The sequence below is a fragment of the Enterobacter sp. Ag1 genome (assembly GCA_000277545.1).
Classification (GTDB): domain Bacteria; phylum Pseudomonadota; class Gammaproteobacteria; order Enterobacterales; family Enterobacteriaceae; genus Cedecea.
The window spans coordinates 171,840-279,368 of sequence record AKXM01000016.1 but is presented as its reverse complement, the minus strand read 5'-3'; the positions used below and the strand labels follow the sequence as shown (position 1 = coordinate 279,368).

The window sequence follows — 107,529 nt, the reverse complement described above, 5'->3', positions numbered from 1 at the left end:
CCCGCTCTCTTGGAGAAGGAAAGAATGGACACATAGCATGGCGGTCGACGTGCATAGCCAAAAGCGTGCCCGATCCATTCAACCCCAAAATTTACTTTGAAGTCGAATTTAAAGCGCCTGATGGCAATCTCTATAATCTAGCGTTCACTCTCGCTCCTCATGGCCCGAATAAATGATTTCCTATGCCCCTAAATCAGGGGTATCGATTTACCACGCTGCTTCTGAACTGCGTGTATCTGGCGGTTGGCTTCGTTAAGTACCTTTTGATGCCTTTGAATTAGTTTTGAAGCAGCTTTCCCTTGCTCAAATGAAAACCTCTTTGCTGCATTGATAATCTGAACCCCGTACTTGTTGATTTCCTGAGTGGCCTTCTCCGGGCGTGGCATTGGCGTCCTGTTCAGCGTCAGCACCTGACGCCCCGGTTTAGCGCTTACTCCCACCAACAGGGGATTAGCAGCTTTCCATTCAGCCTGCTTAGCTCCGCGGCGTTCGCGGCGACGTGCTTGTGAGTCCATACATCCTCCTGTCAGTGTGTTTTGGTGGTGCGGTCCATCCAGGACTTTCGCTGGCGACATGGCCTCAAATATCCAACTGCCAGCCACACCCCAAAACAAACTGTTTCGGTGTATTTGCCCTTCTTCAGGGCTAACTGTTAATGAGCATTCACCGTCCTGGTGAGTAGTGCGTCCTGCTGATGGACTTAATGTATGCGTTATACGCATATGCGTCAAACGCAAATTTGTTTGTGTGTCTGGATTTTTAATTATCACAATGAATTTATTGATAATTTATTTTTGTAAATGCCATCTCAGAGAGTGTGTGATAGGGTTTTCGAAATGTGGATGGGGGAATGTATGGATATAAAAGAGTGGATTGATGGTTTGCGCTGGCTAAGTGCGGAGCAGGTTGTTGATGTGCATTTCAAGCTGCAAGAGAAGATTAAGGTGCACTATAAGTTGCGAGCAGATGGTAACAACCTGGAGAGGGCTATTCAGCTATGCGAGCAGCATGTAGCCCTCGCAGAGTTGGCCTTTCCGGCACTCAAAGAAAAGCATGAAGCACAGGCCAGAGAATATGAGGAGTTAACTGGAAGGCGGTACCCAAGTGAGTTCTATGTCCCTTCACATCATGGATACAGGCAGTTGATCGCAATCATGAAAAAGAGGAAAGACTTTGAAAGAGTAAAGCAGCTTGAAGAGAAAAGGCGGCTTGAAGGTTGGAGGGAGTAGGGCAACAAAAACCCGGCATGGTGGCCGGGCTTTTTTGTGATTTTTAACCAGAAAAATAATTACTTGTGTTATTATTTGGCTTTTCTGAGCCTTTGCCTGAATTTTTAAGCAGTACGGAGGCTCTCTCACTCGGCTTTGAGGGGTTAAAAAGTTTCTGCCACTCTCGCAATTCGAGCTTTTTGTCGAAGTTTTTATCTGCCATATCAGTACCCTAGCTTTGCTTAGTAAAATAGTGATGGTTAAGATTTTGGTCAAAATAATGTTTCCTTTTGACCCATATAAATCCATCTCCTTTGGATATTATAGCAACATCGATTGGACCGCCAACAGTTTCATTATCGTAGGACACTTTACGTTTAAAAGCTGTGAGATTAACAAGGGATTCTGCCATGTATGCGAGATCTTGCTTGGGAAGGAACTCAATCATTTCAGTGACTTTTGAGGTGTAAGTATCTCTTATATGTGTATCAATAACATCTTGATACCGATCAAATCTCTCAGTGATTGCCCCTTGGAAAGCCTCAAGAACACTGTTGTTGTCCTCTTTAGAAAGATTGAGAGAAGATAGTTTTTCTTCTGCAATATTCATTATTTTGTCTTTTTCAAATTCTATACCAGCCTTCATAAAGCTCTTCAGTTGATGGCTTATTCCGTGTAAAAAAGTCTCAACTTCTTCTTCTTGGGCATAGGCTGTCACGCCGCACAAGCCGCCTGATGAGCTTTTATGCAAGTTTGGTGAGTATCGTAGCTTATCTTTGTAGTATCCAAGTACATCATATGCTAGTACGGCAGGCATGAATTCTTGCTCTCCATAACCTGCGAACACCAATCCAGTATTACGCCCAAAAGGAGATTTTTTACAGGTGATATATGCAAATAATTCGCCAATAACTTCGCAAAGGGAATCAGGTATATCAATACCTTCTTCTTTGTGGAGTTTTTCTTCGCAAATATCTCTAGACAAACTTTGGGTAAACTCTAATATCTCAATTATATGGCCATCATCAAAACTGTCGAAGAAATGTTGATCCTTTAGTCCATTTAAAATTATATGGGCCTCTTCTTCAATGATGTCATACGTTTCCTCTATAGAAGGTCGCTCTCCCGTTTCATCTATTATTTCGTCTATTCGTTTTTTTTCGATGTGATTGATTAGAGCGGGGAAAAATCTGTTGCTGTATGTGTCTATTAAGTAATTTTCTCGAACATCCATAGGGATAATATTTTTACTTATACACAGGAAATCCCAGAATTTAACAGCGTACTCTTCTATTGTATCATATGCTTGGTTGCCAAGCATCTTACGGAATTGCTTGATTATCATTTCCCATGGGATACCACATAAATCCGCTGAGCCGTATACCATAATACCTACCGGGTGATGTTTGCTTAGAGCAAATAGTTTATCGGCTCCGTTGTATATTTTATTTACACCAAACTCCCCAGATATTGTTACGGCTGAGTCTGCTGCTAGAGAAACTGCTGATTTATTGAAAACTGCTATTTCTGCTGTCATTTAAATCACCATTTAAAATATATGAAAAATGTAAAAAAAAACATACTAATGATAAATTGCTGTGCATACAGATAGTAATCCTTATCGAATGCCCAACAACCACCTGGAACTGGTAGGTTTCAGACACAAAAAAAGCCGCATCTCTGCGGCCTCTCTCTACTCAAACGTCTCGCGGTTGGGCTCGGATCACTGCCCTGGCATCGCATACCCACCAATGACAAACCAAGCCAGAAGAACCACAGCAGAAACGATGATGGCAACGGGGAACAGATATCCTATCTTCATGAGCAATGACTTCCTTTTTGCCGTTAAACGTAGCGTGTCACTGAGTGGGTGTAGATGACTCTGCCCAACACCTTCAGATACTTCTCGTTCTCTTCCCTGATAAGCCAATCAGCGTATTTAGGGTTGTCGGATCGAACCAGTAGGCCATCAGCTGTGAACTGCAGGCGCTTAACCATCAGCGAACCCTTGAACTTAAAGACGTAGATGCCATCACCGTCGAAGTAGTCTTTCGAGATATCAACGAAGATATTGTCACCGGTCTCGATAGTTCCTGACATGCTGTCACCAACAACGGTGATCACCCGCATACTCTCAGCTGGGCGGTGGCCGAAAATCTCCATGGCCTTATCATTTTCATAAATGATGCTGGAGATCGTCTCATCCACTTCATTGAACACCGCTACGCCATTACCAGCGCTCGCCTTGGCATCCAAAACTGCCACTACATAGCTTTTAACTTCTGTATTAACCGTTTTATCGACCGGATCAATACCCAGCTCTTCTTCAGTGAATAGGTCGGCAACCTTAACCCCTAGGGCTGCTGAAATCTTAACTAGTAGTTGCTCGGTAAACCCCTGAACCCCGCGCTCAAGGCGAGATATATTGCCAACATCGCTACCGACAGATGTCGCCAATTCAAGGATTGTCATGTTCTTCGCTTTGCGAAGCTGCCTGATTCTTTTTCCTGTTTCCATGCTCTCATTAAATTGTTGTTTTGCGTCACGCGCAAAGCGTATTGCGCATATTTGAGTTGTGGTGTAATATGCGTACTACGCATTAAATGGAGGTTTTTATGGATACGCCATTACGTAAAATGCGAGTAGAGCGTGGTCTGACGCTGGCAGAGCTTTCAGTTGCCACCAATATCGATGTTGGAAATCTGAGTCGCATCGAACGTGGTAAGCAACTGACTTCAATCGAGACAGCAGAAAAAATCTCACGTTTCTTTGATGGCACCATCAGTGAGATGCAAATCCTCTACCCGCAACGTTACATGGCTGCACAAGTAGCAGCCTGATTTACCCCCGCTCTTTACACATCCCGAGCTGAAGAAGCTCAGTAATCCAAAAGACTACAAATCTATGTGGCGACCGCTACGGCTTCGTCACGTAACTCATTATTCAACAAAGGAAGTATTACAAATGGAAGCTGCAAACACCCGCAAGAAGGCAACCTCAATCAACAGCTCGATTCTGAACCGCATCGCATTGCGTGGACAGAGAAACGTAGCTGATGCATTGGGGATTAACGAGTCGCAAATCAGCCGTTGGAAAGAAACCTTCATCCCGAAGATGAGCATGCTTCTGGCTGTTCTGGAGTGGGGCATTGAAGACGATGAGATGGCAGAGTTAACGCGCCGGCTGGCGAGCTATCTGACAAAAGAAAAAGCCCCGAACTGCGCTAACAGTTTCGAGGCCTGACGCGAAAAGACTGGATCAATTCACAGGAGTAATTCTAATGCCGAAACGAAGAAATTACCAGGAAAAAGAAGAGCGCCGCCCCCCGGATTCACCTGATGGATTGGTCGTTGCAGCTGCCAATAACAAGCCGTTCGCAGAGCGGTTTATTGGCGTTTTCAGACTAGCCAAAGCAGGAGTGAAGAAAGATGGGCGTCGTTAAGTTATCAGACTACAGGCCGCCGCTGGAGGTCGTGGAGCATCGCGTGGCGCAACTCGAAGATGGCTTTACTCGCATAGCGAATGAGCTACTGGATGCCGCTATGGCCTCCGGGCTGAGCGAAACGGAACTTTGCGTACTGCTTGCTGTATGGAGAAAAACCTACGGGTTTAGCAAGAAGATGGACTGGATAAGCAACGAGCAGCTGGAAGAGATGATCGCCAAACATCACACTCACTGCTCAACGGCTAAGAACCTGCTTATCAAAAAGAAAGTGCTTCTGCAGGAAGGCAGAAAAGTTGGCATGAATACCAATATTTCTGAGTGGCAAACAAAACTTAACGGATTCTGCAAAACATTAGCTAAACCTGCTAAGAAAACCTTAGCAGAAGCTGCTATCGAAACTAAGCAGAAGTTGCTAACCACAAAAGACAATATACAAAAGAAAAAAGAAAATACCCCCATACCCCCACAGGGGGCTGTCAGAAGTTCACGACAAACAATCCAATTCGACCGGGAAAGAGTGAAGTCCACATGGAACGCGAAAGCTGAGACTTACGGACTGCCAAAGATTCGCAGTATCACTTCCACTGTCGAAAAGGGTTTAACCAATCTCTACAAAGCCCACCTGAAGCAGTGCAAAGAAACCGGCCGTGAGCCGCGGGACGTTGACACGCTGATTAACGGATATCTGGAATTTGGCTACCAGCCAACGCGCTGGGCTATGGGGGACAACCCGGAAGGAAAGAGGTACGGAATAGAAACCGCGCTTCGCCAACAGAAGATTGACGAGATACTCGGACAGGAGGCCTGATGGACAGCTACGCATTCGAAGAGCAGCTCATTGGGGCAATGATGATCCGCGGCGACCACATCGACTGCAGAGACATCGCCGGCAAACTCCCTGAAGAGGCCTTTTTCAATCACCACCTGCGCCAGATGTACCGCGTTATCACCTCACTTCTTAGCAAAGCTGAACCTCTGGAAATGTTCGCTGTACAGGATGGCGTACCGGAAGCGACTAAGCATTTCGTTCTGGAAGTCGCCGGCCGTTGTACATCGGCTGCAAATCTCCGCGGATGGGCAAAGCGCGTTCGCCAGTGCTGGATGCTCCGCAAAGGTGAGGCTGAATTACTCCAGGCGGCAGAACTTCTTCGCTCAGCAAGCACCCACGATATCAACGACAAAATCGCAGAAGTTAGCGGGATTGTCGGCCGGCTGCAGTTCGAAACCAATGACCGCCTGCCGCGGAAGATTGGCGACATGCTCGGTGATTACATGGATGTCCTGGAAAAGCGGATGCATGGCGCAGAGTCTGGGCTCTATCTGAAAACCGGTATCGAACCGATGGACGAAGAGTACGGAGGCTTTGACCGTACCGACTTGATCATCATCGCCGGCCGTCCAGGTATGGGTAAAACAGAGCTGGCTATCAACATCGGCAACTCAATCGGCCGACAGCGTGGCCGCGGGTTAATGATTTCGATGGAGATGTCAGAAATGCAGGTTGTCGAGCGTCACGTGGCAGACCGTGCCGGCATCGCAATCGGAGCGCTGCGTAACCCTCTGGACATGATTGATGAGCAGTACACGCGGTTAACCGCGGCAACCGGCCAGCTTCAGGATGAAGAAAACTATGTCCTGGATGAAACGCTGGGCGTGGACGAGATTATCGCCCATGCAGAGCGCCTGAACATGGACGGCGGTCTGAGCTTTGTCTCCATCGATTACCTTGGACTCATGAAGAAGCCAAAAGCCGAGCGTAACGATATCGCCATCGGTGAAATCACACGCAAGCTGAAGCAGTTCTGCCTGCGCAACAAAGTCCCGGTCATCCTCCTGTCCCAGCTTAACCGCGGCGTGGAAACTCGCATGGATAAGCGGCCGACACTGGCAGACCTGAAGGACTCCGGCGCGATAGAGCAGGACGCTGACGTAATCATCTTCCCTTACCGGGATGAGGTCTACAACGACAAAAGCGACATGCGAGGCATCGCTGAAATCATCGTTGGAAAATACCGCTCAGGACAGCCAAAGACGTTCTATATGGGCTGGCGCAATGGGCATTTCACAAACATCGATCAGGACGAAGCAGCGCGACAGTTTGCAGAAAACGAGCGCAAGCCTGAGCCAGTTAAGGACTGGAGATAAATCATGATCATCCAATCATCCCAACCAGAAACCACTCTGCCATATCGTGTCTGGATGGCTATCAAAGATAATCCACAGTGCCGGTTGCATAGCGTTGCAAGAATGCTTGGCATGGAGCCTAAGGCAGTTTCATCGGTGTTTTCAAAGTTGTGGCAGACCGGCAAGATTCTCCGCACTGGAGACCGGAGCAATTACCTGTACACGGTGGCACCTGATGCTTCGCACCCAGCCAAATACGGTCGTGGGCCATACAAGACAGCTGAGAAATGCGGCGTCACCTGCAGGCTGAAGTTCGTCAAATCGACGGCAGGCAACACCATATTCGACGAGTGCCGCCAGAACTGGAGCGGATATCAGATTAACAAGATGCTTGAAGGAGTAAGGCTGTGAGAATAAATAACCATCCTTGGCCATTATGACGCGCAAATCAGTGACGTGCAGCTTGCTGCTTAATTTTTACCATTTCCGGCAGAGAGAAGGAGTAAATCAGGAACACTTCAGTGAACCCAATCATTTCCTCTGCTTCATACTGAGTAAACTCCTCATCAGAGTGAACCGCTCCATTTGAATCAATTCTGACGATATGAGCCCAGTCTTTCATTTGCTCTGTAATCTTGCCTTTTGCAGACAGCATTGAAATTCGTTGAGAAAGTCGCTCTTTCCCTGATTCTTCCCCAAGAATTGTTCTTGTCGCTATATCAATGACCTTTCTGCAGAGCATAACTGACGTTTCGTAATTGCCCCGCTTGAGGTTATCCATTGATTCAATGAAGAATTTAGATGCTCTCTCAGGGCAGTTATCAGGTGCAGAATGAGTCGCTTCTTTTGGAAAATAATCTATGAGGTCAAAATCAAAACTTCCAGGTAATGAGTCATCACTATTCTGACGAACGTAATCCATAGGGTTTCGGTTGTATGGTGAGCCAACATTTGCTGAAACAGGATTTCCGCAGCTGCGACAAAGGAAGCTTACACAGTATTGCCCCACTGCTTTTTCAACTTGCCCAAATGCTGTAAGCACTGCTTTATCCCTTAGGCAGTGAGGACATGTAATATCCAATGTGAGGATTCCCATGAATTATCCCTATCTATCGAGTGAAATATCTAAAATTATTATGAGTGCTGAAAGGCCAGAGTTTAACCTTTCTCAGCTCTATGAAGCATCAAGTAATGATCAAAAAATAGAATTTGTATGCGCTCTAATAGGAAAAGTTATAGAGCAAGACAGGATGCTTAGAGGCAAATTCAATAAAAGGTAGTCAATGCAAATCGACCTGGTTAAACACCCAGGCGGCGTATTCTCTCCAGCACATGAAACAGACATCGAAAGACTCCAGCGATTCAAGAACGGCGAAACCTACACCGCCGAGATAAAGCTAACCCGCCGACCGGCATTTCACCGAAAGATGTTCGCCTTCTTCAACTTCTGCTTCGCTCACTGGAGCGCCGAAAGGACACCTCTCGCTAACGCAGATGAAGCCACTCAGTTTGACCGATTCAGGAAGGACTTAACCATCCTGGCCGGATTCTATGAGCAAACGGTTCGGCTTAACGGTGATATCAGGACGGAAGCCAAGAGTCTGGCATACGCCAACATGGATGCTGACGAGTTCGAGCGCTGTTACAAGTCGATGATTAACGCCGCCATTAAACACGTATTCGCCGGTACCAAAGACCAGCAGATACTCAATCAACTACAGAGCTACTTCTGAGGAGAGCATGCACAAAACATGGTTTCGACACCACGACCTCACAACAGCAGAAGCAGACGAACTAATCCACCGCTACACCCTCCGCAACGTTAAAACCGAAAAGACACTCAGCGCAGACCCCAGGTATTGGGTTGTGCTCGCTTTGCTGCCTGAGGGAAGGACAGAGCCGAGAGTAGACAAAATATATCAGCAGAGGTGCTGGCAATGACGCTATCAGAGGAACAAATAACCGACTACGAACGCAACAGCAACACAGCCGCTGGTCTATGCGCTGGTTGTGCAAGAGTGCTTGATGATGACGAAGTGCATGTGTGCGGGCAGTGCAGTAAAGAATTCACAAGGAGGGGCGCAGATGAAAGTGCCAAAGGCTCGAAAGTGTAGGATATGCAAAAAGCGCTTCAAGCCGCTAACCCTATACGAATGGTGGTGCTGCGAAAAGCACCGGGACGAATTAGCCACAAAACTCGCAGCGGAAGCCAAACAAAAACGAATACAGCAGCAGGAGAAAAATCGAAAGAAAGAAGCCCAGCAGGAACGCCAGTCACTCAAAGTCCGCAAGTTAGCCCTCAAGCCTGACAATTACTTCAAGAAACAAGCTCAAGACGCCTTCAACCAGTTCATTCGATTACGCGACCATGGCCAGCCATGTATCAGCTGCGGGGAAACAAATCCTCCAGACCTGCACGGCGGCCAGTGGGATTGCGGTCATTTCAAAACTGTAGGTGGATTCCCGGAGCTTCGCTTCGTCGAAAAAAATGCGTATCGCCAATGCAAATCCTGCAATGCCGGATCAGCAAAGCACGGGGCAAAAGCGGCGACGGTAGCTCAGCGTTATGAGCAAGAGCTGGTTCTACGCTTCGGTCAGGATTTGGTCGACTGGCTAAACGGACCACACGAAATGACGCATTACAGACGGGATGATTTCATCCGTATTCGCGATGAGTATCGAGCGAAGTGCCGTGAGCTGACAAAGAAAATGGAGCAATCGTTATGAAATGCAAGGTTGAAGGATGTGATCGTGAAAGCGACTACATCACACAGCAAGTTTGCCAGAAGCACTATTTCAGAATGATGCGCTATGGCACTTACGAGACTACCAAAGTAGGGAAGCGGCAGGAGCGAACTAAAAATTCCAAGGGATACCAAATGATCCACCTTCCTGAACACCCACTGTCTATGGCAAACGGGTTTGTTTATGAACACCGCATGGTTATGTACGAAAAATACGGAGAATCCCTGCCAGCATGTGAGCTTTGCCTGAAGCAAGTTGATTGGAAAACCGTGCATATAGATCACAAGGATGACTCTGTTGATAACAACCAGCCAAGCAACTTAAGAGTGTTGTGCAGGGCATGTAATGTCATGCGTGCGCGAGTACATATTCCTCAGCACACAGTAAAAAGACGGCATTCAATTACATACAAAGGCGAGACAAAGACAGCAACAGAATGGGCAAGGGATTCTGGGGTTCTCGTTGCGGGGAACACGATAGTTTTGCGCTTAAAAAAGGGCCTCTCAGTTGAACAGGCTCTGTTTGGTGAGAAAGCCACACATCGTGGAAAAAAAGCCAGCCCTAGAATCCCTCAGTATGGCGAGTATCAGGGCCCTAAAAAGTCGGAGGACTCATGTGCAGCGTAACCAACATAGCTCTGGCTCAACAGAGACAGAAAGACAGAGAGATGCTTCAGACGTTAGACGAAGCACTGAAGTGCAGCGACGAAACCAGGCAGCGGCTGGAGTCGATGCGTCGTGAGGTGATTAATCGGCTGGGTGATAACAAACCTGATCCGGAGGTCGCATGAGCGTAAGAGAGCTAAACCTGACTAAAGACCAGCAGGACTGGATAAATGGTTGGCTGGAGCTGTGGGGTGCTTGGGTCTATACCGGCAGGCTTGAAAAGCGCATGAGCAGCATGATCGCTCAGTGGATGGAAAGCGTTGAACCCTCCCGGGTGATGACAAGGCCAATGTGCAATGATGATGACGGAATGTTGATTTCTCAGGTCGTAGATTCAGTCATGTGCATTGACACAAAGGCATTGGGTATTCTCATCAGCTATTACGCCCACGGTTCTTCTAAGCGAGCAATTGCATCCTACTACCACAAGACCGCAAAGCCCCGCAAAATCGACAAGGGAAGGCTTGGCGAGGGGTGGCGAAAGCCGTCTGAGGAAACTTGCAGGAAAGAGGTTTCTCAAATCATCAATGCCAGCCTGTTTATGCTTTACTTTCCGCTTCAATCTGCATTTAAAAACCGCAAACGTGTAGATAAAGTTAAGCATGTTGCATGAAAGTTCTTGACTTTGCTTTACCCATTTACCCATAATAAGTATGTAAGCTGCCGTTAGTGACTCTTAAGTTTCTGCGGTGGCGAAAAATTGAAAATAGATGATTTACAGAAAGCCCCGGGTTAATAGCTCGGGGCTTTTTGTTGATTCATCTTGGTTTCTGCGTATGTTGTACCGGTTCTTTGATGGTACTTGTTGAATGTTGATAGTCTTGTGAGTATCATCTTCCGCCAACAACTACTCTGTAACACCATAAATTGAAATTAGCGCGAAGTACTTGTCATTCATATCTACATTGGTTAGGTTGGATATGCAGACAGAACTTATCGGACTGCTAAGGAAGCGTAATGCAAAACATTCAAGCAAAAGTTACCTATCTTATGGCCTTTTTGGTTGTCCCAGTTTGGGGCGTGTGGATGTGTTCGCTCGTTAAATAATCAATCAATCTGATTATTCCTATAATCCTCAAGCTTTTCTTATCCTTATCCAGTTACAATGTTATCGAATCTAACGATCTGCGCAGACGTTGGGTAACACTAACTGGCATAAGGAGAAACCTATAGAAGACGCTCAACCAACCCCATCAAAAAATCTCGTGTGGGCCCTGCTTTTTTTGGTGGGCATTACCATTTCGGTTGTTGGATTTTTCGGAAGTCGCTTGGTAAACCAAGTTGATGAGATGAACAGGTCACTGCAATCATCGAGAGAAGTTCAGGCGTCCCAAGCAGAAATTATCAAAAGTCAGCAGCGTGATATTGATAACAACGGGAAAGAGATTGAAAAGCTCAAAAGCGAACTAGATCGCCAGAAAGAAAATAACGCTGAAATAAGAGGCAAGCTGAAGTTATCCAGCCAACTCGATACCTCCAAGGCTGCCCCCAGGGCAGCTTTTTTGTTTGTGCTCATCCCAAATCCCGGAACACCCTCATTCTTTCGTAGCGCATCGCGGTAACGGGGTGAGCGCAAACCAAAAACACTTAGCGCTATCTGCGCATTCACTTTTCCCTTCAATAACACACAGCACAGCCCGTAAGCGGGAGGTGAGAGATATGCGTATGCCTGACAAACAACCCGATATCTGGGCTCAACTATTCCTGTGGCTGATGTCAGTTAAAGAGCAGGGCATTGGCGCTCTGCTGGCGGCAACGATGGCTTATCTGCGAGGCCGTTACAACGGCGGCAAATTCTGGCGAACGGTAATCGACGCCATCATGTGCGCGATGATCGCCTGGTTCGTCCGCGACCTGTTGGATTTTGTAGGTTTGAAAACTGACCTCGGCTACATCGCCAGCGTATTCATTGGATATCTCGGCACTGACTACTTTGGTGGCCTGCTTCGCAGGGTTATTGGAAACAAAACAAACACAGGTACCGGCGATGCAAACCAGTGAGAAAGGCATTGCCCTGATTAAGCAATTCGAGGGCTGCCGCCTGACCGCATACCAGGATAGCGTTGGCGTCTGGACTATCGGTTACGGCTGGACGAATACAGTAGATGGTAAGCCGGTAAAAGCCGGAATGACCATCAGTCAGGATGTTGCTGAGCGCCTGCTGAAAACTGGACTGGTTAGCTACGAGAATGACGTGTCGAAACTGGTTAAGGTAAAGCTGACTCAGGGTCAATTTGATGCTCTGGTGTCCTTCACATACAACCTCGGCGCTCGTCCTCTGTCGACATCGACTCTGTTGAAAAAGCTGAATACAGGCGACTATCGCGGCGCTGCCGATGAATTCCCTCGCTGGAATAAAGCTGGTGGTAAGGCTCTGGCAGGGCTGACCCGTCGCCGTGAGGCAGAGCGCTCTCTGTTTTTGCCATGAGCCGCGCAAAGATAATTATCTGGGTGGCCGTCGCTGCAATTTTCTTCTCGCTGAGTTGGACTGTCGATCACTACCGCTCTACCGCTATTGCATACAAAGAGCAGCGTGATAAAGCACTCGCCACTATCACCGATATGCAGGTACGACAGCGTGACGTTGCCGCACTTGATGCCAAATACACAGTAGAGCTTGCGGATGCAAAAGAAACCATTGAGCGTTTGCATAGCGATGTCGTTGCTGGCCGTAAGCGGCTGCAGCTCAACGCTACCTGCACAAATAACACCACCACAGCCGGCAGCTTGGGCGATGCTTCCACCGCCCGACCTACTGATTCCGCTGAACGGGATTATTTTACTCTCAGACAGCGAATCGAAACAGTGACGAAACAGGTCGGCTATCTGCAGGACTACATCACAACGCAATGTAGTAAGTAATCTAAGCAGCCAGGATGCTTATGATTATTAACTACTCGAAAGCTTGGTTGCTGCTATCGAGCACAATTTTAGTAATGTGCTGGATATCCCCGCCAGGTCCTTGTGTTATCCGGTGCTGGACGTTTGTAACATTGGCGTAGTCACCAGAAGTTGTGCAAATTGATTCCCTGTCATCGCCACGAAGATCTTGAACGTTGATCGAGTCGCCGCGGGAGATTGGGCCAAAAGGCGTTTGAGATACCAGGGAAATAAGAGGCTTATTTCCTTCAGAACCAAATACAAGCAAATTATAGGTGTTAGTTGTTTGGTTACTCATGTGTAGTCCTTAACAAAAATTTAAGTAAAGGTTAAGCCGCGGAGCCTGGCGCACGACGTTTTTAGATATGGTTATTAAACAATTAAAATCAACGCCGGTGCCGACAGCTTACGATGAAATTGTGAGGTTAAACACAGTGTCCGACACCTACAAAATCACGATCACCACCATATCCAAATAGACCTTCACCGGCCTGATGAAGCGTAGCCAGCCCGAATTCATTAACAGATTCGTCGCGCTGGCGACCGATACAGGCGAGTGGCGTTACTTTCGTCCGGATAGCGTGGAGAAGTTCCACTTTGTACCAGTAGAGGTGGACGCCACAACTAAACCTGATTAGTTAGCTTCTTTTCTCATATCGCAATTAAGCTAATCCAAGCATATGGAAGTGAGATTTATGCAACGTCCTGACGATTCTTACTGGTGATGAAGTGATAACTTCCATTACAGATCCAGTAATATTATTACCTGACCAGAACCCTTGAGCTCGTTCTTCAATTGCTTTTTTGTATGGAGATGGCGGATTAGGCGAATCCGCTAGCCCCATATCACCTTTATGTATTGGCTGCGATGAGTCAACAAGTTCGATTTCTGACAGTAAACACCGTTGAAAATGGTGATAGGAGTTTATTGCACTATCGATATCTTCGAAAAGGAACACGCAATTTAGCCGACTAGGGAGATGGCTAAAAGATTGAATCCTAACCATCTCGTATGTCTGTTCTCTTGCAAGAACATAATTAATATCCGCTGTTGTGTATGTTTCAAGCATTCTTCCCCAGTTCCCAGGAAGGATAATGCTACCTACCTCTAATGGTATGGCATGAAAATGATAGTAAATAGACACAAACTAACCTCTTGAGATTATGAATATGGCACTCACCGACAAACAAGAAATGTTCTGTCGCGAGTACCTCATCGATTTAAACGCCACACAGGCGGCTATTCGGGCGGGGTACAGCGAAAACACCGCCCGTAAGATTGGCAGTGAGAACCTCACAAAACCAGACATTCAGGATCGCATCGCTGAACTGAAGTCGCAACGCTGTGAATTGGTAGGTATCGACGCTGCATACGTCCTCCGGCGGCTTACCGAAATTGACCAGATGGACGTGCTAGACATCCTCATGTCAACCGGTGAGCTAAAGCCGGTAAAGGACTGGCCAAAGGTCTGGCGAACCACTCTATCAGGCATGGATGTAATGGAGATGGCATCAGAGGGCAGCACGGCTGCTTTGCTGAAGAAGATTAAGTGGCCGGATAAGGTGAAGAACCTTGAGCTGCTCGGTAAGCACGTTTCTGTCCAGGCTTTCAAAGAGCAGGTAGAGCAGAGGGTGACAGCCACTCACAACATCATGCCGGTTCCGTCCTGCGACAGCGTAGACGACTGGGAGAAAGCGGCGCAGCATCAACAGAGCGAGGTTTTAGGTGGATGACATACAAAGCAGTATGGAAGCCGCTACCTGGCTCGCAATCGCTCTCTCTGAGCTGCCCTTGTAACGAGATACTTTACGAGGGAACACGAGGCCCAGGAAAGACGGCGGCACAGTTAGCCCGCTTTCGTCGTCTGGTTGGCCTTGGTTACGGTTCTTTCTGGCGCGGGGTGATATTCGATACCGAGTATAAAAACCTCACCGACATCATCACCCAGTCAAAGCGTATGTACCGGCTATTTAACGATGGCGCTCGCTACCTCGCCTCGGCATCAGAACTGCGCTGGGTGTGGCCAACTGGAGAAGAGCTGCTCTTCCGTTTCGGCAAAGAAGAGGGTGACTATTGGGACTATCACGGCCAGGAATTCCCCTTCATCGGCTTTAACGAGCTGACAAAGCAGCAGTCAGCCGAGTTCTACGAAATGATGTTCTCCTGCCGTCGATCGTCATTCAGGCCGGAAGATTACCCGTTAGCCGATGGTTCACTGCTGAAGCCAATCCCGCTGGAAACCTTCAGTACGACTAGCCCTTTTGGCATTGGCCATACATGGGTGAAGAAGAGGTTCATTGAGCCAGCGCCTCGCGGAACCATAATCCGCGAAACCCAGCAGGTGTTTAACCCTCAAACGGAGCGCGAAGAGGATGTGACGCTCACCCGCGTTGCAATTCACGGCTCGTTCAAAGAGAACCCTTATCTCGACCCGCAGTACATCGCAACCCTGATGGCTATCAAAGACCCTAACCGACGCAAGGCATGGGTAGATGGCTCCTGGGATGTAACCAGCGGAGGCCGCTTTGACCACCTGTGGAATGAATCTCTGCATGTCATCAAGCCATTCACTATCCCTGACAGTTGGACTGTTGACCGCTCCCATGACTGGGGTGAGTCGAAGCCTTTCTCTAACCTGTGGTGGGCTCGCTCTGACGGAACGTCGGCAACGCTTCCCGATGGGCGGGCTTTCTGCCCTCCGGCTGGCTCCCTGATTCTTATCGGTGAGTGGTACGGCTGCCCGCCTGACGAGCTGAACAAGGGGCTTAATATGTCGTCTACTAACGTCGCTAAGGGTGTGGCCTGGATTGATAAGCGCCTCTCTGGTGAGGAAGTCGATGAGCCGGAAGAGGTGCAGGGCAAGGGGCAGATGCACATCATCCCCGGCATCTGCAAAAAGGTTATCCCTGGACCAGCTGACGGTGCCATTTTCAACACTGGCGACAACGAGCTATCAATCGCGCAGAAGATGGAAGCGCAGGGCGTTAAGTGGTTGCCAGCTGACAAAAAGCCTGGCTCCCGCGTCAACGGCGCTTCGGTCTTTGCTGACATGCTTGAGGCCGTCATTGAGGGAAGGAGGTCAGAATCAGGCATCCCGGAAAAACCAGCATTCTATGTCATGGAGCACTGTCGCGGATGGATAAGCCGCATACCGGTACTGGTTCGTGACGACAAGAAGCCTGATGACGTTGATACCACCCAGGAAGATCACGACTGGGATGCAACGAGATACGCAGTGCTTCACAACCCGCCACGTTACGCTAATGACCTAACTTTCACATGGTAATCACATGACCGACCAGAACATTGACTATCGCCACCCGGCATATACCGAGTTTTTGCCCGAATGGGTGATGATTGGTGACTGTGTTGATGGTGAGCGGAAGGTAAAGCAGAAGAAGACAACGTATCTCCCAGACCCAAGCACAACCCCGGAAAAGGATGATCCCAGCGGGAAGAGATATAAAGACTATCTGAATCGCGCGGCGTTCATTAACGCCACTGGCCGCACCCTGTTCGGCTTAATTGGTATCGCATTCAATAAAGCGCCAAAAATAGAGCTGTCTGGTGGCATTAATGGCCTGGTGACAGATGCGGACGGAGAGGGCCAGCCTCTAGCCCAGTTAATTCGTGATGCCCTGAGTCAAACGTTACAGCGTGGACGGGCTGGAGTTCTTACTGACTACACATCAACTGGTGTGCAGACGGAGGCCAGCAAAGGCAAGCCAGTGTTAAGGCTATTCACGGCAAAGCAGGTAATCAACTGGCGAGTAACGAAAGGTAAGACCTCACTGGTAGTTATCCACTACATAGAGCCTAGAGATGACCCACAAAACTTTGAAATCTCGTTAAACAACTTCTGGATAGAACTGCGCCTGATTGATGGCAAGGCACACTCCAGGTTATGGACTGATGCCGGAGGCAATGGCGTTCAGGCTGGAGACTTGAAGCAATTACTGGATTCATCCGGCTCACCGCTAAAGGAGCTTCCATGGTCATGGATTGGGTCGTCAAATAATGACCACACGCCTGACGCGCCGCCATTGGCCGATATTGCCTATACGAACATAAAGCACTATCAGGCCGAGGCTGACATTGCTGAAGCGGCTCACACCGTAGGGCAACCGATGGTGGCAATTACCGGGCTGGATCAGCAATGGGCGAAAGATTTCCTGCCCAACGGCTTCATTGTCGGCTCACGTAACGGGTTGTCTCTTCCGAAGGGTGCAGACTTAAAGTTTGCCCAGCCAGAGGACAGGAACCTGATCGTTACCGTGGCAGAAAGGCGAGAGTCGCAGCTGGCAATGCTCGGCGCAAAACTGGTAGAACGTAATTCATCTGCCAGGACTGCAACGCAAGCCGGGGATGAAGCTCAGACGGATAACTCAATCCTGTCCCTGTGCGCCGGAAACGTAGAGCAGGCAATCAACCGGGCGTTAAAGTTCGCTATCGCATTCTCTGGGAGCGGAGATGGTAGCGTTGAGCTTAACAAGCGCTACGAGATAGCCAATCTTGACTCTGCAGCAATTACAGCGCTGATGTCTGCCGTTCAGAGTAACAATATGCGGAAGATTGACTTCATTCGCTATCAGCAGCGTATGGGGCTGGTTCCTGCATCTGATAATCCTGATGACGTACTCGATGAGCTGGATAGTCAAATGTCTGGCGGCTTGTTCTCTGCTATCGAGAGCGTGCAGCAGGGGCGGCAACCGGAGTAATCACTGATGAATGACTCTGTTTTTGATAACGCCGTCATGGTCCAGTCGATGCTTGAGAGGCTAAAGGCTGGACAGTCTGCGGGAAGCCGGGATATAGGCATAGAGATTCGTCGCGCTGTTGCTCTGGCGCTTGCTGATTTTTCTGGCTCAATATCATCAAAGAGCCGTGCCGAAATGATAGCGAAGGCGCTTAAGCGTGAGCTGAAGCCTGTGCTGGATAATCACGCATCTCTATTGCTGGACGCTGCTGATAAAACATCACTGCAAATGGCTGAGCTTGAGTATTTGAGCTTCGTCCAGGTGTTTGGCGATGAGGTGGTAAAAAAGGCTGGTGAGGATGCGTTACGCAAGTCCATGCGCAATAGTCCCATGTCGCTTAAAAACTGGAATGGCCCGTTATACCTTCCTGAGTTTATTGAGGCGTGGGGAGTGATGGCATCAACTCAAGTAACGAATGAGGTTGTAAGGACATTCTCTGACAACGGCACGGTAAGCGACTTGCAGCAATCCATCAATGGCTCTCATTCTGATGCTGGGGCTTATGCTGTAGTCAGTAAGATTGTTCTCGATTATGACGCCATATCACGAACAGCACTACAACATGCTCACAGCATGTCAGCGGTAGAGTTCTACATGGAAAATCCGGATATCGTGGATGAAGAGGAATTTGCTGCGATACTGGACAACAAGACCTCCACCCTCTGCCGCTCTCTGGATGGAACGACCTACCCTGTGGGTAAGGGGCCGCGACCGCCGCTACATATCCGGTGCCGCTCAAGAATGCTACCAGTTATCAATAAGCGCTTTCGTTCAATGCTGAAACAGGATGCGCCTGGTGATTCTGTCTATGGCGAGGAAACGTATTACCAGTGGCTTGAGCGTCAGTCAGTAAAACGGCAGGACATCATTCTTGGCCCCACTCGCGGAAAGTTATTCCGTGATGGCGGGTTAACGCCTGATCAGTTCGCAAAGCTACAGCTGCACAAAAACTTTAAGCCCATGACTCTCGAAGACATGAAAAAGGCTGCGCCTGATGCCTTCGAGCGAGCGGGGTTAAATTAATTGTGTTATTTTTGGCGGCAATAGGGATAACCATGGGGCCATTATGAAGCTGGTAGACGCAGAAAACCTTCTGCATGAAATTATTCTGGGTTCATCTAATAGCGATACGGTGGATCTTGAAAAGCTTATACCTTTTCTCAAAAAGAAATGCGGCCTTGATAAATATCTTTCCCTGCAAGAACACGGGATTGAAAATCTATTAGAGCGTGGCGTGGAAAAAGGATGGTATGAACTCAGATACGATAAAAGCCTGATAACAGGTGGCAAAGGTATAGTGACGATAACCATCAAGCACCCATAAATTAATCAAGCATTTGTAGTATTTAACTCTGACCCCGCCATAGCGCGGGGTTTTTTATTGCCTGCGATCTGAGATCGCAACATCTAACCCGAGGTTATAGATGACCATTAAATTTAAAGTCACCAAAGAAGAATTTGACGCGCTGGATGATGCTCAGAAGGCAATGTATGCCGAATCTGGCGAGGGATATCAACTGGCGATTGAAGGGCTGCCGGATGTTAGCGGCCTGAGCAAAAAAGTTGACGAGTTGCTTGGCGAAAAGAAATCCGAGCAGGAAAAACGCCGGGCAGCGGAAGAGGCGGCAAAGAAAGCAGCGGAAGAGCAAGCCCGTAAAAACGGCGATATCGAAGCGCTGGAGAAAAGCTGGGGCGAGAAGCTGTCTGCGCGAGAGGCTGAGCTAATGGCTCAGGTTCAGGAGCGTGATAGCCGTCTACATACCCTGCTGGTTGATAACGAAGCTCAGCGTCTGGCGGCAGACCTTGCTGGCGATAACGCAGCACTAATCCTTCCGCACATTAAATCACGCCTGGCTGTTGAGGAAGGCAAAACGCGAGTTCTTGACCTGTCTGGCAAGCCATCGGCTTCAAGCCTTGAAGATTTATCGAAAGAGTTTCGCTCCAACAAGCTGTTTGCGCCGGTAATTATCAGCTCAAAAGCAAGTGGCACCGGGGGTGCCGAAGATAAAAATCCTGGTGCCGGAGGCGATGGATTCAAACCTAAAACTGACACTAACCCGCTCTATGCGCGGGCGCGTGACATTATCGCAAAGACTCAGGAGTAACACATGTCCTTATATGTTTTTCAGCAGCAAGTATCTACAGCAGCAACCGAACTGGTGGCGCAGGCAGTACAAGAGTTTAACGCAGCATCTGGCGGCGCTTTGGTTCTCGGTGGCGGCGATCACATTGGTGATTACGTCGAGCAAACCTCATGGCAGCTTCTCGGCGGCCTGGCTCAGCGCCGTAACGCTTACGGCTCCGGCAATCTGACCCCGCAGGAAATGGGGCAGCTGCTCGACCGCATGGTAAAAATTGACGGTCGTATCGGACCAATCTCCGTCACGCCAACCATGATGAAACGTCTGGGCAAGGACGTGAACGAAGCATCAGTGGTAGTTTCCGTCCAGGCAGCAGAGGCAATGATTCAGGACTATCTGAATACCACTGGCTCAGCGCTTAAAGCGGCCATCTCAACCAGTGCCGAAGCGGTGACTGACCAGTCCAGTGCGGCAGGTGTAGCACCATCCCTGCGCGGCCTGAACAAGGGCGCTCGCCCGTTTGGTGATGCCTACTCCCGCTTGGTGGCGTGGCTGATGGATGGCGCAACGTTCAATGATTTCATTGATGAAACGCTGAGCAACGCAAACCGTCTGTTCCAGATTGGCAACGTATCAATCATGCAGGACGGCATGGGTCGCCGGTTTGTTGTGTCTGACATCCCGGCGCTTGCTGATGGTGACCTTCAGCACGTTCTCGGCCTGACTGTCGGCGCTGCTGCCGTTAGCACCACGCCGCTGATCATGAAAGCGCAGGATGTGCTGGGGCAGGAGAACATCAAAGCCCTGATGCAAGGCGAGTATGATTTTACCCTGGGCATCCGTGGTTATCAGTGGTCGAAAGATAGCATCAAATCTCCGACTAACGTGCAGATTGCCGCGGCGGCCAACTGGAAGCAGATTGCTACCAGCATCAAGGATACCGCTGGCGTCCTGACAACCTTCGGCAAGAAAGGGGCGTAATCATGGCAGTGCAGATAACAGCGGCGCAGGTTAATGAGCAGTTGTCTGCGCTGGGCTATGAGGCGGCTGGTTTCATCATTGATGCCTACTTGTGCAAGGTGAATAAAATTGACGCCTGTCTGGACGGGGCGGGCTATGACGACTGTGACCAGTTATTGATAAAGGTCTACGCAGTCGTACTAATGCTTGCCTCGTCCGATGTCAGAAAGGTTTCATCTCAATCATCACCTTCCGGGGCTTCTCAGTCGTTTAAGTATTTCGATGACGGTAAAGCCTCGCTCTATTCATCACTGGCGAAGCTGGACACATCAGGGTGCACATCGTCATTGCCGATTGATAGCGGTGGCGGCGTGCTTCAGTTCAAGGTGAACAGGGGGTGACGGTGTGGATTGACGCCTCAGAAAGAATCCCAGATCCGTTTGTCAGGGTGTGGGTTAAAACTGATTCCGGGCGACAAACTACCGCATACATCAAAAGTAGCGGTGAGTGGTTTATTAACTGCGAACGCATACGGGCGACCGGAACTCAGGTTGTAAGGTGGCGATATTGAGCAAGACAGCTCGCTGGAACTACACGGCGAAATGCACTATCTGGAGAAACCTGGGCTTTGCTGAAAACGGCGACCCTTTAGGATGGTCTGAGCCCGAGATATTCATGTGTGAGTATCAGGGGGGGTTATCTGCAAAAGTAGGTGATATTGGCACGGAAATCACGGCAAAAAACACTTTTTGGACGGAGTTTTCCGAAGCTAAGCGCGGTGATTATGTTCTTATTGGCGAGTCCATGGAGCCTGATCCGATTGAGGCCGGAGCCGATGAGGTGATGACCGTTCTCAGATATGCCGACTCATTCTATCGACAGGCAGATGACTTCGCCTTAATTACCGGAGCTTGATATGGGCGTTAAGGTGAAAGGAGTGAGCGCTGCACAAGCAAGACTTGATGCTGTAGTCGATAACATTGTCAGCCGAAAAGCCCTCAGGGCGATTCATTCCGCACTTCTTCTTGGCGGCGCTCAGGCAGCGGTTTACACGCCGATAGACACATCAAACCTAATCAACTCACAGTATCGTGACGTATTCATGAGTGGAACAAGAATCACAGGGAGAGTAGGTTACTCAGCTAATTACGCAGTTTACGTTCACGATCCGGATATCAGGCAAAACTTCACACGCACAACCGCAAAGAAAGAGTTCCTCACAAAAGGGTTTGATGACATGAGAGAGCAGATTGCGGCTGTGGTGAAAAAGGAGCTGAGTCTATGACCCCTGCAATGTACAAGCGGGTGCGGGACGTCTTTTTTGAGAGTGGCCTAACTGATGGGCTCAATATTCAGTTGCTGGTCTGGACTGACGACCCCAACGATAAGCGCCTGGCTAAAAGCTACATCGTGTTCCGTCCTTCTGGCGGCTCAAATATCGACAAGGATATTGGCGGCGATCATTACGTCATGGTGGATATCATTTCCGCTAAAGGCGTGACCGAGCACCAGAAGGCAGACGACGCTGTTAACCGCATCATCGAGTTCGTGAAGCAAAATCCATTGGTCAGCAAATGCCTCGGCCAGATAACAAACCTCGGCGGCATTCCCGCGCCAGTTCTCTCTACTGAGGGGCGGCTCGTTTACCGCCTCATGTTCGCCTGTCTCTACGGCAGCGATTAACCAAACACCAAATCAACCAGGTCGCGATGTGCGGCCTTTTTTTATGCTCATAAGAGGCCTAAGACATGGCAATTTGTCAGACCGATAACACAAAACTCTTTGGCCGCGCCGTCATTCTTGAAGTGGCTGACGGCTGCGCCGATGCGGTGCCTACGGAGGCAGATTTCAAGCTGCTAATGCCTGGCACATCAAAAACGTTCGATATGTCACCGAACACAACCACCTCATCCGCTGATGACACCAAAGGATGGGTTGAGAACATCGTCACTTCTAACGATCTGACTCTCTCCTTCGAGGGTGAGGTGCGTGTAAACGACCGTTCCGATCAGTACGGGGTGTATAAATTCATCAAGTATTACGTCGCAGAGGCAACTGCAGGCCGCCAGCCTACGCTTTGGGTGCGTATGACTTTCGGCCAGATTCAGATTCAGGGTTACATGGTTATCACCGCGCTCAGCAATGACGGCGGCACCGATGACATCGTTACTCTGTCTACTGAGTTCAAAGTGGCTGATGGTTCTACCGTGCAGGTGACAGACGTTGTTGATGATGTTCCGGTAATCGGCGTCACCGTAGCGCCGAAAACTGCATCCATCGCTGTAGGCGCAACTCGCCAGTTGGCTGCCAACATCGCCCCGACAAATGCCACCAATAAAGCTGTCACTTGGTCATCTTCCGATGCCACCAAAGCAACGGTGAGCGATACCGGCCTGGTGACTGGCGTAGCCGCAGGCACCGTGACCATCACTGCGACTACTGCGGACGGTGCCAAGACCGATACTGCAGCTATCACCGTGACTGCGTAATTAATACAGAGGGTTCCTGTGGGCCCTCGATATTGATTATGGGGGAGCAATGACACCTTTAACTGAAATTGGCGAGTGCCTTATCGGCGCTGGCCGCCGCGAATACTTCTTTCGCCCATCATTCGCTGCAATGACGCGCATAGGCTCGCCAGCAGAGATTGTGCAGGCCTTTTACGACTTAAACCATGACGCAGTGTCACCGCTGTTTGCTCGCGCCTATGAGGCTTACGGGGGCGTTCCGGCGTGGCTAATGGAGCACGTCAGTAAGCCAGGGTTTGCCGATAAGGCTATTGGGGCAGCGATTAACATCCTGCAGGCGTGTTGTGAAGAAGATTGTTCGCCGCTGACCGGCGCAATGGTGCCGAGCCGCAGTCGTACAGGTGAGCTAATCTGGATGCCAGGAGCGATGTCTTATGAAGAGATGGTGATGATATCCAGCTCGCTTATCACCCACGGCATTATTGGAAAGGCGAAAGTTCGCAAGCTGCAGCGCAACGAATCAGGCCAGATGACGAGAGAATTTCACGCTATCGAATACATCAACGCCGCCCGCTCACACTTCGGCATCTCGAAAGATGAAGCGATGAAGTTGACCATGACCGATTTCCAGTTGCTGCTCAACACCAAATATCCCGAGCAGAAGGGCTTCACGAAAGAAGAGTACAACACCGTTGTTGATGACTATTTCGCGAAGAAGCAGCGGAAGCTGGATAAGCTTGGTTGAATGTTATGTTGAGATTTTGCTGTATATTACAACATGTGTATTTAATCACAGGATTTACCGAATATATGTAAGGATATACATTATCAATAATTTATATTTTTCAAGGTAATGCGCATGGAGCAGGAAAAGCTTGTAATAAAATCAGCAGAAGACTTCTGGGCTATGATGTCGAGACATTTGGAAAAAGAAGAGGATATATTTTCCGATGGCATTGAGGTTGAGTTCGATGGTTGGCCCCAATTATTTATTAAAGTGAATGGTGAAAAGTTTAACTCATCGCTTACTGGTTCAATGATATGCGGCTTGGCAGCAATGAATGAATCATTGCAAAGAGCTTATGCTATGGCAAAGTATGGGGTGCCCAATCTTCAAAAACTCACCAATGATGATAAGAAGTCGTTAGATGTTGTTTTCCAGATATCAAAGGGATCAACAGAGTCATGCACCGACTGGTCATGCACAGCCAACAATGCTCTTAATGTTCTCCAGGAGTCTATGACAGGCATGAGCGGCACAGAGAAAATGGTTGTTTTATTGGCGTTGATATCCGCCTTAACTCTTGGCGGGTGCTACTACCTCCACAGGAAGGGAAAGGATAAAGAGAATGAGGCAGCAGCCAATGTCAATCTTCTTGAGGCTAATCGGCAAAACACTGAGTTGGTAGTTACTGGGATGAAAGATGCGTTTAAATTGGGCGCAGAACTGAAAGCAAATGGTGAGTCGTCTAGAAGTAAAGAAATTGAAGGCTATGGTGATACTGCGAAGGTTTCTGTTCTTAAGTCCGTAGCGAACGATGCAGATGCTGCTTTTGTTGGTGGGCAGAGCTATACCGGTGCGCAATTACTAGACTTTAAAAACAGGCAATCAGTAAAGCGTGATAGCTGGGAGGCAATTGACAATTTTTACATTCAGGGTCTTCAGCGAATAGGGAACACTACGGACTTTAATATGTTAGTTACCAGGCAGAGCACTGGTGACACATTCAATATGAAAGTTGCAGAAGACATGACTCGGCCTGGTGAGATGGATCGTCTCGCCTCAGCGGTTGTCACCGGAGAGTCATTCAGGATTAGCTATCTTGAAGTTAAAGAAAATGGGGTTGTTGTCAGGGGCCAGTACAATTTAATAATAGATAAAGAGCCACCAAGAGAAAGTGGTACTGCTTGACCTGCATAACTAAACCCACCACCGGGTGGGGTTTTGCTTTTTGACAACAGGGCGAAAATTACGAAATACCATTAAGGGATGGAATATGACAACGTGGGGACTTGGCGCATTGATTGCAGGTTTTATATGGTCAATAGTGGCTTACAATATGTCCACTTGCGCACTGATTGAACAGCGATGCGTAGAGAATATCTTTCTAATTGCCGCAAGGGAAAGCCACCTGCGTTATGGTTACCTCTTAATGCTTGTGGGGATTGTATTTACAGTGCTGGGAATCATCAGAAGCGTCTACAAAAGAAAAACCACAAAGGCAGCATAACCCACCACCCGGTGGGTTTTTGCTTTCTGGCGACTATAAATTACGGTAATCCCTCTGCAGAAAACCTCTCTCTTGTCGATATCGCTTTTACAACTAAGCGGATGAGAGGGGGAGTGTGATTCAGATTGTTCGAGAATGAGATTCAGAATGGCGAGAATCTCGAGCCCCTTATCGCCTCTTTGAAATGAAAAATGTATAACTTAATAAAGGAATTGAGAATAAAAATCGTTCTCGTCTTCGTAGACGGAATGATTAGCAATTTCTAGATATGACGTTTTCCATCCTGAGTACTCAATAAAATAATTGAAGCTCAATGCAAACCTAGCATCACTCTCAATTACATTTGTATCTACAGGAACCCAACAAGTCCAAATGTTAGGAAAAGCATCACTAAAGTTGAAGTTAATTCTTGCATTAGTAACAATAACAACAGCTTGTACGTTGTAATTATTGGCTATTAGCTTAACCCCTGCCATATCGTTAATGGTTATGGCTCTTATGCGATGGCTGAGATCAACCACCATCCCAATATTTCCTGGGGAGAATAATCTAATTGTTGCTGATATTCCTCCTGCCGAAGTCGCAACTGTTTCGATATGTTTAGTTCTGCGTGCAATTTCAAGAATAGCATTGACCATTTAATCACCTAATTGTTGTCTTCGTTCAATAGCCCACTAGGTGGGCTTTTTGTTTTCTTTGTCATCATGATCAGGGAAAGCTAATTTTGACAACTTATCAACCACCCTGGTCATTTTCTCTAGAACGCCAATATATTCATAAATCGACTCATCCTTAGCCCTAATAACTGCACGCAATTCCCTGGCATCGCCAGCCGGGAAGCCGCTTTCTTCAGCTGCAATTGCATCCTCAATAATCTGAATGATCTCTGCATTCATTGATCTGCCATTGCGCTTTGCTCGCTCGGCTACAGCATCCCTCATACCATCCGGGAATCTGACATTGAATTTGTCGTAGTCTTTAACCTGTTTTTCTGACATTTGCCCCCCCCCTTAAAAAATCAATGGTGCCATATTGCCATATCAATTCAATGGTGGCACTATGGCCTTGTGGTGGCAATGTGGCCTCTAGGACGAAGAGATGGAAAAGAACGAAGCAAAGACAACCCTGCGCTATCCGCAGAAGGTGAAAGAAGAGTTTAAGCGTATCGCCGATGAAGAGGGGCTTTCTGAAAACGCCGCACTTGTTCAGGCGTTGGTATGGGCTTTGAAGTTCAGAGGACAAATGCATGTGCAGTAAAAACGGCGAAGCCCAGAAGTGCGCTAACACCCTGGGCCTCTTATCGAACAAATCCGGCAAAGGAAATATCGACATGAATATTGTAGCTAAATCAGATCTTAACTTCCAGGGCATACATCTTCAGCCCGTAGAAAACATGGCAGAGACTTGGCTGACTGCTATCCAAATAGGCTATGCGCTTCAGTACTCCGACGATAAGGCTGTACAGCGTATCTACTCACGTCATGCTGATGAATTTACAGAAAAAATGACAGGGGTGGTCAAAGTGACCACCCCTTACGGTGAGCAGATGACCCGCGCATTTTCTCTTCGCGGAGCTCACCTGATTGCCATGTTTGCCCGAACAACGAAAGCAAAGGAATTTCGTCGCTGGGTTCTGGATGTTCTTGAAAAAGAAGTTTTGGCATCGCCAATCCTATCTGACTTGCCAGCAGAAGGATTGGATATCACGTTATCCTGGTGGTACGAAAACAATCTTTCTCTTCGGGTTAATAACCCTCCTCAGCCAAAGAGGCCTTTCCAGACGCCTAGCTTAAATGTGCAGCCTTACATGATGTATGGCGATGATGCGAAATCCCCAACGCTGCACCTTGTCTCGATACTGGAAGAAATGGGATTCGATCTCTCTGGCCCACGAAGCGAGGTTGAAGTAATGCGAACAATGCTCAGGAAGATGTATCCAGAAATTAGAGAGATTGACGCGATCAGAAGGGTTTCGAAGGCAAGGAATGTTTATGTTCGCGGCGCGAAGGGAGAGCTTCTTCTTTCTTAAATTTGCTCTGACATACGGCAATAAAAAAGCCAGCAGTTACAGCTGCTGGCGTATGTCACAAACCCTAACTTTCACATAAGGAATGTCTAATGACTGCATTGAAGATAGCAGAACCTAGATCTCATGTCACTATGTCAAGCCGCGAGATATCTAAGCTCACAAAAAAGGAGCATAAGAATGTTATCCGCGATATCTGGGAGATGCTCGAGGATCTGTATGGCATTACAAAAGATGGCTCAAATCTGAGTCATAAGAAAAATCAAACGGTTACATTAGTTGATGGAGTCGATATTACTATTGACTCACGGGGATATGTATCAAGTTTCCGTCTCGACAAGCCTCATGTTGAGTGTCTGCTTACGGGGTACAGCGCTGTTTTGCGGATGACCGTTATTCGACACATTTACAGCCTCGAAGAAAAAATAAGCCAGCGAGCTCTTCCAGTAAGCTACAAAGAGGCTTTATTAGCTCTTGTTCAGTCTGAAACTGAAAAAGAACTGATCGCAGCTGAGCGTGATGAAGCAGTTGAAACCAAGGCGTGGATTGGCGAAAAGCGTGAAGCTACCGCTATGGCTACAGCTTCAGTGGAGAAAAGGAAGGCCAACGCATTGGCAGAGCGGTTGGGCGAGGGTAAGAATTACGCAGCAATCATTCCGGTAGAAAAGAAGACTGATGCGAAATATAAGTGGCAACCTCTTCGCAAATGGTGCCGTGAGAATGGCGTCACCCCACATGAAGTTGAAGATCCACGCTTTGGTACAGTGAAGTCATGGCCTCGTGCTGCTTGGCTTGCAGTGTATGGCGTTGATATTCGTAAACTGTTTTAGCGACCTACACAAAAAGTGTAGGTAAAACACCATACCCGCTTCGGCGGGTTTTTGCATTGCCTTGCCGCCATCCTTTGTTAACATGTTGCTACTTGTTACTTATGGGGATAGGGATGTGAGCCTTTCAGGATTTTCTTCAGACAAAGTCTCGTGGTTTAGACATTGGGTCATGCGTAAGAACCACTCAGAAATAGTAGATCTTCACTTCCAACTTACAGGGCTGGTAAAAGAGCATTACAGACTGAGATCTGATGAAAGGCATCTGCTAATTGCTATCAGTGCTTGCGAGTATATGATTTGTATATCTGACTTGGTTATGCAGTCTTTAATCGCAAAAGCAAAGAAACAAATCCATGAGTATGAAGAGCTTATGGGAGATTACCCACACCCAAAAACGTATTTTCGCCCCAATAATTACGGATACTATCAGTTAGGGGTGTTGCTTCGTAGAAACAAAGATAAAGAAAGAGAAGCTATCCTTGAAGAAAAGATGAGATCTGAAGGTTGGGGCTTGGGTTTTATAGATATCAGCTAGTGACATTAAAAATCAAAACAAACATAAAGGATTTATTGGTGAAAAAGTTTATCCTGATTTTTGCTATAGCGGCTTTAACTGGTTGCAAGCCAAGCGCCGAGAAGGCCATAGAATTGGCACAGAAAGAAGTATCTGCCGACATGAAAGACCCTGAAAGCGCAAAGTTCAGATACATGCGCTTCATACAGCAGGGCGAGAAGGATGGCGTTGTAGGTGGATTCGTATGCGGTAACGTTAATGCCAAAAATGGTTACGGCGCATATGCCGGATATTCACCTTTCTTCATAGCAATAAGCATGAAGTCAAAGGGCATCTTCTCTAAAGGTGTAACCTATACAGTAGATGACAAGAAGGTATTTTCTGACCCCAGTGAAAGGGATATGAAATATTATCTAAGCACATGCGGACAAGATGGCATCTAGTTAGCTAATTAATCAACAAACCTCGCTTAGGCGGGGTTTTTTTATGTCTGGAGATATTAAATGGCTCAAGATTTAGGCGGAATCTACTATGAAGTAGACCTCGAAACAGGAAGCTTAATTGCGTCAGTTAGAAAGGCAAAAGGTGAGCTGGGTTCACTATCAAAAAACTCTGACACGCTAAATACGAGCCTGAGCCGCTTGTCATCTACCATTAAGCTTGTTATTGCTTCTTCCGCGCTGCGTGAAATGGCTAGCATGGTGCAGAAGTACCAGGAAATGGCCGATCGCGTCCGCATGGCCACAGCCAGCACCGAAGAATTCGACATGGTGCAAAAGCGCCTTCTTAAAACGGCAAATGGCACTTTCCGATCGCTAGCTGAAGCGCAAGAACTTTACATCCGTAGTGCTGATGGCCTTCGCAGTATGGGTTATTCAACTCAGCAGGCAATCGACGTTCAGGACTCAATGTCCTACGCATTTGTTAAAAACGCCGCCAGCGCTGACCGGGCGAGCTCAGCAATTAACGCTTTCACAAAGTCTATCAACACCGGAAAGGTTTCCGCTGATCAGTGGGAGTCGATAACGGCAGCAATACCAAGCGTGATTGAAGATATTGCCAGCGCTAGCAGCAAGTCAGCCGCAGATGTTCGAGCGCTTGGTGCTGCCGGGAAGCTCTCAGCAAAACAACTTACAGAAGGCCTTAAACAATCTCTTGATGCAAACGCTGAATCAGCAAAGGGGATGTCCAATAACCTCACCGATGCCAGCGTGAGAATTAAGACAGCAATCACAGCTGTTCTCGTTGCGGCAGAAAATCAGACAGGGGCTCTACAGTCATTCACTAACGGTCTTATCAGTGCTGCAGATGCAATCCTTTCTTTCAGTGACAACGAAGACGGGATGAAGAATCTGGTAGACGCAACCACGGCTGCAATTACGGTGTTCTCGGCTGTAATTGCCAGCAGGTATGTCGGATCATTAGCTGCGGCAACTCAAGCAAAGGTAACTCACACCGTTGCAACTATTAAGCAGAGAGATGAGGAAATTAGGGCAACACAGGCGGCTATTGCAAGCGCTCAGGCTGAAATAAAAAACGCCCAGGCAACGATAGCTTCTGAGCAGGCAAAGGCCAGGCAGTTAGCTACGCAGTCAGCCATTAACAAGCAATACGGGCTTACTGTCAGCTATCAGGCCGAATACGCAGCCATTCAGCAGAAGATCACTGCTGCAGATAACGCGGCAACCGCAGCAAAGGCAAGGCTGGCAGCCGCCACCGAGCTGGCAACCAATCTAAATAAATCATATGCACTATCGGCTACTCTTGCGAGAAACGCGCTTGCTTTCATTGGTGGGCCGGCAGGTGCAGCAATGCTGGCAGCATCTGCGATATTCTATTTCTGGCAGCAGGCTAAGCAGGCTAAAGAAGAGTCAATTAACTTCGCAGACTCTCTAGATGGCGTAATCACCAAAATGAGAGAAATGAATCAGGTTCAACTGCAGGGGACTTTGGCTGACATAGCAAAATCAATAACTGCACAGAAAGAAAAAATTGATGATCTTAATGATTCCGTCTCGGATGCTCAGCGTGAGTACGAAAAGTATATAGGATTAGCAAGGAAGTTTGGTGTAGAGCAAGACCAAACAAACGGTTATGTTCAAAAAGCAAATGAATGGTTTTATACGCTAAGTCAAAGGAAAAGGGACCTTAGCGATGCAACAGATAAGCTTAATAAAACACAACATCAGCAGGCTGAAATACAGGAGCAACTTAACACCAAAGCCAAGGAATCTGATGCTGCATTTGATGTTCTTGCAAACAACCTGAGAACAAAGATACCAAATGCAAGCGAGGCGGCCATTGCCGCAATGGCTGCAACTATGCAGAGCCTTGACTCCTTAAATAAAAAAGCTTCTGAATCTGGAAAAGCGGCAGAGCCTGAACCTTCATCAGAAGCTAAGAAGCTGATTCAGAACGCAGAGCGACGTCTTGCGCTATCAAAACTTGAGGGCGAGGCCAGAGCAAGGTTGCAGGCACAATATGATGCAGAAGATGTTGGTCTGGCTGCCAATGACCCGGTTACAAAACAACTGCAGGATCGCTACGCCCAAACTGAGAAGAACACCAAGGCTCAGAAGGAAGCAAATAGCGAGAGTAAAAAATCAGCGTCTCAGGCTGATTCAGTAAATCAGAAACTGGATGACCTCAAAAACAAATCCCAACTTGCCGCAGAGTCCGCGAAAGACCTTAACAGAGAGCAGGCAATCCTGAATGCCCAACTTTCGCTTGGTAAAGGCGCAACCGAGGCTCAGAAGAAGCAAGCAGGAGATTACGCAGCAGAAATATGGGATACAGCCAACGCACTTAAAGCCCAGGCAGCAGCAGAGAAGCTTATCCCGGAGCGACAGGAATCAACTCGCTACACGCAAGAGACTAAAGACCTCAAGACAGCTCTCGACGCTAAGAAAATAACTCAGGACGAGTTCAATCAGGCCACAGAGAGAGCCGAGCAGCAGCACCAGTCCAACCTCGCCAAAATTCGCTCTGATGCCGTGGTTAGCCCCATCAATGACGCCCGCGGCTCAATCGACCCGGTGCAGAAGCTTTCCAATGAAAACGCCCGTAAGCTTGCTCTGATTCAGCAGTTTGAAACTGAGAAAGGGAAGATAACGGCTAACGGACTGGCCTTGATGAATGCTGCCAACCGGCAATACGAGCAGCAGCGACTTGATGCTCAGTGGGAGATTTTCCGGAATCAGAGCCAGGCAAACGAGCTTCTGGCCACCTCTCTTGATGGCCTTCAAAGTGGCGCATCCAGTGCTCTTACAGGACTTATCAACGGGACTCAAAGCTTGCAGGAGGCATTCGCAAACATCGGCACAACCATCCTGAACAGCGTCATAAGTAGTTTCGTTCAGATGGGTATCGAGTGGGTGAAAGCTCAGGTAATGGGGCAGGCAGCCGCAACAGCCGCACTAGCATCAACCACCGCACAGGCTAGTTTAGCAGCATCTGCATGGGCTCCAGCCGCAGTGAGCGCATCCATAGCAACAATGGGAAGCGCGGCGGGTGTAGGCCAAGCCGCTTATAGTGGTTCTCTTCTCGCTGCCAAAGGTATGGCAGTGGCCGGAGCCCGTAAAAATGGCGGCCCGGTATCTGCCGGTGAAATGTATCGCGTAGGTGAGGGTGGCATGCCTGAGATTTATCAGGCCAGCTCCGGCAGGCAGTACATGATACCTGGAGATAATGGAAAGGTGATCAGCAATAAGGATATGCAGGGCGGCGGTGGAGGTGGTGCGGTTATCCATCAGACTGTTGAGTTCCACATTCAGACCACCGGTGGCATTGACGACGCAACAATGGCGAAGATGTCCACCATGATGAAGCAAGTCAGCATTAACACCATCCGCGACCAGCAGAGGCCAAACGGGCTACTGCAGAGGAGTCGATAATGCCTGAAATATTCACCTGGAAGCCTGAGCGAGGCTACACCGTCAGCAGGCAGCCAAACGTTGCAGTGATTAAGCTCGGTGAAGGGTATGAGCAACGGCAGGTAAAAGGTATCAACCCTTTGATGGATAGCTACTCGCTGACCTTCAATGGGACTGACGGCCTTTGCGGTAGAGCTAACATCGCTAAGGCTGTCGATGCCTTCCTGAAAGCCAGAATGTCGGTGGAGGCGTTCTACTGGACTCCATCAGACACCGGAGTGCAGCGGCTGTTTGTATGCCGGTCATGGAGCACCACAAAGACCGGACCACATTTCCAACTCACAGCCACATTTGAACAAGTTCCACGATAAGCCGAAAGACGGGAGATAGTTATGACTTTAGAAGAGCGTGTTGAAGCACTAGAAGATTTTATGGGTAAGATGAATATTCAGCAGCAAGAAGTTGAAGCAGTGAGGGAAATAGTGAGAAAGACTACTAATGAGGTGATTGCAAATGCGCGTCGTCCGGGCGGTCTTTTGAATGCGGCCCATAACCAGGCCGCCGAATTTAAGATCGCACGCAGTTCACAAAGCATTAGACCTAATGACGTTAACGCAATATTAGAAAATGCCAGACTAAATGTGATTTCAAATGCCTGAAATTTTGAATGCGTGAATTTTTGTCCTCTGAATTGTTTCGCTTGTTTCAGGAGTTGATGCGGCCTCTGCGCTGTGCCATAGAGCTTTTGTATTGAATCTGAATTTCTCTAATTGCTCAGGTGTAAGAACCTTTATTAGTTGGCGAACAACAGAATCAAGAGCGTCTACGCGGTCAATATTTCTCTGCAAAGTTTCTTTTTCCATTTGAATCCCTTAATAGAGGTAATCAGCCATCCCTCATTGCTGTGTGCGTCCATGCCCTCACATGGACGGGCTGAGCCTCAACCTTAACCATCAAACAGGATATATCACATCCTGATATTCGATCAGTAGCCACCTCCGGGTGGCTTTTTTTATGGGGAGTTATCCGTGCGCGACATACCAGCAGAATTAATTATTGAGAGCGTTGACGCTGGCGTTGGCGCGTTTATCGACCTGTTTGAAGCAGACCTACAGCCTTATGGCGGCGACGTTGTTAGATTCCACTCCGGGACTAACGGCTTCTATACGGACGTAATCTGGAAGGGGCGAGCCTATCCAGCTTACCCGATAGCAGTAGAAGGCTTTGAGATGAAGAACGAAGGGACGTATGCACGGCCAACGATGGCGGTGGCTAACGTTTCTGGTCTGATAACCGGAATTAACAGCGACTTTGACGACATGCTTGGAGTCGTCATTACCCGTCGACAGGTGCCGGTTAAGCATCTTGATGCAGTTAACTTCCTGAACGGTAACCCGGATGCAGACCCTACCAAAGAGGCTGTCTCCCGTTACATCGTGGAGGAGATGACCGAAGAGACATTTGAGCAGGTCACCTACTCCCTTGCGACTCCTGTTGACTGTGATAACGCCATTATCCCGGCGCGTACAATACTGGCTGACGTGTGTCAGTGGGTTTATCGCGGTGAAGGCTGTCGTTATGACGGGCCGCCCGTAGCAGATGAGCGGGATAACCCAACAGCCGATCCGAATCGTGACCGGTGCTCTCACCGTCGCTCTGGTTGCAGAATGCGATTCAAGCGCCCAGAACCAATGCCAATCAGCAGCTTCCCAGGCTCTCAGAAGGTTTCCTGATGCAAGAGTGTATCGACTATGCGGCAACGTCGCAGGATGAAGTGTGCGGGCTGATTATCGACGGCAATCGCCTGTTTCGCTGCCGTAACGCACATCCCGAGCCGCATAACCAGTTCCGCATCAGTGATGATGACTGGCTGGCGGGAGAAGATGAAGGCGAAGTAACTGCAATATTTCACTCGCACCCGGCAGGTGGCTCAGTGCTTTCAGCGAATGACCGTCGAGCACAGCTGGCGACGGGCCTTGAATGGTGGCTAGCAGCTAATGGGCAACTTATGAAGTTCAGACCGGCGCCGCATTTGCTGGGACGTAAGTTTGAGCACGGAACATCTGACTGCTATTCAATCTTCCGGGATGCTTATCACCTGTGCGGGATTGATTTGCCTGACTTCGAGCGCTCAAACGGGTGGTGGCTGCGTGGCGAAAACCTGTATCTGAAAAACCTCGAGGTGAACGGGTTTCACCAGGTTGAGGCGAAAGACACACAGCCAGGCGACATCATCATCCGGGTTCCTTTTCCAGGCTGCGACCCGTGCCACGCGATGATTTATCTGGGCGATGGCATGGTGCTTCACCACGACTGCCAGGGCTATATAAGTCGCCGTGAGCCCTACCGCCTGGCATATATGCGGCAAACACATTCCATCTGGAGGCATCACCAATGCTCATCTTTAGATTTGCGGGGCATCTTCGAAGACATTTCCGCCAAATCTCTCTGAACGTGTCCACTCCCGCGCAGGGGATGAGGCTTCTGATTGCTCAGAGCCCCGGACTGAAAAAAGACCTCATGAATACGAGAGTCAGGCTCCGTCTGGCCGGGGAAGAAGTATCAGACGATTCGATAGGATGGCAGATGGACAGGGAATTGAAGCCGGGTTCGACAGTGCTATTGGTGCCAGTAATTGAGGGCTCCGCAATTGGTGTAGCGGCCTGGGTGCTTATCGCCGTTACGGTCGCTTCGGTTGCTTACTCTGTTTACATGGCAAGAAACATGAAGACAAAGACTTCGGCAGAGGCTGCGCAAACTAACAGCATCACAAATAACTCATTTACCAGTGCTGAAAACCGAATCGGACAGGGGAGGCCAGTGCCAATCCTTCTGGGTGAAATGGTCGTCGGAAGTAACGTGATATCCCTCGGGATAGACACGACCAACAACATGGACTGGCAAGAATCAATTAGCTAGCAAGCCACCTTCGGGTGGCTTTTTTATTTCCGGAGATTGAGATGTCATCAGGCGGCGGCAAAGCTTCAACACCAACACTTCTAAACGACAATCTGCGGTCTAAGCAGTTTTTGAAAGTGCTGGATATCATCAGTGAGGGGCCAATCTACGGGCCGGTAGACCAGAATCACCTTTCATCCTTCCTGTTAAACAAGACTCCAGTAACTAACGTTAATGGCGACACCAATATCAACGGTGTAAGCGTGGCCTGGCGTCCGGGGTCTGAAAGCCAGTCTCCTATTAATGGTTTTTCGGCGATTGAAGCGACCACCATCGTCAACAACGACGTCACCTTTAATACGCCACTAGTGCGAACGGTTTCTGATGTTGATGTGACAAGGGTTCGCCTGAATATCGGTGTGCGAAGCCTTGTTGAGCAAGACTCTAAAGGCAACCAGAAGAACACATCTGTTTCGATGTCCATTGACGTTCGCACTGGTAACAATGCCTTCCAGCCGGTTAAAACGGTGACGATTGGTCCGGGAAAAATCTCAGGAGAATATCTGGAGGCGCATGTCATTGAGGCGCCAGTAACCAAGCCATTCGACATCCGGGTGCGTCGCATTACGCCTGACAGCACCAGTGACCTGTTGAGCAATGGAACGGTATGGAACAGCTACACAGAAATCACAGACGACAATCTGTCATATCCTTTCTCTGCTATTGCCGGGGCTGTGGTAGATCGTGATCAGTACACGGACACGCCGACACGCGCCTATCACCTGCGCGGCCTGATTGTTGATGTTCCTGACAATTACGATCCGATTGCCCGTACATATAATGGCCTGTGGCTTGGCGGCTTCAAGAAGGCATGGACGAATAACCCTGCCTGGCTTTTCAGGGCGCTTGTGACGAACAATCGCTATGGTCTTGCTCGCAGAGCTGGATACATCGATGTTGATGACGGATCACTCTACATCCTTTCTCAGTACTGCGACCAGCTGGTTAATGATGGCTACGGCGGTAAGGAGCCGCGTCATGTTCTCAACGCATACATCACTGAGCAGTCAAGTGCGCGTGACATTCTGGACAAGATAGCCGGTATGTTTCGTGGAGTTGCGCTGTGGGACGGTATGCGCTTAACAGTGATGCTTGACGCACCGCAAGACCCGATAGCAGCCATCAGCAACGCTAACGTAGTGGATGGGAAATTCAGCTATAGCTCGGTGAAGCAATCAGAGCGATACAACGCTGTTGTGGTTTCATGGACTGACCCAAACAACGGCTGGCAGGACGCAAAGGAATACGTATCTGACGACACGCTAATCAGCCAAAGTGGGAAGTACAACGAAACTACCATTGAGGCATTTGGTGCGACATCTCGCGGCCAGGCGTGGCGGGCGGGTAAGTGGTTGCTGGAAACGGCAAAGCGTGAGAACAAGCGCGTAACCTTCCAAATGGCGCGTGATGCTATCGCTTTCACGCCAGGTGACATTGTTGAGGTGATGGATAACAACCACGCTGCAGCGCGTCTCGGTGGTCGCATCATTTCTCATGCTGGTTCTATCATTACCGTCGACGCTGATGTCTCTGAGCTTGCTGGCTCTGGTGATGGCATGTCCATCATGGGAAGCAACGGGAAGTTGGTTAAATATGAAATCGCCAGCGTGTCCGGCGATAAAATAACGCTTCGAAGTGCTCCTGCATGGGTTAAAGACGGCACTGTATTCATCATCTCAACAACAAATGTAAAAACGCGACTGTGGAAAATTCTCGGCGTCGCTGAGACAGAAAATAACTCCGTGTACAGCATCACCGCAGGCCTTCACGACCCTAACAAGCAGGCCGTTGTTGATGAGGGGGCAGTCTTCGAAATACCCAATGATACCGCCAATGGTTATCGCGTTCCGAACATCGAAAATCTTCGCATCATCAACACGAATTCAGAGACTGTTCAGGTTACAACTACGTGGGAAACCGCGACCACAACGCGCAAAATCACCTTCGAGCTGGCCGTGTATACCGAAGATGGGAAGGTTGTATCGCAGTACGAAACAGACCAGTTCCGTTATGAGTTTTATGGCATAGATGCAGGTCGCTACTCGCTGGGTGTGCGTGGCCGTAACGAGAACGGTATGAAAGGGGCGGAAACTCAGGTTAGCCTGGTGATTGGTGCGCCACCTGCGCCATCAAGTGTTATCTGGACTCCTGGTCTTTTCTCGGCTGTTATCGTTCCGGTTATGCGTATAACAGCGACTACTGACACATCATTTGAGTTCTGGTATTCCGGCGAAAACCGCATAGCGAACCCATCACAGATAGAAGATCAGGCTCAGTTCCTTGGTCGTTCGACGCAGTGGACGCTGCAAGGATTACAGGCAGACAAAACCTACTACGCCTATGTCAGGACGAAAAATGCTTTTGGTGTGTCTGATTTTGTTGAGGTTTCTGGCAAGGCATCCTCTGATATACCAGGAATGATTGATCTCATTGATAACGCCATCCGTGATTCCGATGCATTCAAAAATCTGCAGGAAGGGGTTGATACTAACCTTGAAGGGATCATGGAAAACGCGCTGGCAAACCATGGCACCGTTGAGCATCAGTATCAGCAATATGGCGAAGTCCGTGCCGATGTTCTTGTTGTGAAAACAACGGTTGCAGAAGTCGATCATGCTCTGGCTGACCTGTCAGAGTATGTTCAGGCTCAGGTCGGCGACCTTACAGCAGCAGTAAATCAGAAGATGACAGCGGAGGTTAATAGCGACGGAACTGCTAAGGCGAGCTATACACTCAACATGGGGATAGTCAGGAATGGTGTGAAGTACAACACTGGCTTTGGCATGTCTATTGAGCCATCCGGAAGCACATATAAATCAACGGTTGTATTCGCTGCTGACCAGTTTGGAATCTACTCTGGAAGCGATCCTGGAAATTATAAAGCCGCATTCTTTGTATTTAATGGACAAGTGTTTATTAATTCAGCATTTATTCAAAATGGCAGCATTGATAATGCGAAGATTGGTAATTTTATTCAGTCTAATAATTTTGTTGATGGTGTTTCAGGCTGGCGATGGGATAAGAACGGAACCATGCAAAACTTTGGCACTGATGGGGCTGGGGCAATGAAAGAAACAAACGTTACAAAAAGCGTAAGGGATGAAAATGGCAGGCTAAGATGCCAATTCGGTAAAATAACAGGGGTATTTTGATGACATGGGGATTTCAGAGTTGGGATGAGAATGGAAAGCCTAATAACTATGGCATAGTACCAATCACAGTTGTAGGAAGGTTCCCCTTATCTTTTGAGCAGATTTCAGGCGGCGCTTCTTTTTCAGTACCGCAGGGATACAAGCTAGAATACATACAAGCCCCCATATCCACTGGTTTTACTGAAAGGAGAAGAGTGGTAACCATAAATGGTGGCTCAGTTTCAATATCGGAAGGCGAAAGAACAAGCTTTGGAATAGGAACGGAATCGGCACAGGCTGCAATCATTGTGGTTTATTTACGGAGGTTATAATGTCGTGGGGGATGTTATTAACGACGGATGATGGAAATACTTTCATCACAGATGAATCTACTCCAATATCTTTGCTTGGGCGATATTCATCATCAGGAAGTAGAAGCGTAACAATTAATATTACGGTCAACACGGATGATGTTGTTCTCCCTTTCTGCCTATCAACTGGAGATACGTTTTTTTCTTATTCTCTCATAGGGGCATCACTTTCCGTTACTGCGACTTCAAACACTTCTGATGAATCAGCATTCACTTTCACATGTTATGTTTTTACGACCAGGGAGCAACCACTGCCAAGGTGGGGGATGGCGATATGGGATAAGAATGGAAAGTGCATTCTTACCAATGAAACAAGGGTGCTTACCGATATAATAACTATTGGAATAAAGGGAGGCAGCCCTTCCGGATTAACGCTATCAGCCACCAGAGCGGGTAAATGGGCAATACTACCAGAGCTTTCTGGATTCTATATAGGGGTGTACCAACAAAGACCATTCCAGATAGGCGTTGGGTTCGCTGCAAAATACGATGGTTCCAGCACTATTATTCATCCTGTAATGTCTGGTGTGGTTCCACCAGGGAGTCAGCTGGGTACGCCTCTGGATGCAAAAACAATAGTTCGTGCAATAGATATATCAAGGTACGAATAAAAAAGGCCGCCATTAACCGGCGGCACCAGAGCCCAATATCAAGGCTAAATTCTATTACTGGCAGGTAGAGGCTGTGAAATTTGATTTACTTACCCACTTCCAGTTGAAAGGATATCCAACTTTATATTGAGTCTGTCCTGCTGTCTTTCTAACTCCGTAAATCTGAACTGCGGTTTCAGTACCACCGATGTTTGCCTGAGCAGTGCATATTGGCTCTTGTTTCTCAATCAGTCCAGCACATCCTGACAGGTACATCACAGATGAAATAGCAAGCAGCTTGATAACTTTCATATTTAATTCCTTTCATAGAGGTTGTATTAACCACAGACAATCCGCTTGCGCTGATTTTTTTCTATGGCTGGTAAGTTACACGGCATTTAATTTTTGTAAATAATAACCACCCACCTTTTATGGTAGGTATCACTTATATATTTATGCGGGAGAAGTCATGTCTGCAGGAACACTTACGCTCACAAACAATAGCGCAGCAGTAACAGGCGCTGGAACGGCATTCAATACTGAGGTTGCGGCGGGTGATTTTATCGTTGTCACTGTCGGAGGCGTACCGTACACGCTGCCAGTTAAATCAGTTGAGGGCGTCACGGTATTAACACTCGTTAGTGTATACACCGGCCCGACACAATCAGGAGCCGCCTGGTCAGCAGTGCCGCGTGTTGCATTGAATATGGTCACCGCAGCCTTAGTTGCTCAAAGTGCAGAAGCGCTGCGTGGCCTGAACTATGACAAGCAGAACTGGCAGCAGGTATTCAGCGGAACAGGGACAATTACCGTTAAACTTCCTGACGGGAGTACATACACCGGTCCATCACTTAACTATTTTGCTTCATTATTAAAAACGTTCGACAAATATTCTTTTTTATACTCCCCGAAAGGGGGGTACAGGATAGTCCTCGGTGATGATGGATTATTCCAGATACAGGACGGGTGGGGAGTTAATAAACCAATCCCAGTGACGTCAGGCGGTACCGGTGCAACCGATGCGGGACACGCACGCATGAACCTTGGTCTGGGTGATGGCAATTTAGTGACTCATGGAGGACTACGGCTCGATACAAAAGCCAGTGCAGTGCAAAATGGCGGTGTTTTTGAGTCCCGCAGGCTGACCGATGACGGTACTGCTATTGTGTCGATGGCACGCATGTATCATGAAGTGCAAAGTGAAGCGGCAAAAGCGACAATCCACGTAACAAATGGCCGGGAAAAGCATAGATATTTTCAATTTGATGAGAATGGGCTTTTTTCCGGGGTTGATAATATCAATGTTGCAAAACAAATTTCATTCCCTGAATTAAATGATGTAGCGAGACTGGCTTTTGGTGGCGTAGTAGCAGGGGCTTCTGGGGCGATGTCGACCGCTAGAGTTCAGGGTGGGTCGTGGGGTAACTGGCGTAGCATGGGCGCCGGAACAATCATACAGTCGGAGGTAACAGGCGGGGCTTCAACTGTATGGAAATCGGTCGAATGGGGCCGGGATTGGGGCTCTTGCATGAGCACCGTTATTGCAGCGGATAATAACCACGCGACGGCTCTCATTGTGGGTGGCTTCCAGTCAACGTTCTATGCAAACGGCACGGCCCAGGGTAACTGGGTAAGTGCGTCTGACCTGCGTTTAAAAGCCAATCTCAAACGCATAGAAACCCCGCTGGAAAAACTGTCATCCCTGGTCGGTTATACCTATCTCAAGCGCGGAAATTTGGTAGAAGATGAGCACTCCTATTATTCAGAGGAGGCGGGTTTAATCGCACAGGACGTTAACGAGGTGCTGCCCGAGTGCGTGTATGAGTACGGTGAAGAAAAGATGCTTGGCGTTAACTACAATGGCGTGGTCGCGCTACTTGTTAATGGCTTCAATGAACTAGCAGAGACCGTGAAGCGGCAGGGGACCCGGATAGAAGAACTCGAAGCACTGTTAGCAAAAAAATAAATTCTCCCTCCTGCCAGACCCTTAGCCGATCGTGCCTCTTCTACTGTTGATTCCTAAAAATTCCAAAATATACTGTATGCATAAACAGTATTTATTGGGGTGAAATATGCCACGTCGTGATGATATTGAAGGAGCATTTTGGAAGGCTTTGAGGATAGAGGAAAACGGCCGGCGCACGGTCACTACTGCTGACTTTGTGAAAGAGTTGAACAAAGTGAACTGGCGGTGGAGCCTGAAACAAGCGAACGACTGGATTGAGAGCTCTGTTAGCACCTTCAAAGACGTATCGACAGAAGAGGGTGAAGCCAGGACATTTATGGTTTACAACCCTAACGGAGGGCTTTGATCATGGGTTTTCCATCGCCAGCTCAGGACTATGTAGAGAGCCGCATTTCTCTCGACCGCCAGCTAATCAGCAGGCCAGCTGCAACTTACTTCATGCGCGCATCGGAAACATGCCTGCGCGCCGGGATTATCAAAGGGGCTCTGCTGGTTGTCGACACGGCGGCCACGCAGTGTGATGGATCGATTCTTGCCTGCGCAATTGACGGGGAATTTCGTTTGCGCCGGCTGCGGCTCCACCCGCACAAATATCTTGAGCGGCTAGACACTGGCGCCCGGGAAAATCATGGATCAGATGATGAGCCTTTGGACGTGTTTGGCGTTGTGACGTACATCATCAACGATGCCCGACTGGAGGAATTTGACGACAACCCATGCATGTAATTCGTCGGCAGTAATTCCCCCATTTCTCCCCAACAGTTCCCCACGTAAAACTCAGGGACAAAAAACATCCGTAAGAGGCTGGTTTTAAATGATTGTTAATCGTAAAGCCAGCGACCCGCTTTGGCTGATTCAATCATCATACCGATCGTAAATAGCTCAGGATTGTGTCGATCTGATTTCAGGCGCTCGGGTAAAATACAGTTGGGCAGGAAAGGTAAAACTGTCTGAGGAAAATATCTGCGCCAATGAATATTGCTGCAATCAACGTTAAATTTGGCGGAATATTTATCCATCATATCCAGTATATCCTCTGGTACAGTTTGGTGCTTCCCGGTGCTAAGCGATGAGGATACTTCAATGCTGCTATCACCCAGCTCTGTTTTAACAAACTGCAAAACTGCCCTTTCAAGTTCAATCATATCTTGTCTCCTGGGCGAACAATCAGGTTGTAACGCTGAATACTTCTTTTGGCGATAATCATTACATCATATGCAGTGATCGCAACTCCTACCCAAGGGATCCAGCGTCCTATAAGTCCACCCAAGCTTGTTGTTTTTGCCCAACCCCCGCCAACTAATGTTTTCCATGTTGGAGAACGCCAGCGGGAATTAAGTCGATAAGAAATCATTCGTCGGAGATAGAGGGATAAAAAACTGGTTCCCGGCGTTGCGGTAAGCGGCTTTCCGGGAACATGAATGACATTCAATCCACCAAGAATAAAGGCAAATGCAACAATATCGATCCCACCGAGCTGCTTCTCTGCTTCATCTACTGTGATCCAAAAAGCCAATTCCCCGCAAGACAGATTGTGGATCCCTTTAAAGTAATAGCCCTTTATCTGTTCGATAGTATCCATACGTTCAATATCCTAAATGATTATCGTCTCAGTAAGGACATTAATCATAGAAACTGTGGACTTCAACAACCAAGCGCAGTTTCGGAAAGTGGCTTGCTCCCGCTGAATTGTATCATTGACACGATGCTCGTTTCCCTCGCCTGGCTACCGCCATAATCGCCTTTCCTGAACTCTCATACTCAGGAAGAGACAGTACCCGCCATTTACCATTCCAGAACCCAAGAACACAGCAACGATCGCCAGTGGTACCTTTAATCGCAAAGGTACGCATATCAGCAGACGGTACCGGGAGCTTTTCGCCTAGTCGCGGAAAGTAAATCCTGACGCCGGATATGATCATGTTGTCCATGCCAGTTACTCGCTAACAAGCCAGAACTCAGCTTCATCGAACATCTCTTCGACCAGACGACTCAGCTTCTCTTTCTCATTTTTCGTGCAGTCACTGTTAACAGAGCTGGATTCCATCGGTTTAACGCGCACGTCAGCTTCGGGAAAGACGCGATGCACACGCCTCGTCAGCTCAGCCAGGATGATTTCTTTTGCGCCGGGTAAACCCTCTACATTGCGTTTGTCATAGACGAGTTCAACGAACATTTTTAGCCCCTTAATTGCTGTATGTGTATACAGTTTTTGCGGGGTAGGCAACAGTCAACACCATTCTGCAAATCATTTTCTATTCGTTGATTTTACTATGAATTTTATTGACTGATTTTATCTATTTTTATCATGCCTATTTAGATATATTTCATTATAAAACAGCAGGTTGCATTTTAAATCACAACCTATATCTGCGTCATTAATATTGCCCTAGGCCATGAATATGAACTAGGAATATCAAGCAAGTCACACAAACCAGCCGTAAGAGGCTGGTTTTCAGTGTTTATTTGGTCGGCACGAGAGGATTTGAACCTCCGCCCCCCGACACCCCATAATGGATCACTACCGTCTTTAGGGCTGCTATGCGCTGTGGGTTCAACGGGTTAATCAACATCTATTTAAATGTTAGCCGTCGCGCGCTCACGACAATGATTTCACTTGTCGCCAAGTCTCTACGCCCAAGCGTGTCATTGCGTCGAATGCAGCTTGTTTATACTCGCCATACTCTTTGTCATGTATGTTCGTGATTTTTGCTGGCGCTTGCTGAAATACTCTCGGTATGAATCTAAGCACCTGTTGAAGCACATCGTAAAGCTTGGCTTGATCAGGTTTGGCTGTATTCAGCATTACCATGATCATGTTACATTGCTCCATAATCTCAGAAGACATCTCATCAAGTTGCTTCTGTATGATAGCAATGTCACTGTTATCCACAGTACGCTTCGCAAAATTGTACTGCATGTCTAGCTGAGAATATAAGTTCGAAAACCTTTTCCGAATATCTTGTAGCCAACGAAGCCGTTCTGTCGCTACAAGATTCGCCTGCAGGCGCTTGGTTTCTAGTTCCAAATCAGACTTCGCCTTATGCCTGGCAACATAGAGACTAGCAAGTCCGCCGGCCAGCGCACCGAATATCCCGGCAGCCCCAGAGATCAACGCGATAATGGTTGATGTACTCGTGGGCACATTGCCGCTTTGAGTGGGGACAGTAGTTATGTTTGGTGTTGGCGGCATGCTGACTGTCTGAGAAACCGTATTTGATCCGCAGACGAGGCTTATTTCAGGCATAACAGTCTGCGCAGACTTGCGAGGCAGAGTTGGACGAGGAAGCTCACATATGGCCTTTGCTCCAGACCCTTCAGCCCACACAGGCGCAATAGTGAATAACAATGCCGAGAAAGAAAGTATGTGCAGTTTCAATTTCATAGGTTCGCTTGCCGCTCCTTGACACGGCTAACAGTGATTAGATGGAAGGCTGTACTAACACGCTAATAGTGCCTTCCATCTAACTCCGCTATGTCCGATATATAGTGCGGTAAATGGTATTTCAAATCAGTTACATAAACCCCACCCTCATAATCTGAACGTATTCGCTTGAGCTCTTAATGGTTAAATTCTCTTCCCCAAAACTAACAACAACTATAGTAGTTTCAATAAGTTAGCACACGGTTGTTTTGGCGTAAAATCAAACACTGGTAGTTGATAAATTCCATATAAAACATTATTTTACTATGTTTTTATGTATGTAATGCTGCGTCATATGGAATGGTTCGAAGCGGCTGACCTGATCGTTAAGGGTATGGAAGGCGCTATCGAAGCTAAGACCGTAACCTATGACTTCGAGCGTCTGATGGATGGCGCTAAGCTGCTGAAATGTTCAGAGTTTGGCGACGCTATCATTAAACACATGTAATCAGCGCCGCTGGTGATGTGACAACGGGAACCTTAGGGTTCCCGTTTTTTATTGTTCGGTCTTGGATGATGGTTACAACCCCCTGCGCCAAAAGAACCTTGGGGCTGCCTGAATATGAGGCAAGGTGTTTGTTTTAAGATTTTAGCCGATGATTGTAAAAAAATTGCGGGGATAAGTATGAACGGTATTCGGGAAAGGTTAAGCATTGCCGCGGGACAGTTTGCTCCGGTTCGCGGCAATATTGAAGAGAATATGCGCTGTCACGAATTGCTGATTACTTTGGCCGCCTCGGCAGATGTAAACCTGATCATTTTTCCGGAGCTTTCTTTAACGGGTTATGAGCCTGAGCTAGCTGAAAAATTGGCTCTCACCGATGAGTCCTGCCTCCAGGCGCTTCAGGCATTGGCCGACCGCCATGAGATGACCATTGTGGCGGGGGCACCTTTGTATGTGCAGGATAATAAACCGGCCATTGGCGCATGTGTCATTTCTGCCGGGCAGCCAATTTCTTATTATCGAAAAATGTATCTTCACCCCGGAGAGTCTGATTACTTTTCATCCGGCACAGCGGCGTGTGTTATTACGGCCCGCACGTTTAACGTCGGCGTGGCTATATGCGCAGACGCCGGGCAGCCGAGGCATGTAGAACAAACGGTGCAGATGGGCGCTAATATTTATATTAATTCAGTTTTGAGCGCAGGCGGCTATGAGAAAGATACCGATGTGCTTAAAAGCTACGCCAAATATTACGCAATGCCTACGCTAATGGCCAATTACTGCGGCACCTCAGGCGGTTGGAAGCCAGTCGGGAAAAGCGCCGCATGGAATGCAAAAGGCGAACTTATTGCTCAGGCGCCAGAGGATCGTGCCGCCCTGGTCATTATGGATTTCAAGGACGGCGAGTGCGCCGGGAAAGTGATTTGCCTCAGCTGAGAGCAATATATTTACTGCAGTTTTATAGCGTGAAGGATTCACGTCCGCTCTGTGCCAAGAAGCGGACGTTGCCGGCCAGATGCTCTGATTTCATGCTCATGTTATCGGCTTAGCGTCCGATTAATGAAGTAAAGCAGCGTTGTGTGGATGAGGATAAAAGATGAGGGAACTAGCTGAATTAATCGATCAGCAGAGATCTGGCTGGCGTACAGTGAAACAATGGCTGCAAGAAGCAATCAATAACTATGAAGTGCTTCCTTGTAACCCGGCGCAAGCACGCGCTGATTTATATCAGCTTCAGATAACTACTTTCTCTCCGCTTGGTGCTATTGCATATGAAACGGGAGGAATACTCATTGATAATGGTTGGTTGCGGATTTTAGGCTCTGGTCACACCAGACTACCACGAACTCTAGCTTCATGGACGCAGTTGGTAACAGCTGATCTGACATTTCAGGCATTATTAATTGCTGATGATGCATCCGGAGGTTTTTTTGCACTTAACGGGGGAGAATTCGGTAAAGGTCACGGCGGGGTATATTATCTCGCACCGGATACACTCGAATGGGAGAGCCTCAATACCAACTATTCAGGTTTTCTGCATTGGGCGCTTTGTGGCGATTTGAGTTTATTCTACAAAAACCTACGCTGGGCAGGTTGGCGCGAAGAAACGACTTCAATGAATTGTGACGTAGTTTACTCCTTTTATCCCTTTCTCTGGACCGAACCGCAGTTGTCTATCGAGCAGCGTTGGCGGGCTACTGTGCCTGTTGAAGAGCACTGGGCATTATGCCTGGATTTACGAGATCAATTAACCGGCATACAGAGCGAAGATTTTGTTCCTCGCTGATTAAATCAACAAGATATGTGTAATATCTGACAAGCGTCCGCTCCTCGCTCTTAGCAGACCTCGCAACGCTTCAGGCGGTCCGCTTTGTGCCAAGGGTGGACATAGCTAACATCAATCCAGAAGTTCACCATAGAAGAAGTTGTGAATAATTTTATTGGCTTACAGTGTTAAACCACGTCAACATATCATCATGGAGGCTGTTAAATGAGTTGCGATCGGTGTCTGGATCTATGTGTTAAATACGTTATCCGCCAACCTGAACAATTACGTAAAGCAATCCGTATTGCAAAGCATGCGCTCAGCGAAGGGGTTCTGGCCGAAATTGATGCAACGGATGACAGGAATCAATACAACTTTCAAGAGTGTGCTGAAAAGATGATATGGGGCGATATCGTCGATTACCATTTTGTTTGTAGGCACTGTGGAACTAAGTTTGTATTAGGTGCTGAAACTTACCATGGTAGCGGTGGATATTGGTCGCCCGAGAATGAAAAGCCATCGGAAATAATTGACTAACTTCCGCTCCTCGCTCACACCGGACCTTCAGCTTCATTGGCTCGTCCGCCAAGTGCCAGGAGTAGATATAGCTCACTTCTGCTTATGCAGCCCAAATAGGTATTTCACTAGATTCTGTTTGAAATTGCATGAGCCATAAGATCATTCAACCTGCTAACAGGGGGATAATTCCCAACCCCTATCCCCCGCAACCAGCCAATGCGTTAGCTCAATCTGGCTGAGAAACACCTCATCGTGTGACACCACCATCAGGGTGCCCTGATACTGATTAAGAAAAGATTCCAGCGTATGCAGGGATACAATATCCAGATGATTACTCGATTCATCGAGCAATAAAAAGCTGGCGGGCGAGTCAGCATAAATTAGCATTGCCAGCGCAGCTTTAAGTTGTTCCCCGCCGCTAAGTTCGCCACAGGGTAATGACACACGAGATGCATCCAGTCCAAGCTGGGCAAGTTGCATACGCAGTTGGGATTCCCCCACCTGAGAGTTCACCGCCAGAAGTTGCTCAAGTGCCGTTTTTTGCCGATCCAAAATGGACATCTGCTGGTCAAGATAAGCGGTTTTAGCCCAGACCTCACGATGACCAGACACTGACGGCAACAGACCCGCTAAGGTTTTTAATAATGTTGATTTACCGCACCCGTTGGAACCGACAACACCGATCCGTTGCCCGCCGTTAATGGTCAGCGTTATCTCGCGAAAAGAGGCAGGAACAAAAGGTAAAACGACCTCGTCAAGGGTGGCGACCTTCTGCGGTAATGCCCCGAATGTAGAGGTGATATGCATGGCGATGTGCGTAGATACCTCAATTTGCATTATGGCTTGCTGCACCTGCTGGCTGAGCAACGCCCGCGCTTGGGTTTGCTGCTTTATCCGTTTTCCTGCTGAAGTCTCACTCCGGCCTTTTTGACGGCCCAGCAATATTTTTGCCTGATTCGCATTCTTACCCTGCCGGGTACCCCGGGATCCGCGTTTTTCAAGTCGTTCGCGTTGTTCACGCAGCGCCTGCTCTTCGCGCTTACGCTCGGTTTTGAGGCGCTCCAGGTTTTGCGTGGCGGAGGCAGTCTCCTGCGCTTTCATTTGCTGGTAAAAATCATAGTTGCCGCCGTAGCTGCGTAAACCGAGCGACGATAGTTCGACCATTCGCTCCATCTGCTGCAGCAACGTCCGGTCATGACTGATGAGCAAAAGACCACGGGGCCATTGGTGCAACTGCCGCATCAGCGTCAGTCGGCTGGCGGCATCCAGATGGTTGGTAGGCTCATCAAGGATAAGAAAATCTGCCTCAGATAGCATCGCGCCGATCAGTGCTACCCGCATGGCTTCTCCGCCACTCAGCTGGTTGACCGCTGAACCCGGCGAAAGATAACCCAATCCCGCGGACTCTAACTGCGCCTGCAGCCGTTGGCGAAGGTCCCAATTATCACCCACAAGGTCAAAATCAGCTGGGTCGGTGCTGCCTGCTTCAATGCGATCTAGCGCGGCTAACTGGCTGTCGATTCCCGCAAGCATCGCCACGCTATGATAATGGTGCGGTGTCAGATGCTGCGCCAGATATCTGACACGACCTGAGCAACTACACTGGCCGGAAGTCGGCGCCACCTGGCCTGAAAGAATTTTAGCCAGCAGGCTTTTACCCACGCCATTTCTACCGACCAGAGCAGTATGTCGGTGGTCAAATTGTTCAGTGAGATCTGAGAAAAGGCGTTTGCCATCAGGCAATACAAAAGAAACGCGATCGAGCGTAAGAATAGAATTCGTCATGCGATAATCCTGAAATTAATGCACCAAAACAGCCCCGAGGGAAACTGCATAAAGGCCGTCAAAGATGACGGTGGGCATTAATTGCGCATTGGACGAATACCTCTAAAGAGACGTGAAAGTGGGCCGATTATAAAATTGCCAATTTCTGTCTGTCAAATGACATCCAGCGACCAGATCACGGTATTAGATACAACGGGCAGGGAGCAATGTCGGTTTGTTAAACCTGACACCACAGATGGAGATGCCGTGGATGTTCATTATGTTGACGCCTCTTACGAGGCACGGTGCGTGTCTGGCGCAGCATTTCAGCGCCAATGTGCTAAGTTTAACGCCACTATCGGCTGCTTATTACAGGAGTAAATAAGTGAACATCGACTGGCACAGTGCGGTATTAACACGCTCGACTGTAGTGGATAAAAACTACAAAAATACACAAAACGTTCGCCGTTTCATGATGGGTGAGTGCGGGCCGCACTTTCGGTTTGATCGTGAATTTATGGCATGGATACGAAATGGCGTGCCCAAAAATTTGGGTGATGTCGTTGATGAGTGGAGGCGCAGACATTCATTCTAGAGAAGGAACGCCCGCGTTTCACATTGCGGAGTCCCTCTGGTTCACGCCCGTCCGCATCGCACGCAATCAGCCGCTAATCTAATCACTAATAAGGCGCTCAGCCTGAATCGTCCGTTTAGCCAGTTTCTTTTGCAGAATAATAACGATAACTGGAAACCATGATGCGGAAATGGCACATAGCACCAGCAACATATTCATATTCTGGGGCGCTATTTCATCAGTGGGTAAGAGAAAGGCTGACAGGAAAAATGCGGCAGTAGTCATCAGATACATGATTGATGTCTGCAGGGAAGCGAATCCCGCCCGTTGTCCGTTATCTGGAAACTGAATGGTAAGCGCCGAGGATGAAACCAGGCGGCTGTATGATGCCCCGAGAAATAAAATAATAAATAACGCCGAATGCGGATAGCCCAGAGCGGGAATTAGCAAACTCAGTATAAAAATGAGGGTTGCGCCAGTAGCCAGACTCAAAGCAGAAAAACGAGAAGTTAATGCGCCAGTCATTTTGCTAGACAGGTACCCGGCAATGCCTCCGGCGAAGAACAGCCAGGACAACTGCTCCAGTGAAGCACCCAACTGCCGGGTCATTAATGGCACCAGAACCGGGATGACCAGCATCGGGCTAAACTGCACCAGCGCATTACCCGAAGCGAACAGGAGAGTATTTCTATCGAGAGGGAGAGCGGGGGGCGTGTCGCAGCAGACCTGATCCCGAGGGATAAAGGAGACAATAAGTGGCAAGGCTAATAAACACAGGGTACTGATTAACCACAAAGCGGCATGCCAGCCATAATGAGTACACAGAAATAATATTGTGGGCATGCCTGCAATGCTTACTACCGAATATGACGCAATCACCGTTGCCAGCATTTTTCCGCGCAAGTTAGCCGGGGCGTGATTGATCAATATGCTAATCCCCACACCCATTGTCGTCCCTCCCACCAGGCCCGCACAGAATCGCAATGCCAGCAGAAGGTTAAAACTGGCGGTGAACGTAGTCAAAAACGTCAGCAGGCCCAGCAGCGCCATATTGGCGATTAAAAAACGTTTCTTGTTGAAATGACCGATCCAGTAAAAGGCAATAATGCCCGACAGGACGGCCCCGGAGGTATACATCCCGGAGACATAGCCTGAAAACGAGACGGGAACTAAGAAATCAGCAGCCATAAAAGCAAAAACAGGGTTGAACATCATGTATTCCAGCGCGTTAGTGAACTGGATAAAAGCCATGATAAGCGCTATCCGCATAAGGGATTTATCGTTAAATGTCTGTGTAACCGGTGGCATAGCAGGCACCTGTGAGTGAAAGATGCCTGAGTTTAACGGCTATCAATACTGGTGATTAGGTGGTAAAAATGGCGCTTATTATTATCATTTATGGGATAACGGATGCGTCCGGCGCTTGATTTTAATACCCTGAAAGTGTTCATTGCCGTGGTTGAAAAAGAAAGTTTTGTTGGGGCATCAAAAGTGCTTGAGATGCCGACATCCAACGTGAGTCGCTGTATCTCTCAGTTAGAAGAAAAACTGAATCTGCAGCTCATTGAGCGCAGCACCCGGCATATGAAACTCACTCAGGCTGGGCACTTGCTTTATACCCGCGCGAAGCCATTGGTGGAGGCGCTCGAGCAAACTGAGACAGAATTAACTTTGCGGCAAGTGCAACTCAAGGGCCCACTGCGCCTGTGTATTCCTAATGAACTAGGTCCTGCATTACTGGGGGCTGTTATTGCCGATTTCGCCTGCCGACACCCGGACCTGGAAATCAGCTGTGTCACAAATTTGTCCGGGTTGGAATCCCTGCGCGACGATCTGGATTTAGCTATCATTGTTAGCCGCGGCAAGTTGGATGACAGTGACTACATTGCCCGCCACCTGTTGACTATCCCTTGTACGGTTGTTGCAGCCCCGGCCCTCATTCAGCGCTATGGTACGCCCGATCGCATACAGCAATTTGAAGAATTACCCTGTATTACAACGGTCAGTGCGCTGAAAGGCGCGCCCTGGCAGTTCGTCAATAAAAAGGGAGGATTCGAGACTATCAAGGTGAAAGGTCATTATCGGGTCAACAGCGGAGAGATGGCAGGGCGAGCGGCGGTAGCAGGTGTCGGGTTTGCCATTCTGGCGAAGCAAGCCTGCCAGCCCTGGATTGACGACGGCCGGTTAATCGAAATTGAGTTCGAACACTCGGCAGCTCCATTACAGCTGTTCGCTCTTTATTCCGATCGGCGCTATTTGCCCGGTAAAATAAGAGCGCTGATTGATTTTATGCATCAGGAATTGAATCATATAAGTTAAGCTTGAAAAGCCGCAGGAATCAATGAGCCTCTAAACACATAATCTCTCTTTCTCGTTCATAGCTGCAGCGTATTCTCCATACTGTTGTCGGATCGACTATTTGATAACGTTTTCATGGTTTGCCAGAAAATTTCTGCGACTTGTGGCTCATTATGCATAAACTATACGATCTCTGCCGCTTCTCTTGGCCCTATATAATGCTTTATCCGCTGCGGCCAGAGCATACGATGAAGAGCTGTTCATCTGTTTAACGGCAGCACCAATGCTGAGAGTTATAGTCTCTCCGTTACCATCTTTGCATGAAACTGAGTCTTTTATTTCATTGATAACGGCTTCAGCAGCCATGTTATTAAAAATAATTACAGCAAATTCCTCGCCGCCTGATCGTGAGATGAATATATCCTTTGAGAGGAAGTGACTCAGCTGTAAGCCGATATTTTTAAGCGTTATGTCGCCAAAATCATGCCCGTAAGAATCATTTATTTTTTTGAAGTGATCAATGTCGATAATACACAGTGTGCCATATTTAGCATCAAGCTCCCTTAGCTTCATATTAAGATGTCTTCTATTGGGTAATCCTGTAAGTTCGTCAGTTAATGAAAGATCTATCGCAGCTTTATAATTATTATTAATATACTTAATAAATCTCTTGAAGGAAAGAACAATAATAAACATGGCTGGTGCATAAAGCACTGCTGCTATTAAAGAGGTCGTATCGCGATCTAAAATTTCGACTCCACCAGTCAGCGAGGCTAAGCTTGAGTTTAAAAGAAGGAATAACGCAATTCTGAACGACGCTATGTATTTTTCTTCTGATTTAATATGAAAGGATTTTCTGATGAACCATGTTAGCAGGGAAATGGTGCAAGCATTGATAAAGAAATAAAAGTTAAGTCTGCTGACGCTACCCATTGTCAATGTTAAAATCAGGATTATTGCTGTCGCACCGCAGACATAAGCGGTAATCATTCTGTAAAGCAGTCCTTGAGCTGACTCTGCCTCCTCAATAAGTTTGTCATGTATTTTAAAATTCATTTGAAGACCTTAACCGCATGCATAACTCGGAGTGTTATTTAATCACATTACCAGTAGGTTGTTAATCATCTTTGGCAAAGACAAATAGTTAGAAATATTGCTGTTTAGCCGAAGTTTAAGGATTATGTTATTTTTCTGTTATGTTGGGCTGGAAACAAGCGAGTGTTTATATAATTTTTTCTTCGGCTTGTGTTCCGGCTAAATGTATCCTTCCTGGACCAATTTCAGCTATCTGTACGCCGCACATCCGGATGCTTTTCACTCGCCGCTTCATGGTAAATATCTCCGAGCCAGCCGGGGAGTTCTTCTTCCGTTAGCCATCCCGGGATAACCACATCATAAATCCGGGAATATTTGCCCTCGTTAGGATCAACGCGATAAAGCAGCCATTGTTCACTGACTTTCTTTACGCCCAAACGCCTACCAAAGACATCAAAGTGCAGCATACTTTCCCCTGGCGTGCCCCTATATTTATTAATGATAATCGCTACCGGGCCTGTTGAACAGGCCAGTATTTAGGGGGCATTTTTCCTCTTGTAAAATTCAGACATAAAAAATCCGCGAAATGTTACAGAGTTGTATCAATGAGTTATTTGCCGACGTCGCAAAAGGGCGGGGGATTAGGAAAAGATCCCAGTTTTGTCTGAGTTCTCTTGTGCTAGTTTAGAAAGACAGGGAATTTCATTTATGGAGTGAGTATGGACAAGGACAAGCACGTCTCCGAGGAGCTTCATCCTGAAACGTTGCAGGTGATCGGGGCGGCTGTCGTGCAACTGCTGGCGCGTAAAGAGGCGCTATCGCGGGAGTCGATAGCCGACATGATACATAAGCTGTATGCCAGTGGCCTGGATGACGTAGCGGTGCAGAGGGCGGTTGATGTCCTGATCCTGGGGTAAACGTGTGTTCAGGGCCCTCTATTAGTACGCTATTTTTATACTGCTTTGGCTAATAATCTTCAGTTTTAAACTGATTGTCTTCAAGTGAGATGAAGATGTTAAAATTGCAGTTGATTATCATTATCATAAAAGGGATTGTTTATGAATAAGACGCTTATCATCTGCGCTATGTTGTTAACCGCCCACGCCTATGCCGCGAACAAGCCTGCTTCGGAACTCGTCTGGACCGAGGCGGAACAAGACCCGGGCTGCTACGGGAATGTGTGTGTGAGTAACGAAGAAAAGAAACCTCAAAATATGTACGGCAAGCTTGATAAAGGTGACCAAAAGCTGCTGTCCGATCCTTATTCTAAATACGATCGCGATAACAGCAACAGTACCGCCCGGGCTGGCGTGACGTTTAAATGGGATTAAACTCGCTGCTAATTTAAAAAGTGAGAGCCAGATGGCTCTCACAGTTGAGTCACTTACCGACAATGCGCTGAAAAAAAGATACTGTGTGAACCCATCTTTATCATCAAACAGAAATATCTCCTGTTTTCCGTCACAGCTCTGGTAAATTACCCCGTCCACACCCGTTTTTCGATGATGCCCTGACGGGCCATTCCTTCAAATATATTGTTTAAAATGCAGCTAACACTGGGTTGATGATCCATTCTGATGGCTTCGCCTGTATTTCAATCCCAAAAGGAGAGGGAGAATACTTCATGTCTACGCGACTGACTGAATACCAGAAAAAATATCCCAATGCGCAGGTATGGGCATTTGGCGATTCGCCTGAGCTGGCCGACGAGCTGGTGGATTTAGTTTTGAAGGGCCGCAAAACAGCGACATGTTCTGCGGTATCTGCCTATGAGAATGGGGAAGAGGCTCCCGTACCCGGCGGATATAGCATTATTCTTAACGGTAGCGGTGACCCGGTTTGTGTTATCCAGACGCTGTCTTTAACGACTCTTAAATTTTCACAGGTCAGTGCAGAGCAGGCCCGTAAGGAGGGGGAAGGGGACTTAAGCCTCTCGTACTGGCGGCGAGAGCATCAGATATTTTTTGAAAGAACTGGCGAATTTTCTGAAGAGATGCCCTTAATTTTTGAAGAGTTTATGCTGGTGGAACGCATCCCACAGGAAGAGAGCCCGTAACGTGAACTGTTCCAAAAAGCGTGAAAATTATTTTGCTATTTTTAGTCGTCGATGGCGTTAAATGCTACTGTAAGATCAAACAGATAAGCCGGAGGCGAGATGGATAAAAAAGCAAAAGATGAAGCGCTGTACCAGGAGATGTGCCGCGTGGTGGGTAAGGTGGTGCTGGAGATGCGCGATCTTGGGCAGGAACCTAAACATATCGTGATTGCCGGGGTGGTCAGAACCATGCTGGCTAACCATAAAATCAAACGCTCCCCGCTGACCAGCGAAGCGATGGAACACGTGATCGAGGCGCTGGGCTATGAAGTGTAGCCGGTGCCTGGCGACAAAATAACCCTTTCAGGAATTGCCTATGATTGCCAATATTCTTATCGGCCTGGTGGCCGTGATTCACCTTTATATTCTGGTGCTGGAAATGGTGCTTTGGGATAAACCGGCGGGGCGAAAGGCTTTTGGGTTGTCTTCTGAGTTTGCTCAACAGTCGAAAACTCTGGCGGCCAATCAGGGGTTGTACAACGGTTTTTTAGCAGCGGGATTGCTTTATGGGCTTCTGGCGGCGAGCAGCGGCTATGAATTTAAACTGTTTTTCCTTATTTGCGTTCTGGTTGCTGGTTTATTTGGTGGTTTAACAGCCAGTAAAAAAATACTTTACGTGCAGGCAGCGCCTGCGGCATTGGCATTGATTGCATTATTCGCAGGAATATAATCGAAAAAACCCGGCAAACGCCGGGTCACCATAAGGCTATCATCATTAATATAATTGGTGATCGACCGGATCGTTTTTTGAGTGGTTCCGGCCCCTCCAGTGGAGGAGAAATATAGGCATATTTCGATAGCGGAATGAGGGTTCATCGAGCTACCGAAGGCAAGAAATTATCCTGAGTTGTTATGGTTGGCAAGTGCCGCATGATATTTTTTTCAACATTGAGTTATGAAACTAAATTTTCCAGAATTATCACTCTGAACAAACCTCTGAGATTCGTCTACGCTTTAAGGGCAAGGTGTTTTTTTAGTATGGACTAATCTAATTTATCAGGAGTTTATATGGGGTTTTGGCGCGTTGTTTTCACAATTATCCTGCCACCGTTGGGTGTGCTTATCGGCAAAGGTTTTGGCTGGGCCTTCATCCTCAATATCATCCTCACCCTGCTGGGCTACTTCCCCGGCCTGATTCACGCGTTCTGGGTTCAGACCCGGGATTGACCTGTTGGGCCATTGCTGCGACGCCTGCGCCCGAGAAAAAATGACTGCTTTGGCAACTCACCTCCAGCCCACTGTTGTGGGCTTTTTATTTCCTGTAAATTAAAAAGAGTTCCTGATTACCCAGAAATAACGGTTCTGTTTATCGTTTATTAAGGTTTTCTTAATATTACCGACATCAATAAATAGTCAAAATAATTGCGCCTGAAATTAATTTTTTATTTTTATTTTTCTTTTAAAACAAGGATGTACAAACCGTTACACGAAAGTACTGGGCATTATGTGAAGGTAATCCGCTTTATTGAGGAAACGTTTATTTTTGCCATTTTACTATGCTCGTGTTTTCACTCCTGAGGTTATAATAATGAGTCAACTTTTGATTACCGGTGCGACAGGTTTCCTGGGCGGCGCGGTTTTAGCCCGATCCCTCTCTGAATCTTCTTTCAATACCGTATTACTATTGGTACGAGCGAACTCTCCTCAGGAGGGCGTGGCCAGAATCAGAAATAACCTTGCTAATTTTGGCTGTACTGAAGCACAGCTGGCACAAATTAACCCGGAAAATATATTGCTGGGTGACTTAGCCGAGCCTGAACATTTTCTGGATGATGAAAGACTGTCCAGCGTCACGCACGTTATTAACTGCGCCGCGGTGGCGTCGTTTGGCGAGAATGCGCTGATCTGGAAAGTTAACGTGGAAGGCACGCTGCAGTTTGCTCGCCGCATGTCCCAGGTGAAGGGCCTGCAGCGTTTCCTGCACGTCGGCACCGCAATGTCCTGTGTACCGGATGCGGGCACGCTGGTAACGGAAAGCATGTCGAGCAAGCCGGAAGAAGAGCACCTGGTGCAGTACACCTGGTCTAAGTCCACCATCGAACGCATGATGTCCGAGCAGTTCCCGCAGCTGCCGCTGGTTATCGCTCGTCCATCCATCGTGGTCGGCCACAGCGAGCAGGGCTGCCGCCCATCCAGCAGCATCTTCTGGGTCTTCCGCATGGTGCTGATGCTCGGGAAATTTATGTGCTCCCTGGATGACAAAATCGACGTTATTCCGGTGGACTATTGCGCAGAAGCGCTGCTGCTGCTGGCGAAGAGCGACTCGCTGAAAGAGAAGATCTACCACATCTCCGCCGGGGACGTGAGCAGCATCCGCTTTGCTGACATCGATGAAGCGATGTCCAGCGCGCTGAACCAGACGCCAATCTTCTCCAATTATGAGCAGGTGGATTACAGCGAATTGGTGAAAAGCCGCAGAAGCTTCAAATCCATTTACGGGCCGTGCAATGAGCGCTTAATGCTGCGTGCGATGCGTCTGTACGGGGAGTTCTCTATGCTGAACGTGCGTTTCTCTAACGAGAAGCTGCTGGATTTAGGCATGTCTCCACCGCCGCGCTTTGTGGATTACATCAGCCGTTGCGTGGAAACCACCCGGGATTATTCTATTCCCGAGCTGATGAAGGTCGACTTCAAATAATAAAAAGGGAGCGCAGGCTCCCTTTTTAGTTTGCTGATCGTAGTAAAGGGAGCTTTTGCTCCCTTTTTACGTTTAGCGAATCACCACTTCATTTCGCCGGTATTCACTTTGGCGCTCATCTCCAGCGAGCTTTCATCGGCCAGGCCCGGATATTTTTGCTTCATCTCAGCGATGACCGGGGCGCTTTTGCCTTTCTTCAGCGCCAGCTCAAAGTCGGCTAAATAGTCGCCGGTAAAGACCACCGGGGCCGCGCCTGGTTTGACTTCACCAATGTAGTGGCCCGGGATCACGCGTTTTGGCTTCAGGGCCGCCATTTCATCCAGCACATCGCGCCATTCCTGACGGGCAGCTTTTGTCTGGGAATCGGCGGTCCAGACGTGAATACCGGAGCTGACACCTACGCCGCCAAGAATCGTTTTGTTGGCCGGGATCCACAGATATGCAGCGTGAGAAGCGGGCTGGCGCAGCTCAATTTTTTCACCGTCGACGGTGAAGGTTGTCTCGTGCGTCACCTGCGGCACGAAGACTTCTTTTGGCGCGCCATCTTTCAGGATTGGGCCCCAGTATTTGAGCTTCTCTGCTTTGGTTTGGTTGATATGGTCGACGACCAGCGGCGTGGCTTCAATTTTTACCTGCGGGTACGCTTTAACAATGGGCTCCAGGCCAAAGTAATAATCCGGGTCACCGGCGGTGATAAGCACGCGGGTCAGCTTTTTGCCGCTGTGTTGAATCATTTTCACCAGCGCCTCGCCGTCTTTAACGCTGAACTGGGCATCGACCAACGTGGCTTCCGTTGGGCCGCTGATCAGCGTAGAGGTGACCGGGAAGACGCCTTTGTCCTGCGGGTTGTAGACGTCCAGCGTCAGCGGGGCGGCAAAGCTTGCCGTGGAGAACAAAAGGGTGGCCGCGGCCAGGGTCTGTGTCTTCATCTTTTTCTATCCTGATTAACTGAATCAATGGGCCCGTTTGGGAATGAGAAACAGTGTAAATTGCATTTTGTGAATCGTAATGGCCTTATTCAGGTAAGATAAGTTTCATAAATCGAACAGATGGGCGAAAGAATGGACAGAATCATTGCTGCAAAAGTCTATACCCGCATTTGTGAACTGGGCAGCCTGAGCGCCGCGGCGCGGGCGTTAAATATGTCCCGGCCGATGGTGAGCCGCTATCTGGAGCAAATGGAGCACTGGGCGGGAGAGCGGCTGTTGCATCGATCCTCCCGCAAACTGACGCTAACGCCGACCGGTGAGCGGGTGCTGCAGCAAACCCGGGCGCTCAACGAGGTAGCGGAAAGTATTGCGGCGCAGAAGCAGCAGGATTTGCCTTCGGGGACTCTGCGGGTGGCCTGTTCCCAGTTTGGCGCCCGGTATTACATTGTGCCTTTCTTGTCTGACTTCCTGCGCGACTACCCGGACGTGAGGGTCGAGCTGCACGTCAGCAGCCAGGCGGTGAATATGATTGAGGAACGTATCGATCTGGCTATTCGCATCACCAACGATCTCGATCCCAATATTATCGCCCGCCGCCTGGGGGAATGTGACTCCCGGCTTTATGCCTCGCCGTCCTACATTGAGCAAAGGGGGATGCCGCGCACGCCGGGCGATCTCGCGCACCACAATTGCCTGCAATATAGCTATTTCCTGCGCAACATCTGGCAAATGGTGGATGAAAACGGTGAGCCGCTGAACGTGGAGGTAAGCGGCAACTTCAGTGCCAATGACTCCGTGGTGCTGATGGACGCGGTCGCGGACGGCGTGGGGATTGCGATGCTGCCGGTTCAGGATGCTAAGCCGCGGTTCGAGAGCGGGGAGCTGGTCAAAGTGCTTGAAGCTTATCCGCCGCGATCGATGGGGATCTACGGTATCTATCGGAGCCGAAGCTACCTGCCCGCCGCGTTGAGGCTGTTCCTGGCGGCGCTGTCGGACAGGCTCGCAAAATAATTTAAGAAAAACCTTAGTTACGGGTGGCCATGCCGTTTACTTTTTGCGCCAGGAATGTTCTGATCTCGCGGCGAAAAAGTGAGGGGAGCAGCAATGTTTCAATTAAAACCGGGCAGCCTGGCGATGATCATCGGCGCTCGTACCGCCGCCGGGCGGGTGAATATTGGTAAAGCGGTAGAACTGTTCGGGCTGTGTCAGCCGGGGGAGCGCTTTGTTAATCCGGTGACAGGTGTGGTAACGCAGCTTCCGCCGGAGGCAAACTATCCGCTTTGGCTGGTGACCGGCGAGGTTATCGCCTTTGATGGCCGCCAGGGCTACGCCTTCGTGCGTGCCGAGCATTTAATGCCGTTGGACAAAGATTTTTCCCCACAGGAAGACGAGCTCCATCTCAGCTATTGATCCCGGCAGTGACGTAAAAAGTCGGCCAGCACCAGCGCATGGTTCTGGTCGGTATTTTTTGCGCCATACAGCAATGTCAGCGTGCCGTGTTCGCCGCGTCGGGCAAGCGCCTGGGCTGCGTCCTGATGTTGCCTAAGCTCTTGCCTGTAGAGCTTGCTGAATGCGGCAAAGTCGATAGTTTCGCTGTGAAAGGCTTGGCGTAGCTCGTTCGAGGGCGCCAGTTCCTTCGGCCATTCATCGTAGTGCAGGTCGCTTTTTTTCATTCCTCTCGGCCACAGTCTGTCCACCAGCACGCGGTAGCCATCATCTTCAGCCGGGTCTTCATAGACGCGTTTACAGCGGATCATGCTCTCTCCTTATCGACGGTCTCAAGCCTGCTCAGCAAGAGTGGGACCTGATGGTCCGCAAAGACTTCGATGCCGTGCTGGCGCAACAGTGCTGCCGCGACGCCCTGACCCGGGATTGTTTTGCCTGCAAAGTGGCCATCGTAAATCTTCTGACTGCCGCAGGTCGGGCTGCCGTCAGTAAGAATAGCAAACAGGCAGTTATTCTCCCGGGCGGTTTGAAGCGCGAGCCAGGCGGCAAGAAGATAAGGTTCGGTGACGTCTGCGCCGTCGCTTTCCAGAATGGCGGCATGTCCGAGTAAAGCGGCTTCACCGCTGCCTCCACTAAGCTCTGCGGGGAGGCGAGGTGTTGGCAGCCCGGCGGCGAGTTCAGGACAGTGGATAACCAGGCGGCCTTCAGCCTGCAGTCGGGCGAGGGCTGCGCCAGTTTGTGATTTTTCGCGACCATCATAGCGGACCTGAAACCCCATCAGACAGGCGCTAACCAGTATTTTTGCTTTCATTTTTTTCTTCGATGAAGTGAACCCGACACGTTACTACATTGTTTGTCCGGGTGGGAAGCGGTGAAAGACTGCCAATTTTTGCGGTTGCCAGTGCAAAGCAAAACGCCTACTCTATCATTCCTTATGTTGTTCTCTTCCCTCAAACATAAGGCCAACCAAAGCATGTCAGACACACAGTTGAAATCCACTTTACGTATTGCGCTTGTCGGCGATTATAACCCGGCGGTGATTGCACACCAGGCCATTCCTCAGGCGTTAGATAATGCGGCCGCCGCGCTTGGCGTCAGCGCGGATTATGACTGGGTCTCCTCGCTGGAAGTGACCAGCCCTGAAGATCTGGTGGGCTATGACGCCATCTGGTGCGTACCTTCCAGCCCTTATCTGAATGAAGATGCCGCTTACCTTGCCGTTCGCTTTGCGCGAGAAAACGGCGTGCCTTTCCTCGGTACCTGCGCCGGGTTCCAGTATGCGGTGGTGGAGTATGCGCGTAACGTGCTCGGCTGGGAAGATGCAGGCCATGCGGAAACCGCGAGCGAAGGGCGACTGGTGATTGGCCGCCTGAGCTGCTCGCTGGTGGAGGTTTCAGACAGCATCTCGCTGCTGGCAGACTCCATCGCCGGGCGAGCCTATGGCAAGACGGAAATTGAAGAGGGCTACCACTGCAACTACGGCATTGCGGAGCTGTTTGCCACCGCGCTTGCCGGTGAACCCCTGAAGCCGACCGGCTGGGATAAGCAGGGCGAGATTCGTGCGGTTGAACTTCAGGGGCATCCGTTCTTTGTGGCAACGCTGTTCCAGCACGAACGTAATGCGCTGAAAGGCAGACCATCCCCTTTGGTTGAGGCGTTCCTGGCCGCCGCTGAGAGATAAATTCGGGGTTTAGGGGCGCGGGTAACAGCCCTCACCCCGACCCTCTCCCAAAGGGAGAGGGAGAAAACATATGTCGGGGAAAGTGATTTCAGAGAACTTTATCTATTCCCTCTCCCTTTCAGGGAAAGGGTGAGGGTAAGAAAACAGAAGCGACATGCGGTTGAAGTCAGTGCCGGACAAAAAGTGAGGCCTGGGTTCCAACGTAAATCGCATCATAGACCTTATCTTTACCGAGGCTTAGTCGCCCGAAGAATCAAAAAGGCCGGACGGCGCATCTCTTTTGCCAGACGTGGATGCTGTGCCAGGGTTTCTGCCGTCGGTTTGGTTTCCAGCATTCGGGTGAGGGCGAAGCCGCTGTCGAGCAGGGTATTGACATAGGTTTCCGTGGTGCGGTGGTACTTTTGCACATCCTCCACGAACCAGCTGGTGTGGCGTAAGCCTTGCTGGTGATAGTGGTTCACCGGCCAGATAACCTCTTCTTTATAGGGTTGCCAGCCTACCGGGAAGGCGGTGCACATCGGGTGTTCGACGGAGAAGATAAACTGCCCGCCGGGTTTTAACGCAGCAAAGATAGCGTTGCTCAGGCGGGCGAAATCTTCGAGGTAGTGCAGCGCCAGCGACGAAATCGCCAGATCCCAGGTTTCACCCTCCGGCGAGAATTGCTCCAGCGGTAAATTGTGGTAGCTGATGTTTGTGTCCTGGGTTGCGGCTCGCGCCTGGGCGAGCATCTTTTCCGAGATATCAAAACCCGTCACGCTTGCCGCCCCGTGGGCGCGGGCGAAGCGGGCAAAGTCGCCAAAGCCGCAGCCCAGGTCGAGGATCTTCAGGCCATCCAGCGCGGGCAGCAGGGAGTAAAGCTCGGGGATCTCCAGCAGCCCGTTAAGGCCAGAGTCCTGCTCCCGTAACTGACGGTAATTTTCAAAAAATACCGGGTCGTCGAAAATGTTCTGCGGTGCCGATGATGCCATTCGATCCTCCTTGGGGGTCTGTTCAGGCCGCGGCTTTCTCCGCCGCGCCAATCTCTTTCTGGCGTCCAGCATAAGCCCCAAAGACGCCCATGACGACCGAAAGTAGCGCGCAACCTAATAAAGGGATCGCCCAGCTGCCGGTAATGTCATGAATCTTCCCCATCACCGGCGGGCCGAAGGCGGCCAGAAGATAGCCTACGCACTGAGCCATGCCGGACAGCGCCGCCGCCTGATGTGCGGAACCGGTGCGCATCCCAATGAAAGAGAGCCCCAGAATCATCGCCGCGCCGGAGCCAAAGCCGCCGAGCGACACCCAGAAGATGGAGAAGGCCGGCAGCAGCCAAAGGCCGAGCGTCGCCAGACACCACAGCAGCGCCATCAGAGCGGCAATTCCGCGCTGGTCTTTCAGGCGGCTCAGGATCAGGCCGACAAACAATCCCGGAATGGCGGTGGCGAGCTGCAAAATACCGTGTATCGACCCGGCCTCGGCTTCGTTGTAGCCGTGGCTGATCAGAATGGAAGGCAGCCAGCCGATAATCACGTAATAGACCAGCGAGTTAATCCCCAGATACAGGGTGACCTGCCAGGCCAGCGGTGAAGACCAGATGCCGCGGCTGTGCAGCGCCGGGTTGCCGGACAGGTTCATCACCGTGCTGCTGCCAAGCTGCGGCAGCCAGACAATCAGCGCCAGCAGCGGGAAGATCATCAGCGACAGCATGGCGCCGGACCAGCCGAAGCCGTGCAGAGCAATCGGCACCACCATCACCGAGCCCAGCGCGGCGGCCACGCCCATCGTGAGCGAGTAAGCACCGGTGAGTTTGGCGACCTGGCCGGGGAAGTCGCGCTTAAGCAGGCTGGGCAGCAGCACGTTGCCCATGGCGATCCCGCAGCCGATGATAGCCGTGCCGATATACAGCAGCGCGGCGTGGCCGGCGGAGCGCAAAGCAATCCCGGCGCAGATGATCAGCAACGCACCAAACAGGCTGCGCTCGGTACCAAAGCGGCGGGCGATCCCGGCGGCAAGCGGGGAAACAACCGCAAAGGCCAGCAGGGGCAGGGTGGTTAAAATCCCGATCTGCGCGGTGGACAGTGCAAGTGCATCGCGCACCATATCCAGCAGCGGTGCCGCGCCGGTAAAGGTGACGCGCAGGGTGGTGGCAATCATCAGAATGCCGAGCAGAAGCAGAGCGCGGCTCTTTTTGCTCGCTGAAGTCGTGGAAGTCATGTGTCTGTGTCCTGAAAAACGGTAAAGCAAAGATACACGCTTCTGCCTTTTTACGAATCAAGCTAAAATGACAGATTATCGCTAAATTCGGACATGCTATGGAACGTGACCTGGATCTCGAAGGGTTTGACCCGGACAGCATTGTGACGCCCGCGCTGGCGTTTCGCATTCGCGCCGCGCAAACCTATAACGAAAAGCCCATCCACACCCATCGAAAAGGACAGCTGATCCTGGCGCTCCACGGCGGTATCACCAGCGAAGTCACCAACTCGATGTGGATGGTGCCGCCGCAGTATGCGGTTTGGGTGCCGGGGAAAATGCCACACAGCAACCGGGTGACGGCGGACGCGCGGCTCTGCTTTTTGTTTATTGAACCGGAGGCGGTCGCCATGCCGCAGGAATGCTGCACGCTGAAGATCTCGCCGCTGGTGCGGGAACTGATCCTGCGCCTGTCCAACGTTCCCCATGAACATCTCGAGTGTGCGCCCATTCAACGGCTGGTGCAGGTGCTGTTTGATGAGCTGCCTAATCAGCCGGTGGAACAGCTCCAGCTACCGATCTCCTCACACCCCAAAATACGTGCGATGGCGGACAGCATGGCGAAAAACCTGAAGGAGAAGAAAACGCTGGCCCAGTGGGCGGACGACATGGCGATGAGCGAGCGTAATCTTGCCCGGCTGGTGGGGAAAGAAACGGGGCTGAGTTTTCTGCGCTGGCGGCAGCAGATGCAGCTCATCGTGGCGCTGCGGTATTTGATAAGCGGGATGACCGTGCAAAACGTGGCGGAGTCTCTGGGGTACGACTCCACCACGGCGTTTATTACCATGTTTAAAAAGGCGCTCGGCACCACGCCAGGGCGTTATTTAAGCACCCTGGGCGGGGACGATTTTACAGACTAGCCAGCTTAAACTGGGACACGGCGGTATTCAGCTCATAGGTCTGCGCCAGCAGCGATTCGGCCGTCTCGGAGGCCTGATTCACCATCGCCGCGTTTTGCTGGGTGGTGACATCCATCTGGCTGATGGCCGTGCTGACCTGCTCAATGCCGCTGCTTTGCTCATCGCTGGCGTGGGTAATCTCCACCATCAGCGCAGCGACGCGCTTCACGTCCTGCACCACGGTGTTGATGGTCTTGCCCGCTTCGTTTACCAGTCTGCTGCCACTGGCGACCTGATTCACCGAGTCTTCAATTAACTCTTTAATTTCTTTGGCCGCACTGGCGCTGCGCTGGGCCAGGCTGCGCACTTCGCCGGCAACAACAGCAAAACCGCGCCCCTGGTCACCGGCTCTGGCGGCTTCTACCGCCGCGTTCAGCGCCAGGATGTTGGTCTGGAAGGCGATGCTGTCGATAACGCCGATGATATCGGTGATTTTGTTGGCGGAGCTTGAAATGCCGTCCATGGTTTCCACGACCTGGGCCACTACCGCGCCGCCCTGTTCCGCGCTTCTCGAGGCGGTATTGGCCAACTGGCTGGCGCTTTGGGCATTCTCTGCGTTTTGCTTCACCGTGGCGGTCATCTCTTCCATCGACGACGCCGTTTGCTCCAGCGCGCTGGCCTGTTCTTCGGTGCGAGAAGCCAGGTCAATATTGCCGCTGGCAATCTCGCTGGAGCGGGTGGATATCTGGTTGCTGCTTTCGTGCACCAGATGGATGACCATGGTGAGCTGCTGGCACATGGTTGCCATCGCGGCCATGACGCTGCTTCTGTCGCCGTCGCGCACTTTCACTTCTCGGGTGAGATCTCCGCAGGCCACGGCGTTGGCAATCTCGGCCACTTCACTTGGCTCGCCACCCAGTGAGCGGAAAATCGTGCGGTGAACCCACCAGCCAACAACCAGCAGCAGCAACACGGCGGCACCGGAACCAATCAACTGCCATTGTGTGGAGTTAACGCTGCTGTGTTGGGCTTTTTCTACCGCTTTATCGGCATACTCGGCGGAGGCTTTAACGAAGGATTCAATGCCTTTCTGATGGGCGAAAAAGTCTTTATCGGCCGCTTTCAGCTTTTCAAACAGCGGCGTCGGGGCGCCCGAACGAATAAGCTCCACCAGGTCATTGGCATCTTTGATCATTGCCATCCCGGCCTGGTATTGTTCCCCGAGCAGATTCTGCTGCAGCTCAGGTGGCAGGGCGGCCTTCCAGTAATCAACGCGCTGGTGCCATTGCGCGCTGAGGCGCTTAATTTCGGCATCGGCCTGATCGACGCTCAGCGTGCCTTCCACCACGCGCGAAAGCACCAGCCGCAGTTCAATCAGGTAAATCGGTGCGGGCTTGATGTCAGACATCAAATCCTTTGCCAGCAGGCCGCTTTCGGTGCTTTGGGCGCTTCGGTGGCTGCCGTAGAGTGAAATGGCGGTAACCAGGGCGGACATCAAAATCGAACAGCAAATTAATAACAACAAATTGTGAGCCAGTGATTTCATTTTGCCTCTCCTATTATTTGAAAAGTTTATCGGCCCAGGAGAAGGGAAACTTTTTCACCAGATCTGAAAACTAGCGGGTGAGTCACAAATTTATGCCATAAATCGCCAATTTTTTATTTTTAAAATAATCACTTAATTCAATTATTTGTTAAATCTATAAGTAAAAGATTTAACTCAGGATTAACTAATATGTTTTCTGCATATGCAATGCAGGATTAAGCATTGGCGAGGGAAAGGCGCTTGTGCGAGCGTAAAGGCATAGCTCGCTCACAGACGGGATAACAAGGAAAATCAATGGCACAGGTAAAGGCTTCAACGCACATAACTTCACACACAACAGCGCAACGTAAATTAACGCTCTCTGCTTTGGTTCTGGCCCTGTCCGGCCTGGCCTCCGCCGCGGTTCACGCAGACCAGCTGGCGGATATTCAAAAAGCGGGGGTGGTTAAAGTGGCCACTTTTGACGCAAATCCACCTTTTGGCTCTGTAGATGCTAAAACGCACGATATCGTGGGCTATGACGTTGATTTCGCGAAAGCACTGGCTAAATCCTTAGGCGTTAAGCTTGAGCTGGTGGCCACCAACCCGGCGAACCGTATTCCGCTCCTGCAGTCCGGTAAGGTCGACCTTATCGTGGCGGATATCACCATTACGCCGGAACGCGCCCAGGTAGTGGATTTCTCTACCCCTTATTTTGTGACCGGGCAGCAGTTCCTGGTCCCGGCTTCCGGGCCGGATAAGCTTGAGGATTACGCGAAAGGGCGCGTGGGTGCGGTGAAAGGTACCACCGGAGAACAGGCGCTGGTGCAGCGTTTCCCGTCAATTCGAGTGCTTTCTTATGATGATATCCCGCTGGCTTTTACCGCGCTGCGCAACGGTAACGTCCAGGCGATCACTCAGGACAGCACTATTCTTGCCGGGCTGCTGGCCGAAGCGCCGGATAAGGCGAAGTTTAAAATTCTGCCGGACTTGCTGAGCAAGGAAGAGATTGGCGTTGGCGTGAAGAAAGGGGAACCTGCCCTTTTAAAAGCGGTTAACGACGAGCTGGTGAAGCTGGAACAAAGTGGCCAGGCAGAGCAAATCTACAGCGCCTGGTTTGGCCCCGACAGCAAAACCCCGCAGCCGCGCAGCTTTAAAATTGTAGCCAAATAATATGTTTAAACGACCGCCTCTTTTGTCCGCAGCTTCGGCTGCGGATTTTTTGCATCTGCAGTCCGCCAGCGTTGAATTTCGCAAAGTGAGTAAAAATTATGGTGAAACATCCGTCTTGCGCGAGATAGACCTGACTATCGCGGCCGGAGAAGTAGTGGCGATTTGCGGCCCGTCCGGTTCGGGGAAATCGACGCTGATACGGCTCATCAACCAGCTCGAAACCCTCAGCGATGGCGATATTTTTATCGATGGCAAATCCACCCGAGCGCTGAATAACAGGACGCTGCGCCGCCTGCGAAGCCGAATCGGGTTTGTGTTTCAGCAGTTTAACCTTTACGCCCACCTGACGGCTGAACAGAACATTACGCTGTCGCTAACCCACGTTCACGGCTGGAAGCGTGAGGCGGCGCATCAGCAGGCTCTGGCGCTGTTGGCCCGAGTCGGCCTCGCAGACAAAGCGCAGCACTATCCGGCGCAGCTTTCAGGCGGGCAGCAGCAGCGCGTGGCGATTGCCAGGGCGCTGGCGTCATCGCCGCAAATTATCCTGTTTGACGAACCGACTTCGGCCCTCGACCCGGAGATGATCGGCGAAGTTCTGCAGGTGATGAAGGATCTCGCCCACAGCGGCATTACCATGATTGTGGTCACGCATGAGATGCAGTTCGCGCGTGAAATCGCCGACCGAGTGGTGTTCATTGACGGCGGAGCCATTCTCGAGCAGGCGGCCCCGGCGCAGTTTTTCCGCTCGCCGCAGCATCCCCGCGCCCGTCGTTTCCTGCAAAAGGTACTCGACCCGCTACATGCCGGGGCCGAATCATGAACAGCTACTTTGACTGGGCAGGGGTGTTAAGTGGAGCACCGCGAGCCTGGCTGATCTCCGGTTTGCTGACCACCGCGTGGGTGACGTTCGCCGGGATAATCATTGCGACGTTGTTTGCCGTGTTGTTGCTGGGGCTTCGGCTCGCCGGTGGCCGGGCGGGACGCTATTTCACGGCAAGCTGGATCTCCATTTTTCGCAATACGCCTTTGCTGGTACAGCTGCTTTTCTGGTATTTCGCGGCGTGGAACGCGCTGCCGCAGAGCTGGCGCGGCTTTATTAATGACGATCACAGCTGGTCTCAGCTGCCCGGCGGCGTCTGGTGGCTGACGCCGGAGTTTCTCTGCGCGGCGTGGGGGCTAGGGGTTTTCACCTCGGCATTTTTGGTGGAGGAGATCCGTAGCGGGTTGCAGGCGGTGCCGAAGGGGCAAACCGAAGCTGCACTTTCTCAGGGCTTCTCTGAGTGGCAGCTTTTTCGCACCGTGCTGCTGCCCCAGGGCGTGGTTAACGCCTGGCAGCCGGTGGTCGGGCAATATCTCAACCTGATGAAGCTCTCCTCGCTGGCCACGGGCATCGGCTTTGCCGAGCTCACCAGCCAGGTGCGCCGTATCGAAAGCTACAACGCCCATGCGTTGGGCGCTTTTGCCGCAGGCACGGTGCTTTATCTGCTGCTGGGACTGGCGATGAGCGGGCTATTTACACTCTTTGCGCCGGGGAAACGCGGGTTACGTAAACCGGGGGTACAGCATGATCGCTAACATTTCGGTTATTACGGACAACCTCGATTATTTGCTGTGGGGAAGAATGGCTCAGGGCGAGCCGGGTGGCGTGTTGCTAACGCTGATGATGGCCGTGGGCGCTGGCGTGCTTGCCCTGGGGCTGGGGTTATTGCTGGCCTGTGTCGCCTGGCGCTACGGCGGTATTGTGCGGCGGGTACTTTTCATTTGGGCCGATTTGATCCGCGGCATTCCGCTGATTTTTGTTATCTTCTGGCTCTATTTCCTGCTGCCCGCCATTACCGGGCGTGATTTACCGGGGCCGTTAACCGTCACGCTGGCGCTGGCCTGGTTTACGTCTGCGGCGGTGATGTACACCACGCTGGCGGCGCTGAATGCGCTGGCGAAGGGGCAAAATGAGGCGGCGGTTGCCGGCGGGTTTACGCCATGGCAAACGCTGAGGTTAGTGCTGTTGCCTCAGGCGCTGTGCAACGCTTTACCGTCGTTTGCCGGGCTGTTTATCTCGCTCATCAAAGACACGTCGCTGGCGTTTATCGTCAACGTACCGGAGCTGACAACCGTGGCCGGGCAGGTCAACAGCCGGGTACAAATTTACCCGGCGGCCATTTTTATCTTTACCGGTCTGGTTTATTACCTGCTGTGCAGCGCGCTGGCCTGGCGCATTCACCGCTGGCAGCGGCAGGTGGCTACTGCTTACCCACAATAAGGGAAACCAGCCCGGCGGCGATCAGCGGCCCAACCGGCACGCCACGGAACAGGGCGACGCCAAGGACGGTGCCAACCAGCAGGCCGCCTACCAGGCCTGGCTGACTGCCCATCAGCGTCACGCCGCGCCCGCCGAGCCATGAAACCGCAATCCCGACGACAATCGCCACCAGCGATTTCCAGTGGGTGAAAGAGTGGATCAGGTTGCTGGCGGGCAGGGTGCCGCTGGCTATCGGGGCCATCACGCCGATAGTCAGAATAATGATCCCTACCGTCAGGCCCTGTTTCTCAATCCACGGAAAGAAGGTGTTCAGCGGGGTGACGCGCACAATAATCAGCACGAGGATGGACACCGCGACGGTGGTGTTATGGCTGACAAAACCTAATCCCGCCAGCGCCAGAAGGATCAAAAGTGTGGGGTCAAAAATCATGATATATCCTTGCCAAATAAGAGGTTTTTAACTTTTATTGTTGTGGCGAATGGCCGACAGTGATTCTGTGGCCGTTCATCATTCTGTCATTTTTGCGGTCAATAATTGAACGATATGACAGCGAGCAATGGCTTGCGGGAGAAAAGGATGGGCGATCCAGCGTTATTCGACACGATTTGCATCACTGCCGCGTTCCTCGGGATCGCTTCGGTATTGGTGCTGTCTGTCCTTTATCTCGAACGCCTCGGGTAGCTATTCGGGGCGGTGAAAATTGACCAGCTCCGGGCGCGCAATGCGCAAATAATCCTGCGTATCCATCACCACTGACTTTTCCAGCAACCCTGCATTGAAGGCAATTTCTGAAAAACGATCGAAAATAGACGGGTCGGCCACCAGCCGGAGCTGTGCGTGAAAGCTGAATGGCGGGATAGCGCCAAACACACATCGCGTTAACTCATCTACTTCCGCCGGGCTTGCCAGCGACGCTTTCAGGCCGCCCAGATGCTGCGCCAGCAGGCTCAGATCCGCCTGTTTGTCCGCCGCCAGAATCGCCAGCACGTGCAGCTTGACGCTGTTGCCTTTGACTTTGCAGACCAGCGCTTTTGCGCCCTGGCCAAGTTCGGTGCCGCGGATCGCCGAGACTTCTTCACATTTCCCCGCCGCGACATGTTTTACCACACGGTAGCGGGCCTGCTGTTGCTCGAGTAAATCGATAAGTTGCTGATGGACGTCTTCGCCTTTTGACATTAGGTATCCTTTACTTATGTTCCCGTTTACATTTTTAGTTTGTGCATAAAGACAGTAATACTTTTCAGTCTTAAAAGAAAAGTCAGCGATTGACTATTGGCCGGAGAACGCGATGTCGGGTTTCAAACTGGAAATTTCTGATCAAATCAGCGAGGAATATTCGCTGCCCATCGAAGCGGGGCTCGGTGAGTTTAACGATGCGATGAGCGGGATAAACGATCGCCAACCGCTGGCGGTTGTGGTTCGCAGTTCCGAGAGTGGGAAAGTTGTTGGTGGGATGTTGGGGCGTTCGTCCCTCGGTGTACTGTTTATTGATCTGTTTTATTTACCGCCTGAGTTAAGAGCGCATGGATTAGGCAGCGAGATCCTGAGGACGTTTGAAACAGAAGGGCGCAGGCGCGGCTGTGTGGCTGGTTTTTTATATACCATCAGTTTCCAGGCTCCGGACTTCTACCGCAAGCATGGCTGGGAGGCATTTGGCAAAATTGACTGTTTACCCGAAGGCACCAGCCGATATTTTATGAAGAAAACGCTGTAATTCAGAAACAATAAAGGCCGGTTCTGGCCGGCCTTTATTGTTTGCGCAGGCCTTAAATATCGTCCACGGTATGGCCCACAACAATCTCTAAAGCATTGCGATAAACGTCGCACATGACGACGTCTTGAGTCGTTTCCAGGGCGTCAACCAGCCAGATAATGATCGCTTTATTGGAAACGCTCTTATTGGCAGCCAGAATGGCGGTGACGGCCTGACTGATGGCAGCATTTTCCTCTGCGTGTCGGTCTGCTGTGCTTCTTATAAAGTCGGATAATGCGTGGTCTACGATTCCGGTATGCATTGCAGAGGGATTAGAAATTAGCTGTGTCATAGTCATTCACCGTTTTTCAGTTGTTGGCCATGGGCCGCTAGTGGACATTTTTTTCGTTAAGCCGTTGAGTCTTAACTGCGCCTGAAAGCGCTTTTTTTTCTGTCTTTCCTGTCAGACTCTGGGAAATATTCCCCTCGATTTCAGCGATAATTTTCTGCAGCGCGTTACGTCGCCGTACTTCTTGCTCCGATATAAACATCGCTTCTAACCTGGCAACTAAAGCGCGGGTATTAATTGCGCTGTTGCTGTTCAGTAACGACAGCGCTGCTTCGCCGATAATCTCGTCCGTTAATTGTTCATCGTCGCTTCTCTTCACTTCGTTACTCCTGATTTCTTCGCCGGGGGTTAAATACCGCTGGCATGAAGTCATTTGCCGGAGTCTGAGAATGAGGAAAATTCAGCATTTATACTTCAAGGTGACTCTCCCACCAGGGAGCGTACGAATTACTCTGAGTGAACTCCGGGCTGGTTATTCGCTAGCGAGTAAAAAGCATGCCCAACAGGGCCTGATAGTGCTTTTCTTCTTCCGGTTCAGAAACGCGATCGAGTCGCGAGAGCAATTTGGTACAGATCGCTTTTCTGTTCAGATTGCGGCCATCGCTGAGAATTTCGAGCACAATTTGCCCCATTGTTTCCTGCTGAGACGGCGGCGCAACGCGGCTAAAATAGCGCGCAATGTCATTTTCTACGCTGTTCTGACCTGGTGTAAAAGTGTCCTGTCGCATAAGTTGCTCCTGTAAATTCACACGTTGCAAGATGTTAACTAAGTTATGCAGTTGCTATAAAAACTGTACACAAAGGTGTATTAGTTTGCCTGCTATTTTTTGACTAAAAATGCTAATCTTTATTTATCAATAATTTATGATTTAAATTTTTTAACTTATCGATACGTAAAATTGTACATTTTGACTAAAGGTAAATGGCGAGCAAAACATTCCATGTTGTTAAGTTGTTTAGACTTTGTTGAGTATGTGGCGACGTCAGGACGGGGATCTGTTAAGTTACTCCCTTAACCTTTCGCTGGAACCCGCCATGCTCACGACAGTTATTTACCGAAGCCACATCCACGCCAGCACGCCGTTTGAGGTTTTGGAGGCAATGGTTTCCGCGGCAAATGCAAAAAATATTGACGCTAATGTGACGGGGATCCTGCTATTCAACGGCAGACATTTCTTTCAACTCTTGGAAGGCCCGGAAGAGAGCGTGCAGAAGGTTTATCAGGCTATTTGTAAAGACGATCGCCATCACAACATTGTTGAATTGCTCTGTGATTACGCCCCGGCCCGCCGCTTTGGGCGAGTGGGCATGGAGCTTTTTGATTTAAGAGAGCACGATAAAAACGATGTCTTGCAGGTCGTTCTGGAAAAAGGGACTAGCCGATATCAACTGGCTTACGATGACCGGGCCTTGAGTTTTTTCCGGACCTTCATCGAATCGACGGAAAAAGAGAACTATTTTGAGATCCCTCCGGGTGATGCGTGGGAATTTATTCTCGATGCGCCGGCTCATTCGGCATCAAGTCCACAAACGCTGCATAAAAAGATAGTTTTTCAACCGATTGTCGACCCAATGGCTCGTACTGTCGCGGCAGTAGAGGTGTTAGCCACGGAAGCTAATTCAGCGCCGGAGGAAGGGGGCGATGTTTACCTGGCTGAACTGCTGAACGCGAAGGCCGCTTTCACCGCAGCATGCGCCGCTAATATTGGCGTGCAAACGCTATGCATCAATCTGCTGCCGATGACGCTGGTTATGATGCCTGACGCCGTGGAACAACTGCTGGCGGATATTGAGGCGAACGGGCTTGTTCCCGAGCAGGTGGTTATTGAGTTTACCGAAAGCGAAATCATGCCGCAGATGGATGCGTTTACCGACGCTATCAGGCAGCTTAAATCGGCCGGTATCAAGCTTGCGATTGATGATTTTGGCGTCGGCTTTGCTGGGCTACAGCTGCTGGCACAGTTTCAACCTGAAAGGCTGAAAATTAACCAGTCGCTGATTCGGGGCATTCATAAAAGTGGGCCACAGCAGGCGATTATTCAGGCCATAATCAAATGCTGCGCGTCCCTTGAAATTGCGGTTTCAGCCACGGGTATTGAGCAACCGGAAGAGTGGATGTGGCTCGAGGCGGCCGGTATTTCTCACTTCCAGGGGAGTTTGTTTGCTAAGCCCTGCGGCCACGGCGCTTTCCGTATTGCCTGGCCGGAGCGTAAAGCAGAGTTGTGATATCTGCCGTGTGTCGTGCCTCAAAGGCATCAGGTTTCACTTGTACAACTCTAAAAAAAATTGTACACATTGAACAGATTGACTAATGTTTCAATGAAAGCGTGGGATCTGTGTACGGGGAGGGACACTATGGCCTATTACACTATCGGTGATGTAGCAGAGCGATGTGGCATCAACCCGGTCACCCTGCGAGCCTGGCAGCGCCGCTACGGTTTGCTGAAGCCCCAGCGTAGCGAGGGGGGGCATCGCCAGTTTGATGATGCGGATATTCAGCGCATCGAAGAAATCAAATACTGGATGAGCAAAGGCGTTTCCGTAGGCAAAGTGAAAGCCCTGCTGGAGCGTAGCCACGTGCCGGAAGAGCAGCTGTGGGTAACGCTGCAAGAAGAAATGATGCTTCTGGTCAGGAAAGTTAATCCTGGAAAGCTGCGTGAGAAGATTACTTCTCTCAGCCGGGAGCACAGTGCAGACTTACTGATTGATAACCTTTTGCTGCCCGTAAGGCAAAAACTTAGCCAGGATGAATCCACGGCTTTGTTGATGCGCAGCCTGCTGGATGGCGCGTTGATCTGCCATTGTGCCCAGAGCCTGGCGCCGGCGCAGAACCAAAGTTTGGGCGACATCCTGCTGATTGGCTGGCAGACGGACGATCGGGCTGCGTTATGGCTGGAGGCGTGGCGCCTGTCCCGCAGAGGCCTGACCGTGAACGTATTTGCCGAGCCGGTGGATACGTTGCGTCCGGAGCTTTTCCCCGGGCAACATATTTTCCTATGGGTGGGAAAGACGTTATCGACAGCCCAGCAGGAACAGCTGCTTCACTGGAAACAGTGGGGATACGACATTGAACTCCATCAATAAGCGATAAAAAGCCGCGTGTGATACGCGGCTTTTTTGTCTCAGCGATCAGTACGCATCGCTGCTTTGCTTCTGGAACAGCTCCCGGAATACAGGATAAATATCATCCTGATCGCGGATATGCTGCATCGCGAAGTTCTCGAAAGTGGCCTGCAGATTTTCGTATTCGCGCCACAGGGTCTGGTGCGCCCGGCGGGTGATTTCGATATAGCTGTAGTAACGCACCACCGGCAGCAGTTTTTTCGCCAGGATCTCATGGCACAGCGGCGAATCGTCTGCCCAGTTGTCGCCGTCCGAGGCCTGCGCGGCGTAGATGTTCCACTGCGCCGGATCGTAGCGCTCCTGCACGACTTCATCCATCAGCTTCAGGGCACTGGAAACAATGGTCCCACCGGTTTCCTGTGAGTAGAAGAACTCGTGTTCGTCCACCTCCTTCGCCTGGGTATGGTGGCGAATATAAACCACCTCCACGTTTTTATAGGTCCGGCTCAGGAACAGATAGAGCAGGATATAAAAGCGCTTGGCCATGTCTTTTGTCGCCTGGTCCATCGAACCGGAGACGTCCATCAGGCAGAACATCACCGCCTGGCTGGAAGGTTCCGGGCGCTTCTCGTAGTTCTTGTAGCGGAGATCGAAGGTGTCGATAAACGGCACGCGGGCAATCTTTTCCCGCAGCTCTGCAATCTCTCTGCGCAGGCGTTCCTCTTCCAGCAGTTGAGCGGGTTCGCTGCGGCTGACGGTGTCTAGGGTCTCTTCGAGTTCGTGTAGCAAACGGCGTTTACCCGCGCTCATTGCCGTACGGCGAGCCAGCGAGTTTTGCAGCGAGCGAACAACGCTGATATTGGCCGGGACGCCGTTAGAGGTGAAACCTGCGCGATGGGATTTAAATTCGGTGATCTGCCGGTGCTGGTTACGTTTCAGGTTCGGCAGCGCCAGATCCTCGAACAGTAAGTCGAGATATTCATCTTTGGAGATCTGGAACACGAATTCATCCTGGCCTTCGCCGTCCTGGCTTGCCTGACCCTGGCTGCTTCCACCGCCGCCGCCTCCGCCCTGCGGGCGCTCAATGCGGTCGTTTTGTACAAAGTGGTCGTTGCCGGGATGGACGCGGTGGCGCAGGCCGCCGCGACCCTGATGAAACATCGGTTCGTTGATATCCTCAATGGGGATGGACACGGATTCGCCGCTGTCCACGTCGGTCACCGAACGCTTGTTGATGGCCCCGGAAATCGACTGTTTGATCTGCGCCTTATAGCGGCGCAAGAAGCGCTGGCGGTTGACCGCGCTCTTGTTTTTGCCGTTAAGCCGCCTGTCTATGAAGTAGGCCATAGTTCCCCCAACTGCTTATGCCAGGTGCGCAAACAGGCCACGCCGCCCGGCGTGACCTGCATGAAACTCCCTTAAGAAGACTTACGGACCCGCAGATACCATTCACACAGCAGGCGAACCTGCTTGCGGGTGTAGCCTTTCTCCATCATCCGATCGACAAAATCATCGTGTTTCTTCTGCTCGTCGGTGGAGGTTTTGGCGTTGAACGAGATAACGGGCAGCAGCTCTTCGGTGTTCGAGAACATTTTCTTCTCGATAACCGTGCGCAGCTTCTCGTAGCTGGTCCAGTTTGGGTTACGACCGTTATTATTGGCCCGGGCACGCAGCACGAAGTTGACGATTTCATTGCGGAAATCTTTCGGGTTGCTGATCCCGGCCGGTTTTTCAATTTTCTCCAGCTCCGCGTTCAGGGATTCGCGGTCAAACAGCTGGCCGGTATCCGGGTCGCGGTACTCCTGATCCTGAATCCAGAAATCAGCGTAGGTGACATACCGGTCAAAAATGTTCTGCCCGTACTCTGAGTAAGATTCGAGATAGGCGGTCTGGATTTCTTTGCCGATAAATTCCGCATATTTCGGAATCAGGTAGCCTTTGAGGTACTCCAGGTATTTCTCTGCCTGATCCTGCGGGAACTGCTCGCGTTCGATTTGCTGTTCCAGCACATAGAACAGGTGCACCGGGTTCGCTGCCACTTCAACGTGGTCAAAGTTGAACACGCGGGAGAGGATTTTAAAGGCGAAGCGCGTCGAGAGCCCGTTCATGCCTTCATCGACCCCGGCGTAGTCCCGATATTCCTGGTAGGACTTGGCTTTCGGATCGGTGTCTTTCAGACTTTCCCCGTCATAGACGCGCATTTTCGAGTAGATGCTGGAGTTTTCCGGCTCTTTCAGGCGCGACAGGATAGAGAAGCGAGAAAGCGTTTCCAGGGTGCCCGGGGCGCAAGGCGCGTGGGACAGTTCGCTGTGGTTGAGCAGTTTCTCGTAGATTTTGATCTCTTCCGAGATGCGCAGGCAGTAAGGCACCTTGACGATGTACACGCGGTCAAGGAACGCCTCGTTGTTTTTGTTATTGCGGAAGGTGACCCACTCGGATTCGTTCGAGTGCGCAAGAATAATCCCGTTGAACGGCAGGGCAGAGATGCCTTCCGTGCCGTTGTAGTTGCCTTCCTGAGTGGCGGTCAGCAGCGGGTGAAGCACCTTGATGGGCGCTTTAAACATCTCCACAAATTCCATGATGCCCTGGTTGGCCCGGCACAGCGCCCCGGAGTAGCCGTAAGCATCCGGGTCGTTTTGCGCGTGGTGTTCCAGTTTGCGGATATCCACTTTACCGACCAGCGCAGAGATATCCTGGTTGTTCTCATCGCCGGGTTCGGTTTTGGCAATCGCAATCTGGGCCAGAATGGACGGCCAGACTTTCACCACGCGGAATTTGGTGATGTCGCCGCCAAATTCGCTCAGGCGTTTGGCTGCCCACGGCGACATGATGGTGCCGAGGTAGCGGTTAGGGATGCCATATTCTTTTTCCAGAATGGAGGCGTCTTCCTGCGGGTTAAACAGGCACAGCGGATGGTCGTTGACCGGGCTACGTTCGCCGTTGGCGCTCAGCACGTAAATAGGCACGCGCTGCATCAAGGCTTTCAGGCGCTCGGCCAGGGAAGATTTACCGCCGCCCACCGGCCCCAGCAGATAGAGAATTTGTTTCTTCTCTTCCAACCCCTGAGCCGCGTGTTTCAGGTAGGCCACGATCTGTTCGATAGCCTCTTCCATGCCATAAAACTCTTCAAACGCCGGGTAACGGGCAACCACACGGTTTGAAAAGAGACGGGACAGCCGTGGCTCTGTGGCAGTGTCTACCATCACTGGCTCACCAATGGCCGTCAATAGCCGTTCTGCCGCATTCGCGTAGGCACTGCGATCTTGTTTACAGATAGCAAGAAATTCCTGCAGTGTGAACTCTTCGTCCTTGGCAGCTTCATAACGCTGGCGATAGTGATCGAATATATTCATGGCATGCCGTCCTTTCGTTTTTAGCACAGGTTAAAGAGCCGTTGGTATGTGTAATAGAGGCTCCCCGGAAGACGTCTGCTAAATGAACAGCAACCCTTGTGCCAGGTTGATACCGGGCGCTCACGCCGCCGTCTCAGCGTTTCACCTTCCTAAAATAAAGCGTAGATGGCATTTGCAAAACTTGCATACGGCCAACGCTCAATTTCAATGACATATCAATAACTCATCCTAAAAATTTCGTATTTGAGATAAGCGACAGTGTTTGCTTTCATCTGGCTGACATAAAGCTGAAAATCCGCCGTCATCTGATTGCGGGAAGCTAAAAAGTTGGTTGAAGGTTGTGACTAAGTAAATTATTTGGGATGGGAGCCAAGGGCGGTTACACTTCCTGCGCTGATTATTTGATTAAAGGACTGAAAGGATTGTGACCAAATTCAAAATTCTCGCATTAGGCGTACTGTTAGCCTCTTCCGTTACCGCTGCGCACGCAGAGGGCCCATGGTCTATCGGTGCGGGGGCGCTGGTTTCGCCAAACCCTTACAAAGGTGACCAGAACCGCGTCTATCCGGCGCCTCTGCTGGGCTATGAAGGTGACAATTTCTACTTCCGCGGGTTTAACGCGGGTTACTACTTGTGGAATGACCAGGCCGATAAGCTGTCCGTCACCGCCTATTATTCGCCGCTGCATTTCAGGCCGAAAGACAGCAATTACGACAGCATGCGCGCGCTGGACTACCGCCATTCTACCGTGATGGCGGGCCTCTCCTGGGTGCATAACACCGACTATGGCTTCCTGCGTACCGTGCTGGCCGGGGATATCCTGAACAACAGCAACGGCATCACCTGGGATACCGCCTGGCTGTATCGCTACAACGCGGATAGCCTGACGGTCACGCCGGGGATTGGTGTCGTGTGGGACAGCAAGAATCAAAACGACTACTACTACGGCGTGAGCGGCAAGGAGTCCAACCGCAGCGGCCTGAACGAGTACGACGCGGGTAACAGCTGGTCACCGTACGTTGAGCTGTCCGTCAACTATAAGCTGAACGCAGACTGGAACGTGTTCGGTATGGGCCGCTACATGCGTTTGTCCAAAGAAGTGACCGACAGCCCAATGGTCGACAGCAACTGGACTGGTGTGCTGCTGACGGGCGTGAACTACAGCTTCTAATAGGTGCAATCAGTGCACTAAAACGGGGTGCTTGCGCCCCGTTTGCTTTTTAATGGGGCAGAGGTTGACGGCCTTTGCCCTAAGCTGGTGAAAGTCGCTTAGCCTTTCTTCGCCACGCTGATGGTCTGGCTCAGACGGGTCGGTTTTTCCGCGCTGGCTTTCTGTTTTTTAGATGCGCAGGCGGTTTCTACGCAGACGAAGGTTTTGTAGCCGTCGTCCGGCATATCGCCCATCGAAACGGACAGCGCCGGGCCTGGGTTCCAGCCCACCACGTTGTGATGATGGTGATGAACCACGTTCAGGATGCGCTTCAACTGGCTGGCATCATGAATGACGCTGCACTCTTCCGGCTCCAGATAGAGACGATCGGTGCGGTCAGGGAAGGTTTGTACGCCGTCGGTCAACTGGCCCGGGGCTTCATTCAGCACTTTATCGATATACGGATTACCCAGGCCGCTGACCTTCACATCTGCGATGTCGCCGACGTTGAAGTAGGTGTGCAGGGCAGAGGTAGTTTCGAACTCACCGTGTGCTTCCAGCTCGATTTCACAGGTTTTGCCCAGCTTGAAGCGGGCATACAGCGTGAATTCATGCGGCCACAGCTTCAGCGTCTCGGCATTGTTATGCAGCTCAAAGGTCAGCACCACGCCGTTGGCGTCTTCATTGTGCGCGCTCAGCGTCCACGGCTGGTTGCGGGCAAAACCGTGCGCCGGCAGGCCTGGCTGCTCCGCCGGACCAAACCACGGCCAGCAAATAGGCACACCGCCGCGCAGCGCTTTGCCTTTATGGAACGGGGTGATGTCGCTCAGCCACAGCACCTCATCTTCACCGGCAGGCTGCCAGCAGAGCAGGTGTGCGCCCTGAAGTGCGAAAGATGCCCGAACCTGGGGGTGATCAACGACGATGACGTCCAGCTCATCGTTTACGCGGCGGGTAAGCACAGGGGTAATTTGTTCGACGACCGGAAGTGCAAAAATTTTATTAATCATTTCTTTTTTCCTTAGTCCTGGTGATTTGAGGCAAAAAAAAGAGCGACCGAAGTCGCCCTTTAGGATCAGGTTCTCATCTCAACTTATTTGGAGATGTGAGCGATCAGATCCAGTACTTTGTTGGAGTAGCCAGTTTCGTTGTCGTACCAGGAAACCAGTTTCACAAAGTTGTCGTTCAGTGCGATACCAGCTTTAGCATCGAACACGGAAGTCAGTACTTCGCCGTTGAAGTCGGTAGACACTACGTCATCTTCGGTGTAGCCCAGAACGCCTTTCATTGCGCCTTCGGAAGCAGCTTTGATTGCTTTCTTAATTTCTTCGTAAGAAGCAGCTTTTTCCAGACGAACGGTCAGGTCAACAACGGACACGTTAGGGGTAGGAACGCGGAACGCCATACCAGTCAGTTTGCCTTTCAGCTCTGGCAGTACAACGCCTACGGCTTTAGCAGCACCGGTAGAAGAAGGGATGATGTTCTGAGCTGCGCCGCGGCCGCCGCGCCAGTCTTTGTGAGACGGGCCATCAACGGTTTTCTGAGTTGCGGTGGTAGCGTGAACGGTGGTCATCAGGCCTTCAACGATACCGAAGTTGTCGTTGATAACTTTAGCCAGTGGAGCCAGGCAGTTGGTGGTGCAGGATGCGTTGGAAACGATGTCCTGGCCTGCGTATTTTTCGAAGTTAGCACCGCGAACGAACATTGGGGTGTTGTCTTTGGAAGGACCAGTCAGAACAACTTTTTTCGCGCCAGCAGTGATGTGCTTACGTGCGGTTTCGTCAGTCAGGAACAGACCCGTTGCTTCAGCAACAACGTCAACGTTCACTTCGTTCCACTTCAGGTTAGCCGGGTCACGTTCTGCGGTAACACGGATAGTTTTACCGTTAACAACCAGGTTGCCGTCTTTAACTTCTACAGTACCGTTGAAACGACCGTGAGTTGAGTCGTACTTCAGCATGTAAGCCATATAGTCAGCGTCTAACAGGTCGTTGATTGCAACGATTTCGATGTCAGAACGTTCCTGAGCAGCACGGAAAACGATACGGCCGATACGACCAAAACCGTTGATACCTACTTTGATAGTCATAGTATTCCACCAGCTATTTTTTAGTGAATAAAAGGTTGGCTGTAAAATTACAAAAACCTTACGCAGCGTCAAGCGGAATCGTGTCAATCATTGCGACAAATCAATCCTGTGACCAGGGTTTGTACGACTGAACGCCTCACGCTTCCTTTTGGGCTTAAATCCAAATGGGGACGATGCGGGGGATTTTAAACGCCAGTCCCAACAATAATGTGATTCACGTCACGCTTTGTGCCGTGCCAGAATTTCAGGGCTAAGTTTAGAACAAAAAGCAGCACGGTGTTGTTAATTTTTTGTTAGAATGGGGCCGTGAGCTGTCCCAATTGAACTGACCGAGATGTACACCTATGTCTAATCAATTACCCCCTGATTCAAATAAGAAAAACCTCAGCGAGATGCAATACTACGTGACCCAGAAGCACGGCACTGAACCGCCGTATTCAGGGCGTTTACTGCATAATAAGCGTGACGGGATTTATCACTGCCTGGTGTGTGAGGCCCCGCTGTTTCTTTCGGAAACAAAATACGACTCAGGCTGCGGCTGGCCAAGCTTCTACGAGCCTGTCAGCCCCGATGCCATCCGCTATCTGACCGATAATTCCCACGGCATGGAACGCGTTGAAATCCGCTGCGGCAGCTGCGACGCGCACCTGGGCCATGTGTTCCCGGATGGCCCGCAGCCGACCGGGGAGCGGTATTGCGTTAACTCGGCCTCGCTGAGCTTCACCGATGGGCAAAATGGTGAGCAGGTTGAGGGTTGAAGAATCGATTCAGCTAATTATTCTGCGACGGGGTGCCCAATGAGCAATCTGGATGAGATGTTGAGCGTGATGACGCCGGAGATTTATCAGCGCCTGGCGACCGCGGTCGAGCTGGGAAAGTGGCCTGATGGCGTGGCGCTGACCCAGGAGCAAAAAGACAACAGCCTCCAGCTGGTGATGCTGTGGCAGGCGCGCCACAACACGGAGGCGCAGCACATGACTATCGACACCAATGGCCAGATGGTGATGAAGAGCAAACAGCAGCTGAAAGCGGAGTTTGGCATCGAGCCTGCGCCGTTTGTAACGATGAAGCTGCAGTAAACAAAAAGGGAGACTCACTTGTCTCCCTTCGTTTTTCTGCGTTAACCGCTATTTAGCGTGATCGATGCCCAGCGACTCGGCGAGCTGTTTCGCCAACTGGTTGTTGTCATCCGCGCCGTATTCCCAGAACATCGCGCCGCCCAGCCCCTTCTCCTTGATGTACTCGGCTTTGATTTTCACCGAGCGCGGATTCTCGTAGGAAATGGCAAACAGCGGTTTACCTTCAGCAGACTTCAGCGTCAGGTACGGCACCTTCGCGTCGTCATCCCACTCTTCGGTGAAGCGCTTCTGCGGGTCGTTCAGCATTTTCTTCACCAGGTCGTTGTATTTGACGTAAGTGTCTTTCGTCAGATCCACGCCCAGCGCGGTTTTAAACAGCTCCAGCTCACGCTCGCCGAAGTAGAGCTGTGTGACCGGATTTTTCTGCGCGTCGGGTTTTGACCAGTCAATGCCCGGCTCTACGGCACGCTTAGGTACGCGGCCATAGAAGCCGATGCCGAGGTTCATCTGCGCTGGTTTCAGCCCGGCTGCGAGATAGTTATTTACTACGAAATCAGCACTGTACTTGTCGGCTTCGGCCACGGTCGGCCACTTTTTCGAATCATAGAGATTCGAGTTGAAGTACTGCGTACCGTATGCCATGTCGTAGGTCATCAGGTTGATGTAGTTCAGCACCGGCGCAATGGCTTTCACATCAACCCAGCTTTTCGGGCTTTCGGCATTGGCCCCGACGGCAATGGTAACCAGTTTTTTGTCGCCCACGGCTTTGCGCAACTCTTTCAGCAGGGCGGTGAAATTATCCCGGTCGGCGTCCAGCTTATCCACCAGGCCCCAGGCGCCATTTACCGGGAACTCCCAGTCGAGGTCGATCCCATCCAGGCCATATTTGTCCATCACTTCCTGCACGGAGCGGATAAACACCGCGCGGTTTTCAGGCGTTGCTGCTGCGGCAGAGAAACCGCGAGCCCCCCAGCCACCAACGGACAGCAAGATTTTCAGCTGTGGATTCTGTTTCCGCAGTGCCGGCAGGGTTTCAAGGTCGGAGACAACTTTCGGGGAAAGATAGATTTGATGCAGTTTTGACGAATCTTTCAGCGCTTCATTGGTTTCGCCTTTCTCGTCGTTATAAATCAGGCCAAAGGAGTAATTGAGGTGGGTAATCTGGCGAACATCAAGCTTATTGATATCCCCCCCGGGACCGGCAGTGACGTCGCCGCCGCCGTTGAAGTAACCCACGGAAAGCAAAGATTCAGCCTGCGCAACGCCGCTGCAGGCGAGCGTCACCGCGGCCACCAGCGGTAACATTTTACGTGTGAATGACATAATGATTCCTCTTTGACGGGCACAACATAAAAGCTCCCCGGCCACGCTTAACAGACGAAAACGGCGGAAAGCGAAATCAGCTAACGTGCTGAATAAATTCACTGAATATGATTATGAGAGCGCTCCCAGGCTAGGGCGAGCAAAAAAAGCGTAGAGTGTGAGCGGAATCGATACAAAAGTGCGGGGCGGGGGCCGCCCCTACAATTATTGGCAGGTAAAATCGGCGAAGGTCATTAGCGTGGCGCCTTCAACCGCCATCTCCTGGAATGCCTCGAGGCTGCTCTGGGGCCGCAGGTTCACGCCGCGACAGCCATCGGTGATGACTATCACTTCATAACCCAGCTCCAGCGCGTCCAGCACGGTAAATTTCACGCAGAAATCCGTTGCCAGCCCCAACACCACCAGGCTGCTGATGTCGTGCTCGCGCAGCCAGGCATCCAGCTCGGTTTGCTGCCGGTGGCCGTTATCGAAAAACGCGCTGTAGCTGTCGATAGCCGGATTTTGGCCTTTATAGACGATCTTATCGACGCCGGAAGCCTTCAGCAGCGGGTGAAGTTTCGCCCCTTCGCTGTTCTGAATGCAGTGATCGGGCCACCAGGTTTGCGCCAGGCCGTCGAGCATGCCCTCAGAAAAAGATTCAGTGCCTTGCGTACTGGCGAAACTTCCATGCTTTGCCGGGTGCCAGTCTTGAGTGGCAACCACGTTTTCACCGCGGGCGTTAAACAGTTCGATAAGCTGGTTAGCGACCTCAACGGTGCTGTCACCTTCCGGAACCGCGAGCGTGCCACCGGCACAAAAATCGTTCTGCAAATCAATCAACAGCAAAGCACGTCGCGCCATTGGCGTTCCTTATTCGTCGGGGGTGAGTTCACCACGCAGGTTGCACGACATGGCATCACGGATCGCCTGGGCATCCAGACCCTGGCTCAGCAGATAGTGAAGCTTGGTTAACGTCGCTTCCACCGTCATATCAAAGCCGCTGATAACGCCCGCCTGCGCCAGCGCGTTGCCGGTCGCATAGCCGCCCATGTTCACTTTGCCGGACATACACTGCGTGAGGTTAACCACCACGATGCCGCGCGCGCTAGCTTCCTGCAACTCTTTAATGAACGCGCCCTGCTGCGGGGCATTACCCACGCCGTAAGAACGCAGGATCAGCGCCTTGACCGGCTGACGCAGGAAGTTGCCCACGACGTCGGCAGAAATGCCTGGATAGATGGTGACCACGCCAATCGGCTGCGGCGTGATCGGGTGGACAATCAGTTCGCCTTCGCCGTGCGGGGCAGGCGGCGTATTCAGCTTGCGGATGTGGATCCCGGCTTCCAGCAGCGGCGCAAGGTTAGGGGAGGCAAAGGCATCAAAGCCGTCGGCGTGGGCTTTGGTGGTGCGGTTCCCGCGATAGAGACGATTGTTGAAGAACAGCGTCACTTCGTTGATCGGGTAGTTGGCCGCCACGTACAGCGAATTAAGCAGGTTGATTTGCCCGTCAGAACGCAGCTCCGCCAGCGGGATCTGTGAACCCGTGACGATCACCGGCTTGCTGAGGTTCTCCAGCATGAACGAGAGCGCCGAGGCGGTAAACGCCATGGTGTCCGTGCCGTGGAGGATCACGAAGCCGTCATACTCGTCGTAGTGGGCTTTGATGTCGTCGGCGATGTGCTGCCAGTCTTCAGGCGTCATGTCCGAAGAGTCCATCAGCGGATCGTATTCGTGGATTGTGAAGTCCGGCATTTCCGGGCGATGGAATTCAGGCATCATCGCCAGCTGGCGCTGGAGATGGCCGGAAACAGGAATGTAGCCGTGTTCAGAACGCTGCATCCCGATAGTACCGCCGGTGTAGGCAACGTAGATAGATTTCTTTGGCATAGTTTTGCTCGAGGCTTTCGATATTTGCGGCAGAGTATAGAGAGGATGACGGAAAAAAAAAGCCCGGTTTAACCGGGCTTTGATTCATTTGAGTAAATTAACGCACATCGCCGCAGGTGAGGCAGAAGGCGTAACGGTTTTGCGGATCGTTCATGGTGCCGAATTTGTCATTCTGGGCCTTGACCGCCAGCGCGGCATCCGCCAGTGGCGCTGGCAGGTAAGCCTGAATGGCCTGCGGCAGCGCGGCGCGTACCGAGCCGGTCATGGCGTTAAAGACCATGTCGGTGAAGGTCGCGTCATCCTGCCAGAACGCCAGGTGCCAGCTTTTCAGCTTCGCCAGCTCGGCGGCTTTGGCCACGGCGTCGTCAAAGTCACCCAGGCTGTCCACCAGGCCGTTGGCTTTGGCATCTTCCCCGGTCCAGACGTGGCCCTGAGCAATCTGATCGATTTGCTCCGGCGTTTTCTTACGGGACGCCGCCACCAGGCCAATAAAGCGCTTGTAGCCGTTATCGATGCTGAGCTGCATCATCTGCTGTACTTCAGGCGGCAGTTTCTTGGTCACGGCCACGTCGGCCAGCGGCGACGTTGATACGCCGTCGGTATGCACACCAATCGCATCGAGGGTGTTTTCTACGGTGTTGATGACGCCGAAAATACCAATCGAGCCGGTCAGCGTGCTTGAGTTGGCGATGATGAAGTTCGCCGGGGTGGAGATCCAGTACCCGCCGGATGCCGCCATGCCGCCCATGGAAACCACAATTGGCTTCCCGGCTTCACGCGCAGCCACAAGCTCTTCACGGATGGTTTCGGACGCAGTGACGCTGCCGCCAGGGCTGTTCACGCGGAAGACGATGGCTTTCACCTTCGGATCCAGACGCGCTTCACGGATCTGCATGGCCGTAGTATCGCCGCCGACCTGGCCCGGGGTTTCTTCCCCGTCCATAATCGCGCCGTTGGCGAAGATCACCGCGATGGCATCGCCTTGCTCAGACGGTTTTTTCACGGTGTAGTCGTAAATACTGGTGTAGCTAAAGTCTTTGTTGGCTTTGCTCCAGCCGAACTGCTTCACCAGTGCTTTGTCTACAGCAGCACTGCTCGCCAGCTCGTCCACGAGTTTATTGTCCAGGGCATATTTTGCGGTGTCGCCACCCAGTTTTTGCAGGTTATCCAGCAGCGCCTGAGCGCCAGGGAAAGCCTGCTGAGCGGTGATCTGGCGGTTGGCCGCGATGGTGTTCAGGTAGTTTTGCCACAGCTCACCAATCCAGCGGCTGTCCGCGTCGCGCGCGGCAGGGGACATATCGTCGCGGATATACGGCTCAACCGCTGATTTGTAAGTGCCGACGCGGAAGACGTGGGTCGAGACCTTCAGCTTATCCAGCAGGGTTTTGTAATACAGCGCGTTGGTGGCAAACCCGTGCAGGTCAACCATGCCCTGCGGTGAGAGCCAGATTTTATTGGCAAAGCTTGCCAGATAGTACTGACTCTGGTTATAGCTGTCGCCCATGGCATAAACCGGCTTGCCGCCGTCGCGGAACTCGCGCAGCGCTTTACCGATGTACTGCATTGACGGCTGGTCGGCCCCGGCGAAATCTTTCAGGTCCAGCACGATGCCGGTGATATTGCGGTCGTCTTTCGCCTGACGAATGGCGTCGACGATGTCGAACAGGGAATTCTCCTGCAGACGGTCAGAGCTGGCGCCCACCAGCTGGCGGCCAATCACGCCCAGCTTATTGCTGACCGACGGTTTGTCTACCACCACGCCGGTGATATCCAGCAGCAGCGCCCCGCGCGCAGGTTCTGCAGGCGTGCTTTTTACCTGCATCCAGATGCCGACTCCGACCAGGATCAGCAGGATAAGGAACAAGTTGAGAATAAATTCCCGAATAAAATTAAGCAGACGCCAGGTCCACTTAAAAAAGCCGCTAATAAATCGCCCAATGGTGCGCATGTTTTCTCCATAACCTTCAACAGGGGTATTACCCGCACGCCGCAATGAAGCTGGCTAAAGCGGCGAAAGTAAAGGCTATCCTAAAGAGAGGGCGAGGAAATGTCAGCAGGAAATCGGGGCGGCGCTGTAACAAAAACTACGGCTGTGTTAATTTTGTGAATGAAAATCATTTGACGGACTGGGGCAACCTCCACGCTTTGCCAGTCATTTCCTGTCAGTAAGGGGCTTTTAAATGGATGCACTTGAACTTTTGATTAACCGCCGTAGCGCCTCCCGCCTGGCCGAGCCGGCTCCGGCGGGTGAAGTGCTGGAAAATATTCTGCGTGCCGGGATGCGTGCGCCGGACCACGGTACGCTCCAGCCGTGGCGCTTCATTGTTATTGAAGGGGAAGGGCGCGAGCGCTTTGCTCAGCTTTTAGAGAAAGCAGCCCTTGCGGCCGGCATGGATGAAAAAAGCGTTGAAAAGGCGCGTACATCGCCGTTCCGCGCCCCGCAAATCATTGCTGTGGTCGCGCATTGCGAGACTAACCATAAAGTGCCGGTGTGGGAGCAGGTGGTTTCCGCAGGCTGTGCGGTGATGGCGATGCAAATGGCGGCGGTGGCCCAGGGCTTTAACGGCATCTGGCGCAGCGGCGCGTGGACTGAAAATGATTTGGTGCGCGAAGGACTGGGTGGCCGCAAGCAGGACAAAGTGGTGGGCTTCCTCTACCTCGGCACGCCGCAGTTGAAAGCGTCGACGACCATCAGCACCCCGGATACTTCTGCGTTCGTTTCTCACTTCTGATTGGACATTATCCTGCCGGGCGCTGACCCGGCAGGTTCCATTTCTTATTTCTTCTGCTGTTTCGCAAACTCGTCTTTCGCTTTCTGCAGCTGCTGCTGGAAGGCGGCGTTGGTATGCAGCGTGGCCACTACGGCAGATCCCACGACGCGAGCGGCATCAATATCGCTCTGCCAGTGGTAACCGCAAATCACCCGGCTTTGCCCCAGATCAAACCCGCGTTTCAGGATCTCGTTCTGGCGCTGCGGGTTGATTTCCGCCAGCACCAGCGCGGTAGCCCAGCCAATTGAGGTATGCCCGGACGGATAAGAGCCATTTTTCGACAGCTTATCCTGCTCTTTGGTGTTACAGGTTGGCACACCGTAGAAGGCAAACGGGCGAATGCGCATGTACTTTTCTTTTGCGCCGCGCGTGGCGAGGTCACCGGCGTCCTCAATCATGTTGGTCAGCAGCTTGTGCAGTTCCGGCGCATCTTTTTCGGTAATTGGCGAGCCAAACGCGCCGGAGAAAGCGTTAGCCACGCCGCCACCGCTCAGGTTGGCATCTTCTTCGGCCAGCTTGCCGCGTTCGGTGGCGCGCAGCAGGCGGCCTTTCTCATACATCGCCTGATCGTTCAGAAACGCAATGCTGCCGATTTCAGGCGGCGGCGGCAGCAGCGCCAGGCTGTCAATGGCCTGGGCGTTGGTCAGGTAATAGAGATCGGGCTTGGTGGTGGCGTCATTTCCCGGAGGGGCAAGGGCAAAGGCCGCAGAGGAGAACAGGCCGGCAATACAGAAGGCTAATACGCGTTTTTTCATTGTTATTCCTTACATGCGTGGGTTGTCCAGATAGTTGCCTCGATGGTTGTAACATTACTGTCATATTTGAGTAAAAGAGCGCATCGGCAAAATGCGGCCTGGCTTCAAAAAACTTCCGCTTTGCCTGCTTAGTGAGCAACGGCACGCGAATTAGGACTGCCAGACTTACCACCAGGGCGTTTGAGCGCTACCATATTGGGTACAGAATTTGGCAAAGAAAGGAAAAGTCCATGAAGCAAACCGTTCGTTTGACCCAGTACAGCCACGGCGCAGGATGCGGCTGCAAAATTTCCCCGAAGGTGCTGGAAACCATCCTGCACAGCGAGCAGGCGAAGTTTGTCGATCCTAATCTGCTGGTGGGGAACGAAACCCGCGACGATGCGGCGGTTTACGACCTGGGCAACGGCACCGGTATCATCAGCACCACCGACTTCTTCATGCCGATCGTGGATGATCCCTTCGACTTTGGCCGTATCGCTGCGACCAACGCCATCAGCGACATCTACGCCATGGGCGGGAAACCGATTATGGCGATCGCTATTCTCGGCTGGCCGATTAATACGCTGGCGCCCGAAATTGCTCGTGAGGTTATCGAAGGCGGGCGTTTTGTCTGCCAGCAGGCGGGGATTTCTCTGGCCGGCGGCCACTCGATTGACGCGCCTGAACCGATTTTTGGCCTCGCGGTGACCGGCGTTGTGCCCACCGAGCGAGTGAAGAAAAATAGCTCTGCTGAAGCAGGCTGCAAGCTGTACCTGACCAAACCGCTGGGCATTGGCGTGTTGACCACCGCCGAGAAAAAATCCCTGCTGCTGCCAGAGCACAAAGGTCTGGCGGCAGAAACCATGTGCCAGCTGAACAAAGTCGGTGCAGAGTTTGCCGATATTGCGGGCGTGACCGCGATGACGGACGTGACTGGTTTTGGCCTGCTGGGCCACCTGAGCGAAATGTGCGAAGGCGCGGGCGTTCAAGCTGATGTCTGGTTTGAATGCGTGCCAAAATTACCGGGTGTGGAAAGCTACATCGAGCAGGGCTGCGTGCCCGGCGGCACCTCCCGAAACTTTGCCAGCTACGGGCAACTCGTCGGCGAGATGCCGGAGGCCTGGCGCAATCTGCTGTGCGACCCGCAAACTTCCGGCGGCCTGCTGCTGGCGGTTCGTGCGGATGCCGAAGCCGAAGTCTTTGCGGCTGCCGAGCGGAACGGCATTAAGCTCAGCGCCATCGGTGAATTGAAAGAGGCCCGCGCTGGCCGCCCAATGATCGAGATCCGTTAATTCATGCGGCTGTTTATTGCGGAAAAACCAAGCCTTGCGCGAGCCATTGCCGACGTGCTGCCCAAGCCCCATCGTCGCGGCGATGGGTTTATTGAATGCGGCAATGGCCAGGTGGTGACCTGGTGCATTGGCCACCTGCTGGAGCAGGCACAGCCGGACGCGTACGACGGGAGATATGCCCGCTGGAACCTCGCTGATTTGCCCATTGTGCCGGAAAAGTGGCAGCTCCAGCCTCGCCCCTCCGTGACTAAACAGCTCAACGCGATTAAAAAGCTGCTGGCCCAAGCAACCGAAGTGGTTCACGCGGGTGACCCTGACCGCGAAGGGCAGTTGCTGGTGGATGAAGTGCTGGACTATCTCCAGCTTGCCCCGGAAAAGCGCCAGCAGGTGCAGCGCTGCCTGATCAACGACCTTAACCCGCAGGCCGTGGAGCGGGCGATTAGCCGCCTGCGCGCCAACAGCGAATTTATTCCGCTTTGCGTTTCGGCGCTGGCCCGCGCCCGTGCCGACTGGCTGTACGGGATTAACATGACCCGCGCCTACACCATTCTCGGGCGCAATGCGGGCTACCAGGGCGTACTGTCCGTAGGCCGCGTTCAGACGCCGGTGCTGGGCCTGGTCGTGCGCCGCGATGAAGAGATTGAAAACTTTGTCGCCAAAGATTATTTCGAAGTAAAAGCCCACATCGTGACGCCAGCGGACGAGCGTTTTGTGGCGGTGTGGCAGCCGAGCGAGTCCTGCGAACCCCATCAGGACGAAGAAGGCCGCCTGCTGAACCGCAAGCTGGCGGAGCACGTCGTCGCGCGTATCAACGGCCACCCGGCGCTGGTCACCGCCTATAACGATAAACGGGAATCGGAAACCGCGCCGCTGCCGTTTTCGCTCTCCAGCCTGCAAATCGAGGCGGCGAAACGCTTTGGGCTGAGCGCCCAGAACGTGCTGGATATTTGCCAGAAGCTGTACGAAACCCACAAACTGATCACCTATCCGCGTTCCGATTGCCGCTATCTGCCCGAAGAGCACTTCGCCGGGCGGCATGCGGTAATGAACGCCATCAGCGTGCATCAGCCGGATTTACTGCCGCAGCCCGCGGTGGATGCCGATCTGCGTAACCGCTGCTGGGACGATAAAAAAGTGGATGCCCACCACGCGATTATTCCCACGGCCCGCAGCTCTGCAATCTCATTAAGTGAAAATGAGGCTAAAGTTTATGGCCTGATCGCCCGTCAATACTTAATGCAGTTCTGTGCCGACGCCGTATTCCGTAAATGCACCATCGATCTGGATATCGCCGGAGGCAAATTTATCGCTAAAGCGCGTTTCCTTGCCGAAGCGGGCTGGCGGGCGCTGCTGGGCAATAAAGAGCGCGATGAAGAGAACGACGGCACGCCGCTGCCGGTGGTGGCGAAAGGGGACGAACTGCTCTGCGAGCATGGCGAAGTGGTTGAACGGCAAACTCAGCCGCCGCGCCACTTTACCGATGCGACATTATTGTCAGCGATGACCGGGATTGCGCGCTTTGTGCAGGACAAAGATCTGAAAAAGATCCTGCGCGCCACGGACGGATTAGGCACCGAGGCGACGCGAGCCGGGATCATCGAACTGTTATTCAAACGCGCTTTTCTGGTCAAGAAAGGGCGCTATATTCATTCTACGGAGGCCGGGCGGGCGCTGATCCACTCGCTGCCGGAGCTGGCCGCCAGGCCAGACATGACCGCGCACTGGGAATCAACGCTGACGCAAATCAGCGAAAAGCAGTGCCGCTATCAGGACTTTATGCAGCCGCTGGTGCATACGCTTTATGAGCTGATTCATCAGGCGCGAACCACGCCGGTGCGGCACGCATTTAAGGGCATCAAAGCCCAGGATGACGGAAAAAAAGCAAAACGTTGGGTCAAAAAAGAGGGAAGTGATGATGCCAGTAAAAAGCCTGCTCGCCGCCGTCGTGGGGCTAATGATGAGTCTGCCAGCGATGGCGGTGCAGCCCCGTCAGCCTGACGTTGACGTGGTGATCCCGCCGGAAGTGTTCACCAACAGCAATCAGCCGCAGACGCCGCCCTGCAACCAGTGCTGTATTTATGAAAATAAAAACTATTCTGAAGGGGCGGTGGTGAAGACGGAAGGCATTTTGCTGCAATGCCAGCGTGATGACAAAGTCTTAGGGACTAATCCGCTGGTCTGGCGCCGCGTGAAGCCATAAAAGCCTTCAACAGTGGGACATCCGCCGGGGCGAGGGCATAGCCAAGCGCCTCCGGCGGTTCACACCAGACCAGCTCGCTGTGGCAATGGGCGATGGGTTCGCCGCTAAAGGCCTCAACATGCCAGGCGTGCAGATGAATCATTCTCCCGTTCACTTCGCGCTGATGGCTGGCCACGTAGCCGCTAATTTGTGCCGTAATTCCCAGCTCTTCCAGGAGTTCCCGCGCCAGCGCTTCGGGCTGCGTTTCTCCCCTTTCTACTTTCCCACCTGGAAATTCCCACAGGCCGGGCTGATCGCCATTTTCAGGGCGACGGGCGAGCAGAATTTTGCCTTCGCGCTCAATAACAGCCGCGACAACATCAAGGTTTTTTAGCATGGGTGTCCATTTTCCGTGGGGCTGGCGTGGCATAATACTCGCCCTGAGATGCCAGCAAAAGAGTAACTGAATGATGGAAACGAAAAGCGAGCCCTGGATTGCCCCCCTTAAAACGCTGCCCAAAAGCCTGCGCCCGATTGTGGCGATGCAGGAGAAAAATTTTGGCGCGGTGCTGAACCCGACCCGCTGGTGGGGGCGACTGCCGTATTTATTCTGGCTGGTGGCGCTGTTTGTCGGCTTTCTGGAAAGACGCCGGGCAAAAATCGACCCGGTGATTCGTTCGCTGGTGATGACCCGGGTATCGCAGCTGTGCAGCTGTGAATTTTGTATCGACGCTAACAGCCTGCGTCTTGCAGAGCGTAGTCAGTCGATGAATAAGGTGCTGGCGGTGGCCAACTGGCAAAATGAGCCGATATTTAGTGAGAAGGAGCGGGTCGCATTGGCCTACGCCGAAGCGATGACCGCCACGCCGCCGCAGGTGACCGACGAGTTAAAAAACAGGCTCAAGCAGCATTTCAACGACCAGGCGGGGACCGAACTCACCGCGCTGATTGCCTTCCAGAACCTTTCGGCTCGCTTTAACGCCGCACTGGATATTCCCTCCCAGGGGTTATGCCCGACGAAGGGAAAACGCTAGATGTTCGACAGCTACCTTCACCCGCGTATCAAACCCGTGCTTAATCGCCTGGCGGCCGTGCTTGATAAGCCCGCTATCACGCCGGACAGGTTGACGCTGGCAGGATTCGCGATTGGCGTGCTCACTTTGCCTTTTCTGGCACTGCAATGGTATGTCCCGGCGCTGGTTGCCATTGTCTTTAACCGGCTGTTTGATGGCCTGGACGGCGCGCTGGCGAGACGCAGAGGGCTAACCGATGCCGGTGGCTTCCTCGATATTACGCTGGATTTTCTTTTTTATGCCCTTGTGCCGTTTGGCTTTATTCTCGCGGACCCGGCGCAAAATGCTCTCGCAGGCGCGTGGCTGCTGTTCTCGTTCATCGGCACCGGCAGCAGCTTTCTGGCGTTTGCTGTCCTGGCTCAGAAGCACGATATCGCGAATCCAGGCTACGCCCATAAATCGTTTTATTATCTGGGGGGACTGACGGAAGGTACCGAAACTCTCCTGCTGTTTGTGCTTGGCTGCCTGTTCCCGGACGGTTTTGCCTGGCTGGCGTGGATCTTCGGCGGGCTTTGCTGGCTTACCACGCTCAACCGCATCTGGGGCGGGTATAAGACGTTAAAACGACTGGATCACTCCGCAGATTAACCCCCTCACCCCGACCTTCTCCCAGGGGGCGAGGAAGTAAACAATTCCGCTCTGGGGGAGAATACAGGTGCTATTTATCCCCTCGCCCCGTGGGTGAGAGGGCTAGGGGGAGGGGGAAGTCCTCGAGTCAGCATCAGTTCGGTTTACGCTCGCCGCTCACGACAGGATTTTTAGGATCAGCGCTCCATTCGTACCAGCCGCCGTCATACAAGCCAACGTTCTTCCAGCCCATTGCCCGCGCGTACATCAGTGTTTCGGAAGCGCGCCATCCGGTTCCGCAGTAAAAAGTAACCTGCTGATCCGGCAAGATATTCCAGTTTTTCCACATTGCGGCGATGTCGTCCCCTGCGCGCATGGTACCGTCCGGATTATGGAAGTCTTCCATATGCGTGGAGTCAGAGCCCGCGTGGCCCCAGCGGGCGCCCGCAATCTCGCCTTTGGGCTTGATGTAGCTGTACCCGCTGGTGGTGCCGATAAATTCCGGCCAGGAGCGAATGCTGACCAGAGAAGCATCTTTGCGGTGCAGCAGCGCGCGCGCCTGTTCCATGTCCAGCATCAGCTGAGGCTGGCCGGGAATCGGGGCACCGAAGTCGGGGGCTGGTTTTGGCTGGCTTGGCAGGCCACGTTCAACGGGCAGATCCGCTGCGCTCCACGTCGTCCAGCCTCCGTCCAGGAGACGGACGTCTTTCACGCCGGCGTACAGCATGATCGCCGCCACGCGCGCCGCCGCGTAGACATCACGCCCATACAAAATGACGGTCGTATCGTGCCGGATGCCGTGCTTCGCCAGCATGGTTTTCAGCTTGTCGTCGGACACTTTGTTCCACAGCGGCTCGCTCTCCACCTCTTCGGTGTTGATGTAGCCCGCGCCGGGAATATGGCTGAGCAGATATTTTTTCGGCGCGCCCCAGCCCGCTTCAATCACTTTCCACTCCCCGGCAGGCGCTGCGGTGACCGGTTTTTTATTCTGTAAATCATGGATCCATTGCGGGTACACTAGCTGCTCAAAATGCGCCAGCTTTTGCAGGCGGGAAGGGTCCTGCAGGGCGTCGGTCAGCATTGCAATCTGTGTAAACCCCAGCTTTTCTAAGCGAGTTTTCACGGCCTGAGCGTCGCTACCATACAGCGCCATCAATCCGGTTTTGGTCAACTGATGCTGCTTAGCCCACGTTGAAAGCTGCTCATCGCTCATTAGCGCCAGCCAGGAGGCCGAAAGATTCAAGGCTGTGGGTTCATGGCCGCCGTTGCCGTTTAAGGTTTGCGGCCAGCCGTTGTAAAACGCGCTCGGCCGAGTATCAATCACGGCACCGTTTACGGCTTTTACGCTGGAGAGGTTCATTTCAGTGGGTACCGAGGCGGCAAAAGTGACCTGGGACAGCCCGGCAAGCAGCAGGGCGGTGGTTAGCTGAGAAACACGTTTCATCTAATAACCTGAAGGATAGCAAAAGAGCCGAAAGTTTAGCCCTCGCTGGCGCTGGCTTCTTTGCGATACCTCATGTTCGATGGGCTAAAGCTGGATAATCTGGCCGTGGGCCGGCGCATCCTGCTCATCGTGAGTAACCAGCACGACCGGCAGTTTAAGCAGTTGGGCTTTTTGCCAGACAAATTCCCGAAAGCTCTGGCGCAGCGGCAGGTCGAGCCGGGAAAAGGGCTCATCCAGCAGCAAAGCTTCGGGTTCGGCCAGCAGGGCGCGTAGGACGCTGACGCGCGCTCGTTCCCCGCCGGAGAGTGTGGCCGGATCTCTGCGGGCATAGTTTGCCAGCCCGGCGCTTTCCAGGACCTCCGAAACAACACGCTGCCGCAGCGAGCGCCCAGCGACGCAGGCGGGAATCGCCATCAACAGATTTTGCCCAACGTTGAGGTGAGGGAATAGCAACGCATCCTGGAACAAAATGCCGATGCGGCGCTGTTCAACGGGCAAATAAGTCAGGCTGCGCTGGTTAAGTTGCAGCGTGCCCTGGGCGCTAAAGTCCGGGGCTAAATCGCCGATCATCCAGTTCAGAAACGTCGATTTACCCACGCCAGACGGGCCCATCAGCGTAACAATCTCACCCGGCGCAACGTCAAAGCTGATATTCGCCAGCAGTGGTTCGCCATTGCGAGAGAGGGAGCAATTTCGCACGCTGAGCATTAGCGCAATCCTTTTCTGTGGGTGCCAGCCAGGCGGCTGGCTGAGATTGTGGCGATAAATACGGCCAGCGGCAGCAGCATTTGCAGCAGGGCCTGGATTGCAAACTGCTGTGGATCGCCGCCGCTGCTGAGCGCCACGGCTTCCGTTGTGACGGTGGCAAACCGGCCCGCCCCGGCATAAAGCGTAGGCAAATATTGCGCGATGCTGACCGAAAAACCGACGGCCAGCGCCGCCAGCAAAGGCCGGACAAGCAATGGGATCTGGATAAGGCAGAGAATTTTCCCCGGCGACCAGCCGAAAGTTTGCGCTGTCAGCACCAGACGAGCGTCAATCCGCTGCCAGGCTGGGGCCAGAATCAACAGCGTATAAGGCACGACCCACAGCAAATGGCTCCAGATAAGCGCGGCCCAGCTTCCTTCCATGTTCAGCCTGAGCAGGAGTTGATACTGCCCGGCTGCCAGCGGCAGCGCAGGCAGCAGCAGCGGCAGATACAGCCAGCGATCGTACCGGCGCGGGCAGCCCTTTAGCCACAATATTGTCACGACTGGCGCGATCAAAGCGCTGATAAACCCGGCCACAAAACTTGTCCAGACCGGCACCAGTTCAGCCTGCTGCCAACCGCTAAGCGTTAAACTTTCAGGCCAGCGCGCCGGATAGAGCCAGCCTTCAGCGAAGGACCAGGTGACAAGCATGGCGAGAGCCATAAAGCCGAACAGAGAAAGTGAAGCGCTGGCCACAGTGCCTGCTGAGGTAAGATTCAGGGCACATCGCTTGCCTGAAAAACGCCCGATTCGCAGTTTAAATGCTTTCCACGCTAACCGCCCGAAAACCATAAAACCGCCGAGCAAAAGCAGCAGCACGCAGGAGGCCGCCAGGCCCATGTTCTGCCGAGAAATATCGCTGTCCGTTAACCATTGCCAGGCCAGCACGGCAAAAGTGGGCGGGTTAGCGGGGCCAAGAATAAGCGCGGCATCCACGACCGAAAGGCTGTATGCCGTCACCGCCACTAAAGCCCAGCCCAGGCGCGGCAAGAGCTGCGGCACAAGCACGTAGAGACGGGATTGTAGCTCGCCGTAGCCGAGCGTTCTGGCAAACGTTATCTGCTGGCTCAGCTGTTCGCTTTGTAGCTGTGCGGCTGAGAACCATAGCAAGAACCAGGCTTCTTTTAGCGCCAGCATGAGGCCGAGGGTAAAGCCGTAGTTATCCGGCGGCAGAGAAAGGTTGAAAAGGCGCGCCAGCCAGCCGCTGGCTGAAAACAGGAAGAAAAAGCCGCTGGCAAGGGCGACGTGTGGCAGCGCCAGCAGAAGCGGCAGGCGCTGAAGATAGCGCTGCCAGCGCTCGCCGGGATACAGGGTGCAGAGAAGGATTAACGTCAACAGCAGCGCACCGCCCACGCTGAGAGTGGTTGAAACCAGCGTGGTCATTAAGGCTTCCGGCCACTGTGAGTCCTGCCAGAAGGCAAGCCAGGTTTCACTTTGTAATAATGGCGGCACTATCAGCGCAAACCCCGGCAGCACCGGCACAAACACCAGGCCCGTCGCCAGTGCTCCGGCAAGCGTAAAGCCGCGGCTCATCGCGACCCGTAACGCTGAAGCCAGGCTTGCTCCAGCGCGTTAACCCAGGCGGCGTGAGGTTCTGCCAGGAAAGGAACCGGATGCTGGCTTTTGGGCACCAGATCCTCAAGCTGTGCTTTGTGCGGTGGCGGCAGTGCGTTGCTGCTCAGCACGCTCGCATCGCCCCAGACAGCCGGATCGGCTTTGCGGATTTGTGCTTCCGGGGACATCAGGAAATTGGCCACGATCTGCGCTCCGGCTTTGGCGCTGCTGTTCGCCGGAATAGCGACGAAATGCACGTTGCCCAGCATACCGGCGCTAAAGCCAAAGGATTCTGCCGACGGCTGGAGCTGGCGGCGAGCGATCAGATTGTCGACGTGCGCCGGGTTGAAGGTCACTGACAGCAGCAGCTCGCCGTCGGCCAGCATACGATCCATGCGCGCCGGCGTCGGCGGGAACGTTTTACCTTTTTGCCAGAGGAACGGATGAAGCTGGTCAAGGTAACGCCAGAGCGGGGCGGTGACTTGCTCGAAGGTGCCGGGATCCGGGGCCGTTTTCAGCGCGGCCGGTTTTTCGGTCAAGACAATCAAAAGCTGTTCAAGGAACGCCGTGCCGGTAAAATCCGGCGGGCGAGGGTAGCTGAGCTTGCCGGGATGGGCTTTGGCGAAGGCCAACAGTTGTTCTGCATTTTGTGGGAAGGTCGGCGTGCGTTTCTTATCGCCGATGAACATCAGCTGGGCGCTTCCCCAGGGCGCTTCTGCCCCGTCAACCGGTACCGAGAAATCTTCCCGCACAGGTTTTTTCACGTCAACATATCGCCAGTTTGGCAGATTTTCGGCCCAGTTTTCGCTGAGCAATCCTGCCTGCTTGAGCACGCTAAAATTTTCACCGTTGACCCAAAGCAGATCTACCGATCCGTTGGTTTTTCTGCCCACAGTCGCTTCGCTTTGAATGCGCCTCACCGCATCGGCCGCGTCCGCCAGCTTCACCACTTTAAGCGTCACGCCGTAATGCGTTTTTACCTCACGGCTGACCCAGTCCAGATAGCCGTTAACGGCAGGATCGCCGCCCCAGGCGTTGAAATAAACCGTCTGGCCGTTGGCCTGCTGGCGAATATTCTGCCAGGACTGAGGTTGGGCGACGGCGCTAAAGCCGATCATCGTCAGGGCAACCATCAGCGCCCGTATGCCAGATATTAAGCGTTGCAAGAGAAAGTCCTCAGCGTGTTATGGGGCGGTTCGTCTGGCTAGCCAGCGCGCGGCCAGCGGCAATAGCCCTAGCAGGGCAAACACCAGCATCATACCGGGGGAGAGAATATCGCCCAGGCTTTGTAGCTGGCTCAGCTGCCTGCCGGTGTTAATGTAGACCACGATGGCAGGGAGCATGCCGAGCAGGCTGATCGCGGCATAGCGAACGACGCCCATTGGCGTCAGGCCCATTAATAAATTCACCAGCACAAAAGGGAAGACCGGCGCGAGCCGCAGGGCAAAGAGGTAATGGCCGCCGTCGCGCCGTATGCCCTGGTTCACTTTTTCCATCATGCGCGAGAAACGGCGCTGCACCCAGTCCCGCAGCAGGTAACGGCTGATTAACATGGCGACGGTCGCACCTGCAGTGGCCGCCAGGGCAACCAGCACGGTGCCCTGCACCACACCAAAGATAGCGCCGCCCAGCAGCGTGAGCAGGGTGGCACCGGGAATAGAAAAGGCGGCGGTGAGAAAGTAGCAGCCAAAAAAAATCACAATCGCCAATACTGGGTGCTGCGCATGCCAGTGCGCAAACGCTATCTGAGAGTGCTGAAGTGCCGACAGGCTTATTGTGCCCGGAGGAAGCAGATACCAAAACAACCCCGCCATGATGACCAGCAGCGCAAAGAGACTCTTACGCACATCTACCTCTTCTCTTTTGTTTATCCATCGTCATTCCGTGCCGCTGCAGTAAAGGCGGGGAGTATAGCGGAGGGAGCGTGACAGCGAGCTTGAGCCAGGTCATGAAGCGGATACAGACTTATACATTTTGGCCTGGCGGAGAACATATGGCAGATACATAGCGGTAGTTAAATGGCGGCTCTTCTTACCCACGATTGAGGAATCACGATGTCCAGTAAACTCGAGAAAGTGCTTTATACCGCCCATACCACTACCGTTGGCGCTCGCAGCGGGCACGGGCGTTCGGACGACGGCAGCCTGGACGTGCAGCTCAGCACGCCGGGATCCGGCAAGCCGGGGACGAATCCAGAACAGCTTTTTGCCGTCGGTTATTCCGCCTGCTTTATGGGGGCGATTGGGCTGGCGGGGAAAAAATTGGCTATCCGCATTCCGGAGGAAACCGCCGTGGACGCCAGTGTTTCGCTGGGAAAAGTCGATAACGACAGCCAGTTTGCGCTGGCGGTGACGCTTCACGTCAGGCTGCCTGGGCTGAGCGAGGCCCAGCGTGAAACCTTGCTCGCGACCGCCCACGCAACTTGCCCTTACTCGCGTGCGATTAGCGGCAATGTTGACGTGACGCTGCTTTCACAAGGGTAACGACAAAACGCCTTCGATAGTCGGGGGCGTTTAACTTTTTAAGCGAGTTCTTTTTATCAGCCAGTGAGACAGGAGCGGCAGCAGGCCAATCAGCGCCAATAACAGCAGCATGGTGGGGGAAATAATGTCCCGCAGGCTTTCTACCTGGCTAAGCTGGCGGCCAGTGCTGATGTACAGCACGATAGACGGCAGCAGGCCAAGCAGCGTGACTATCGCGAAGCGAACGGCGGAAATCGGCGTCAGCCCCATCAGCAGGTTGATGATGGAAAAGGGCAGAACCGGCACCAGGCGCAGGGCAAACAGGCAGTGTGTAATATTGTGTTTAATGCCCTCGTTGATCTTTGCCATGGTGGTGGCAAAGCGCCGCTGTACCCAGTCATGCAAGAAATAACGGCTCAGCAACATCGCCACGGTTGCGCCGCTGGCAGCAGCCGTGGCAACCAGTACGGTGCCTTCGACCAGCCCAAACAGCGCGCCGCCCATCAGGGTCATAATGCGCGTGCCGGGGAAGGAAAGGGCGGAAATCAGGAAATAGCCGAGAAAGAAGGCGCTCATCACCAGCGCCGGGCGTTCGGCGTGCCAGAGACTAAGCTGAGCGTGATATTTCTGCAGCGTCGCCAGGCTAAGGGTGCCCGGCGGCAGCAGGATTAACAGCGAGATGACCAGCGTGGCCAGCAGCAAAAACAGGATTTTACGCATTCTGTTCGCGCCTCGTGAGGGGGAAAAACGGCATCTCGCTATCCTTGTCTGAAGATGTGTCTACCTTCAGTATTTCCCTTACCGCTTAAACTGCGCCCAAACAGGGGCGTGGTCGGACGGTTTTTCCATGCCGCGAATGTCGTAGTCGATCCCGGTTGCCACGCAGTGCGGCGCCAGCCCCTGGCTTGCCAATAGCAGATCTATACGCAGGCCACGGTTATCGTCGAAGCCTTTTGAACGGTAGTCAAACCACGAGAATTTGTCCTGTGCTTCCGGGTTAGCGTGGCGGTAAGTATCCACCAGGCCCCAGCCGAGCAGGCGAGCCATCCACTCACGCTCTTCCGGCAGGAACGAGCATTTCCCGGTGCGCAACCAGCGCTTGCGGCTATCTTCACCGATCCCGATGTCGAGATCCGTCGGGCTGATATTCATATCCCCCATGATCAGCACCGGATTTTCCGGGCGCAGTTCCCCCTGCAGGAAGTCCTGCAGATCCTGGTAAAACTTAGTCTTGGCCGGGAATTTGGTTTCATGATCGCGGCTTTCGCCCTGCGGGAAGTAGCCGTTGATCACCGTCAGGTTGCCAAATTCAGACGGGATTTCCGCCATGATAATGCGCCGCTGAGCGTCTTCGTCGTCGGTCGGGAAGCCTTTTCGCACCGAAATCGGCTTCTCTTTGGTCAGCAGCGCCACGCCGTAATGACCCTTCTGGCCATGATAAAACACGTGATAGCCGAGTTTCTCCACGTCTTCCAGCGGGAACATATCGTCGTGCACTTTGGTTTCCTGCAGACCAATAACGTCCGGCTGATGCTGTTCCACGATGGCTTCAAGCTGATGAGGACGGGCGCGCAGGCCGTTGATATTAAAAGAGACAAATTTCATAGTCGCTGCCAGGTTGTCAGGTTAATTGTTGCAGGATGGTAGCAGAAAACGGCGCAGGTTGCTGCGCTGAAGCTAATCGTTGCCATAGGCGCGTCTGGCGGACAAAAATAAAGCAACATTTGCACCAAAATTGATCTCGATGCGCAAAAAGGGGGCGAAAACGGCAGGCAAATCCCGAAGGCGATCACAATTCCAGCATTATATTTTACCACTGCATAATATTTCTTGTTTTCGTGTCGAAAATCAGGCGGCACGTTAAAACTATGCACTTTTTATTCACTTTATATGAATGGTGAGTGTTTTTAAGTTATTGATTTTTCGTTTGCCCCTCCGGTTTATGCATTTTTATCGCTGGCTGGCACGATGCCTGCAATCTACATTTACAGCGCAAACACTCAATTATTTAACATTTAATAAACTTTTTGTTTACCGTGAGGGGTCACTATGTCGCAGTCAATTACACGCCAACATTTCGACGAATGGATGATGCCGGTTTATGCCCCTGCGCCTTTTATTCCGGTTCGTGGCGAGGGTTCCACCCTGTGGGATCAGCAGGGAAAAGACTACATCGACTTTGCCGGTGGCATCGCGGTTAACGCCCTGGGACATGCTCACCCTGAAATGCGCAAAGCGCTGGAGGAGCAGGCGGCAAAATTTTGGCACACCGGCAATGGCTACACCAATGAGCCGGTATTGAAGCTGGCGAAGCAGCTCATCGACGCTACCTTTGCGGAGAAAGTGTTCTTCTGTAACTCAGGGGCCGAGGCCAACGAGGCGGCGCTGAAGCTGGCGCGTAAGTATGCCCATGATAATTTTGGCGCACAGAAAAGCGGTATCGTAGCGTTCAAGAACGCGTTCCATGGCCGCACGCTGTTTACCGTCACGGCCGGTGGTCAGCCCGCTTATTCTCAGGACTTTGCGCCGCTGCCGCCGCAGATTAACCACGCGGTATTTAACGATTTACAGTCTGCCCGTGAGCTGATTAACGACGAAACCTGTGCGGTGATCGTCGAGCCTATGCAGGGTGAAGGCGGGGTCGTTCCAGCGACGCCAGAGTTCCTTCAGGGGCTGCGCGAACTTTGCGACAAACACAACGCCGTACTGATTTTTGACGAAGTACAAACCGGCGTGGGCCGCACCGGCTCGCTGTATGCCTATATGCATTATGGCGTGACGCCGGACGTACTCTCGACGGCCAAAGCGCTGGGCGGCGGCTTCCCGATCGGCGCGCTGCTGACCACCGATCGCTTTGCCAAAGTGATGGTGGTGGGCACCCACGGCACCACCTACGGCGGCAACCCGCTGGCCTCTGCTGTGGCCGGACGCGTGCTGGAAATCATTAATACGCCGGAGGTGCTCAACGGCGTGAAACAGCGCCATGACTGGTTTGTTGAGCGCCTGAACCACATTAACCAGAAGCACCAGCTGTTCAGCGAAGTACGCGGCTTAGGGCTGCTGATCGGCTGTGCCCTGCGCCCTGAACATGCCGGTAAAGCGAAACTTATTCTGCAGGCTACCGCGCAGGAAGGCCTGATGATGCTGATCGCCGGGGCTAACGTGCTGCGTTTTGCCCCTGCGCTCATCGTCAGCGAAGCAGAAGTTCAGTTGGGCCTGGATCGCTTCGAGCGTGCCTGCGAACGCTTCCTCGCGGGAGTTTCATCATGATGGTAATCCGCTCGATTGAACGAGGCGATCTGCCGGGGTTGCTTAAGCTTGCCGGGAAAACCGGCGGCGGGCTGACCTCGCTCCCCGCCGACGAAAAAACGCTGGCCGACCGAATCGAACGCTCGCTGCAGACCTGGCAGGGCGGGCTGCCGAAGGGCGATCAGGGCTATGTTTTTGTGCTGGAAGATACCAGCAGCGGCCAGATGGTGGGGATTTGCGCCATTGAGGTGGCCGTGGGCCTGAATGACCCCTGGTACAACTACCGGGTCGGGACGCTGGTTCATGCCTCCAAAGAGTTGAATATCTATAACGCACTGCCGACGCTTTTTCTCACCCACGACCACACCGGAGCGAGCGAGCTTTGCACGCTGTTCCTCGACCCGGCCTGGCGTAAAGAGGGCAACGGGTATCTGTTATCCAAGTCTCGTTTTCTGTTTATGGCCGCCTTCCGCGAACGCTTCAATGACAAAGTGGTTGCCGAAATGCGCGGGGTAATCGATGAACACGGGCATTCACCGTTCTGGGAAAGCCTTGGGAATCGCTTCTTCTCTATGGAGTTCGCTCGCGCCGACTACTTGTGTGGCACCGGGCAGAAAGCTTTTATTGCCGAGCTGATGCCAAAACACCCGATTTATACCGACTTCCTTTCCAAAGAGGCGCAGGCGGTTATCGGCCAGGTGCATCCGCAAACGGCGCCAGCGCGCACCGTGCTTGAAGCCGAAGGATTCCGCTATCGTAACTATGTCGACATCTTCGACGGTGGTCCTACTCTGGAGTGCGATATCGACCGCGTGCGGGCGATCCGCAAGAGCCGCCTGCAAACCGTCGCTGTCGGCCAGCCTGCTACCGACGAACTGCCCGTTTGTCTGGTCGCCAACGAAAATTATCACCAGTTCCGCGTGATGCTGATCAAAGCCGATCCCAAAGGCGAGAAACTGGTTATTGATGCCGCCACCGCCGATGCGCTGAAGTGCGCCAGCGGCGACACCGTGCGCGTGGTGCGCCTGTGCCCTGAGGAGAAAAAAGTATGACTAACTGGATCAACGGACAATGGGTGCCGGGCCGCGGCGAAGCGCTGTTAAAACATAACCCTGTCAGCGGCTCGCTGCTGTGGGAAGGGCTGGTGGCGGATAAAACGCAGGTAGAAGAAGCCTGCCGTGCGGCTCGTGCGGCGTTTCCCGCCTGGGCGAAACGCCCGTTTGCAGAACGCCAGGAGATTGTGGAGCGTTTTGCCGGCCTGCTTGAGACGAATAAAACTGCACTCGCTGAAACAATTGCGCAGGAAACCGGCAAACCTCGCTGGGAAGCGGCCACCGAAGTGACCGCGATGGTTAATAAAATTGCCATTTCCATCAAGTCTTACCACACCAGAACGGGCGAAACGCACACCGCGATGCCGGACGGGGCGGCGACTTTACGCCATCGCCCTCACGGCGTGTTGGCAGTCTTTGGCCCTTACAATTTCCCTGGCCATTTGCCCAACGGCCATATCGTGCCGGGACTGCTGGCCGGCAACACCCTGGTGTTTAAGCCGAGCGAGCTAACGCCGCGTATCGGTGAACAGGTGATGAAGTTGTGGGAGGAGGCGGGTATCCCGGCTGGCGTGCTGAACCTGGTGCAGGGGGGACGCGAAACCGGCGAGGCGCTGTCTAATCAGTCGGAACTTGATGGGCTCCTGTTTACCGGCAGCGCGGGCACCGGCTACCACCTTCACCGGCAGTTTGCCGGGCAACCGGAGAAGATCCTTGCCCTGGAAATGGGCGGGAACAACCCGCTGATCGTCGAAGACCCGCAGGATATCGACGGCGCCGTTCACGTGGCTATCCAGTCGGCGTTTATCACCGCCGGGCAGCGCTGCACCTGCGCCCGCCGCCTGCTGGTGAAACAGGGTGAGCAGGGAGATGCATTTATTCGTCGCCTGGTTGAAGTCTCTGCCCGTTTGCAGCCGGGGGAATGGGACGCTATGCCACAACCGTTTATTGGCGGATTGATTTCGGTGCAGGCGGCTGAAAGGGTGCTGACCGCGTTTCAGGCTCACGTTGCCCGCGGTGGTAAACCGCTGCTTGAACCAAAAATGATTCGTCCAGGCACCTCTTTACTGACGCCGGGCATCGTGGAGCTTAGCGGCGTGGCCGACGTGCCGGATGAAGAAGTGTTTGGCCCGCTGCTGGCGATTTACCGCTATGACAGCTTTGACGACGCGATTAGGATGGCGAACGACACACGCTACGGCCTGGCGAGCGGGCTGATTTCACCGTCCCGCGAACAGTTTGACCAGCTTTTACTGGAAGCCAGAGCCGGGATCGTGAACTGGAATAAACCGCTGACAGGGGCCGCCAGCACTGCGCCATTCGGCGGCGTGGGCGCTTCAGGTAACCACCGCGCCAGCGCCTGGTATGCGGCGGATTACTGCGCCTGGCCGATGGCCTCGTTGGAAAGTACAAGCTTCGCGTTGCCACCAACCCTGAGCCCAGGGCTCGATTTTAGCCGCGAGGCGCAGCCATGAAGAAAGCACGTGAGGCCAACTTCGACGGACTGGTGGGGCTGACCCACCATTACGCCGGGCTGTCGTTCGGCAATGAAGCCTCGACAAAGCACCAGTTTCGCGTGTCTAACCCGAAGCTGGCGGCGAAGCAGGGGCTACTGAAAATGAAAGCGCTGGCGGACGCGGGTTATCCGCAGGGCGTGATTGCCCCGCAGGAGCGTCCGAATATTGGCGTGCTGCGTCAGATAGGCTTTAGCGGCAGCGACGAGCAGGTTGTTGAGCGTGCAGCTCGGCAAGCTCCGCAGCTGCTGTCCGCCACCAGTTCGGCCTCTTCGATGTGGGTGGCCAACGCGGCGACGGTATCACCGTCAGCCGATACGCTGGACGGCAAAGTACATCTCACCGTCGCCAACCTGAACAATAAGTTCCACCGCGCCAGCGAAGCACCGACGACGGAAAGCGTGCTGCGGGCGATGTTCCGGGATACCGGGTGTTTTGCCGTGCACGGCGCGCTGCCG

At 51.8% G+C, this 107,529-nt stretch carries 134 protein-coding genes and 1 pseudogene (1 of these 135 cut by a window edge); 87 read left to right on the top strand and 48 right to left on the bottom strand.

Features of this window, described 5'->3' with window-relative positions:
* Nucleotides 1–188 precede the first annotated feature (188 nt).
* Nucleotides 189–515, bottom strand: a complete 327-nt coding sequence (locus tag A936_RS09115) for an antitermination protein N (RefSeq protein ID WP_008456859.1) — start codon at nt 513–515, stop codon at nt 189–191.
* A 339-nt stretch (nt 516–854) separates the two neighbouring features.
* On the opposite strand from A936_RS09115, the gene A936_RS09110 reads away from it, so the two are divergent.
* Complete coding sequence (locus A936_RS09110) at nt 855–1,229, top strand: hypothetical protein (RefSeq protein WP_008456857.1); 375 nt, start codon at nt 855–857, stop codon at nt 1,227–1,229.
* A gap of 43 nt (nt 1,230–1,272) precedes the next feature.
* Here the strand turns inward: A936_RS09110 and A936_RS23460 are convergent, their stop codons facing one another.
* The 4 genes from A936_RS23460 to A936_RS09095 form a co-directional block, all read right to left on the bottom strand.
* Nucleotides 1,273–1,431, bottom strand: a complete 159-nt coding sequence (locus tag A936_RS23460; protein ID WP_157141397.1) for a hypothetical protein — start codon at nt 1,429–1,431, stop codon at nt 1,273–1,275.
* 9 nt (nt 1,432–1,440) lie between these two features.
* A complete protein-coding gene (locus A936_RS09105) occupies nt 1,441–2,745 on the bottom strand; it encodes a hypothetical protein (RefSeq protein ID WP_008456856.1) in 1,305 nt (434 codons plus the stop codon).
* A gap of 186 nt (nt 2,746–2,931) precedes the next feature.
* The gene (locus A936_RS23455) at nt 2,932–3,030 is read right to left on the bottom strand and encodes a YoaK family small membrane protein (protein WP_008456855.1); all 99 of its coding nucleotides are present in this window, start codon (nt 3,028–3,030) and stop codon (nt 2,932–2,934) included.
* 23 nt (nt 3,031–3,053) lie between these two features.
* Nucleotides 3,054–3,725 (bottom strand): XRE family transcriptional regulator, encoded by a 672-nt coding sequence (locus A936_RS09095; protein ID WP_008456854.1) that lies wholly within the window; start codon nt 3,723–3,725, stop codon nt 3,054–3,056.
* 98 nt (nt 3,726–3,823) lie between these two features.
* Here A936_RS09095 and A936_RS09090 point away from each other — a divergent pair, with 98 nt between their 5' ends.
* The 6 genes from A936_RS09090 to A936_RS09070 all read left to right on the top strand — a co-directional run bounded on the left by A936_RS09090 (nt 3,824) and on the right by A936_RS09070 (nt 7,188).
* Entirely contained in the window at nt 3,824–4,048 is a 225-nt protein-coding gene (locus A936_RS09090) for a helix-turn-helix domain-containing protein (RefSeq protein ID WP_008456853.1), read from the top strand.
* Between the two features lie 124 nt (nt 4,049–4,172).
* Nucleotides 4,173–4,451 carry a CII family transcriptional regulator gene (locus A936_RS09085; protein ID WP_008456852.1) on the top strand — a complete coding sequence of 93 codons (279 nt, stop codon included), beginning with the start codon at nt 4,173–4,175 and terminating at the stop codon, nt 4,449–4,451.
* Between the two features lie 37 nt (nt 4,452–4,488).
* Nucleotides 4,489–4,650: a hypothetical protein gene (locus tag A936_RS23595; protein ID WP_008456851.1), complete on the top strand. Its 162-nt coding sequence runs from the start codon at nt 4,489–4,491 to the stop codon at nt 4,648–4,650.
* A complete protein-coding gene (locus A936_RS09080; protein ID WP_008456850.1) occupies nt 4,637–5,461 on the top strand; it encodes a replication protein in 825 nt (274 codons plus the stop codon). Before A936_RS23595 ends, A936_RS09080 begins: the two co-directional genes overlap by 14 nt.
* Nucleotides 5,461–6,798: a replicative DNA helicase gene (locus A936_RS09075; protein ID WP_008456849.1), complete on the top strand. Its 1,338-nt coding sequence runs from the start codon at nt 5,461–5,463 to the stop codon at nt 6,796–6,798. Before A936_RS09080 ends, A936_RS09075 begins: the two co-directional genes overlap by 1 nt.
* Nucleotides 6,799–6,801: 3 nt before the next feature.
* The gene (locus A936_RS09070) at nt 6,802–7,188 is read left to right on the top strand and encodes a hypothetical protein (protein ID WP_008456848.1); all 387 of its coding nucleotides are present in this window, start codon (nt 6,802–6,804) and stop codon (nt 7,186–7,188) included.
* Nucleotides 7,189–7,225: 37 nt separating this feature from the next.
* Here A936_RS09070 and A936_RS09065 read toward each other — a convergent pair whose 3' ends face one another.
* Nucleotides 7,226–7,873: a DUF4145 domain-containing protein gene (locus tag A936_RS09065; RefSeq protein ID WP_034808413.1), complete on the bottom strand. Its 648-nt coding sequence runs from the start codon at nt 7,871–7,873 to the stop codon at nt 7,226–7,228.
* Between the two features lie 187 nt (nt 7,874–8,060).
* Between A936_RS09065 and A936_RS09055 the strand changes: the two genes are divergently transcribed.
* From A936_RS09055 to A936_RS23905, 9 genes are all read left to right on the top strand, one after another.
* The gene (locus A936_RS09055; protein ID WP_008456843.1) at nt 8,061–8,510 is read left to right on the top strand and encodes a DUF1367 family protein; all 450 of its coding nucleotides are present in this window, start codon (nt 8,061–8,063) and stop codon (nt 8,508–8,510) included.
* Nucleotides 8,511–8,862: 352 nt separating this feature from the next.
* Nucleotides 8,863–9,504: a recombination protein NinG gene (locus A936_RS09045; RefSeq protein ID WP_008456841.1), complete on the top strand. Its 642-nt coding sequence runs from the start codon at nt 8,863–8,865 to the stop codon at nt 9,502–9,504.
* Entirely contained in the window at nt 9,501–10,148 is a 648-nt protein-coding gene (locus A936_RS09040) for an HNH endonuclease signature motif containing protein (protein ID WP_008456839.1), read from the top strand. Before A936_RS09045 ends, A936_RS09040 begins: the two co-directional genes overlap by 4 nt.
* Before the next feature lie 41 nt (nt 10,149–10,189).
* Nucleotides 10,190–10,312 (top strand): hypothetical protein, encoded by a 123-nt coding sequence (locus A936_RS23910; protein ID WP_286130853.1) that lies wholly within the window; start codon nt 10,190–10,192, stop codon nt 10,310–10,312.
* A complete protein-coding gene (locus A936_RS09035) occupies nt 10,309–10,800 on the top strand; it encodes an antiterminator Q family protein (RefSeq protein ID WP_008456837.1) in 492 nt (163 codons plus the stop codon). Before A936_RS23910 ends, A936_RS09035 begins: the two co-directional genes overlap by 4 nt.
* Nucleotides 10,801–11,323: 523 nt before the next feature.
* Entirely contained in the window at nt 11,324–11,749 is a 426-nt protein-coding gene (locus A936_RS09030; protein WP_034808410.1) for a hypothetical protein, read from the top strand.
* Between the two features lie 97 nt (nt 11,750–11,846).
* On the top strand, nt 11,847–12,188 hold the full coding sequence (locus A936_RS09025; protein WP_008456834.1) for a phage holin, lambda family: 342 nt from the start codon (nt 11,847–11,849) through the stop codon (nt 12,186–12,188).
* Nucleotides 12,175–12,615, top strand: a complete 441-nt coding sequence (locus A936_RS09020; RefSeq protein ID WP_008456832.1) for a lysozyme — start codon at nt 12,175–12,177, stop codon at nt 12,613–12,615. Before A936_RS09025 ends, A936_RS09020 begins: the two co-directional genes overlap by 14 nt.
* Complete coding sequence (locus A936_RS23905) at nt 12,612–13,049, top strand: lysis protein (protein WP_008456831.1); 438 nt, start codon at nt 12,612–12,614, stop codon at nt 13,047–13,049. The genes A936_RS09020 and A936_RS23905 overlap by 4 nt, the downstream gene beginning before the upstream one ends.
* A 31-nt stretch (nt 13,050–13,080) precedes the next feature.
* Here the strand turns inward: A936_RS23905 and A936_RS09010 are convergent, their stop codons facing one another.
* Nucleotides 13,081–13,365 (bottom strand): hypothetical protein, encoded by a 285-nt coding sequence (locus A936_RS09010; protein ID WP_008456828.1) that lies wholly within the window; start codon nt 13,363–13,365, stop codon nt 13,081–13,083.
* Between the two features lie 364 nt (nt 13,366–13,729).
* Complete coding sequence (locus tag A936_RS22740; RefSeq protein WP_157141396.1) at nt 13,730–14,212, bottom strand: DUF2441 domain-containing protein; 483 nt, start codon at nt 14,210–14,212, stop codon at nt 13,730–13,732.
* A 25-nt stretch (nt 14,213–14,237) separates the two neighbouring features.
* Between A936_RS22740 and A936_RS09005 the strand changes: the two genes are divergently transcribed.
* The 15 genes from A936_RS09005 to A936_RS08935 all read left to right on the top strand — a co-directional run bounded on the left by A936_RS09005 (nt 14,238) and on the right by A936_RS08935 (nt 25,565).
* Nucleotides 14,238–14,801, top strand: coding sequence for a terminase small subunit (locus A936_RS09005; RefSeq protein WP_008456826.1), 564 nt, complete (start codon nt 14,238–14,240; stop codon nt 14,799–14,801).
* Complete coding sequence (locus A936_RS09000; protein ID WP_008456825.1) at nt 14,798–16,354, top strand: terminase large subunit domain-containing protein; 1,557 nt, start codon at nt 14,798–14,800, stop codon at nt 16,352–16,354. The genes A936_RS09005 and A936_RS09000 overlap by 4 nt, the downstream gene beginning before the upstream one ends.
* 4 nt (nt 16,355–16,358) lie before the next feature.
* Nucleotides 16,359–17,786 (top strand): DUF4055 domain-containing protein, encoded by a 1,428-nt coding sequence (locus A936_RS08995; protein WP_008456823.1) that lies wholly within the window; start codon nt 16,359–16,361, stop codon nt 17,784–17,786.
* Nucleotides 17,787–17,792: 6 nt separating this feature from the next.
* Complete coding sequence (locus A936_RS08990; protein ID WP_008456821.1) at nt 17,793–18,848, top strand: putative phage head morphogenesis protein; 1,056 nt, start codon at nt 17,793–17,795, stop codon at nt 18,846–18,848.
* Between the two features lie 43 nt (nt 18,849–18,891).
* Nucleotides 18,892–19,149, top strand: coding sequence for a hypothetical protein (locus A936_RS08985; RefSeq protein ID WP_008456819.1), 258 nt, complete (start codon nt 18,892–18,894; stop codon nt 19,147–19,149).
* A 100-nt stretch (nt 19,150–19,249) separates the two neighbouring features.
* The gene (locus tag A936_RS08980; RefSeq protein ID WP_008456817.1) at nt 19,250–19,930 is read left to right on the top strand and encodes a hypothetical protein; all 681 of its coding nucleotides are present in this window, start codon (nt 19,250–19,252) and stop codon (nt 19,928–19,930) included.
* 3 nt (nt 19,931–19,933) lie between these two features.
* A complete protein-coding gene (locus A936_RS08975) occupies nt 19,934–20,887 on the top strand; it encodes a major capsid protein (RefSeq protein WP_008456816.1) in 954 nt (317 codons plus the stop codon).
* A gap of 2 nt (nt 20,888–20,889) precedes the next feature.
* A complete protein-coding gene (locus A936_RS08970) occupies nt 20,890–21,267 on the top strand; it encodes a DUF7370 family protein (protein ID WP_008456813.1) in 378 nt (125 codons plus the stop codon).
* Between the two features lie 166 nt (nt 21,268–21,433).
* On the top strand, nt 21,434–21,781 hold the full coding sequence (locus tag A936_RS08965) for a hypothetical protein (protein ID WP_008456811.1): 348 nt from the start codon (nt 21,434–21,436) through the stop codon (nt 21,779–21,781).
* Between the two features lies 1 nt (nt 21,782).
* On the top strand, nt 21,783–22,151 hold the full coding sequence (locus tag A936_RS08960) for a hypothetical protein (protein WP_008456809.1): 369 nt from the start codon (nt 21,783–21,785) through the stop codon (nt 22,149–22,151).
* On the top strand, nt 22,148–22,549 hold the full coding sequence (locus A936_RS08955) for a phage tail termination protein (protein ID WP_008456807.1): 402 nt from the start codon (nt 22,148–22,150) through the stop codon (nt 22,547–22,549). Before A936_RS08960 ends, A936_RS08955 begins: the two co-directional genes overlap by 4 nt.
* 65 nt (nt 22,550–22,614) lie before the next feature.
* Complete coding sequence (locus A936_RS08950; RefSeq protein ID WP_008456804.1) at nt 22,615–23,355, top strand: Ig-like domain-containing protein; 741 nt, start codon at nt 22,615–22,617, stop codon at nt 23,353–23,355.
* A 49-nt stretch (nt 23,356–23,404) separates the two neighbouring features.
* Complete coding sequence (locus tag A936_RS08945; RefSeq protein WP_008456802.1) at nt 23,405–24,079, top strand: DUF6246 family protein; 675 nt, start codon at nt 23,405–23,407, stop codon at nt 24,077–24,079.
* 114 nt (nt 24,080–24,193) lie between these two features.
* Nucleotides 24,194–25,246 (top strand): hypothetical protein, encoded by a 1,053-nt coding sequence (locus A936_RS08940; protein WP_008456800.1) that lies wholly within the window; start codon nt 24,194–24,196, stop codon nt 25,244–25,246.
* Between the two features lie 85 nt (nt 25,247–25,331).
* A complete protein-coding gene (locus A936_RS08935; protein WP_008456797.1) occupies nt 25,332–25,565 on the top strand; it encodes a hypothetical protein in 234 nt (77 codons plus the stop codon).
* A 200-nt stretch (nt 25,566–25,765) separates the two neighbouring features.
* Here the strand turns inward: A936_RS08935 and A936_RS08930 are convergent, their stop codons facing one another.
* Nucleotides 25,766–26,203 (bottom strand): hypothetical protein, encoded by a 438-nt coding sequence (locus A936_RS08930; protein ID WP_157141395.1) that lies wholly within the window; start codon nt 26,201–26,203, stop codon nt 25,766–25,768.
* 36 nt (nt 26,204–26,239) lie between these two features.
* Nucleotides 26,240–26,563, bottom strand: coding sequence for an Arc family DNA-binding protein (locus tag A936_RS22730; RefSeq protein ID WP_008456793.1), 324 nt, complete (start codon nt 26,561–26,563; stop codon nt 26,240–26,242).
* 100 nt (nt 26,564–26,663) lie between these two features.
* Between A936_RS22730 and A936_RS23590 the strand changes: the two genes are divergently transcribed.
* From A936_RS23590 to A936_RS08890, 8 genes are all read left to right on the top strand, one after another.
* Nucleotides 26,664–26,822, top strand: a complete 159-nt coding sequence (locus tag A936_RS23590; protein ID WP_008456791.1) for a hypothetical protein — start codon at nt 26,664–26,666, stop codon at nt 26,820–26,822.
* Nucleotides 26,812–27,594: a BRO-N domain-containing protein gene (locus tag A936_RS23190; RefSeq protein WP_008456789.1), complete on the top strand. Its 783-nt coding sequence runs from the start codon at nt 26,812–26,814 to the stop codon at nt 27,592–27,594. The genes A936_RS23590 and A936_RS23190 overlap by 11 nt, the downstream gene beginning before the upstream one ends.
* A gap of 89 nt (nt 27,595–27,683) precedes the next feature.
* Nucleotides 27,684–28,421 carry a Rha family transcriptional regulator gene (locus A936_RS22415; RefSeq protein WP_008456787.1) on the top strand — a complete coding sequence of 246 codons (738 nt, stop codon included), beginning with the start codon at nt 27,684–27,686 and terminating at the stop codon, nt 28,419–28,421.
* 115 nt (nt 28,422–28,536) lie between these two features.
* Complete coding sequence (locus tag A936_RS08910) at nt 28,537–28,956, top strand: hypothetical protein (RefSeq protein WP_034808468.1); 420 nt, start codon at nt 28,537–28,539, stop codon at nt 28,954–28,956.
* Between the two features lie 38 nt (nt 28,957–28,994).
* The gene (locus A936_RS08905; RefSeq protein WP_085938895.1) at nt 28,995–29,378 is read left to right on the top strand and encodes a hypothetical protein; all 384 of its coding nucleotides are present in this window, start codon (nt 28,995–28,997) and stop codon (nt 29,376–29,378) included.
* A gap of 60 nt (nt 29,379–29,438) precedes the next feature.
* Nucleotides 29,439–32,828, top strand: coding sequence for a tape measure protein (locus A936_RS08900; protein ID WP_008456781.1), 3,390 nt, complete (start codon nt 29,439–29,441; stop codon nt 32,826–32,828).
* Nucleotides 32,828–33,178, top strand: coding sequence for a phage tail protein (locus tag A936_RS08895; RefSeq protein ID WP_008456779.1), 351 nt, complete (start codon nt 32,828–32,830; stop codon nt 33,176–33,178). The genes A936_RS08900 and A936_RS08895 overlap by 1 nt, the downstream gene beginning before the upstream one ends.
* A 21-nt stretch (nt 33,179–33,199) precedes the next feature.
* Nucleotides 33,200–33,466, top strand: a complete 267-nt coding sequence (locus tag A936_RS08890; RefSeq protein WP_008456777.1) for a hypothetical protein — start codon at nt 33,200–33,202, stop codon at nt 33,464–33,466.
* Here the strand turns inward: A936_RS08890 and A936_RS08885 are convergent.
* On the bottom strand, nt 33,455–33,670 hold the full coding sequence (locus A936_RS08885) for a hypothetical protein (RefSeq protein ID WP_008456774.1): 216 nt from the start codon (nt 33,668–33,670) through the stop codon (nt 33,455–33,457). The two genes, A936_RS08890 and A936_RS08885, sit on opposite strands and share 12 nt — an antisense overlap.
* A gap of 165 nt (nt 33,671–33,835) precedes the next feature.
* Between A936_RS08885 and A936_RS08880 the strand changes: the two genes are divergently transcribed.
* The 6 genes from A936_RS08880 to A936_RS23445 are packed head-to-tail and all read left to right on the top strand — an operon-like array spanning nt 33,836 to nt 39,878.
* Nucleotides 33,836–34,540 (top strand): phage minor tail protein L, encoded by a 705-nt coding sequence (locus tag A936_RS08880; protein WP_008456773.1) that lies wholly within the window; start codon nt 33,836–33,838, stop codon nt 34,538–34,540.
* Nucleotides 34,540–35,259, top strand: coding sequence for a C40 family peptidase (locus A936_RS08875; RefSeq protein WP_008456770.1), 720 nt, complete (start codon nt 34,540–34,542; stop codon nt 35,257–35,259). The genes A936_RS08880 and A936_RS08875 overlap by 1 nt, the downstream gene beginning before the upstream one ends.
* The gene (locus A936_RS23725) at nt 35,202–35,726 is read left to right on the top strand and encodes a tail assembly protein (protein ID WP_034808377.1); all 525 of its coding nucleotides are present in this window, start codon (nt 35,202–35,204) and stop codon (nt 35,724–35,726) included. The genes A936_RS08875 and A936_RS23725 overlap by 58 nt, the downstream gene beginning before the upstream one ends.
* A 41-nt stretch (nt 35,727–35,767) precedes the next feature.
* Nucleotides 35,768–38,917 carry a TipJ family phage tail tip protein gene (locus A936_RS08865; RefSeq protein ID WP_008456766.1) on the top strand — a complete coding sequence of 1,050 codons (3,150 nt, stop codon included), beginning with the start codon at nt 35,768–35,770 and terminating at the stop codon, nt 38,915–38,917.
* Complete coding sequence (locus A936_RS23450) at nt 38,917–39,228, top strand: hypothetical protein (RefSeq protein ID WP_071530484.1); 312 nt, start codon at nt 38,917–38,919, stop codon at nt 39,226–39,228. The genes A936_RS08865 and A936_RS23450 overlap by 1 nt, the downstream gene beginning before the upstream one ends.
* Nucleotides 39,228–39,878: a hypothetical protein gene (locus A936_RS23445; protein ID WP_034808375.1), complete on the top strand. Its 651-nt coding sequence runs from the start codon at nt 39,228–39,230 to the stop codon at nt 39,876–39,878. Before A936_RS23450 ends, A936_RS23445 begins: the two co-directional genes overlap by 1 nt.
* 54 nt (nt 39,879–39,932) lie before the next feature.
* On the opposite strand, the gene cor is transcribed toward A936_RS23445, so the two are convergent.
* Nucleotides 39,933–40,169 (bottom strand): phage exclusion lipoprotein Cor, encoded by a 237-nt coding sequence (cor, locus tag A936_RS08855; protein ID WP_008456763.1) that lies wholly within the window; start codon nt 40,167–40,169, stop codon nt 39,933–39,935.
* A 157-nt stretch (nt 40,170–40,326) separates the two neighbouring features.
* On the opposite strand from cor, the gene A936_RS23640 reads away from it, so the two are divergent.
* The 3 genes from A936_RS23640 to A936_RS08840 all read left to right on the top strand — a co-directional run bounded on the left by A936_RS23640 (nt 40,327) and on the right by A936_RS08840 (nt 42,549).
* The gene (locus A936_RS23640; protein ID WP_008456762.1) at nt 40,327–41,823 is read left to right on the top strand and encodes a tail fiber domain-containing protein; all 1,497 of its coding nucleotides are present in this window, start codon (nt 40,327–40,329) and stop codon (nt 41,821–41,823) included.
* Between the two features lie 106 nt (nt 41,824–41,929).
* Entirely contained in the window at nt 41,930–42,169 is a 240-nt protein-coding gene (locus tag A936_RS08845; protein ID WP_008456760.1) for a hypothetical protein, read from the top strand.
* A gap of 2 nt (nt 42,170–42,171) precedes the next feature.
* Nucleotides 42,172–42,549: a HumD family translesion DNA polymerase gene (locus tag A936_RS08840; protein WP_008456757.1), complete on the top strand. Its 378-nt coding sequence runs from the start codon at nt 42,172–42,174 to the stop codon at nt 42,547–42,549.
* 95 nt (nt 42,550–42,644) lie between these two features.
* Here the strand turns inward: A936_RS08840 and A936_RS08835 are convergent, their stop codons facing one another.
* From A936_RS08835 to A936_RS08820, 4 genes are all read right to left on the bottom strand, one after another.
* Nucleotides 42,645–42,968, bottom strand: coding sequence for a DUF1493 family protein (locus A936_RS08835; RefSeq protein WP_008456755.1), 324 nt, complete (start codon nt 42,966–42,968; stop codon nt 42,645–42,647).
* Nucleotides 42,965–43,405, bottom strand: a complete 441-nt coding sequence (locus A936_RS08830; protein ID WP_008456753.1) for an STM2901 family protein — start codon at nt 43,403–43,405, stop codon at nt 42,965–42,967. Before A936_RS08830 ends, A936_RS08835 begins: the two co-directional genes overlap by 4 nt.
* Nucleotides 43,406–43,759: 354 nt before the next feature.
* Complete coding sequence (locus A936_RS08825) at nt 43,760–43,999, bottom strand: DinI-like family protein (protein ID WP_008456751.1); 240 nt, start codon at nt 43,997–43,999, stop codon at nt 43,760–43,762.
* Between the two features lie 423 nt (nt 44,000–44,422).
* Nucleotides 44,423–45,208, bottom strand: coding sequence for a hypothetical protein (locus tag A936_RS08820; RefSeq protein ID WP_008456749.1), 786 nt, complete (start codon nt 45,206–45,208; stop codon nt 44,423–44,425).
* Nucleotides 45,209–45,527: 319 nt separating this feature from the next.
* Between A936_RS08820 and A936_RS22710 the strand changes: the two are divergent.
* The 4 genes and pseudogenes from A936_RS22710 to A936_RS08805 form a co-directional block, all read left to right on the top strand.
* Nucleotides 45,528–45,695 (top strand): annotated as a pseudogene (locus A936_RS22710) (isocitrate/isopropylmalate family dehydrogenase); the annotation flags it as partial.
* Nucleotides 45,696–45,809: 114 nt separating this feature from the next.
* Complete coding sequence (locus tag A936_RS08815; RefSeq protein ID WP_083845844.1) at nt 45,810–46,628, top strand: carbon-nitrogen hydrolase family protein; 819 nt, start codon at nt 45,810–45,812, stop codon at nt 46,626–46,628.
* Nucleotides 46,629–46,788: 160 nt separating this feature from the next.
* The gene (locus A936_RS08810; protein ID WP_008456742.1) at nt 46,789–47,478 is read left to right on the top strand and encodes a DUF2625 family protein; all 690 of its coding nucleotides are present in this window, start codon (nt 46,789–46,791) and stop codon (nt 47,476–47,478) included.
* Nucleotides 47,479–47,682: 204 nt separating this feature from the next.
* Nucleotides 47,683–47,994 (top strand): hypothetical protein, encoded by a 312-nt coding sequence (locus A936_RS08805; RefSeq protein ID WP_008456740.1) that lies wholly within the window; start codon nt 47,683–47,685, stop codon nt 47,992–47,994.
* A gap of 153 nt (nt 47,995–48,147) precedes the next feature.
* Here A936_RS08805 and A936_RS08800 read toward each other — a convergent pair whose 3' ends face one another.
* A complete protein-coding gene (locus A936_RS08800) occupies nt 48,148–49,761 on the bottom strand; it encodes an ABC-F family ATP-binding cassette domain-containing protein (protein WP_008456738.1) in 1,614 nt (537 codons plus the stop codon).
* Nucleotides 49,762–50,125: 364 nt separating this feature from the next.
* On the opposite strand from A936_RS08800, the gene A936_RS22705 reads away from it, so the two are divergent.
* A complete protein-coding gene (locus A936_RS22705) occupies nt 50,126–50,335 on the top strand; it encodes a DUF6434 domain-containing protein (protein ID WP_071530482.1) in 210 nt (69 codons plus the stop codon).
* 78 nt (nt 50,336–50,413) lie between these two features.
* Here the strand turns inward: A936_RS22705 and A936_RS08795 are convergent, their stop codons facing one another.
* Complete coding sequence (locus A936_RS08795; RefSeq protein ID WP_008456734.1) at nt 50,414–51,622, bottom strand: MFS transporter; 1,209 nt, start codon at nt 51,620–51,622, stop codon at nt 50,414–50,416.
* A gap of 102 nt (nt 51,623–51,724) precedes the next feature.
* Here A936_RS08795 and A936_RS08790 point away from each other — a divergent pair, with 102 nt between their 5' ends.
* Nucleotides 51,725–52,633 carry a LysR family transcriptional regulator gene (locus A936_RS08790; protein ID WP_008456732.1) on the top strand — a complete coding sequence of 303 codons (909 nt, stop codon included), beginning with the start codon at nt 51,725–51,727 and terminating at the stop codon, nt 52,631–52,633.
* 150 nt (nt 52,634–52,783) lie between these two features.
* Here A936_RS08790 and A936_RS08785 read toward each other — a convergent pair whose 3' ends face one another.
* Complete coding sequence (locus A936_RS08785; RefSeq protein WP_008456730.1) at nt 52,784–53,668, bottom strand: GGDEF domain-containing protein; 885 nt, start codon at nt 53,666–53,668, stop codon at nt 52,784–52,786.
* A 224-nt stretch (nt 53,669–53,892) separates the two neighbouring features.
* Nucleotides 53,893–54,114 carry a DUF7661 family protein gene (locus tag A936_RS08780; protein WP_008456729.1) on the bottom strand — a complete coding sequence of 74 codons (222 nt, stop codon included), beginning with the start codon at nt 54,112–54,114 and terminating at the stop codon, nt 53,893–53,895.
* A gap of 252 nt (nt 54,115–54,366) precedes the next feature.
* Between A936_RS08780 and A936_RS08775 the strand changes: the two genes are divergently transcribed.
* From A936_RS08775 to A936_RS08745, 7 genes are all read left to right on the top strand, one after another.
* Complete coding sequence (locus A936_RS08775; protein WP_008456727.1) at nt 54,367–54,564, top strand: hypothetical protein; 198 nt, start codon at nt 54,367–54,369, stop codon at nt 54,562–54,564.
* Between the two features lie 141 nt (nt 54,565–54,705).
* The gene (locus A936_RS08770; RefSeq protein WP_008456726.1) at nt 54,706–54,978 is read left to right on the top strand and encodes a hypothetical protein; all 273 of its coding nucleotides are present in this window, start codon (nt 54,706–54,708) and stop codon (nt 54,976–54,978) included.
* 293 nt (nt 54,979–55,271) lie between these two features.
* The gene (locus A936_RS08765) at nt 55,272–55,703 is read left to right on the top strand and encodes an ASCH domain-containing protein (RefSeq protein ID WP_008456725.1); all 432 of its coding nucleotides are present in this window, start codon (nt 55,272–55,274) and stop codon (nt 55,701–55,703) included.
* Between the two features lie 99 nt (nt 55,704–55,802).
* Nucleotides 55,803–56,018 carry a fumarate hydratase FumD gene (gene fumD, locus A936_RS08760; RefSeq protein WP_008456724.1) on the top strand — a complete coding sequence of 72 codons (216 nt, stop codon included), beginning with the start codon at nt 55,803–55,805 and terminating at the stop codon, nt 56,016–56,018.
* A gap of 40 nt (nt 56,019–56,058) precedes the next feature.
* Nucleotides 56,059–56,412 (top strand): DUF1304 domain-containing protein, encoded by a 354-nt coding sequence (locus tag A936_RS08755; RefSeq protein WP_008456723.1) that lies wholly within the window; start codon nt 56,059–56,061, stop codon nt 56,410–56,412.
* Between the two features lie 338 nt (nt 56,413–56,750).
* Complete coding sequence (locus tag A936_RS22700) at nt 56,751–56,909, top strand: YqaE/Pmp3 family membrane protein (RefSeq protein ID WP_008456722.1); 159 nt, start codon at nt 56,751–56,753, stop codon at nt 56,907–56,909.
* Nucleotides 56,910–57,270: 361 nt separating this feature from the next.
* Complete coding sequence (locus A936_RS08745) at nt 57,271–58,380, top strand: SDR family oxidoreductase (RefSeq protein ID WP_008456721.1); 1,110 nt, start codon at nt 57,271–57,273, stop codon at nt 58,378–58,380.
* A gap of 80 nt (nt 58,381–58,460) precedes the next feature.
* Here A936_RS08745 and A936_RS08740 read toward each other — a convergent pair whose 3' ends face one another.
* Entirely contained in the window at nt 58,461–59,309 is an 849-nt protein-coding gene (locus tag A936_RS08740; protein WP_008456719.1) for a Vmh family MBL fold metallo-hydrolase, read from the bottom strand.
* 132 nt (nt 59,310–59,441) lie between these two features.
* Between A936_RS08740 and A936_RS08735 the strand changes: the two genes are divergently transcribed.
* A complete protein-coding gene (locus tag A936_RS08735) occupies nt 59,442–60,320 on the top strand; it encodes a LysR family transcriptional regulator (protein ID WP_008456717.1) in 879 nt (292 codons plus the stop codon).
* Between the two features lie 93 nt (nt 60,321–60,413).
* Entirely contained in the window at nt 60,414–60,719 is a 306-nt protein-coding gene (locus tag A936_RS08730) for a hypothetical protein (RefSeq protein ID WP_008456716.1), read from the top strand.
* On the opposite strand, the gene A936_RS08725 is transcribed toward A936_RS08730, so the two are convergent.
* A complete protein-coding gene (locus A936_RS08725; protein WP_008456714.1) occupies nt 60,713–61,066 on the bottom strand; it encodes a DUF488 domain-containing protein in 354 nt (117 codons plus the stop codon). The two genes, A936_RS08730 and A936_RS08725, sit on opposite strands and share 7 nt — an antisense overlap.
* Nucleotides 61,063–61,566 carry a 2-thiouracil desulfurase family protein gene (locus A936_RS08720; RefSeq protein ID WP_008456711.1) on the bottom strand — a complete coding sequence of 168 codons (504 nt, stop codon included), beginning with the start codon at nt 61,564–61,566 and terminating at the stop codon, nt 61,063–61,065. The genes A936_RS08725 and A936_RS08720 overlap by 4 nt, the downstream gene beginning before the upstream one ends.
* A 162-nt stretch (nt 61,567–61,728) precedes the next feature.
* On the opposite strand from A936_RS08720, the gene A936_RS08715 reads away from it, so the two are divergent.
* Complete coding sequence (locus A936_RS08715; RefSeq protein ID WP_008456709.1) at nt 61,729–62,436, top strand: CTP synthase C-terminal region-related (seleno)protein; 708 nt, start codon at nt 61,729–61,731, stop codon at nt 62,434–62,436.
* A 227-nt stretch (nt 62,437–62,663) separates the two neighbouring features.
* Here A936_RS08715 and A936_RS08710 read toward each other — a convergent pair whose 3' ends face one another.
* On the bottom strand, nt 62,664–63,404 hold the full coding sequence (locus A936_RS08710) for a class I SAM-dependent methyltransferase (protein WP_008456707.1): 741 nt from the start codon (nt 63,402–63,404) through the stop codon (nt 62,664–62,666).
* A 22-nt stretch (nt 63,405–63,426) separates the two neighbouring features.
* Nucleotides 63,427–64,629 carry a CynX/NimT family MFS transporter gene (locus tag A936_RS08705; protein WP_008456706.1) on the bottom strand — a complete coding sequence of 401 codons (1,203 nt, stop codon included), beginning with the start codon at nt 64,627–64,629 and terminating at the stop codon, nt 63,427–63,429.
* A 98-nt stretch (nt 64,630–64,727) separates the two neighbouring features.
* On the opposite strand from A936_RS08705, the gene A936_RS08700 reads away from it, so the two are divergent.
* Nucleotides 64,728–65,528, top strand: a complete 801-nt coding sequence (locus A936_RS08700) for an AraC family transcriptional regulator (RefSeq protein ID WP_008456703.1) — start codon at nt 64,728–64,730, stop codon at nt 65,526–65,528.
* Here A936_RS08700 and A936_RS23900 read toward each other — a convergent pair.
* Nucleotides 65,518–67,053: a methyl-accepting chemotaxis protein gene (locus A936_RS23900; RefSeq protein ID WP_008456700.1), complete on the bottom strand. Its 1,536-nt coding sequence runs from the start codon at nt 67,051–67,053 to the stop codon at nt 65,518–65,520. The genes A936_RS08700 and A936_RS23900 overlap by 11 nt on opposite strands.
* A 294-nt stretch (nt 67,054–67,347) precedes the next feature.
* Between A936_RS23900 and A936_RS08690 the strand changes: the two genes are divergently transcribed.
* The 4 genes from A936_RS08690 to A936_RS08675 are packed head-to-tail and all read left to right on the top strand — an operon-like array spanning nt 67,348 to nt 70,465.
* Nucleotides 67,348–68,205, top strand: coding sequence for an ABC transporter substrate-binding protein (locus A936_RS08690; RefSeq protein ID WP_008456699.1), 858 nt, complete (start codon nt 67,348–67,350; stop codon nt 68,203–68,205).
* A gap of 1 nt (nt 68,206) precedes the next feature.
* On the top strand, nt 68,207–69,025 hold the full coding sequence (locus A936_RS08685) for an amino acid ABC transporter ATP-binding protein (protein ID WP_034808370.1): 819 nt from the start codon (nt 68,207–68,209) through the stop codon (nt 69,023–69,025).
* Nucleotides 69,022–69,780 carry an amino acid ABC transporter permease gene (locus tag A936_RS08680; RefSeq protein ID WP_008456693.1) on the top strand — a complete coding sequence of 253 codons (759 nt, stop codon included), beginning with the start codon at nt 69,022–69,024 and terminating at the stop codon, nt 69,778–69,780. Before A936_RS08685 ends, A936_RS08680 begins: the two co-directional genes overlap by 4 nt.
* Entirely contained in the window at nt 69,770–70,465 is a 696-nt protein-coding gene (locus A936_RS08675; protein WP_008456690.1) for an amino acid ABC transporter permease, read from the top strand. Before A936_RS08680 ends, A936_RS08675 begins: the two co-directional genes overlap by 11 nt.
* On the opposite strand, the gene A936_RS08670 is transcribed toward A936_RS08675, so the two are convergent.
* Nucleotides 70,446–70,892 carry a DUF441 domain-containing protein gene (locus tag A936_RS08670; protein ID WP_034808455.1) on the bottom strand — a complete coding sequence of 149 codons (447 nt, stop codon included), beginning with the start codon at nt 70,890–70,892 and terminating at the stop codon, nt 70,446–70,448. The two genes, A936_RS08675 and A936_RS08670, sit on opposite strands and share 20 nt — an antisense overlap.
* A gap of 150 nt (nt 70,893–71,042) precedes the next feature.
* Here A936_RS08670 and yoaI point away from each other — a divergent pair, with 150 nt between their 5' ends.
* A complete protein-coding gene (gene yoaI, locus A936_RS23895) occupies nt 71,043–71,147 on the top strand; it encodes a small membrane protein YoaI (protein ID WP_284143111.1) in 105 nt (34 codons plus the stop codon).
* Here the strand turns inward: yoaI and A936_RS08665 are convergent, their stop codons facing one another.
* Entirely contained in the window at nt 71,148–71,642 is a 495-nt protein-coding gene (locus A936_RS08665; protein WP_008456686.1) for a YbaK/prolyl-tRNA synthetase associated domain-containing protein, read from the bottom strand.
* A gap of 112 nt (nt 71,643–71,754) precedes the next feature.
* Between A936_RS08665 and A936_RS08660 the strand changes: the two genes are divergently transcribed.
* Nucleotides 71,755–72,180, top strand: a complete 426-nt coding sequence (locus A936_RS08660; RefSeq protein WP_008456684.1) for a GNAT family N-acetyltransferase — start codon at nt 71,755–71,757, stop codon at nt 72,178–72,180.
* 52 nt (nt 72,181–72,232) lie between these two features.
* On the opposite strand, the gene A936_RS08655 is transcribed toward A936_RS08660, so the two are convergent.
* The 3 genes from A936_RS08655 to ycgZ all read right to left on the bottom strand — a co-directional run bounded on the left by A936_RS08655 (nt 72,233) and on the right by ycgZ (nt 73,236).
* Entirely contained in the window at nt 72,233–72,511 is a 279-nt protein-coding gene (locus A936_RS08655) for a biofilm development regulator YmgB/AriR family protein (protein ID WP_034808453.1), read from the bottom strand.
* A gap of 37 nt (nt 72,512–72,548) precedes the next feature.
* Nucleotides 72,549–72,827 carry a hypothetical protein gene (locus tag A936_RS08650; protein WP_008456681.1) on the bottom strand — a complete coding sequence of 93 codons (279 nt, stop codon included), beginning with the start codon at nt 72,825–72,827 and terminating at the stop codon, nt 72,549–72,551.
* Nucleotides 72,828–72,987: 160 nt separating this feature from the next.
* The gene (ycgZ, locus tag A936_RS08645) at nt 72,988–73,236 is read right to left on the bottom strand and encodes a regulatory protein YcgZ (protein ID WP_008456679.1); all 249 of its coding nucleotides are present in this window, start codon (nt 73,234–73,236) and stop codon (nt 72,988–72,990) included.
* Nucleotides 73,237–73,543: 307 nt separating this feature from the next.
* Between ycgZ and A936_RS08640 the strand changes: the two genes are divergently transcribed.
* Together A936_RS08640 and A936_RS08635 are read left to right on the top strand one after the other, a co-directional pair.
* On the top strand, nt 73,544–74,734 hold the full coding sequence (locus A936_RS08640; RefSeq protein ID WP_008456677.1) for a diguanylate phosphodiesterase: 1,191 nt from the start codon (nt 73,544–73,546) through the stop codon (nt 74,732–74,734).
* Nucleotides 74,735–74,863: 129 nt separating this feature from the next.
* A complete protein-coding gene (locus A936_RS08635; protein ID WP_008456673.1) occupies nt 74,864–75,592 on the top strand; it encodes a MerR family transcriptional regulator in 729 nt (242 codons plus the stop codon).
* A gap of 45 nt (nt 75,593–75,637) precedes the next feature.
* Here the strand turns inward: A936_RS08635 and A936_RS08630 are convergent, their stop codons facing one another.
* Both A936_RS08630 and yeaG read right to left on the bottom strand, forming a co-directional pair.
* The gene (locus tag A936_RS08630; protein WP_008456670.1) at nt 75,638–76,918 is read right to left on the bottom strand and encodes a YeaH/YhbH family protein; all 1,281 of its coding nucleotides are present in this window, start codon (nt 76,916–76,918) and stop codon (nt 75,638–75,640) included.
* Nucleotides 76,919–76,989: 71 nt separating this feature from the next.
* Nucleotides 76,990–78,924: a protein kinase YeaG gene (yeaG, locus tag A936_RS08625; RefSeq protein WP_008456669.1), complete on the bottom strand. Its 1,935-nt coding sequence runs from the start codon at nt 78,922–78,924 to the stop codon at nt 76,990–76,992.
* Between the two features lie 424 nt (nt 78,925–79,348).
* On the opposite strand from yeaG, the gene A936_RS08620 reads away from it, so the two are divergent.
* Nucleotides 79,349–80,095, top strand: coding sequence for a MipA/OmpV family protein (locus tag A936_RS08620; protein WP_008456668.1), 747 nt, complete (start codon nt 79,349–79,351; stop codon nt 80,093–80,095).
* 98 nt (nt 80,096–80,193) lie between these two features.
* Here A936_RS08620 and A936_RS08615 read toward each other — a convergent pair whose 3' ends face one another.
* Together A936_RS08615 and gapA are read right to left on the bottom strand one after the other, a co-directional pair.
* Nucleotides 80,194–81,084: a D-hexose-6-phosphate mutarotase gene (locus A936_RS08615; RefSeq protein WP_008456667.1), complete on the bottom strand. Its 891-nt coding sequence runs from the start codon at nt 81,082–81,084 to the stop codon at nt 80,194–80,196.
* A gap of 83 nt (nt 81,085–81,167) precedes the next feature.
* Nucleotides 81,168–82,163 carry a glyceraldehyde-3-phosphate dehydrogenase gene (gapA, locus tag A936_RS08610; RefSeq protein ID WP_008456666.1) on the bottom strand — a complete coding sequence of 332 codons (996 nt, stop codon included), beginning with the start codon at nt 82,161–82,163 and terminating at the stop codon, nt 81,168–81,170.
* A gap of 344 nt (nt 82,164–82,507) precedes the next feature.
* Here gapA and msrB point away from each other — a divergent pair, with 344 nt between their 5' ends.
* Both msrB and A936_RS08600 read left to right on the top strand, forming a co-directional pair.
* Complete coding sequence (msrB, locus tag A936_RS08605; protein WP_008456665.1) at nt 82,508–82,921, top strand: peptide-methionine (R)-S-oxide reductase MsrB; 414 nt, start codon at nt 82,508–82,510, stop codon at nt 82,919–82,921.
* A 39-nt stretch (nt 82,922–82,960) separates the two neighbouring features.
* Nucleotides 82,961–83,242 carry a YeaC family protein gene (locus tag A936_RS08600; RefSeq protein ID WP_008456664.1) on the top strand — a complete coding sequence of 94 codons (282 nt, stop codon included), beginning with the start codon at nt 82,961–82,963 and terminating at the stop codon, nt 83,240–83,242.
* A gap of 48 nt (nt 83,243–83,290) precedes the next feature.
* Here A936_RS08600 and chiD read toward each other — a convergent pair whose 3' ends face one another.
* The 4 genes from chiD to sppA form a co-directional block, all read right to left on the bottom strand.
* Nucleotides 83,291–84,565: a chitinase ChiD gene (gene chiD, locus A936_RS08595; RefSeq protein WP_008456663.1), complete on the bottom strand. Its 1,275-nt coding sequence runs from the start codon at nt 84,563–84,565 to the stop codon at nt 83,291–83,293.
* A gap of 204 nt (nt 84,566–84,769) precedes the next feature.
* Nucleotides 84,770–85,405 (bottom strand): bifunctional nicotinamidase/pyrazinamidase, encoded by a 636-nt coding sequence (gene pncA / locus A936_RS08590; RefSeq protein ID WP_008456662.1) that lies wholly within the window; start codon nt 85,403–85,405, stop codon nt 84,770–84,772.
* A gap of 9 nt (nt 85,406–85,414) precedes the next feature.
* The gene (gene ansA / locus A936_RS08585) at nt 85,415–86,431 is read right to left on the bottom strand and encodes an asparaginase (protein WP_008456661.1); all 1,017 of its coding nucleotides are present in this window, start codon (nt 86,429–86,431) and stop codon (nt 85,415–85,417) included.
* 97 nt (nt 86,432–86,528) lie between these two features.
* Nucleotides 86,529–88,379: a signal peptide peptidase SppA gene (sppA, locus tag A936_RS08580; protein ID WP_008456659.1), complete on the bottom strand. Its 1,851-nt coding sequence runs from the start codon at nt 88,377–88,379 to the stop codon at nt 86,529–86,531.
* A gap of 232 nt (nt 88,380–88,611) precedes the next feature.
* Here sppA and A936_RS08575 point away from each other — a divergent pair, with 232 nt between their 5' ends.
* Complete coding sequence (locus A936_RS08575; RefSeq protein WP_008456657.1) at nt 88,612–89,163, top strand: NAD(P)H nitroreductase; 552 nt, start codon at nt 88,612–88,614, stop codon at nt 89,161–89,163.
* A gap of 44 nt (nt 89,164–89,207) precedes the next feature.
* On the opposite strand, the gene phoC is transcribed toward A936_RS08575, so the two are convergent.
* On the bottom strand, nt 89,208–89,957 hold the full coding sequence (phoC, locus tag A936_RS08570; RefSeq protein ID WP_008456655.1) for an acid phosphatase PhoC: 750 nt from the start codon (nt 89,955–89,957) through the stop codon (nt 89,208–89,210).
* 230 nt (nt 89,958–90,187) lie between these two features.
* On the opposite strand from phoC, the gene selD reads away from it, so the two are divergent.
* Genes selD through A936_RS08555 form a run of 3 tightly spaced genes read left to right on the top strand, consistent with a single transcriptional unit; the run spans nt 90,188 to nt 93,428 of the window.
* Nucleotides 90,188–91,228, top strand: a complete 1,041-nt coding sequence (selD, locus tag A936_RS08565; RefSeq protein WP_008456654.1) for a selenide, water dikinase SelD — start codon at nt 90,188–90,190, stop codon at nt 91,226–91,228.
* A gap of 3 nt (nt 91,229–91,231) precedes the next feature.
* The gene (locus A936_RS08560) at nt 91,232–93,226 is read left to right on the top strand and encodes a DNA topoisomerase III (RefSeq protein WP_008456652.1); all 1,995 of its coding nucleotides are present in this window, start codon (nt 91,232–91,234) and stop codon (nt 93,224–93,226) included.
* Nucleotides 93,183–93,428 (top strand): YnjH family protein, encoded by a 246-nt coding sequence (locus A936_RS08555; RefSeq protein ID WP_231560128.1) that lies wholly within the window; start codon nt 93,183–93,185, stop codon nt 93,426–93,428. The genes A936_RS08560 and A936_RS08555 overlap by 44 nt, the downstream gene beginning before the upstream one ends.
* Here the strand turns inward: A936_RS08555 and A936_RS08550 are convergent.
* Entirely contained in the window at nt 93,394–93,804 is a 411-nt protein-coding gene (locus A936_RS08550) for a pyrimidine (deoxy)nucleoside triphosphate diphosphatase (RefSeq protein ID WP_008456648.1), read from the bottom strand. The two genes, A936_RS08555 and A936_RS08550, sit on opposite strands and share 35 nt — an antisense overlap.
* Before the next feature lie 70 nt (nt 93,805–93,874).
* Between A936_RS08550 and A936_RS08545 the strand changes: the two genes are divergently transcribed.
* Complete coding sequence (locus A936_RS08545; RefSeq protein ID WP_008456646.1) at nt 93,875–94,441, top strand: carboxymuconolactone decarboxylase family protein; 567 nt, start codon at nt 93,875–93,877, stop codon at nt 94,439–94,441.
* Complete coding sequence (locus A936_RS08540; RefSeq protein ID WP_008456644.1) at nt 94,442–95,068, top strand: CDP-alcohol phosphatidyltransferase family protein; 627 nt, start codon at nt 94,442–94,444, stop codon at nt 95,066–95,068.
* 133 nt (nt 95,069–95,201) lie between these two features.
* Here the strand turns inward: A936_RS08540 and A936_RS08535 are convergent, their stop codons facing one another.
* From A936_RS08535 to A936_RS08515, 5 genes are all read right to left on the bottom strand, one after another.
* On the bottom strand, nt 95,202–96,491 hold the full coding sequence (locus A936_RS08535) for a sulfurtransferase (protein WP_008456641.1): 1,290 nt from the start codon (nt 96,489–96,491) through the stop codon (nt 95,202–95,204).
* A gap of 84 nt (nt 96,492–96,575) precedes the next feature.
* Complete coding sequence (locus A936_RS08530) at nt 96,576–97,199, bottom strand: ATP-binding cassette domain-containing protein (protein ID WP_008456640.1); 624 nt, start codon at nt 97,197–97,199, stop codon at nt 96,576–96,578.
* Complete coding sequence (locus A936_RS08525; protein WP_008456638.1) at nt 97,199–98,773, bottom strand: ABC transporter permease; 1,575 nt, start codon at nt 98,771–98,773, stop codon at nt 97,199–97,201. The genes A936_RS08530 and A936_RS08525 overlap by 1 nt, the downstream gene beginning before the upstream one ends.
* Entirely contained in the window at nt 98,770–99,927 is a 1,158-nt protein-coding gene (locus A936_RS08520) for an ABC transporter substrate-binding protein (protein ID WP_008456636.1), read from the bottom strand. Before A936_RS08520 ends, A936_RS08525 begins: the two co-directional genes overlap by 4 nt.
* Nucleotides 99,928–99,978: 51 nt before the next feature.
* Nucleotides 99,979–100,641, bottom strand: a complete 663-nt coding sequence (locus tag A936_RS08515; protein WP_008456634.1) for a TVP38/TMEM64 family protein — start codon at nt 100,639–100,641, stop codon at nt 99,979–99,981.
* A gap of 207 nt (nt 100,642–100,848) precedes the next feature.
* On the opposite strand from A936_RS08515, the gene A936_RS08510 reads away from it, so the two are divergent.
* Nucleotides 100,849–101,277, top strand: a complete 429-nt coding sequence (locus tag A936_RS08510; RefSeq protein WP_008456632.1) for an organic hydroperoxide resistance protein — start codon at nt 100,849–100,851, stop codon at nt 101,275–101,277.
* Nucleotides 101,278–101,307: 30 nt separating this feature from the next.
* Here the strand turns inward: A936_RS08510 and A936_RS08505 are convergent, their stop codons facing one another.
* Together A936_RS08505 and xthA are read right to left on the bottom strand one after the other, a co-directional pair.
* Nucleotides 101,308–101,976, bottom strand: coding sequence for a TVP38/TMEM64 family protein (locus A936_RS08505; RefSeq protein ID WP_008456630.1), 669 nt, complete (start codon nt 101,974–101,976; stop codon nt 101,308–101,310).
* A gap of 78 nt (nt 101,977–102,054) precedes the next feature.
* Nucleotides 102,055–102,861 carry an exodeoxyribonuclease III gene (gene xthA, locus A936_RS08500; protein WP_008456628.1) on the bottom strand — a complete coding sequence of 269 codons (807 nt, stop codon included), beginning with the start codon at nt 102,859–102,861 and terminating at the stop codon, nt 102,055–102,057.
* A gap of 444 nt (nt 102,862–103,305) precedes the next feature.
* Between xthA and A936_RS08495 the strand changes: the two genes are divergently transcribed.
* The 4 genes in view from A936_RS08495 to astB are tightly spaced (each overlapping or abutting the next) and all read left to right on the top strand, a layout consistent with a single transcriptional unit that may run on beyond the window.
* Nucleotides 103,306–104,526, top strand: coding sequence for an aspartate aminotransferase family protein (locus A936_RS08495; RefSeq protein ID WP_008456627.1), 1,221 nt, complete (start codon nt 103,306–103,308; stop codon nt 104,524–104,526).
* Nucleotides 104,523–105,557, top strand: a complete 1,035-nt coding sequence (astA, locus tag A936_RS08490) for an arginine N-succinyltransferase (RefSeq protein ID WP_008456625.1) — start codon at nt 104,523–104,525, stop codon at nt 105,555–105,557. The genes A936_RS08495 and astA overlap by 4 nt, the downstream gene beginning before the upstream one ends.
* Entirely contained in the window at nt 105,554–107,032 is a 1,479-nt protein-coding gene (gene astD / locus A936_RS08485; RefSeq protein WP_008456623.1) for a succinylglutamate-semialdehyde dehydrogenase, read from the top strand. The genes astA and astD overlap by 4 nt, the downstream gene beginning before the upstream one ends.
* Nucleotides 107,029–107,529, top strand: the beginning of a protein-coding gene (astB, locus tag A936_RS08480; RefSeq protein ID WP_008456621.1) for an N-succinylarginine dihydrolase. The gene runs 831 nt beyond the window's last position; the window shows 501 of its 1,332 coding nt (coding positions 1–501); the start codon lies at nt 107,029–107,031; its stop codon lies beyond the right edge, outside the window. The genes astD and astB overlap by 4 nt, the downstream gene beginning before the upstream one ends.

Excerpts from the sequence above, each read along its gene's own strand:
- selD (WP_008456654.1), top strand. The coding sequence starts at position 90,188 with ATGAAGCAAACCGTTCGTTTGACCCAGTACAGCCACGGCGCAGGATGC.
- A936_RS08835 (WP_008456755.1), bottom strand. The coding sequence starts at position 42,968 with ATGATTGAACTTGAAAGGGCAGTTTTGCAGTTTGTTAAAACAGAGCTG.
- A936_RS23590 (WP_008456791.1), top strand. The coding sequence starts at position 26,664 with ATGGAAAAGAACGAAGCAAAGACAACCCTGCGCTATCCGCAGAAGGTG.
- A936_RS09110 (WP_008456857.1), top strand. The coding sequence starts at position 855 with ATGGATATAAAAGAGTGGATTGATGGTTTGCGCTGGCTAAGTGCGGAG.
- A936_RS08955 (WP_008456807.1), top strand. The coding sequence starts at position 22,148 with ATGACCCCTGCAATGTACAAGCGGGTGCGGGACGTCTTTTTTGAGAGT.
- A936_RS23725 (WP_034808377.1), top strand. The coding sequence starts at position 35,202 with ATGCTCATCTTTAGATTTGCGGGGCATCTTCGAAGACATTTCCGCCAA.
- A936_RS09020 (WP_008456832.1), top strand. The coding sequence starts at position 12,175 with ATGCAAACCAGTGAGAAAGGCATTGCCCTGATTAAGCAATTCGAGGGC.
- A936_RS08770 (WP_008456726.1), top strand. The coding sequence starts at position 54,706 with ATGAATAAGACGCTTATCATCTGCGCTATGTTGTTAACCGCCCACGCC.
- A936_RS08730 (WP_008456716.1), top strand. The coding sequence starts at position 60,414 with ATGTTTCAATTAAAACCGGGCAGCCTGGCGATGATCATCGGCGCTCGT.
- A936_RS08890 (WP_008456777.1), top strand. The coding sequence starts at position 33,200 with ATGACTTTAGAAGAGCGTGTTGAAGCACTAGAAGATTTTATGGGTAAG.
- A936_RS08795 (WP_008456734.1), bottom strand. The coding sequence starts at position 51,622 with ATGCCACCGGTTACACAGACATTTAACGATAAATCCCTTATGCGGATA.
- A936_RS08960 (WP_008456809.1), top strand. The coding sequence starts at position 21,783 with ATGGGCGTTAAGGTGAAAGGAGTGAGCGCTGCACAAGCAAGACTTGAT.
- A936_RS09075 (WP_008456849.1), top strand. The coding sequence starts at position 5,461 with ATGGACAGCTACGCATTCGAAGAGCAGCTCATTGGGGCAATGATGATC.
- A936_RS09070 (WP_008456848.1), top strand. The coding sequence starts at position 6,802 with ATGATCATCCAATCATCCCAACCAGAAACCACTCTGCCATATCGTGTC.
- A936_RS23455 (WP_008456855.1), bottom strand. The coding sequence starts at position 3,030 with ATGAAGATAGGATATCTGTTCCCCGTTGCCATCATCGTTTCTGCTGTG.
- A936_RS08845 (WP_008456760.1), top strand. The coding sequence starts at position 41,930 with ATGCCACGTCGTGATGATATTGAAGGAGCATTTTGGAAGGCTTTGAGG.
- A936_RS22730 (WP_008456793.1), bottom strand. The coding sequence starts at position 26,563 with ATGTCAGAAAAACAGGTTAAAGACTACGACAAATTCAATGTCAGATTC.
- A936_RS08780 (WP_008456729.1), bottom strand. The coding sequence starts at position 54,114 with ATGCTGCACTTTGATGTCTTTGGTAGGCGTTTGGGCGTAAAGAAAGTC.
- A936_RS08560 (WP_008456652.1), top strand. The coding sequence starts at position 91,232 with ATGCGGCTGTTTATTGCGGAAAAACCAAGCCTTGCGCGAGCCATTGCC.
- A936_RS08820 (WP_008456749.1), bottom strand. The coding sequence starts at position 45,208 with ATGAAATTGAAACTGCACATACTTTCTTTCTCGGCATTGTTATTCACT.
- A936_RS08700 (WP_008456703.1), top strand. The coding sequence starts at position 64,728 with ATGGAACGTGACCTGGATCTCGAAGGGTTTGACCCGGACAGCATTGTG.
- A936_RS09040 (WP_008456839.1), top strand. The coding sequence starts at position 9,501 with ATGAAATGCAAGGTTGAAGGATGTGATCGTGAAAGCGACTACATCACA.
- A936_RS08945 (WP_008456802.1), top strand. The coding sequence starts at position 23,405 with ATGACACCTTTAACTGAAATTGGCGAGTGCCTTATCGGCGCTGGCCGC.
- A936_RS08805 (WP_008456740.1), top strand. The coding sequence starts at position 47,683 with ATGAGTTGCGATCGGTGTCTGGATCTATGTGTTAAATACGTTATCCGC.
- A936_RS08885 (WP_008456774.1), bottom strand. The coding sequence starts at position 33,670 with ATGGAAAAAGAAACTTTGCAGAGAAATATTGACCGCGTAGACGCTCTT.
- A936_RS08825 (WP_008456751.1), bottom strand. The coding sequence starts at position 43,999 with ATGTTCGTTGAACTCGTCTATGACAAACGCAATGTAGAGGGTTTACCC.
- A936_RS08615 (WP_008456667.1), bottom strand. The coding sequence starts at position 81,084 with ATGATTAATAAAATTTTTGCACTTCCGGTCGTCGAACAAATTACCCCT.
- A936_RS08775 (WP_008456727.1), top strand. The coding sequence starts at position 54,367 with ATGGACAAGGACAAGCACGTCTCCGAGGAGCTTCATCCTGAAACGTTG.
- A936_RS08505 (WP_008456630.1), bottom strand. The coding sequence starts at position 101,976 with ATGCGTAAAATCCTGTTTTTGCTGCTGGCCACGCTGGTCATCTCGCTG.
- A936_RS08930 (WP_157141395.1), bottom strand. The coding sequence starts at position 26,203 with ATGGTCAATGCTATTCTTGAAATTGCACGCAGAACTAAACATATCGAA.
- A936_RS08970 (WP_008456813.1), top strand. The coding sequence starts at position 20,890 with ATGGCAGTGCAGATAACAGCGGCGCAGGTTAATGAGCAGTTGTCTGCG.
- A936_RS08720 (WP_008456711.1), bottom strand. The coding sequence starts at position 61,566 with ATGAAAGCAAAAATACTGGTTAGCGCCTGTCTGATGGGGTTTCAGGTC.
- gapA (WP_008456666.1), bottom strand. The coding sequence starts at position 82,163 with ATGACTATCAAAGTAGGTATCAACGGTTTTGGTCGTATCGGCCGTATC.
- yeaG (WP_008456669.1), bottom strand. The coding sequence starts at position 78,924 with ATGAATATATTCGATCACTATCGCCAGCGTTATGAAGCTGCCAAGGAC.
- A936_RS23910 (WP_286130853.1), top strand. The coding sequence starts at position 10,190 with ATGCTTCAGACGTTAGACGAAGCACTGAAGTGCAGCGACGAAACCAGG.
- A936_RS23595 (WP_008456851.1), top strand. The coding sequence starts at position 4,489 with ATGCCGAAACGAAGAAATTACCAGGAAAAAGAAGAGCGCCGCCCCCCG.
- astD (WP_008456623.1), top strand. The coding sequence starts at position 105,554 with ATGACTAACTGGATCAACGGACAATGGGTGCCGGGCCGCGGCGAAGCG.
- A936_RS23460 (WP_157141397.1), bottom strand. The coding sequence starts at position 1,431 with ATGGCAGATAAAAACTTCGACAAAAAGCTCGAATTGCGAGAGTGGCAG.
- A936_RS08640 (WP_008456677.1), top strand. The coding sequence starts at position 73,544 with ATGCTCACGACAGTTATTTACCGAAGCCACATCCACGCCAGCACGCCG.
- A936_RS08740 (WP_008456719.1), bottom strand. The coding sequence starts at position 59,309 with ATGAAGACACAGACCCTGGCCGCGGCCACCCTTTTGTTCTCCACGGCA.
- A936_RS08800 (WP_008456738.1), bottom strand. The coding sequence starts at position 49,761 with ATGACGAATTCTATTCTTACGCTCGATCGCGTTTCTTTTGTATTGCCT.
- xthA (WP_008456628.1), bottom strand. The coding sequence starts at position 102,861 with ATGAAATTTGTCTCTTTTAATATCAACGGCCTGCGCGCCCGTCCTCAT.
- A936_RS08525 (WP_008456638.1), bottom strand. The coding sequence starts at position 98,773 with ATGAGCCGCGGCTTTACGCTTGCCGGAGCACTGGCGACGGGCCTGGTG.
- A936_RS08935 (WP_008456797.1), top strand. The coding sequence starts at position 25,332 with ATGACAACGTGGGGACTTGGCGCATTGATTGCAGGTTTTATATGGTCA.
- A936_RS23905 (WP_008456831.1), top strand. The coding sequence starts at position 12,612 with ATGAGCCGCGCAAAGATAATTATCTGGGTGGCCGTCGCTGCAATTTTC.
- A936_RS09115 (WP_008456859.1), bottom strand. The coding sequence starts at position 515 with ATGGACTCACAAGCACGTCGCCGCGAACGCCGCGGAGCTAAGCAGGCT.
- A936_RS08660 (WP_008456684.1), top strand. The coding sequence starts at position 71,755 with ATGTCGGGTTTCAAACTGGAAATTTCTGATCAAATCAGCGAGGAATAT.
- A936_RS08950 (WP_008456804.1), top strand. The coding sequence starts at position 22,615 with ATGGCAATTTGTCAGACCGATAACACAAAACTCTTTGGCCGCGCCGTC.
- A936_RS09080 (WP_008456850.1), top strand. The coding sequence starts at position 4,637 with ATGGGCGTCGTTAAGTTATCAGACTACAGGCCGCCGCTGGAGGTCGTG.
- A936_RS08555 (WP_231560128.1), top strand. The coding sequence starts at position 93,183 with ATGATGAGTCTGCCAGCGATGGCGGTGCAGCCCCGTCAGCCTGACGTT.
- phoC (WP_008456655.1), bottom strand. The coding sequence starts at position 89,957 with ATGAAAAAACGCGTATTAGCCTTCTGTATTGCCGGCCTGTTCTCCTCT.
- A936_RS08985 (WP_008456819.1), top strand. The coding sequence starts at position 18,892 with ATGAAGCTGGTAGACGCAGAAAACCTTCTGCATGAAATTATTCTGGGT.
- A936_RS23450 (WP_071530484.1), top strand. The coding sequence starts at position 38,917 with ATGACATGGGGATTTCAGAGTTGGGATGAGAATGGAAAGCCTAATAAC.
- A936_RS08675 (WP_008456690.1), top strand. The coding sequence starts at position 69,770 with ATGATCGCTAACATTTCGGTTATTACGGACAACCTCGATTATTTGCTG.
- A936_RS08495 (WP_008456627.1), top strand. The coding sequence starts at position 103,306 with ATGTCGCAGTCAATTACACGCCAACATTTCGACGAATGGATGATGCCG.
- A936_RS08715 (WP_008456709.1), top strand. The coding sequence starts at position 61,729 with ATGTCAGACACACAGTTGAAATCCACTTTACGTATTGCGCTTGTCGGC.
- fumD (WP_008456724.1), top strand. The coding sequence starts at position 55,803 with ATGGATAAAAAAGCAAAAGATGAAGCGCTGTACCAGGAGATGTGCCGC.
- A936_RS23190 (WP_008456789.1), top strand. The coding sequence starts at position 26,812 with ATGTGCAGTAAAAACGGCGAAGCCCAGAAGTGCGCTAACACCCTGGGC.
- A936_RS08790 (WP_008456732.1), top strand. The coding sequence starts at position 51,725 with ATGCGTCCGGCGCTTGATTTTAATACCCTGAAAGTGTTCATTGCCGTG.
- A936_RS08725 (WP_008456714.1), bottom strand. The coding sequence starts at position 61,066 with ATGATCCGCTGTAAACGCGTCTATGAAGACCCGGCTGAAGATGATGGC.
- A936_RS08735 (WP_008456717.1), top strand. The coding sequence starts at position 59,442 with ATGGACAGAATCATTGCTGCAAAAGTCTATACCCGCATTTGTGAACTG.
- A936_RS09105 (WP_008456856.1), bottom strand. The coding sequence starts at position 2,745 with ATGACAGCAGAAATAGCAGTTTTCAATAAATCAGCAGTTTCTCTAGCA.
- A936_RS08875 (WP_008456770.1), top strand. The coding sequence starts at position 34,540 with ATGCAAGAGTGTATCGACTATGCGGCAACGTCGCAGGATGAAGTGTGC.
- A936_RS08545 (WP_008456646.1), top strand. The coding sequence starts at position 93,875 with ATGATGGAAACGAAAAGCGAGCCCTGGATTGCCCCCCTTAAAACGCTG.
- cor (WP_008456763.1), bottom strand. The coding sequence starts at position 40,169 with ATGAAAGTTATCAAGCTGCTTGCTATTTCATCTGTGATGTACCTGTCA.
- A936_RS08630 (WP_008456670.1), bottom strand. The coding sequence starts at position 76,918 with ATGGCCTACTTCATAGACAGGCGGCTTAACGGCAAAAACAAGAGCGCG.
- A936_RS08745 (WP_008456721.1), top strand. The coding sequence starts at position 57,271 with ATGAGTCAACTTTTGATTACCGGTGCGACAGGTTTCCTGGGCGGCGCG.
- A936_RS08705 (WP_008456706.1), bottom strand. The coding sequence starts at position 64,629 with ATGACTTCCACGACTTCAGCGAGCAAAAAGAGCCGCGCTCTGCTTCTG.
- A936_RS08940 (WP_008456800.1), top strand. The coding sequence starts at position 24,194 with ATGGAGCAGGAAAAGCTTGTAATAAAATCAGCAGAAGACTTCTGGGCT.
- A936_RS08990 (WP_008456821.1), top strand. The coding sequence starts at position 17,793 with ATGAATGACTCTGTTTTTGATAACGCCGTCATGGTCCAGTCGATGCTT.
- yoaI (WP_284143111.1), top strand. The coding sequence starts at position 71,043 with ATGGGCGATCCAGCGTTATTCGACACGATTTGCATCACTGCCGCGTTC.
- A936_RS08685 (WP_034808370.1), top strand. The coding sequence starts at position 68,207 with ATGTTTAAACGACCGCCTCTTTTGTCCGCAGCTTCGGCTGCGGATTTT.
- A936_RS09000 (WP_008456825.1), top strand. The coding sequence starts at position 14,798 with ATGACATACAAAGCAGTATGGAAGCCGCTACCTGGCTCGCAATCGCTC.
- A936_RS09090 (WP_008456853.1), top strand. The coding sequence starts at position 3,824 with ATGGATACGCCATTACGTAAAATGCGAGTAGAGCGTGGTCTGACGCTG.
- A936_RS23900 (WP_008456700.1), bottom strand. The coding sequence starts at position 67,053 with ATGAAATCACTGGCTCACAATTTGTTGTTATTAATTTGCTGTTCGATT.
- A936_RS08710 (WP_008456707.1), bottom strand. The coding sequence starts at position 63,404 with ATGGCATCATCGGCACCGCAGAACATTTTCGACGACCCGGTATTTTTT.
- A936_RS08655 (WP_034808453.1), bottom strand. The coding sequence starts at position 72,511 with ATGACACAGCTAATTTCTAATCCCTCTGCAATGCATACCGGAATCGTA.
- A936_RS08830 (WP_008456753.1), bottom strand. The coding sequence starts at position 43,405 with ATGGATACTATCGAACAGATAAAGGGCTATTACTTTAAAGGGATCCAC.
- ycgZ (WP_008456679.1), bottom strand. The coding sequence starts at position 73,236 with ATGCGACAGGACACTTTTACACCAGGTCAGAACAGCGTAGAAAATGAC.
- A936_RS08535 (WP_008456641.1), bottom strand. The coding sequence starts at position 96,491 with ATGAAACGTGTTTCTCAGCTAACCACCGCCCTGCTGCTTGCCGGGCTG.
- A936_RS08975 (WP_008456816.1), top strand. The coding sequence starts at position 19,934 with ATGTCCTTATATGTTTTTCAGCAGCAAGTATCTACAGCAGCAACCGAA.
- A936_RS08900 (WP_008456781.1), top strand. The coding sequence starts at position 29,439 with ATGGCTCAAGATTTAGGCGGAATCTACTATGAAGTAGACCTCGAAACA.
- A936_RS08575 (WP_008456657.1), top strand. The coding sequence starts at position 88,612 with ATGGATGCACTTGAACTTTTGATTAACCGCCGTAGCGCCTCCCGCCTG.
- A936_RS23640 (WP_008456762.1), top strand. The coding sequence starts at position 40,327 with ATGTCTGCAGGAACACTTACGCTCACAAACAATAGCGCAGCAGTAACA.
- A936_RS09025 (WP_008456834.1), top strand. The coding sequence starts at position 11,847 with ATGCGTATGCCTGACAAACAACCCGATATCTGGGCTCAACTATTCCTG.
- A936_RS09045 (WP_008456841.1), top strand. The coding sequence starts at position 8,863 with ATGAAAGTGCCAAAGGCTCGAAAGTGTAGGATATGCAAAAAGCGCTTC.
- A936_RS08530 (WP_008456640.1), bottom strand. The coding sequence starts at position 97,199 with ATGCTCAGCGTGCGAAATTGCTCCCTCTCTCGCAATGGCGAACCACTG.
- msrB (WP_008456665.1), top strand. The coding sequence starts at position 82,508 with ATGTCTAATCAATTACCCCCTGATTCAAATAAGAAAAACCTCAGCGAG.
- A936_RS08785 (WP_008456730.1), bottom strand. The coding sequence starts at position 53,668 with ATGAATTTTAAAATACATGACAAACTTATTGAGGAGGCAGAGTCAGCT.
- A936_RS08540 (WP_008456644.1), top strand. The coding sequence starts at position 94,442 with ATGTTCGACAGCTACCTTCACCCGCGTATCAAACCCGTGCTTAATCGC.
- A936_RS08995 (WP_008456823.1), top strand. The coding sequence starts at position 16,359 with ATGACCGACCAGAACATTGACTATCGCCACCCGGCATATACCGAGTTT.
- A936_RS08680 (WP_008456693.1), top strand. The coding sequence starts at position 69,022 with ATGAACAGCTACTTTGACTGGGCAGGGGTGTTAAGTGGAGCACCGCGA.
- A936_RS09085 (WP_008456852.1), top strand. The coding sequence starts at position 4,173 with ATGGAAGCTGCAAACACCCGCAAGAAGGCAACCTCAATCAACAGCTCG.
- A936_RS08895 (WP_008456779.1), top strand. The coding sequence starts at position 32,828 with ATGCCTGAAATATTCACCTGGAAGCCTGAGCGAGGCTACACCGTCAGC.
- A936_RS08865 (WP_008456766.1), top strand. The coding sequence starts at position 35,768 with ATGTCATCAGGCGGCGGCAAAGCTTCAACACCAACACTTCTAAACGAC.
- sppA (WP_008456659.1), bottom strand. The coding sequence starts at position 88,379 with ATGCGCACCATTGGGCGATTTATTAGCGGCTTTTTTAAGTGGACCTGG.
- ansA (WP_008456661.1), bottom strand. The coding sequence starts at position 86,431 with ATGCCAAAGAAATCTATCTACGTTGCCTACACCGGCGGTACTATCGGG.
- A936_RS08550 (WP_008456648.1), bottom strand. The coding sequence starts at position 93,804 with ATGCTAAAAAACCTTGATGTTGTCGCGGCTGTTATTGAGCGCGAAGGC.
- A936_RS08815 (WP_083845844.1), top strand. The coding sequence starts at position 45,810 with ATGAGGCAAGGTGTTTGTTTTAAGATTTTAGCCGATGATTGTAAAAAA.
- astA (WP_008456625.1), top strand. The coding sequence starts at position 104,523 with ATGATGGTAATCCGCTCGATTGAACGAGGCGATCTGCCGGGGTTGCTT.
- A936_RS08840 (WP_008456757.1), top strand. The coding sequence starts at position 42,172 with ATGGGTTTTCCATCGCCAGCTCAGGACTATGTAGAGAGCCGCATTTCT.
- A936_RS08510 (WP_008456632.1), top strand. The coding sequence starts at position 100,849 with ATGTCCAGTAAACTCGAGAAAGTGCTTTATACCGCCCATACCACTACC.
- A936_RS09065 (WP_034808413.1), bottom strand. The coding sequence starts at position 7,873 with ATGGGAATCCTCACATTGGATATTACATGTCCTCACTGCCTAAGGGAT.
- A936_RS08600 (WP_008456664.1), top strand. The coding sequence starts at position 82,961 with ATGAGCAATCTGGATGAGATGTTGAGCGTGATGACGCCGGAGATTTAT.
- A936_RS09010 (WP_008456828.1), bottom strand. The coding sequence starts at position 13,365 with ATGAGTAACCAAACAACTAACACCTATAATTTGCTTGTATTTGGTTCT.
- A936_RS23445 (WP_034808375.1), top strand. The coding sequence starts at position 39,228 with ATGTCGTGGGGGATGTTATTAACGACGGATGATGGAAATACTTTCATC.
- A936_RS08690 (WP_008456699.1), top strand. The coding sequence starts at position 67,348 with ATGGCACAGGTAAAGGCTTCAACGCACATAACTTCACACACAACAGCG.
- A936_RS08755 (WP_008456723.1), top strand. The coding sequence starts at position 56,059 with ATGATTGCCAATATTCTTATCGGCCTGGTGGCCGTGATTCACCTTTAT.
- A936_RS22700 (WP_008456722.1), top strand. The coding sequence starts at position 56,751 with ATGGGGTTTTGGCGCGTTGTTTTCACAATTATCCTGCCACCGTTGGGT.
- pncA (WP_008456662.1), bottom strand. The coding sequence starts at position 85,405 with ATGGCGCGACGTGCTTTGCTGTTGATTGATTTGCAGAACGATTTTTGT.
- A936_RS09095 (WP_008456854.1), bottom strand. The coding sequence starts at position 3,725 with ATGGAAACAGGAAAAAGAATCAGGCAGCTTCGCAAAGCGAAGAACATG.
- A936_RS08635 (WP_008456673.1), top strand. The coding sequence starts at position 74,864 with ATGGCCTATTACACTATCGGTGATGTAGCAGAGCGATGTGGCATCAAC.
- A936_RS08765 (WP_008456725.1), top strand. The coding sequence starts at position 55,272 with ATGTCTACGCGACTGACTGAATACCAGAAAAAATATCCCAATGCGCAG.
- A936_RS08810 (WP_008456742.1), top strand. The coding sequence starts at position 46,789 with ATGAGGGAACTAGCTGAATTAATCGATCAGCAGAGATCTGGCTGGCGT.
- A936_RS08665 (WP_008456686.1), bottom strand. The coding sequence starts at position 71,642 with ATGTCAAAAGGCGAAGACGTCCATCAGCAACTTATCGATTTACTCGAG.
- A936_RS08520 (WP_008456636.1), bottom strand. The coding sequence starts at position 99,927 with ATGGTTGCCCTGACGATGATCGGCTTTAGCGCCGTCGCCCAACCTCAG.
- chiD (WP_008456663.1), bottom strand. The coding sequence starts at position 84,565 with ATGTCATTCACACGTAAAATGTTACCGCTGGTGGCCGCGGTGACGCTC.
- A936_RS09035 (WP_008456837.1), top strand. The coding sequence starts at position 10,309 with ATGAGCGTAAGAGAGCTAAACCTGACTAAAGACCAGCAGGACTGGATA.
- A936_RS09005 (WP_008456826.1), top strand. The coding sequence starts at position 14,238 with ATGGCACTCACCGACAAACAAGAAATGTTCTGTCGCGAGTACCTCATC.
- A936_RS09055 (WP_008456843.1), top strand. The coding sequence starts at position 8,061 with ATGCAAATCGACCTGGTTAAACACCCAGGCGGCGTATTCTCTCCAGCA.
- A936_RS22415 (WP_008456787.1), top strand. The coding sequence starts at position 27,684 with ATGACTGCATTGAAGATAGCAGAACCTAGATCTCATGTCACTATGTCA.
- A936_RS08980 (WP_008456817.1), top strand. The coding sequence starts at position 19,250 with ATGACCATTAAATTTAAAGTCACCAAAGAAGAATTTGACGCGCTGGAT.